Genomic DNA, 115,343 nt, shown 5'->3' on the forward strand with positions numbered 1-115,343 from the left:
AAAATCGGCATGGGCTGGGTTTAGCTATTGTGGATAACATAGCCCAGGTGAATCAATATCATTTTTCATTTGCGCTAGTCGACAGCAATCGAATCGCTTTTACCTTTTCGTTACCTAAAATAACGTCATCACTTACTGACTAAAAATAAACCAACCGTTAATTGGATGTAAATTTTACCAAGTCTAAAATGAACTAATATGTATTTCCAGCGTCCAACAGGCAATAAATTACCATCATAAATTGGTTTTTATTATATTGATTGTAATAAGTTAACTGTAATCATTGAACGATACAGGATTAATCATTATTTGACTCATGTTAGTATTCTGTTAACGTGCACGCCGCAGTTTGCCATAATGCGTGTGGTTAAAATGCAGAGTTGGTAAAACTAGGCATGGTTAAACCAGAGTATTGATAAAAAAAGCACTGCCAATACAAAGCACCTTAAAAAGTATATTAAAAATAATAGCATAGTAAATTGGAGTTATTTATGGGGTTATTTTCCCTAAAGTCGAATGTTGACTACGTCAGATCATCTCGTTATCCCAAACCACATCATATCTATAGTGCAATTTTTGTTTTTGCGCTGATCATCATAGCTGTCACCACATTAAGCCGTATTGGTTTGTCACTGTGGCAAGTTGAACGGGTTAATGATGCCCAAGGTTGGTCTGAAATTATATTCCAAGGTGTACGTGTTGACTTTGCCACTCTGTGCTGGTTATTTGGCATTGCAGCGCTTGGTACGGCATTATTTTCAGGTAATCATGCGGTAGGGCGATTATGGACGTTGATTTTAAAAGTTTGGCTAACCCTTGGATTGTGGTTAATCGTGTTTTTAGAAATATCGACGCCATCATTTATTCAAGAATATGGTTTTAGACCAAATCGTTTATATGTTGAGTATCTGATTTATCCTAAAGAAGTGTTGTCTATGTTGTGGGCGGGGAGAAAAGCTGAGCTGATCTTCGCTTTTGTGGTATCTAGCGCCACATTATACGGTGGATGGCGCTTGTCTGACTCCCTTACCCGTAATATACGTTTTCCGCGTTGGTATTGGCGACCAGTCATGGCCGTTTTGGTTATTTGTGTCACTATTCTAGGGGCGCGCTCCTCTTTGGGACATAGACCGTTAAACCCATCTTTAGTGGCATTTTCAGATGACCCATTAATCAATTCACTCGTGCTTAATTCTGGCTACTCGTTAACTTTTGCCATCAAGCAGATGAGTAATGAAGAAGAGGCCTCAAAGGTATATGGCAAGTTAGATGATCAAAAGGTTATCGATATTATTCGCCGTCAAAGCGGTCGTACCGCACAAGCATTTACGTCTAATGATCTTCCTAGTTTGACCTTTAATCAGGCAACTTATCAGGGTAAACCTAAAAATCTAGTCATCATTTTGCAAGAAAGTCTAGGCGCTAGGTTTGTCGGCAGTTTAGGTGGATTACCGTTGACGCCTAATATTGATGAGCTGTCTTCCCAAGGATGGTTTTTTGATAATTTATACGCCACGGGCACACGGTCTGTTCGAGGTATTGAAGCGATAACAACAGGTTTTACCCCAACACCCGCTCGTGCAGTAGTGAAGCTGGGTAAAAGCCAAACTAACTTTTTCACCATTGCTGAATTATTAAAACGTAACGGTTATTCGACCCAGTTTATTTATGGTGGAGAAAGCCATTTTGACAACATGCGCAGTTTTTTCCTCGGTAATGGCTTTAGTCAAATTATCGATCAAGATGACTATAAAAACCCTGCTTTTGTGGCATCTTGGGGGGTGTCAGATGAAGATTTATTGTTTAGGGCTCATGATGAATTTACCGCAATGTACCAACAAGGTAAGCCATTTTTTAGCTTAGTGTTTAGTTCAAGTAATCATGACCCATATGAGTTTCCTGATAACCGTATCGAACTGTATGAACAGCCACAATATACCATGCACAATGCCGTGAAGTATGCCGATTACGCCGTGGGCGAATTTTTCAAAAAGGCACAAAAAGCGGACTATTGGAAAGACACTTTATTTCTGGTGGTTGCTGATCACGATAGTCGTGTAGGCGGCGCTAACCTAGTACCTATTTCGCGTTTTCGTATTCCAGGGCTGATTTTGGGAGGTGGTGTGGAAGCCAAGCGCGATCTTAGAGTGGTTAGCCAAATTGACATGGCGCCTACGTTATTGTCTATGATCGGTATTTCAGACAGTTACCCTATGCTAGGACGTGATTTAACCCAGCAAGCAGCTGATTGGCGAGTCGTGCCATGATGCAATATGATAAAAACTTCGCGCTAATGGAAGGCAATGAAGTGACTATATTGCAGCCAGAACAAGCGGCTAAAAGCTTTGTGTATGACTTTGGTGCAGAAACGTTGAAGTCACGTGAGTTGGATACCGAGCAAGCTGAAAACGCACTAGGATTAGCATTATGGGGCAGCGCTGCCTATAACAATCATTGGTTTACCTTACCAAAACACACTCAGGTAGAAGGGCCATCGCGCTAGTTATACCGTCGCGCCTGTTTTCATGCTGCAGTCGTTATTGTGTTGCGCAAGTGTAGAGTTAGGATAAAACGATAGTCGGTATAAGACGTTAGAGAGCGTGTTATATCGTGTCAGGGATACTCGCAAGTTTTGTCGGCATGTTTTGGCCATAATATTGGCTAACATGCTGCCTTACTTGCTGATAATACGCTGAGCTTTGCTTGGGCATGTCATCACTACGTACCGAAGACTTATTGTTTTGGGTTGTGCCTTGTTCAGCTTGGAGCGATTGTTTAATACGAATATCTTTACGCTGAATGGTAGGCGTGTTATTTGCCACTATATTTAGCGGTTGTCCCAGTAAGCTTTTAGGCGCAACTAACTGCTGAACAATGGCTTCTCTTTGACTTGTAGAGCGTTGCTGTTGCTGTTTTTGTTCAACAACATTGTGCGCTTGAGTCCGTTCATTTTGCTGATTGTAAGCACGCTCAGGATGATTCTTTGTGGGTTGTTGCGGTGGGATAATAGGTGGTTTTTGTTGATTATCCACCCGTGCAGAATCCGTCGCAACATTGGAAGTTACTATCGAAACTTGCGGGTAATGGGAATTAATCAACATACTCAATAACCTCCGCTCGGGATCATTTATATCCGAAGTTAACGTGTTTTTATAACGATTAAATTATAGCCAATATTTCAGTGTTGTTAAAGTACTAGCTGTTAATAGCTTCAATCCAATCACAAATGTGTTCAATAAAAAGGCTTGAATGTGAGATAAAAGGCGCATGAGATGCTTTGGCCAGCATAATGTCCTCGATATTTTCAGCCTTTATTAACATTGCAATCCCATTTTTTGGGACTAAACCATCTAATTTACCCCACACCCTCAGCCAAGGTCGCTTTATATTGTGTAATTGAGCGCGTAAGTCGACTTCTGCAAGCATAGTTAACCCCTGTTGCAAACTTGCCTCACAAGGTAGAGGTTTAGCCAGTACCAGCGCCTTTATCATTTGAATATCTGCTTTTGCGGTTTCACTGCCCATGGCTTGAATCGCTAAAAAGCGCTCAATTGTTTTAGGTAAATTTTTATGTAACTGCTGTGAGAATTGAGCTAATACTTGCGGTGCAATGCCAGGCCATGATTTTGGTCGGTCGGCTTCCAATGCCATAGAGCAAGGGGACGATGCGAGGGTTATTGTATCGGGCTCACTGCTAGCACAAAACAGAGGGTCTTCAGCTGGGCGCGCCATAAAGCAAGGTGATGATGCGACGGTAATCAGTGCTTTTATTTTAGTTGGAAATGTTAATGCGACTTGGGTGGCAATGAGTCCACCTAATGACCAGCCTATCCAGATTGCATTATCGGGTAACTGCGTTGCCAACGCTGCAGCCCAATGATGGATGTCGCCCTCAATAGGATCACTGTCACCAAAACCTGGCAAGTCGACATAATGCACTCTATACTCAGAGAAGGCCTGCTTTAAAGGTTCAAACACCGCGCTATTGACGCCCCAACCGTGAAGTAACACGATATCTTGGCCATCACCTAGGGTATTGATGTACAGTTTTGCGGTTGGCAATTTCTTTACCTCTATTTAATGGAATGAATAGTGAAGTTACTTAATAAACAAGGATGCATACAGCAACAATGCAGCCATCAATCTCAAGCTCAATGCCAGCCTGAAAAAAACTTGTCTGCTGCGACATCATTAGCCGTATTGCACGCTAAAAGCGTTACGTTATTAACCCATCTTAGTCGTGACTTACGCGCCAGTTTACCTAACCGCTGTTTACTGTGCCAGCAAAGGATTGAGCAGCAAGGCTATGCGGAGCTATTTAACGGTCAAGTACTGACAGGGGTATGTCAGTCGTGTTTAGTGAGCGGTTTATATCAAACAGAAGTGTGTTTGGGCTGTGCTAAACCCTTAATGCAATTACAAGAGTATTGTGGTCAGTGTATGGCTAGCTTGCCGCTTAAAGTCATTGCGCCTTGCAGTTATCATCAAGGGTTGGGTCGGTTGGTTAGCGCGATAAAATACCAACGTCAAATCGCGGCTTTACAGGTATTAGCACAACAGTTGGCATATCGTATTCAACAATTGGTAAAACACGGTTTAATTGACTTGCCCCAAGTTATTATTCCCGTGCCTTTGCACCCTAATCGCTTACGCCAACGTGGTTTTAATCAGGCATGGTTAATCGCCAAACAGCTGAGTTTGATGCTAGATCTGCCGTTAGATGATAGGTTTATTTTCCGACTTCAAGATACGCAACCACAAGCGGGACTGAACGGTAAACAAAGGCGTGACAACTGCCACCAAGCCTTTGCTTTGATGGCATCATTGGAGTCATGCTTAGCACCTGAATTAGTCTCAAGTAGATCTTGCTATCAACATGTGGCGTTGGTTGATGATGTAGTGACGACTGGCACGACGATTAATGAGATCGCCACATTGTTAAAACAACACAATATAGCCAGTCAAGCATGGTGTTTAGCGCGTGCAGAGGCGCCGAATTTACGCGACTAAGTTGCTCAATATATTGCAGTAAAGATCATTGATTCAGCATTAATAAGTCAACCGTTAATAGTGTCACTTTGATACTAGAGATTTAATTCGAGCCATTAGGGCAGGTGATTTATTGCATTTTTAATGATCAAACGACGAAGAGGACTACAAAGAGAATGCAACACAGAGTATCATGGTGCTAATTCTCACTAATTTACTCAGGTATTACCTGACGGAGTAAGTTTTATGATCTCCATTTCCGAAGCAGCTCAGGCTCATTTTGTAAAATTATTAGCAGATCAAACCGAAGGCACACATATTCGTGTATTCGTGATCAGTCCTGGTACCGCGCAAGCAGAATGTGGTGTGTCATATTGCCCACCAGATGCGGTAGAAGATGATGATATGGAATTACCGTTCAACGGGTTTAAGGCTATGGTCGATGAGAAAAGTGTGCCTTTTCTTCAAGAAGCCACCATTGATTATATTACTGATCAAATGGGTTCACAGTTAACCTTAAAAGCACCGAATGCCAAAATGCGTAAAGTGTCTGACGACGCGCCATTAAAAGAACGTATTGAATATGTTATTCAGTCTGAAATAAACCCGCAACTTGCTAGCCATGGTGGCAACATTATGCTGGTTGAAATTTCAGCTGAAGATGTCGCGGTATTACAATTTGGTGGTGGCTGTAATGGTTGCTCTCAAGTTGATATCACCTTAAAAGATGGTATCGAGAAGCAATTACTTGACCTATTTCCTGGTGAACTTAAGGGCGTGCGTGACGTGACAGATCACCAACACGGTGAGCATTCTTACGCTTAATCTTTGATTGCTTTCATTTAAAACGCGCCTATATATGGCGCGTTTTTTGTTATATCAGGGTGTAGATTTAAATGTCCGTCGATAAAACGTCATTACACTAAACAATATAATAAATGTACCAATTACCGATACTAACGTAATTAATAGTACATAACTAAAGGGCATATTCAGAGCATCATGTAGCGGCCTAACAAAGCTAGCTATTTGGCCTGAAAGCGGGCGGTCACTGTGTTTTAATGCGGACTGAATTTCACCTCGCTGGTAATTCATGGTAATGCTATCAGCTTGTCTTAACCAGACACTATTGTGGTTATCAAAATGTATACTGTATTCTAAATCTTGTTCTGTAGCCTCTTCTGTCTCGGGTTGCCTTGGCTTACTTATCGCGACTAACAGTGACTCTGGCCACAACTTCTGCGCGGTTTCCAGTTGACTGTGCCAATCATTTACTTGGCTTGGTGGATAAGACACATTGACTGCTTGCTGGTGTTGTAAATAACCCGTCCATAAGCCTTTGTAAGTGATCAAGAAGCCGCTTACACACTGAATAAATAACGGCAGTGAAATAAATAATCCTAGTTGAATATGGCTTTTCACTAAGCTGCTTGAACGGGTATTTTTTGGCACACTGTGTTTTAATCTAAAGCCACTGCGTACCCGCCACCATAAGTAGATCCCAATTAAGGTAATCACACCACCAATCAGTGCAGCCCATGCGTTGATATATTTACCCACATCATCAAGTAAAAAATTTCTGTGTAACCAAAAGATTGTATTGTAAAAAGGCACATTTTTAGACTCGTGAATGGAGAGTTCATTAAGATTAGTATCTAACGCAATCCTTTTTCCACGGGTCGCGGCTTCAATAAAAGGTGAGTGTTCAGTTGGGAAGCGTACCGTACTCATTTCAGGATAACGTTCAAACACAGTTTGGGTCACCTGTGCTTTTTCTGCTGTGGTGAGTGGCACAAATAGCTGGCCTTTGTTATCTAGGCGGTTGAGCATATCCATACTGCCAAGATATACCCCAGTGGTTAAGACGATAAGCATAGTAATGCTAATAAAAAATCCTACCCAGTTATGAAACCATTTCAAAGCTGATACCACTTTCATAAATAACGTTCTCAGTTTTTATCGTGTCAAAGCACGATTATTTAGTATTGTGTTTAAATTGGTGCGAATGATAATCAATATCGTTTAATTCATCAATTAAAGAAGTGTAAAGATGCGGATAAATATGTGATAACCGATAGAGTTCTATCATGATTAACGATCTAGAGAGGAGGGCTGATCGCCACAAGCAGTAAACCGCCTTTTGACAACCGCCGAGATAGTGGCAGTGAAGAGAGTTTTGGGAGAGACACTTATTTACCGCCGAGGATTGACGGCCTATTGATAGGTCTGGCCATTATGCTGTAACCAACCACCAATATGACGCCCATTTGGATCCCTGTGAGTCCAATGAACAACACCGCCGTTATCATTCCATTCATATTGGCCATAAAATGTAATTTGATCACCAATCGATATTGTATTTATTCGCGGCGCTAGGTCTATGTTATGTGCGATGAGTAACGTTTGGCCTGATGGTAACTGTAAAATAAATTTTTGATGACGCGACCCCTGATTGTCGTCCGCTAATAACTTAATTACTTTACCAACCCCTTTAACCTGCACATTACTGCGCTTATTTTCATAGGCATGTGCAATTGCATCTTGTGTTGCGCTAATGCTAGCTGACTCATTCACACTAGCTGTGCCAATATGAGTAGTACTTTGCGCTGGAGTGTTAACTACTATCGCTGAGTGACTGCCAGTTGAAGACAGCTGATAAAAGGTTGAGCATATCAGTAAGAGAACAATTATTTTTTTCATATAAGCTCTATATGGCTAATCGTTATAGTTAACGTCTTTAAATGACTTTGTTAAATCAGTTCCTTTTAAATCAATTAATTTAAAAGATGTTATAAGCATACAAAGCTATCAAGGTTTAATCGCCGCTATAACGTGTTGTCTATTCAGTTTTAAACCCGTCTCGGTAATATTAGGCCAAGCATACCAATGTCTTGGCCGTTTAAAGTTTGCCAGTTTCTCACTGACCCAGCCAGCTAATTGTTGTTCAATATCGATTGGTAAGGCTGTTGTGGCATAATCGATAATCGCCGCAGGCAGTAAACCGAACTGAGTATCAGCTTGCCCAAATACTATCACTTTAGCCACTAAAGGGTGTTGCATCAGTACCGACTCAATCTCTTCAGGTTGAATGTTTTCACCACCACAAATAAACATATTATCGGCTCTACCTAATAAAATGAGTTGGCCTTTTTGATTTAATTGACCGCGATCCTGTGTGCAAAACCAACCTTGTTGATCTACTGGCAAATGCAGCTGTAATTGTTGTTGTGCATTAGGCACAAGATAACCTTGAAACAAGCATTCTCCTTTTACCCAAATAACACCATCAACTAGTTTCAGTTGTCTGTGCGGTAATGCGCGCCCATGGTGGTGCTGTACATTAGCTTTGGCGGTGGTGATTTGCGAGCTCATTTCAGTCATACCATAACTGGTATAGGTGTTTATTTGTTGCTGGGCTAGCGTTTCAATTAATGCAGGTTCAATAATACCGCCACCTAATAGTAAGGCTTTAAGTTGGTTTAAGGCTTGCGGGGCTTGATTAATAATACGTACTGCCTGAGTTGGCACCATGGACACATGGGTGACAGCATCGTGTTTAAGCTGCTGCTCAAGAGGGTTCTGGCTCGACTTAATCACAATACAGGCACCCGCAATAGCGCAGCGGTTAACAATCGCTAGGCCACCGATATGAAACAAGGGTAACGATAATAACCAACGGTCACTGTTATTAAGTGGAATATATCGGCTTGAACCCTGAGCACTGGCCATGTGATTCATTAAAGAATGCACCGCCGCTTTTGGCGTGCCACTTGAACCCGATGTGAGAATAATATTGGCAGCAATATGTGGGTTAATTTTCTGTGGCGTAAAAGTTTGCTGAATATCTTTTGGTATCGTGCTGTGGTGTAAGTGGTCAGTGCTACTTTCTGTTTGACTGTCAGGTGTCAGCTCGGGGACTTGCACCGTGGCAGCAGGATGACCATTTAACCAAATCATATTAGGGCTGGTGACTAATTCACTAACAAGTGAGGTTTGCCAGATAAAGTTAACCTGTAGGCGCAGCAGAAGTTGTTGAATTTGAAGCGTTGAAAATCGGCCATTAATCGGGAAAAATATTGCGCCTATTTCAATGCAAGCCCAGTACAGGGTGATAATCGATAGTGTCTGCTGTGCTAAGTTGTTATTAGCATTACAGATGTCGCCATGAAGCGTACTGTCTTGAGTCGCATTGTTGACATCGCATAGCCCAATACTTTTGGCCGCTATAATAGCGGCAACAATACTGCCTTGCTTAACGCCCTGCAGGTGTAACTGATATGACAGTGCGCTGACTTGCTTTGCCCAATCCGCATAGCTAAGTGCTTGCCCCTCAACTAACACAGCAATGTTATTGGGTGCTTGCTGTGCAGCTTGTTGAATGGGCGATAGCATCATAAAACAGACTAGCCTTTTACCTGAGTTAACTGGGTAAAATTTAAACTGCCATCGTCATGTAATAATCGCTGACTAAAGGCGCTTAAAGTATCTAATCCGGCAGGATTATCAGGGGTTAATGCTTGGCTAATTAGCGTTAAATCAGTAATGCCGACATCAGATTCAAGGCTTGAGCTTAAAATGCAACGCACACCTTGAAGCTCTGCAATATTGACAATGTTTTGTATCTTGCTGAGTGAGCCCAGCAACATAGGTTTTAAAATAAATGCCCCTATGCCTGGTTGCTGTTGCAGTAGTTTATCTAAGTCTAAACCTGCGGTTAATAAACACTCATCTAAAGCATATTTAATGCCGAGCTGCTGATACATTTTCAAGTTGTCACTGGGTTGCTGACAAGGCTCTTCAACGTATTCGATTTGTTTTTTGGGTAAACAGGCTAAAAAATCAACCGCTTGATTGAGGGTAAAACCACGATTGGCATCAAGGCGTAAGGTTAAGTTCGGTTTGCGAGCTAATATTTGATGCACGAAGGCGATTTCGCTGTCCATGTCAGTTTGTGCCACTTTGATTTTGACACTGTGAATATGGCTTAAATCAACCAGCTTTTGATCAATCGCCGTAGCGGATAAACCGTGGTACAGCAAAGGGATGTTGGCCTGGGTAATGACTCTAACCAGGAACTGTTGTTGGCATTTAGCCGCTAATACGCTTAAACCAAATTGCACTGAAGGCAATAAACTGTGTTCAGCTGCTTGGGCTAGCTCAGCAATATCTTGCCCTATTAACTGAGATTGAAGCAGGATAAGTTCAGCGCTAACTTGTGCCAGAGTTTCATTGCTAAAACCTGCTAATGGTAAACCTTCAATATCAATGCCTGCAAGGGGAGATATTTCGGCAAAATACTGTTGCTGATCGTCTAATGTTACATTAACGATAATACCCACTCGATGATCAATACGTTGTTTGGCAACGGGTAACGGTACAGTTAAATCAATTTGAAATTGATACAATTCAAACGATGCGATCTTAGGCATAGGGAGGCACTCTTATTTTTGTGATTCATCACGAATTAGCATCGCGAAGTAACGATAATAACCTGTCTGCAAACATTTGCGGTTGTATTGAATGAATATTGTGACCTACCCCTGCAATTATGCTCAAATGAAGTTGTGATTTCAGCGTTTGGTCTACGCTAGAAATGGGCATATTAGCTTGGGTGTTTTGTTGTAGGTTTTGTTGTAGGTGTTCACGCCAGCTATTGGCTAATTGCTGAAACTTTTTATCCTGCTCGCCGCTAATAAAGTAGCTGGGGCACCTGAGTTGTTGTAATACGTCTCGACAGTCTTGTTGCAAACCTAATGAGGTTGCTTGATAGCATGGGTGCAAGTGATGTTGATTGTTCGATTGACGCTTACTGATTAACCATTGGCGCTGCTCTGAGGTTAAGTCTGAGAAAACCGCTTGTTGATACCATAAACTCAAAAACTGCCTTAAAGGCAAAGCGATAAGCCTATTGGCCCAACGTTGATCGCTGAGTATTCTTTGTTGCTTATCGACTTCATTTTGTAAACCAGGATGCGCAGACTCTAGCACTAAACTCAGTAATGCTTGTGGCTGATGTTTGGCGATGTGCAAAGCAATACGTCCACCTAGCGAATATCCGACTAAATGAAACTTTTGATAACCTAATAGAGTCACCGCGTCAAAAATATGTTCAGCCGCCGCTAATAATCCTGGGGTTGGTAAACGATATTGATTGCCGCCATGGCCAGGTAAATCGATACAAATGCAATGGTAATACTGGCTCATCTTGGCCATCAAAGGTTGCCAATCCTCTTTTGCCCCCATAAAGCCATGTAGAAATACCATGGCAGCTAACTTAGGGTCACCGTATCGATTGATCCATGTCATTAATGTTGTTTAACCCATTGGCTAATTTGAGCAATTTGATTGCTCGCTTGATCAGAGCTGACATTCACTTCAATCACGCTGGCGCAGTTAAAGTCCATGGCTTCGGTATAGGCTTGTGTAAACGATTCTAAATCATCGGCTTGACGATAAGCTAAGCCAAACATCGCAGCACCGTAACCAAATTCTAATCCATGTGATAAGCGATAAAATTCGTGTCTGAGCTGTTCTGTTGGAACCGGCAATAAATTAAAAATATTGCCGCCGTCATTATTTAAAACCACTAACACATAAGCTGAAGTAATTTGTTTCAATAACGCTAAAGAGTTCAAATCGTGCAAGCATGAAATATCGCCGATGATCATAGTCATAGGTCGTTTTTGATCGATTGCAATCCCTGCGCTGGTGGCGATAAGTCCGTCAATACCTGAGGCTCCGCGATTGGTATATACCTTAGGTAACGCAGGACCTATTGGGGCATACATATCATATAAGCGGATCGGTAGGCTGTTACCTATAAATAAAATATTATCGGTAGTTTGTTGTTGAGCAATCCAGCGGATCACTTGCGCCTCACCAAATTGAGTTTGGTCAATCTGTTGAATAAACAATGCTGCTAAGGCTTCATTATGGCTAATAAGTGCCAGTGCCCAGTTGGCGCTTGATGAGCGTGGCCAGGCTAACGCGCAAAATGCACTGACACTGGTTTGCCAAATCTGTTTACTTTGATGGCTTGGATCTAATCGGCTTGAACGAGGTAATACTTGCCAATGACTGTGCCAAGATTGATTGGCTAAGTAGCTGATTAAACGCTTAGAAATAAAGCGACCGCCAAATACCAAGACACGATCTGCTTGTTCCAATAGCTTGTTAGTTTTAGGGCATAGCAACAGTTGATCGACATTACCAATCACCCCAGAATGTTGTCTGAGCTGAGATTGCGCATCGGTCACTATTGGCCAGGCAAGTTTTTGGGCTATTTCAATAATTTGTTGCGGATTGTCTTCGGGTGACAAGGTACCCACCACGATAACGCCCTTACCATGAGCAAAGCGTTTCAATCCATCTTCGCTTGGCAGTTGTGCGCCCATTGTTAGATGATAATAGCTATATGGGTGTTGATGGCTTAACCACTGACAAAGGGGCTGTAAATATTGTTGAATTACAACCGACGCATTTTTAGCTTGTTTGGCTAGGGGGCTAAGTTCATTAGGGTAAAACGGTTCGCGGTACATGCAATTAATGTGTACCGGCTGGCTTGTTTGGCTAACCGCATGATCTATCGTGGTTAACAATGCACTAGCTGGTAAAGCCAAATCCGGTGTCGGTAAATTTACTTCGGCAGCGTAATGGGCAAAAATACCTGGCTGAATAATGGCTTGATTGGCGCCACAATCAATTAATTCTGGCGGACGATCGCCTGATAATACAATTAACGGCACATGGGTTAACCAAGCTTCTATTATTGCAGGATATAAATTGGCAACGGCGGTGCCTGAGGTGGTAATAATCGCCACGGGGGCGCAACTCGCTTTGGCTAATCCTAGCGCCATAAAGCCTAACCCGCGCTCGTCAAAATGAATATGGCGACTAATGGCGGTTTGTGATGCTGCGGCTAATGTTAAAGGCGTTGACCGTGAACCTGGCGCCATACATACGTGCTTAACCCCTAAACGGCTAAGTTCTTCAAGAATGAGTTGGCCCCACAAAAGGTTTACATCGGCACTAGCCTGAGCGTGCATATTAATCAATACCTGCAAAAAAGAGTCTGTTTTAAGTGTAACCGTTCGCCATAACGATATCTAAGATTTAGTGTGCATTTTTAACATGTGACTGAAAAAGAGCTGTGAAAATTTAGACTAAAAAACCACAAGTAAATTTTTTGTTGTGCTAATGTTGTATATGTGATTTATATCAAGATAGATAGTTAAACAATGTCAAACAGTTAACAAGAAATGAAACACAAACAGGATAGTTTGACGCTGGTAATGGGCTGAGTCTTGAGTTGCTTAGTGGATTGATAACGCGATTGATAACGCAATTTGAATCACAACCAACTTTTGGTTAGGTCTTGGTTATAAAAAGTATAAACACAATAATAAAACCTACCATAATGAGTGGGTTAATTTGCTGACCAATTAATTGAGCTCATCCCTTATAAAAAGAGGATGTGAGTGAATCATCAGGAGAACATAGTATGCAGACTGCGGCGTTATTAAAAAGGGTTGATGAACTTCCTCGTTTACCTAAAGCGATCAGTGAATTACTCGAAGCGGTTAATAATGAAAATAGTTCAGTAAAAAGTATTTCATCAAAAGTAGCTCAAGACACTCTAATCAGTGCACGGGTACTGCGTTTGGCTAACTCTGCACATTTTGGCCGCAGCAGAGAAGTGGGTTCAATTGATGAAGCAGTGATACGCCTAGGAATGCAAACGCTGCGTACTCTGGTTATTGCCTCTGCTGTTGTTGGTGCAATTCCTAAGGTAGGCGGTATTGATTTAGCTGATTTTTGGGGGCAAACCTTTGAGGTAGCACTCTACAGTCAGGAATTAGCCAAACGTTGTAATGTTCCGGCTGATGAAGCATTTACCTGTGGTATTTTGCACCGCATTGGTGAGTTATTGGTTGCAACCATTGAACCTAGCTTAGCGGCGCAAATTCGTGCCGCGGTTGAGCAAGGTGGCGATGCGCAAGAGCTTGAAACCAAATTGTTAGGTTTTGATTCTCCTTCAGTGGGCGCACTATTGGCTAAAAACTGGAGGTTTACGCCTACTTTAGTGGCAGGTATAGAGTTTCAACGTAATCCTATTGCGGCCAAACCTGCGTCAAAACTAGCGATTTTAATGTATTTGTCGCAACATATTTATATGCATTGGGATGATGACCGCGATGAAGAGATTTTTACCGCATGGCTTGCTGCATTGGTTAATACAGCCGGTATTATTAAAATGGATATGTCAGGTTTAGCCGAAAAGTTAGAAGAGTTACGCGGTAAAGGCTTAGAGATTGGTAAGCAGTTAGTGTAAATTAATTTTTAACATTATATTTTGTAATAACAGAGCCAACAACTTTTATCTAGGTTGTTGGTTTTTTTATATATAAAAAATATAAATTAACCTTCCCCCCATATCCCTCATGATTGGATTACGATAATGATTTTTTGAGTTTAATCGGCATTAAGGTTATTTATCCATTCACTCATCACCACGTGGGTTTTAATTTTAATAATGTCAGTTTGGGCATCAATAAACTCACGAATTTCATGTAAGCGTTTCATTGAGTCAGCATGAACATACACCAATAAATCCATGTCACCGGTAATGCCCTGGCAGGTAATGACTTCTGGGATACTGTGAAACACGTGTACCACATCGGCACATCGTGGGCATTTGTGCTGAATTTCAAAGTAAGCCGACACGCCTTGTTTTTGTGACTCGCTCAATAACACCTGATAACCGCGGATGACCCCCGTATTTTCAAGCTTTTTAATTCTTTCGGTTACCGCACTTCGAGACAAATTGACTCTATCAGCTATCGTCGAAATAGTTTGACGAGCATCTTGGCGTAACTCATTTATAATGGCTTTATCAAATTTATCCACAAGGGCTCCGTCATTTTGTTGGTATTTTTGTTTTTTACCGTCACTTTGTAGGTTTTAACGAGCAGTTCGCGGTATATCGGCGACAGAATGAAAACCCATGTGACACTATAATAACCTAAAATTAGCCCAGTAGAAGAACAAATGAATCAAATCACAGGAACCATAGGACGTTGGCAAGGCGCAGGCTTAATGGCCACCACTTTGTTGGGTACAGGTGTGTTTATATTACCGCAAATGACCATAGCCGTGGCCGACTCAGGGGCATTATTGGGTTGGTTGATATTAACCTTAGCCATTATTCCAGTGGCATTAGTGTTTGGATTACTGGCGAGCCGTTTCCCCCATGCAGCTGGGCCAGCTTATTTTGTTGAAAAAGCCTTTGGTCGCACTGCCGGCAGAACGATTGGACTTATATTTTTATTAGTAATCCCCATTGGCGCACCTGCGGCAATTTTAATGACTTTTCAATTTATGAACGCATTAGTGCCGCTGCAAAACGGCTGGCAATTAGTCGCTGAACTATTTGTGGTGTTGATGTTGTTAGGCTTAAATATTCGCGGTATTCAGGTGTCAGCCAAGTTACAGTTTGGATTAACGCTAGCGATTGTGGCTGTAGTGGCCATATTATTTGGCGCAAGTGGTTTGAACTCGGAGCAGCTTGAGTCTTTTAATCAAACAAGTCATCCACAGGTGAGCACTGTAATGTTGGCTATGGGTATAGGTTTTTGGAGCTTTCTAGGCATCGAAGCCATGACCCATCTTGCAAGTGATTTTCGTCGCCCAGATAAAGACATGTTGCCTGCTATTTTAATGGGTACAGTGTTAGTTGGCGTTATCTACTTAGCCTGTACATTCTTATTGTTGATGGTACCGTCAGATAAAAGCGGTGTGGCAATGATAAGTGCGTTTGATTACCTGCTTAATGACAGCTTTTTACAGGGGTATGGCGCTCAAATAATTGGTATTTTAGGCATAGCCAGTGGCTTGGCAACGGTGAATGTTTATGCTGGAAGTGCGGCACGATTACTGTGGAGCTTTAGTAAAGAAGGTATTTTACCTAAATACTTTGTGGTGTTAAATCGCCATGGCGTGCCGTTTAGAGCCTTGTTCGCCATTTTGGCTACTATGGCATTAGTGATTGTGCTGACCTTTTACTCTAATCAGGATTTAGAAAAACTGATTGCATGGAGCAACGGGGTATTTGTGATTATCTACTTATTGGCGATGCTGTCAGCGGTTAAACTACTAAGTAAGCGTTATTTGCCTTTAGTGATCGCTAGTTGCATATTTTGTATCGGCATTGGTATCGCCCTTGCAGACAACATGCTGTATGCGGTTTTATTGGTCGCTGTGATCGCCCCATTCATGTGGTGGCAAAAAACACACTTACAAAGTAAGTCTGTGCCAACTCCGGCGCACTTGCCGGAATAAGCAAAACTAGCTTTGGGGTATAGCGATATTACGCATTTGGATCAGTTCGCTGTGCTTGAGGTGGAGTAAATCAGCACAGCGGCGAATAATTTGGTCTTCATATTGTGATAGTTCACCATCGGCATAAGCTAACTGCCACATTGCCAATAGTAATTGCTGCTTCTCAGCAAGGCTGAATGCTTGATTCACTTCAGCGGTAAACTCAAATAAAGAGGTCGCATTGCCTCTTATTAAGGTCGCTTCTTCAATGAGATCTTTTGTTTGCTCGGCGCTGATATTCAATGTGCTAGCCAGCATACTGGGTAACAGTGCGGCTTCAGTATCATCCAAGGTTTCATCAGCATATACCACTTCGAGTAACAGTGTGGCCGCGGCTAAATTCAATTGGCGGGTTTTGTCTTCTGGGCTATCTGCTTGCATAAATTGTTTGAGTTTAGCAATCATCGTTGTTCCTCTTAATTGCGCTTATTCTAATTAGGATTGGTATAAACGCATTCTAACTAATATACATCCTAACAAAGACAACAATGCCGAGCACAGTGCTCGGCATTAATTTCTGTTCATATTTGTAAATGAACTAATCACTTAGCTGGCAAGGTTTGGCTAAGGTTTATAATAGCGAACCTAAGCCTTTCATCAGTAAGTCTACAGTGCCTTCACCTGATTGTTGCGCTAAATATTGCTTAGCAATGTCGACCATAGGCGCAATATATTCTTTTGAAATACCCAATTTTTCAAAAGAGTCATAAACAACAGCGGCTCCTTGAAATGACGAACCTAGGTTACCTGCCTTTGACAATAACCCTGACACACCTGAACTACCACCCATTGCAGGTGCAGCACCTAATAATGAGTCTATGCCAGGAATGCTGTTACTTAGGGTGCTAAAATCGTTATCACCTAGATTTGATTGGGCTAAATTAAGTATAGAGCCTAAGCCACCAGCGGCTTGTTGCTCAGTTAAACCCAGTTGAGACATAACATTACCGACTAAGGCGTTATCAGCTAGTCCTGTCACTGCCGCGGCTTGGGTTACCACGGGGGCGACTTCCTTTTTGGTGACATTGTCTAACCAACCAGCATTTACGGGAGCAGATAGTAATACGGCTGATAATACTGAACAGGCAATAATAGAAGGGTTCATAAAGTTCATCCTTTAGTAAATATGGTGCTGATAATAGGGTTATGTTAACTTTTTTTAGATCTTTACGACATATGAAGATTTTGTTTTGTGCAAAATCGATCATTTTTGGGTATCCTTAGCGCCATATTCATCTTAAGCCGATTTTTGGGATCTCATTTATGTCACTTTCAGCGATTTTGACTGAAGCCTATAATTTTTTTCGTAACCATATTAGTCAACTTGCCGCAATAACCTTCCCGTTATTACTGGTACAAGTGATGATCCAGCTTTGGCTGGGTAATGAGATGTTGATGCAAGCCCAGGCTGAAACGCCAGAGTTTGGTGGTATTCATGCCGCAGCCATGATGGTATTACTGTTACTGTTTTCTATATTGATTGCAGCAATCACAGTATACCTAGAGGTACGCTCCCGTGGTCATGATGTCTCATCTGCTATGGTATTTAAGCAAAGCATTCAATTTGTGCCGCCTTTATTACTTGCGGGTGTGTTCTCTGGTTTAGCTATTTTAACCCTGGTGATGCTATTTGCTGCCTTTGGTCCATTTGGCATAGTGGGCTTTGGGATTAGCTTTTATTTATTTTCTCGCTTAGCTTATGTGAACTTTATGGTGATTGTTGAACGTTTAACGCCATTAGAAGCCATTAAGGCTAGCTTTATATTTACTGGGCCAATTACGCTTAAAACCATTGCAATATTAATGTTGTATATTCCTCTTATATTAATCAGTGGTACGCTTTCACAAATGGCTGCACAAGTTGGTTTTCCACTGCAATTAATTACCGACACTGTGTTCGCTTTTTTGGGGTTATTTATTAACGTGGCATTGTTCCGTCTATATATGGTTAATCGTAAAATTAACACCTCAGGTGATGACACACCAACAGATGATGATAAGCATACAGAAGTGTAATGTATTAAGCCTAATTGACTGAGCTTATAGGAGCGACTATTGATAACTGATACTGAGTTAGTTAGCCGATTCTCCATTGAACTGGGTCAAGACTATGCCAGCGCAAAGAGTTATGTCCGCGACATTCCCACTCAAGCGCTGGTTTATATTCGCAGCTTTACTCACAAGCTTGCAGGTATCATCGCTAAACAGCATCAGCTTGAATTTTCTGGGCCCAATTTATACGACCGCATTGAGCAATTAAACCAAGGTCGTCTTATCGACGTTACAGCTATTCGTACCATGCATAAATTGCGTGCCGACGGTAATCGTGGCGCTCATCCAGAAAAAATATCATCTTACCCAACATCAATTAGTGTCCTTGGCTGAAAAGTCGATTAAACACATTGTGGGTTTGGTCGCGCAGCTTTATCCATCACTACAGCATTCGTCCGTTCCTGCGTATCAATTTGTGCCATTTGATTCAGTGGTGGGCAGAGATTTATGCTATCGCGCTATGATGCACAATGATCATCATGCTCAGTATTTAGTGGCTATGTCGCTAAAAGCGCAAGCGCTAATGGCTCAAGATCAAACCAGTACTCAAGCCGTTGCTCCCGATGAAACACACAAGTTACAGATGAATCAAGGTGAAGTGCCACGGCTTTTTGCCCAGGCGGCTTATTGGTTTGCCCTTGCAGCACCTTTTGAACATGCGGCGTTATATGAGCATGGCGTTAGCTTGCTGCATGGTTATGCTGATACGGCAAAAAAAGGCGATTCAGTCCCCAAAGGCCAGTATAAAAAAGAGGGTGAGTTACTGATAGCTCAAGCTGCTAAGCATGGCATTGTAGAGGCCCAGGCATTATTGGGTTACTTCTATCTGGTGGGCAGTGAAGCGTTTAGTGCTGATGTTGAACAAGCTAAATTATTGCTAACCCAAGCGGCTGAAGCTGATAATGTTGAAGCTATGTCTAACCTTGGGGTGCTGTTTTATGAATCTGGTGAATATCACGATGCCTATATGTGGATGAGCAAAGCTGCTGAGTCTGGCTATCCTCAGGCGCAGTATCATTTAGCTTTGCTGTTAGTTGAGGGCTTGTCGTTAAGTGTTGCCGATAATACCGATGTGCAGCTTGAAAAAAGTCAAATATGGATGCAAGAAGCCGCCAGCCAAGGCCAGCTAGATGCCATGTTGCATTGTGCAACGACTATTCTTCACCATGAACACGCCACTAAAGCTGAACTTGAACAAGCCGAATGCTATCTACACGATGTGATTAAGTATGGCCATAATGTGACCGCAATGATTGAGCTCAGTGTTGCTTTAGCAGACGGTATGTTAGGTCGAATAGATGTGGTGCAATCGGCTTACTTGTTACAACAGGCTAAATTGCATGGTAATGATATTCAGCGACAAGTGGTCGCCCCTTTGCGGCAGTCATTACTGATGCAAATTGACAGTGTTATTGGAAATTACAAGGTTACAGCGCTTCAGCCTAGCGAAGATGAGCTAGCTGCTTTGCAGCAAGCAAAATACATGCTTAGATAGCAATCTGTTAGAGCAAAGCCTGCAATTGCTACCCAACCTTTACGATTGAATGTTATGTTAGATTTAACACTTAAGTTGGCTCATCTTTTCTTGCTGTTAAATTCCGGTCACAATTAATTTTTAGGCTTTTGGGTAAAATGGCGCGTAATGGAAGGCTACGCCATATAGCTTCCACTCCCACTACTACTTTCCAACTTCACACCTTAAATCTAGCTGGTAATTCCTAAGCTTTGCTCAATACTATCGACACTATTATTCACTTGTGATGCAATGGTTTCACTTTGTTCAAATGCATGCTTGGCACGTTGCATTAAGTTGTTCATGGCGATAACAAACGCGTCAAGATGATGCACTTGCTGTTTGGCAAATTCACTGCCTTGGTTAGCACTATTGAGCATAAAATTGGCTTGTTGTTGAACTTGCTGTGCAACGGTAAGTAAGCTTTGCGCGCGTGTTTTTTGCTGTACTGATGCTGAGCTTATATCACTGACACTGTTGCTGAGTGCAGTATTTGACTGGGTTAGTTGGGTTAGAATAGTCATTATTTCTTTTAACGATACTTGGGTTCGTTGTGACAGGCTACGCACCTCATCAGCAACGACCGCAAACCCTCGTCCTTGTTCGCCGGCTCTTGCTGCTTCAATAGCGGCATTTAATGCCAGTAAGTTGGTTTGCTCTGCAATGTTACCAATCACATCAACAATTTTAGCGGCATCACTAACAGAGGTGCTTAGTTGTGATAACGAATGATTACATTGAGTGACTGTGTGTAATGTATGGTTGGTGGCGGTAAGGACTTCTTGGGCTTCTAGCTGACTGGCCTGCATGTCGCTCATGGTTTGTTGGGCATTGGTCGTTAATGCGCTAGAGGACTGGTTGACTTGATTGGCCAGTTCAATTAACTCCGCGGTTTGACCTTGCGCTTGTTGTACTACGCTTTGGGTTTGTTGGGTGCTATTTGATAACGACCCAATTTTGGCCACTAAATCACTTAATGATTGCGACACCTTAGCCATATTGTGTTTTTGTCTATTATCTTCTTGCTCAAAACGTTGCAATAATTGGTTAAAGTGTGCGGCAATTTGCCCTGTTTCACACTGGCTATTCACTGCAAGCGGCTCCTTTGGTTCGATTCAGTTAATAATGAAAACGCGCGGTTTAACTGTTTCAATGGCGCGACAACTCGGCGTTGTTGCAAGATGAAATAACCGATTGAAAAGAGCGCTAGCAAGGTTACCATACTATAAAGCAGCCATTGCAAATTGACTTTTAGTTGCTGGTCAGTTGCCTCCTGAGTGTTTGCCAATGCGATAAGCTGATGCTCGACTTGGTTGGTGGCTTTGATTAATGCGGCTTGTACTTGCTTATTTTCTGTCAACATTTGTTCGGTATTTGTCACCTCTTTACCGTAGCGTTGTGTCAGGCTGAGTAATTCAGCCCGTAGGGGTTCACCGGTTTCAATTTGAGTCGGTTCGTCATCACCTAGTGCAAACTCATCCACTTCTTCGGTTTGATAAATGCCCAATAAAGGCAGTTTATCGAGTTTATCGCGCCACAGATTCAGCGCATTAATAGAAAAATCCAGACCGTTTGCGGCTCCAGTATCTTTGCCTATCAATATCGCCTGGGTTTGCTGAGATAATGTATACACTAAGCTAGGTAATTCAACGCTAAGGGCCAGATATTGCTGTGCGATATTGAGGTCGTGATTACCTGAGGATGCAGATTGAGCGTAACGGCTTAAGCTGCGGCTGTAATTGAGCATTTCTGATTCAGAAAATGCGAGTAATTGTCTTGGGTTGCCAGCTAGTTTGCCCGCTGCGCGATATTTAGTGTCTAAATCGGCAATGAATTGGCCCATAAGGGTGGTTAAAGAGGCACTGTTTAGGTAAGGATGAACTTGGTGTAGCTGAGTAATGCTGTCATTAATGTTGGTGATGTCATTACGTGCTTCTTCAAGGTAATTCGTTTGGCCTGTTTGTAAGTATTTATCGATATTACGACTGATGCCATACTGGAAACTATGTTGTATTTTTTGCAAGTCTTGATTCAGCTTTTCACTGATTTGTCGTTGTTGATTGCTCCACAATACGGTTGTGGCTAACAATGCAGCCAACAGTAGCAATAGCGCAGATGCGCCTAAAGATAGGGTTGATATTTTCAAGGTGCTAATACTCATTAATGGCATAAATAAAAGCAGCATATGGCATTAATATTACAGTTCTGTGTTCACTGTAAATATAGTCTTGATTGAGAATTGAGAATTGAGAATTGAGGTCATTAGATCCCCCGATGTCACTTAAAGAGTGTTGTGACCTCGGAGGAGGATGATTAAACCCTCATTTGATTCATATTAGATTAGTCCGCTTGATGCTCAAACGTACGTCCACCTTGGTTTGGCTTGCTTTGATGTTTTCCTGTACGGCTAAACATATCAGCATAAGGTGCGGCGGGTTCGCGTTGAATATCCGCATCGCTTTGGTAGGTGTGACCTTGCTGACGCTGAGACTGTTCAAAAGCACGCTTCATTTTTGGGATAATGACTTTACGACCAAATAGCTGAAAAGTAATAAAACTTAGCAATAAAAATAACAAGATAAATGGCAGTATTACCATAGCAACTAATGCCAGACCGACGAAAGCCACTAATGCCAAAAATGGGTTCATCGCGTTGAAACTGTGTTTCAAATTGGCCGCGCGAAATGATTGATTAAATTGCATAGTGGCTCCTGAATATGATTAGTCCATATGAACAATAATGATGACTGAACGGCTAGTGTGCCGCTTTTTGACATAATATGTCACGTTAAAGTGAGTTAATGTTCTCAACTTAACGTGACATCGTTTCTGACTGGGAATGTTTATTATGACTGGTCTTTGTTTATTCAGTTTTTGTTTATTCAGTATGTGCGGATGCTTTGAGATCGTGGGGAATGCTGTTAAAAATCATTTGCCTCACCCATTCATGGCCAGGATCTTGATTGTTGCGTTCATGCCAAAGTAAAACATAGGCCATTGGCATAAACTCAAATGGTAGGGGGATTTGCACTAATGGGTACAGGTTTTGTGCATGGTGCGCAAAACTCGATGGTAAAGTGAAAATCAAGTCGGTATGGGCACAAATACTGGCCGCACCATAAAAGTCGGGCACAGTTGTGGATATGCGGCGATGATGATGACTATTTGCCAGAAAGTAATCTAATGCCCACCAGTCGTTGCCCTCACAGCGAACTTGTACATGACCCATGGCAAGGTAAGCTGCTTGATGCCAGCTACCTTGTTGTAGTACTGATAAGATCGGGTGGTCTTTACGGACTAAACACACTTGATTATCACTAAATAAGGTTTGGTATTGCAAGCCATCCGCAAGGTCATCCACTTTAAACTGTGAGTGTGGGTGTATATCACGGCCCGCAATGCCAAAATCTATTTGGCCGTGTTGCAAGTCGTAAATTGACTTTTCTGTCCAACCATAAGTGTCTAGCTTAAGTTGTGGAGCTTGTTGCAGTAGTGAACCAATAAAGTAAGGAATTAATGTTTCATACGCACTTTCAACCATAGAAAAAGCAAAATGACGCTGGCTAGTAGCAGGCTCGAAACTAGGCGGTAAGGTTAACTGATACAAATTTTGTAACGCTTGTGGTAACACTTTACCTAATGCTAGCGCGTGTGCAGTAGGTTTCAAACCGTGGGCGGTGCGCTGAAATAACGGGTCGTCTAAGGTGTCACGCAATCGGTTTAAGCTTTTACTTAAAGCTGACTGACTTAGATGTAATCGATTAGCGGCACGAGTCACACTTTGCTCTTCTAGTAATACTTGTAAGGTTACCAGTAGGTTTAAGTCAATACGGGCAAGGTTGTCTAAATTCACAGCAGTTATTCCTTAATGGAAATTCATTAAGGATTTTATATCATTTCTTGTAATACCACTAATGCGTTAAAATGAAAAAACTAGCCTCAATACGGGATATTGATTGAGGCAACATACCTAGCGCCTGCCGTTAATCTATAAACCGAGTGAGAAATTTGATGCATCGTAATCTATTACCGTTATTAATATTGATGGTGCTGCTAAGCCCATTAGCGATTGATATTTATTTACCTTCTATGCCAACCATGGCATTAGAGTACGGCGTGTCAGACAGCCAAGTACAATCAACCTTGGTATTGTTTTTGTTTGCTATGGGGATAGGGCAAATTCTGATCGGCCCACTCGCTGACCGTTTTGGGCGCAGGCCTATCGCTATTTTTGGTATTGTATTTTATGGTGTAAGCAGCCTGCTGGGGGCTTATGCTGTTGAATTTGAACTATTGCAACTTGCTAGGGTGTTTCAAGGGTTAGCCGCGTGTTCGACCTCAATTGTGGTATTTAGTGCAGTGCGAGATTGCTACAGTAATAAAGAAAGCGTGTCGATTTATAGCTATCTCAATGGTGCTATTTGTGTCGTACCCGCACTTGCACCAACCTTAGGTGGACTATTAGCATTACAATTTGGTTGGCGTTCAACCTTCATCTTTATGGCGCTGTACGCCATTATCGTATTATTTATTGTTGGCTTTAAATTTCCCGAGACTCGACCGTTAAATACAGATTCCTCAGGTAAACTATATCGCTGGGGACGCTATAAGCCTGTATTAAGCGATGGTCATTTTATGTTTTATGCATCAGCTTGTATGGTCGCAATGGCATCAATTCTTTGTTATGTGTCTTATGCGCCTGTTTGGTTAATTGGACGTTTAGGCATTTCAGAGCTGACTTTTAGTGCTTTATTTGCACTGAATGCCGTGGTAAACGTTGCCGCTTGTTTTGCTGCACCAGTATTAATTAAACGTATTGGTAATCGTGCGGGCGTTGTTGTAGCGCTTAACTTGATGGTTGTCGCCGCTGTGGTTGAGGTGGTCGTTCAGTTGATTGGGCCGCAAACAGGTTTAGCGGCCAGGTTAGGGTTTATGCTACCTATGATGATATTGTGTGCAGGCTTTGCCATTTTACTCGGCCCTGCTACAGGTATGGCGTTGGCAGGCTTTGGCGAGCGAGCAGGCACTGCAACGGCCATGTTAGGCTGTATTCAAATGAGCGGCGCGGCGATCTTAACTGCACTTATCCAGCTAACTGATATTCCAGCGCCCTATGCAATAGCGCTATTAATGGGTGGATTGTGTAGTTTATTATTACTGATGATGGGCATGAAACGCTTTAGCCATTGGCATCAAGAGCAGCACGCTTAATCTAATAGTCATGTGTACTGATTGTCTATAAAACCATAAAAAGCCCATCACTAGTTAAAGTAATGGGCTTTTTAAGTCTGGGTCGTTAGTTCTTTTTTAATACAATAAAGTATAGTGAAAATATGACGTGATATGGTTTTCTGTATTCAAGAAACAGGTTTGATGTAAGATGAAAAGAGCTTATTGTGCCGTTTGCGATTATCCGCTGATAGCTTGTGTGTGCCATGCGATTAGTCCATTACAAGTGCGCACAAATGTCATTGTGATGCAGCATCCTAGTGAAGTAAATCATGCTAAGAATACTGTTCGGTTAATGCGCTTAGTCATACCAAATATGCGGGTGTTTGTAGGCGAAACCACGGAAGATTTTATTGAGTTACAAGCTTACTTAGCCCAAGCGACCAAGCCGATATATGTGGTGTACCCAAGTGACAATAGCCAAACGGTGATGCAAGCCAAGGCGGCCAGTGATGCTATCATTATTTTGTTAGATGGTACTTGGCGAAAAGCCTATAAAATACTGCAATCTAATCCCTGGTTACTGGGTTACCCAGCGCTGCATTTAGATGTTGTATATGCCTCGAATTACATTATTCGTAAAGCTAAGCGCCCAGACAGTTTATCGACTCTAGAAGCTACGGCTTTGTTATTGTCATCACTTGATGACGCTCTAGATACCACGCCTTTATTTGCAGCCTTTGATGCTATGGTGCAACATAGGTTAAGTGCTATGCCAATAAACATCAAAGCTCGTTATCAATTAAATGACAAGGACGTAAAATGAAATATTTATTATTAGGATGTTGTTTAGCATTAGCTTCAAGCGCTTTTGCGACGGGGACTATTACGCCAATAGATCCGGAAAAACCGCGCAAGAAGCTGTCACTAGAAAAGCAGGCCGAACAAGGCAGAATTGATTCTAAAAAGTTAGAACAATCACAATTAGACAAGGCACGCGCAGCATCCCAGGCCACGGTAGATCGTGAGCAGGATGTGTTAACGCGCCAAGAGTCTAGTGAGTGGCAAAACGAGCAACGTGAAAAGGCTAAAACCCAGTTTGATGACCGTGCAGAGCGAGAGAATAAATATTTAAAACAGGCACAAGAAGCGGCCGCGAAAGAAAAACAAATTAGTGAACAAAAGTAGATAAGTGTTTAGTCGATAGAGTATCTGTCCATGTCAGTAGATTTATCTATGAATGCCCCTGTCGCAGGTGCAAACGATCCCAGTGCGGTTGATTCAAGTGCCGTCGACTTAAATGCAGTCGATACTAGCGGGATTGCAGCCCCCAAACGCTGCCCGTTGTGTCACCACACTGATGTGGTGTTTTTTCATCAAGATAAAGACCGTAGCTACTTTCAATGCCAGCAATGCGAGTTAGTCACTGTACCAGTATCGTTTTATTTAGATGAAGCGGCAGAAAAAGCCCACTATGATTGTCATAACAATGACTTTGCCGATACAGGTTATCAGCATTTTTTATCCCGCGCCTTAACGCCCTTGCTTGCTCGGGTTAAGCCTAATGCCAAGGGGTTAGACTTTGGCTGTGGCGAAGGTGCTGTGTTAAGTCAAATGGCGGCGCAGCAGGGTGTTAAAGTAAGTAATTACGATCTATTTTATTTTCCCAACCATGATCTACTACAACAGCAATATGACTTTGTTACCATGACCGAAGTGCTGGAACATATTGCCAATCCTCAAGCAATATTCCAACAACTGCAAGGCTTGTTAAACCCTTCGGGCAAGCTGGCTATTATGACTAAGCGAGTAAAGGGGATTGCAGGTTTTATAGACTGGCATTATAAGTTCGATCCTACTCATATTAATTTTTATAGTCTGTCGACCTTTGAATGGATTGCTAAACAATATCAATGGCAACTCGAAGTGATTGATAATGACGTGGTAATGTTCCACTTGCCAGAATCCGCTGACACTAACTAATTCGTTTAGGGTGTGACTCATTACTGCAAACAAATAGATACAATTGTTCTGAGTTGGTGACCCTCAAAAAATTTAACAATTTAGTGAAATAAAGGTAAGTTGATTGTCCAATTATAATAATTAAACGGATTAATCATGCGCCTTACTTCAATTGCTAAGTTCATAACCACTATGACGGTAAGTTTAACCACTGGGTTATTGGCAGTACCTGCTTTTGCTGACCAACCCAATGCAGCGCAGCTTGCTGCAGATGTCGAAGCAAAAGTGATTGAGTGGCGCCGCGACTTACATCAACATCCTGAATTATCTAATCGTGAATTTCGTACCAGTAAAGTGATTGAAAAACATTTAAAGTCTTTAGGGCTAGAGGTGCAAACGGGTATTGCCCATACGGGTGTAGTGGCCATTTTAAAAGGGGGTAAGCCAGGGCCGTTAATTGGTTTACGTGCAGATATGGATGCGCTACCGGTTACTGAAGTGGTTGATTTGCCTTTTGCATCTAAAGTGACAGATACGTATCGAGATCAAAAGGTTGGTGTAATGCATGCCTGTGGTCATGATACCCATGTGGCTATGTTAATGGGTGTCGCCGAAAGTTTAGTGAAAGTAAAAGACAGCCTAGCGGGAGATGTAATGTTTATCTTTCAGCCCGCGGAAGAAGGTGCACCTGAGGGGGAAGAGGGCGGAGCTGAGCTGATGTTAAAGCAAGGCTTATTTGCTAAACGTAAACCTGAGCAAGTATTCGGTATGCACGTGACCTCAAGTTTACCTACGGGAGTGATTGGATTACGTTCAGGGCCAGCCATGGCCAGCGAAGATTCATTTACCATTAATGTCACCGGCAAACAAACCCACGGCTCACGCCCTTGGGGCGGCGTCGACCCTATTGTGGCATCAGCACAAATTATCACTAGCGTACAAACCATTATTAGTCGCCAGGTCGATATTACCAAAGCACCCGCAGTAGTCAGTTTTGGGGTGATAAATGGCGGGATCCGCTCTAATATTATTCCGGATAAAGTTGAGTTAATTGGTACAATTCGTACCTTTGATCAAGACATGCGAGCCGCCATTAAGGTTAAGTTAGCTGATATTGCCTCCAATGCCGCTAAAACAGTCGGCGCAAGTGCAGAAACCATTATTGATGCCGGTTACCCAGTCACGGTTAATAACCCTGAATTAGTCAGCAAAATGCGTCCAGTAATAGCATCAGTTGTCGGCGAGAAAATGCTGATTGAGCCCGGTTTAATGACTGGCGCAGAAGACTTTTCTTATTACGCATTAGAAACCCCTGGGCTATTTTTCTTCTTAGGCGTTACTCCTAAAGATCAAGATCTAAGCCAAGTCGCCAGTAACCATTCGCCTGCATTTTATGTAGACGAAAGCGCGTTAAAAGTCGGTGTACACACCATGACACAAATAGCGTTAACGGCTTTGGGCGCGGCACAGTAAACCTTTATCAACATTGTTAGTTAACACAGCTCAAGGGAGCAAAATATGAAACGGACGTTAACCGCGTTTATATTATTGGCAGGCATGCTGGGCACATCAAGTGCTGATGCGACTACCGCCAAAGATATTGACAGTTTTACCTTAGACAACGGTATGAAAATTATGGTGTTAGAGGATAGCTCAATCCCTAACGCCAATATGTACTTATTTTGGAAAGTTGGCTCACGCAATGAGGTGCCAGGCATTACCGGTATTTCACACTTTTTTGAACACATGATGTTTAATGGTTCCAAAAAGTTTGGCCCGAAAATGTTTGACCGCACTATGGAAGCTGCTGGTGGCGCAAATAATGCCTACACCACCGAAGACATGACAGTGTATACCGACTGGTTTCCTGCTAATGCCATTGAAACCATGTTTGACTTAGAAGCCGACCGTATCGCGAATTTAGATATCAACCCTGAAATGGTTGAGAGTGAGCGTGGCGTGGTACAGTCAGAGCGCACCACAGGGCTTGAAAACTCTAACTGGCGCACCATACAAGAAGCGTTAAAAGGCGTGGCATTTTCAGCCCATCCCTATAGCTGGTCAGTTATTGGTTATGAGTCAGACATTGCCGCATGGACGCTAGAAGACTTACAGCAATATCATAAAACCTATTACGCGCCAAACAATGCCGTGGTGGTGATTGTAGGTGATGTAAAACTGGCTGAAGTAAAAAGCTTAGCAAATAAATATTTTGCGCCTATTCCTGCCCAACCAGCGCCTAAAGCGGTGCGTACTGTAGAGCCTGTTCAGCAGGGTGAGCGCCAGGTTTTGTGAAGAAAGAATCAGTAAGTACACCCAATGTGATGTTGGCTTACCATATTCCTGCTACCAGCCATGCAGACTATTATGCGCTTGATTTACTCAGTTCAATCTTAAGCCAAGGCAATAGCTCGCGCTTTTACCAAGGCTTGGTAGATAAGCAACTGGCAACATCGGCAGATACGTACATGCCAATGTCGTTTGACCCTAATTTGTTTTATATCTTAGGTGTAGCCAATACTGGCGTTAAGGCCGATACACTTGAACTTGCTATGTTAGAGCAAATTAACTTAGTCGCTACCCAAGGCGTGACCGCTGAAGAGTTAGAAAAGGTTAAAAACATTAAGTTAATCAATTTTTATCGTGACATGGAAACCATTAACGGCAAAGCCAATACGCTAGGAACCTATGAGATGTATTTTGGCAGCTTTGATAAATTATTTGATGCTCCAGAGCGTTATAACACAGTGACACCGGATGATATTAAACGTGTGGCACAAACCTATTTAATTCGCGCTAATCGGACAGTCGGTGTGTTGGCGGCTACAGAGGAGAGCGACAAATGAGACTTATGAAACAAACAATCAAAATGTCGTTATCGGCTCTGGCTATTGCCAGTGCATTGTCGTTAGCGGGCTGTGCTAGCACAGTTAAGCCTGCCGCAATCAATGTGGTTGAAACCGGCAGTTTTAGCTTACCTCAGTACCAAACGGTGAGTTTATCTAACGGCCTTAAAGTGAACTTAATGGTACAAAAAGAAGTGCCATTAATCACAATCAATGCCGTGGTTAGAGGCGGTGCGGTGAATGATACCACCTCAGGTTTAGCCAGTATGACAGCCCAAGGTTTAATGCTAGGTGCCGCAGGGCAATCAAAAGCGGACATTGAGCAAACACTCGATTTTATGGGCGCCAGTTTGAATACCGGTGCGGATCAAGAGGGCAGCTATATTGATGCCAGCTTTATGAGTAAAGATCTTGATAAGGTACTGCCAATTTTTAGCAATGTATTGTTATCTCCGGACTTTGATACTGCAGAGTTTGCTAAATTACAGCAACGTGAAATTGTTGGTTTGTCACAACAAAAAGAAAGCCCGCGCGCTGTCATTGGCCGTTACTTTAATAAGCTAGTTTTTGCTAACCATCCTTATGCTAACCCAAGTTCTGGTAACAGCGAGTCTATTGCTGAATTATCTATTGAGCAGTTGCGAGCGTTCCATCAGGGTTACTATCAACCTAGTAACGTAGCAATCAGTGTAGTGGGTGATTTTGATCCGCAGCAGATGCAAGCCAAGTTAGAGCAAACTTTAGGTCAATGGAAAAATACTGCCGTCGCAGTGCAAGCCGATTTAGCTCAAGCATTACCGACATTAACTAAAAGCAGAGTGTTGCTGGTGGATAAGTCTGATGCAATTGAAACCACGTTTGTGTTTGGTGGCATGGGCATAAGTTACGACAGCCCTGATTACGTAGGTTTAACGGTAGTCAATACCATTCTAGGTGGGCGTTTTACCTCATGGTTAAATGATGAACTTAGGGTCAATGCAGGCTTAACCTACGGCGCGCGCTCTGGGTTTGTGCCTTACTCAAAGGCTGGAGTGTTTCAAATTAGTACCTTTACTAAAGCTGAAACTACCAAAGAAGCCATTGATTTAGCCTTAAAAACCTATGCAAGATTGTGGCAAAAGGGTATCGACCAAGCAACATTAGATTCTGCTAAAGCTTATGTTAAAGGGCAGTTTCCGCCTAAGTTTGAAACCGCAAGTCAGCTAGCGGGCTTAATGTCAGAGATGTATTTATATGGCTTTGATGATGATTTTATTAATCAGTTTCAAGCCAAGGTTGATGGGCTAACCATTGCAGAAACCGAGCGTCTAGTGAAACAGTATTTCCCTCAACAGAACTTACAATATGTGTTGATTGGTAATGCTGAAAAAATTGCCGATATCGCAGCCCAATATGGTGATGTGACCAAAGTGGATATTAAAGACAGCGGTTTTGGCCAGTAACTTGAGCCAGTAATGTGTTAGTCATCTTGGTCACTATGGTATAGCCAAGTTAAAAAGACCCACAATCGAGTGGGTCTTTTGTTTTATAGCATGTATATTTTAGGGAGCGATGAAAGCAAGCTAGGCCCTAATATCAGACGCAAAAAATGACTCAAATATAACAAACAGTGAGCCAGGTATTGGCTCGTTACTACCCACAGAATTAGACAACAGATTGTAATCAAAATGATATTTAATCATGTTAAATCGATAGCTTTGATCCTATTTGGCATTATTACATTGTATTGCCCGTCTGCGATGGCTAACAAAGTCCAGCTTGGGCAGTTTTGCCCGCTAATGAGTGGTCAGTGGCATGGCAGCGCGGCAAATCCAAACGGCCAATCAAAACAAGTAACAACCTCTGTGTTGTGTTCTGCCGATAGCAATAATATGTATATTAGTGTTAGCCAAGGGGCGAGGTTCAGTAATAGTGAAACCTGGTGGTTCCGCGCGCGTGGTAGTGATATAGAGCTTATTTATTCTGACGGTATTAACACTGATATTAGCCAGCTATTTGTAACCGTCCGGGCAAGTACATCTTCAGTAGAACTCATGGAACCTTTATCTTAACGACTGACCATTACATCAGGAGTTAACATGGCTAAACGTTCGCGTAAAGATTGGGCTGCTTTGATAAAACAGCAGCCCGCTAGCGGCTTGACTATCACCGCTTTTTGTCGTCAGCATAAGCTCAGTAACAGTACCTTTTATGCCCGTAAAGCTAACAAGGCTAAAATAAAATCGGTTACGCCTTTTGTTAAAGCCACAGTGGCAACGCCAACGTCGGTTATAACCCAAGCTCAACCTGGCGAGCCTCAACAGACTATCTGCTTACAGCATCAAACAGGTTTATGGACTTTTCCCTGCTCGTTACCTGCAAGTTATCTGCTTGAAATAATAAAAGGCCTGCAAGCATGTTGATGTTTCAACAGCTTCCTTGTGTTTATCTGCATCGAGAACCCGTGGATTTTCGTAAATCAATAAATGGCTTGGCCATCATCGTTGAGCAACAATTATCCTTACAGGTCACCGACGGCAGCGTGTTTGTCTTTTGTAATAAAGGCCGTGATAAATTAAAAATCCTCTACTGGGATAGCACCGGTTTTGCGCTTTGGTATAAACGCCTCGAACAGGATAAGTTTAAGTGGCCGACTCAAAGCGAAGATGAGTGTATGAGATTATCTGAGCAGCAGTTTCATTGGCTACTTTCAGGATTTGACGTATTAGGCCATCAGCATGTTAAGGGCTTGAGTTACAGTTAATTGATCGCCATTACGTATGCTGTTTCCCATAATTAGATCACTGTTTCGACCTTATCTAAGGAGCGTTTTGGTATAATCACACCATGAAATTAAGCCCTGATAACCTACCCAACGACGTTGATTTACTTAAGCAATTATTGCTTGAGACGTTGGCGGCTAAAGAGGCTGAAATAGCGGAGTTAAAACAATCCGTGCAACGGTTACTTGAGCAATTTCGCCTCGCACAACAACAGCGCTTCGGTGCCAGCAGTGAAAGCCATGATTATCAAGGTGAGTTGTTTAACGAAGCTGAAGTCACGGTTGATGAGCCCGTTGAATTAACGGCAGATGCTGATGTGTCAGTACCGCCTAAACAACGGGCCAAGCGTAAATTATTGCCCAAAGACCTGCCACGTGAAATTATTATCCATGACATCAGTGATGAAGATAAGCAGTGTGATTGCTGTGGACATCAGCTGGCGTTAATGGGCCAAGATAGCAGCGAGAAACTTAAGTTTATACCGGCACAAATCAGCGTGATTGAGCACGTTAGACTCAAATACAGCTGCAAGCATTGCGAAACCAAAGGAACGCAAGCCAATATCAAACAAGCGCCGGTGCCAGCCAGCCCTATTCCTAAAAGTGTTGCCACCCCAAGTCTATTAAGCCAACTTATTACTAGCAAATACCAATATGCGTTACCACTGTACCGGCAAGAAACCTTGTTCAAGCAACATGGTATCGCCTTAAGTCGGCAAACCATGGCAGATTGGATGATGAAATCGGCGGCTCTGTTTAAACCCCTATACGATTTATTGCACCAACATCTGTTAACGCAAGGTGTGCTCCACGCCGATGAAACCACCCTCAACGTGATTAACGATGAGCGGGTGAAATCCTATATGTGGGTGTATTGCACTGGCGCGGATGGACCAAGTATCGAGCCTCGATATCAAGGTTTGCGCAGCATCGTACTGTACGACTATCAAGACGGTAGCCGCGCGGGCACTTGCGTGAGCCGTTTTCTTGCCACCGAGCAAACGGTATTTAATGGTTATTTACAGGTCGATGGCTACGCGGCTTACCAACAGGCCAATAATAAACTTGTGGGCTGTTGGGCCCATGCACGGCGCAAGTTCAAAGAAGCGCTAGTGGCACAAGGAAAAGCCAAAGCAGGTAAAGTCAGTAAAGCAGATATGGCACTGAGCATGATAGCCAAGCTGTATCGCATTGAAACCCAAATACAATCACTGAGCCTGGAAGATCGACTGTATTTTAGGCGCACGCACTCAGCTGCCCAGTTGATGCAATTTAAGCAATGGCTGGATAAATCAGCGCAGCAAGTGTCAAAGCAAAGCCCTCTAGGCAAAGCCATACATTACAGTCTCAATCAATGGTCAAAGCTCAGACGTTACGTAGAGGACAGCCGACTCAATATAGACAACAATCGTGCTGAACGCGCAGTAAAACCGTTCGTGATAGGGCGTAAAAATTGGCTGTTCAACCACAACCATCGTGGTGCTGAGGCCAGTGCTATTTTATACAGCATCATAGAAACAGCCAAAGCAAATGGGCTAACGCCATTCGATTACATTGAACACTGTTTAGATAAATTATCTCACCCTAACTGCGACCTCAATAGCTTATTGCCCTGGCGCGTTAATCTAGGCAAGGCTTAGTTCGCCGGACGCTCACCAAAAACTTATGAAATTATGGATGAAAGGCTTGTGCCAAAGGTTGCGCCATTTGTCATTCCTGCTTTAATATTTTTGATAAGTGACACTGCTCTTATAGAGATAGCTAACTTTTATTTCCATCCGCTAAAAACTATATTTATCAATAAAATAACGGCATATATTGAAACCAATAATAAAAGTAGGTTATTGTGTGGAGTTAGGGAAACGCAGGCTACTCATGAACGAAGCCATTCAGGGATGAAGATAAGCGAGCAGTACTCACTCTTTTCATAAAAAGCAGAGAGAGCAGCACAAGTAATTGATTCATATTAACCTTCCCCCTGTTTTTCACGCTTTGCAATGAAAACCTTTCCCCAAAAAAATCGACCAGTTAGATTTAATAATTGGTGTCTTAGTTATTTATTAAATCGTTAGATGAAGCGCGTAAATGGGTAAATGAATTTGTTTATTGATACAACAACGAGCATCGCCATAGCAGGATTAAGTTTGTGACACCAAGCCAGAGACATGATGGTCTTGATGTTGGGATACTGGCGAAGCGAAAAGCGTTGTATCAGACAAAAAGAAATGAACATCCAGAGCGATGGTCAAAAGAAGAGCGAAACTGGCAGCCCATAGGCGCTGTGGAGTTAAATCCAGAGAAATACAAAGAAGCTGCTTAACAATGTAGGCGACAACTGTCTTGAAAAACACCGTTTAGTTTAATTGACGAAATCTGTAAGAAATGTTCTAATTGTACTTTATACATCTAATGGCTATCTCTTTGAAAAATAAGTTTCTGAATTTAACATTAGCGATTGTGATTGTAATACAATCGTTTGTAGCTATTGCCAATTCACAAGAAACGCATGTATTAGATGTACAACATATCGAAACCGAACATTCTCACGAAAATGATCGCCAAATAGTTGATAACGAATTACCAATAGAAGGTGAACATAGTGTTGAGGACTGTCATCACTGTGGACACTGCCATGGGTTTCATTCTCAATGGTTGACTCAAACTAAAGCTAGTATTGATCACGATAAACTCGTAGCTCATCAATACCTATATTCATTTCAATATGCTAATGCATACTCTGATAACCCAATAATCCCCCCTATAAGTTAACTCTATTTGAATCGTTCAGTTTAGCTGAGCACCTTTATATTCGTGTCTACTTACGATTTTACTGTCGTCAGTTAACACTATCTAAATAAATATGAGTTTAATTTATGAAAATATTTTTTAAAAAAAGTATTTGCGCCATGCTATGCGTCGGTATGTTTTTAGCTATGTTAATCAATATACAAAGAGCAAATGCACAACCAACATCGACGTCTTGGCTGTCAATGCAAATAAACAAACATCCAAATATTATTGCTGCCAAAGAAGAAATGAATGCTGTTTTTTCAAATGCGGAAGGGAACAAGCAACCGCTTTATAATCCTGAACTAGAGACTGGTTATGAGCGAGAAGGTGACGCTAATAATTATTCCATTGGCATTAATCAAACGATTGATTGGTGGGATAAACGAGAAACAAAAGAGCAACAAGCTAACTTTAGCTTAACTCAAGCAAGCAAACACTTTGACTTTCTTGTTCAAGAAAAGACAGCGCAAGCTTTACAAGCGTTAATTACTTGGCAAGCAGCTAAAAAGCAAGCTTTTATAGCTCAAGAACAAGAAAAGCAGTTGGAAACCATACTTGATTTAGTTAAGGATCGTCAAAAAGCAGGTGATCTTGGACAAGTAGATGCTGAACTTACTTTTTTAAGTTTATCTCAAATGTTGAATGTTACCGCAAAAGCACAAGTTCAATTAAAACAAGCTGAAGCTCAAGTCAAGGAGCTACTGCAGGATTGGACGCCGGATAAAGAGGTTTTACCTGCGCAAGGTTTGACTATCAGCAATTATCAATTATCACCTCAATGGCTTCAACAACATCCTTTAGTTCTAGAGGCAAAAGCGCAGTGGCAAATAGCTAAAAGTAATGCTCAACTGTCAATGTTGGAGGCTAAAGCGGACCCTACTATCGGTATAAATGCAGGTAAAAATGCAGGAGACAATGTGCTTGGAGTAACGCTTTCAATGCCTCTGAACATTCGCAACAATTTTTCAGCACAAGCAAGAGCTGCGAATCAACAAGCATTAGCTGCCGAAGCAAATGTTCACTCCATTATGCGCAAACAACGGTTTGCTATTCAATCAAGTACCGACACCTTGCTCACTTATCAAAAAAACTATCAACGTTGGCAACAATTGATGGATGGAAGAGGTAAACGTAGTGGCGACTTGCTGCAAAAGCAATGGCAAAGCGGTGATGTGAGCACTACCGAGTATTTACTCGCTTTACAACAGCGTGCTGAAGGTCTTAAAGCGGGCATTGACTTACAAAGTCAATTTCAATTAAGCCAAATAGATTGGCTATTACAAGTGGGGCAAATTAAGACTGTGCTCCAACAATTATCTCAGCCTTGATCATTAAATGTAATTTGAATAATTAATAGTCAATGAACCAATTTTGGAAAAAACATATGAATAAGCAAATTAAATTAATAACGCAGGCCGTACTTTTTTGTGGAATAACAACCATAACTACTGCGACATTTGCAAATGTTCAATCATCTGAAAAAAACGAAAAGCATGTTGAAGAAAAAGATGATGGACATGGACATGAAGCTAAAAATGAGGAGGAAGAAGGTGCGGGAGTTAAACTTTCAAAGGGGCAATTAACTTTAGCTGAAATTAACATAACCGTACTAGAGCCTCAGACGATGGCTTACAGTATTTATGCTCAAGGGGAGATAAAGGCTAATGATTATACCAGTTATTTAGTCTCGCCAAGAGTAGATTCAGTGATACTAAAACGCCATGTTGCTTTAGGTGATCATGTTGAAATCAATCAACCGTTAGTCACCCTATTTAGTGAGTCAATGGCTGAAGCTCAAGCCAGCTATAGGCTCGCTGATTCAGAATGGAAAAGGGTTCAAAAACTTGGTCGAAAAGCGGTAGGTGAGAAACGCTTTATAGAAGCTCAGACCGATTTTGAGGCTGACTTAGGACGATTATATGCGTTTGGCTTATCTACTGACGCTATTATCTCTTTGACTACCAACACTAAAAAACTGGGGCAATACACTCTAAACGCTGAGACTTCTGGCGCGGTATTATCTGATAATTTTCGTCAAGGCCAACGCATAGAATCGGGCGGTACTTTATTTGAGTTGGCTGATGAAGATACGTTATGGGTTGAAGCACGTTTAGCTCCATCAATGGAATTGGACTTACCTGAAAATTCAAAGGCGCAAGTAAATGTAGGTAACAATACATACATAGCTACGATCACTCAAAAAGCTCATACCATAGACCCAGTAACTCGCACACGTATTATACGCTTACAGGTTCAAAATGTCGGTCATAAGCTTCATCCAGGCTTATTTGCGGATGTCTATTTTGCCTTTGAAACGGACAAAAAAGTTCTGACTGTGCCTGAAGAAGCATTAATGCGTGGTAGTGATGGTGATTGGATGGTGTTTGTTGAAGAAAATGGCGAATTTAAAGGTGTCGAAGTTGAATTGGGACGACAACTGGGAAAATCACGTGAAATTTTTGGTTTGCCATCAGGTACTAAAGTCGTTACAACTGGCGCTTTTTATGTTGCCGCGGAAATTGCCAAAGGCAGTTTTGATGCTCATAACCATTAATTAACTGATAATTGGAGAACTAACACATGTTAAATCGTTTGATTGACTGGTCTGTCGCTAACCGATTATTGGTGATTCTTGCCTTGATTGCGTTCACGGTTTCGGCCTTTTTTATTATTCCTCGTTTGAATTTGGATGCATTTCCAGATGTTACCAACGTACAAGTGGCAATTAATACTGAGGCGCCTGGTTTGGCTTCGGAAGAAGTAGAACAACTCATAACCTTTCCAATAGAAGCCGTAATGTATGCATTACCTGATGTTGAAGAAGTACGCTCTATTTCTAAAACAGGCTTGTCTGGTATTACGGTTGTTTTCAAAGAAGGCACCGATATTTATTTTGCTCGTCAATTGGTTTTTGAACGATTGCAATCAGCAAAAGAATTGATCCCTGAAGGGGTTGGTACACCTGAAATTGGCCCAAACACTTCTGGTTTGGGGCAAGTATATCAATATTTATTGCTCGCTGATGAAGACTCGGGGTATGACAGCATGTCACTTCGAAGCCTTAACGATTGGGTGGTTAAATTACTCTTAATGCCAGTAGATGGCGTTACAGATGTTTTAGCATTCGGCGGAAATGTTAAACAATACCAAGTAAATATTAATCCTTCTCGTTTGCTTGCTTACCAATTAACTCAACAAGATATCGCTAATGCATTAGAAGATAATAATGACAATGCGGGAGGCTGGTATATGGATAGAGGCCAAGAGCAACTTATTATTCGAGGTGTTGGTTGGTTAAGTAGTGATGAAAAAGGTATTGAAGAACTAAAACAAATCCCTGTTAAAACAATTGAAGGTACTGTTGTTTATCTTGCTGATGTGGCAACTGTTGAGTTTGGAAGCGAAATTAGACAAGGCGCGGTCACCATGAGTAAACGTGTTGGTACTAACGGTAGTAAATTTCTAGGTGAAGTTGTATCCGGCATTGTTTTAAAGCGTATGGGCGCAAATACCAAAGTTGCCATTGATGGCATAAAAGACAGAATACCACTTATTCAACAAGCCCTGCCAAAAGGTGTCACGTTTGAACCTATTTATGATCAAGCAGATTTGATTGAAAAAGCAGTTAGTACGGTCGCTGAAGCATTGATAATGGCTTTTATCTTTATTGTTATCGTGTTAGTACTTTTCTTACTGAATGTTCGAGCTGTTTTATTGGTACTTATTTCTATTCCACTTTCTGTTGGGATGGCATTAATGATCATGGCTTACAATGGCTTGTCTGCGAATTTAATGTCTCTGGGTGGTTTAGCGGTTGCTATTGGTATGATGGTCGATGGTGCGGTGGTGATGATGGAAAATATTTTCAAACATCTCAGTCAGCCAGACCGTCGTCACGAACATAGTCATAAAGGAATGCATGACAGTGAGAATCCTTTTGATGTCGAAAAAGATGTCGATGTTAGTTTACGCATACAAATTGCCGCTAGAGAAGTAGCTAAGCCAGTATTTTTTGCAGTAACAATTATTATGGTGGTTTTTGCCCCTTTATTTAGCTTAGAAGGGGTTGAAGGCAAACTATTTCAGCCGATGGCTATTAGTATTATGATTGCAATGGTTGCGTCTTTAGCCGTATCACTCATTGTTGTACCTGCGTTAGCCAGTTACCTGTTTCAACGAGGTTTTAAAGCTCGAACCAGCCCTTTCGTTAGTGTGCTAGAAAAGCTTTACCGTAGTAGTTTAACAAAAGCGATGAACGCTAAAAAAGTAGTTCTTATCGGGGCTGGAGCCTTGCTTGTTGGTACGTTATTTTTAGTGCCAAATTTAGGCACTGAATTTGTGCCAGAGCTTGAAGAAGGCACTATTAATTTACGTGTAACCATGGCCCCATCAACCAGCTTAGCGACTGCCCTTTTAGTATCCCCTAAATTGGAAAAAATATTACTTGAATTTCCTGAAGTAACTTATGCTACCAGTCGTATTGGCCGAGCAGAAATTGGTGGTGATCCTGAGCCAGTGAGTAACATTGAAATCTATATTGGTCTCAAACCAGTTGTAGAGTGGACCAGCGCTAAAACACGCCATGAACTACAAGGTTTAATGGAAGTAAAACTTGAGAAATTCCCTGGTTTACTACTGAATTTTTCTCAACCTATCGCAACAAGAGTAGATGAATTACTTTCTGGTGTTAAAGCGCAGTTAGCCATAAAACTATTTGGTGCTGATCTCGATGTCCTTGCTCAGCAAGGTCAGGCTATAGTTAATGCTATTCAAGGTGTTGATGGTGCAAGGGATGTCGCTATGGAGCCAATCGCAGGTGAATCTCAGTTAGTCGTTAGACCAAACCGTCGTCAATTATCTCGATACGGCTTATCGGTTGGTGATGTAATGAGACTTGTGCGAAATGGTATCGGTGGTCAGGAAGTAGGACAAGTCATTAATGGTAATGAACGTTATGATATTTATCTACGGATAGACAAAGCGTTTAGAGATCAGCAACAAACTATTGCTGACTTACGGCTACAAGCTCCAACAGGTGCATGGGTACGGTTAGGTGATGTTGCAGATATTGCCATTGAATCGGGTCCCCCTCAGGTACGCCGAGATGATGTCCAGCGACGCGTCGTTATTCAAGCCAATGTACAAGGGCGAGACATGGGTAGTGTCGTAAAAGATATTCGAGAAGCAATAAAAGATAAAGTTGATTTACCTGCGGGTTATTCCGTTGATATAGGCGGTCAATTTGAAAATCAACAACGAGCACAGCAACGCCTCGCTATCGTTGTACCACTTTCTATTGGCATTATTGCGTTGTTACTATATTTTGCTTTTACTAGTGTTGGTCAAGCTATGCTCATTCTGGTTAATTTACCGTTAGCTATGATTGGTGGAATTGTTGCCTTGTATATTTCTGGTCAATACCTATCTGTCCCAAGTTCAATTGGTTTTATTACCTTATTTGGTGTCGCTGTTCTCAATGGCGTGGTGATGGTTGAAGCGATTAATCTACGTATTGAAACAGGTATGGAAAGTATTGCCGAAGCCGTTTACGAAGGCGCTATATCAAGGCTTCGCCCTGTATTGATGACAGCGATTACTTCTGCCCTTGGTTTGATACCTATTATCATGTCAAGCGGTGTAGGCTCTGAGATACAACGACCATTAGCCACGGTAATTGTTGGTGGTTTGGTTACAGCAACGTTCCTTACTTTATTTGTCCTCCCCGTACTTTATGGTTGGTTTTCTAAAGGTCGGATTGAAGAAATGAGAAGGTAATTCTACTTGGTTAAAGTAAATATAACTGTTTGCTTTAACTAGATATCCCGTAGGTATTCGCTACGGGATATCAATTTATAGGAGAAAGTAATGTCAGACAATTTACATCAACACTCAACTAGCCATGGACACAGTCATATTCCTAAAGATATGTCTTCAAGTCGTATTGGCTGGGCATTTATATTAAATGTTTGTTTTACTATTATCGAATTTATTGGCGGCTGGTTAACCAACAGCACCGCAATAATGGCGGATGCGGTTCACGATTTAGGAGATAGTTTATCCATCGGTCTCGCATGGGGATTAAATAAACTCAGCAAGAAAAGTCGCGATGAAACGTTTAGTTATGGCTATCATCGCTTTTCTTTATTTGGCGCGGTTATTAATGGCGTTGTCTTAATAGCGGGGTCAATTTATGTGTTAACCATTTCATTCCCTCGATTGCTATCGCCAGAGATGCCTGATGCTCAAGGCATGTTATGGTTAGCGATATTAGGGGTGACTGTTAATGGTTATGCTGCTTTCAAATTAAGTGACGGGAAAACATTAAACGAACGTGTACTTAATTGGCATTTACTGGAAGACGTTTTAGGTTGGGTAGCCGTATTAATTGTTTCTATCGTTCTAATGTTTATCGAACTCCCAATACTTGATCCGATACTTTCAATCGGATTTACCTTATTTATTCTTTTTAATGTATTAAAAAACCTCCGCACTGCAATACGTCTGTTTTTACAGGCAACACCAGAGCAAGCCATTCAAGAAAAAATAAAAATTGAATTATCAACATTGAAGTTTATTGAAGATATTCATCATTTCCATTTGTGGTCCCTTGATGGCGAAAGGCATGTTCTTACTGCTCATTTAGTGTTGAATCATTACTGTGATCAACAAGAATATATTGAAATAAAGCATGAAATATCGACACGACTTAGCCCTTTTCATCTTGAACATACAACACTGGAATTTGAGTTTGTAGACGAAATATGTAGAGATTCAAAAAGCGATTAGAAATACTTTCAAAGATGAAAAGTAAGCGATCAATTAATCCCACATACCAATAATTTTCAAATTTAGCATGATTATTTCCTAACTAAATCTAGGCGAACAATCATGTCAAAAAACGATAAAATACAATACTGGCAGCGTATTTTTCAGCAGCAAACTGAAAGTGAATTAACCAAAGCTGAATGTTGTAAAACCAGTGACTTAACCCTATCTACATTTTATGCGTGGGCTAAAAACTTAACCCGCATTCGTCACCAACTAAGCAAAAAGTGGTGCCGCTGAGCGCGTTGATCTAGGCAAGGCGTAGTTCGCCGGACGCTCACAGCTATTTACCTTATACCAGCAAGGTGATGGGTTTACTTTTCTAGGTAAGGGGGAAGTTAAACAGCGCCCAGCTTTGATAAGGCTTTCTTTTGATGCACTGCAAGCTAACGGCAGCACACAGTGGTTATGGCAGCAAAGTGCCCACTTTTTAGATGATGATAGCGACAGTTATCAAGTCATACGCGGGATCAGCTTGATGCCTGTTGATAGGCAAATATCTGGGGGATAAATGAACGAATATCGATTGATGTTTGCAATGCTAAATTCTCGTCACCCAGATATACTTAATACCAATAATTTAGCCAATAAAGCTCAGTCAGTAAACCTGATAGCCAGTCAAGCTTAGTCTAGCTAAAAAAGTATAGCGCAAAGGCTAGCCAACTTAAGCCTAATGCACAAACTAATGTCCATACCATAGGCGTCATTTGGGTTGATTCTGCAAACTCTAATTCAAACTCAGGTTCATCGTGTTGTATTTTTTGCTTAGATTTAACTTGTTGCTTACGGGCTTTATCACTCTGTCTTGCTTTAGCTTTATGCTGCTTTTTATATTCAGTAATACCTTTCTCGATACCGTTGGCAATAAGCTTAGTTTGCGCTTTAGTCTGTCCCTCTTTCTGGGTCGACTTGGCAATGGTTAATGCTTGCTCTTGCGTTTCATTTGAAATGGGTTGCTTCATTCTGCCCCTGCAAAATCGAGCTGTCGCCATGCTTCATAGCTAATAATAGCGACAGAATTAGAAAGATTTAAGCTGCGACTATTCGCGGTCATTGGAATACGTAAACGCTGCTCTAATGGCGTTGCATTAATAATGTCCATGGGTAAGCCACGTGTTTCTGGACCAAATAATAAAACATCATTTTCGGCAAAAGCGATTTGAGTATGCGGGCGGCTGCCTTTGGTGGTGCACGCCATAATACGTTTTCCTGCCATAGCCACTAAAAACTCTTGATAGTTTCTATGGCGGGTGACCGATGTTAAATCACTATAATCTAACCCTGCGCGACGTAATTTTTTTTCTTCTAAATCAAATCCAAGAGGTTCGATAAGATGTAAATGTGAGCCATTATTGGCACATAAACGAATAATGTTGCCCGTGTTTGGAGCGATTTCAGGTTCATAAAGCGCAATATGAAACATAGCCACCTTAAGTTCGAAACATAAAAGAGTGGCAAATTATACCTTAACCAAGGTTTGACTGCGAGGCGTTATAAACGCTGATATTATCAAAATGGGCTATACAGCATTGATGGCAATTACCGATATAGAGTTTACGCATAAGCGGTAACCATCAATAAAACAGTGTCTATTTGATTGATGAATTAACTGCATAGTGAGTATATTGAGAAGTGAAATCCCTTGCTTAATTTTCTACTAATATAAGATCTTAGATAATATTGGCACCACTTTCAGGATCACGAGATTGTGCCGCCTGTTGACGTATATCATCGGTATCGCTGCTTATGTCATCGCTTGTTTCATTGTATGCATCATCTAAAGTCGCTTGGGCTTTTTTAGTATTGTGCTCAGCACTTTCTGTTGCATTTAGATGTGTTTCACCTTGTTGATGTCCGTTGGTGACTAATTGTATCCCTTGAGGGAAAATGCGCTCGCGAGCATCGTCCGGCAAGCTGATTTGATTCGCTTCATAGGCGCGCACGAGTAAGCGCATTAAGATTGAAGCCACTTTCGGAACACTATGAGTTTCAGCATTGACCCAAAAATACACTTGTAAATTAATGGTCGATGAACCAAGATTTTGTATCAGTACCTGCGGCTCAGGATCTTTAAGTACGCCGTGATGTTCGGTTATAATCGCCATAGCAATTTCCTGAGCCTTACGGATACTTGCATCGTAGCCAATGCCAATTACAAAGTGGCCACGCATTCTTGGGTTTGCGGTAAGGTTTTTAATCACGTTTTTATAGATAGTGGAATTAGGGATTTGGATATGATTCCCATCGTAGTCGACTAACGTGGTAGCCCTTGCTGTGACTTTCTTTACCACTCCTAAATTCCCTTCGACAGATATGACATCACCTAATTTGAATGGGCGCTGCACACTGAGTAGTAAGCTGGAAATAAAGTTTTCAGCGATGTCTTTAAAGGCAAAACCTAAAATTAGACCGATGACACCAGTGCTACTAATAATCGCAACTGCAAACTGAGTTAGACCTGCGAGGCGCAAAAATATATATAGCCCCAACAAGATGATCAATACGCTGATGCTGCGTTGCATAACCAAACGAATCAACTCACTTTTTGTTACCCAAGCTAACGGACTAATCAATAAGCGAGCTAAAGGATGTGACAGCCAAAAGAGCAGCAAAAATATCGACAGCCCTAATGCCAGTCGCGGTAAATATAGTAAGGCTTTGGCCCAAAACTGCTCAGCATCATGTTGTAGAGGAGCCAAAGATAAGGGGCTAATGGGTTGCAAGTGAATATTATCCACAACTTGAGTCACACCAGGTAAGGCTGTTATGGTTTGCAATATACGATCCTTACTCAATTGATCGATGACTGAGCCATTTAGATTGACGACCGAGCCTTGAATTTCAATATTTATTTCGTTGTTTGGGTCGTTAATTTGTATGAGTTGCGCAACAGTGTCAGACAAAGGTACTGCCAGGGCATCAGTAGACACAAGGCTGGTAAAGCAAGCAAGAGTAGTGACTAAGCTCCAGAGTAGAATCCATTGACTGAATCTTGAGGATGTACTTTGATAACAGCGAGAAAAACTGTTTGAAAAAAAATTACAAATCATAAGATTATCCGCAAAAAAAGTGACCAGTTATTATCTGAGATTAGCAAATAATCCTCAAAGGTACTAAAAATTTTGAGGGTTACCTTCTTAGGTTATTGGACTATATTAGCAGTGCTTTACCCTATTAAAGCATATTAATAAGTCAATATATGAGGTGTGGTTACTTAAAAATCTATGTTGATTAAAATTAAGAGCAGTAACATTAGAAATAGTGGTCTAGTACTTGCTTTGTGCCTTATTGGAAGTCATACAAATCAGTTTATACACGCAGAGGTAATCGCTAACCTCAGTACATTAAAAAGGGAGAGTATCATGGATTTGTTACGTATTTTAATTGCAATTATACTGCCGCCACTTGGTGTGTTTCTGCAAGTTGGGTTAAGTAAGACCTTATTACTGAATATAATTTTAACCTTGCTAGGTTATATTCCAGGAATAGTGCATGCGGTATGGGTGATCGCTAAGCGTTAGTGTTTGCTAAGATAACTGTGCTTAATGATGAAGCGGTTCACGCCGCTTGCATCAATCGGAAAATCTTACCCGCTAGAGTCATTTTTACCTAGCAATGACATGCTTATCGATAATGCCATTACTCCAGCCTGTTATAATATAAGTAGCAGAAGTCTGTTTTTCTATATTAACTAGCTTACCGGTAGACTGATTCTGAGCTTAAGGCCTTGGCGCTGACCAGCAGGGCTGATAAGGTTTTCTGCGACTATACTGCCTTGGTGTAATTTAATGGCAGCTTGAGTAATTGCCAAGCCTAAACCCCAGCCACCACTTTGCCTGTCTCTAGCATCGTCAGGACGATAGAAAGGTTTAAAAATAGCGTCGAGCTCTTTTGGCTCTAAACCTGGACCATCGTCTTCTACCGTTATCAATATGTGCTTACCAACTTGAATTGCGCTAATGGTGATCTGGCTACTGGCATAACAGATTGCATTGCGGAGTATATTTTCTATGGCGCGAGATAATGTTTTTGGATGCTGGGGCAGTTGTAGCGCGTCAGGAATATCAATGTGTAAGTTTTTTCCTTGTTGCTCGGCTTCAAATTCGGCGTCATCTAAAACTTGGCTTAATGATTCTGCTAATTCCAGCATCAGTTTGTTTTCATGGCTGGCTAAGCTTACCCGAGATAGTGTGAGCAACTCGCTAATTAGCGCTTCAAGCTGTAATGCTTCATAGCCGATACGTTCTAGTTCTTCACTTTGCTGACCTTTTTTACGGCTTAACGCTAAGGCTAATTGCAACCGAGTTAACGGCGTGCGCAGTTCGTGGGAGATGTCTCCCATTAACCTTTGTTGATTGGTCACCATAGCTTCAATAGAGTCGGCCATACTGTTGAACGTGAGTGCCAGTTGGCCCATTTCATCACTTCTGCTGGCGGTGGTTTTGTCTACTCGATGCGATAAGTCACCTTGCGCGAGTGCATTGGCACTGCGCTTTAGGCTGTTGAGTGGTTTGCCAAGGTGCCAAGCGAGTAAACCACATAACAAGCCTGAAAATAGGATGGCGATAGAGGCTGTGAGTAGTTTGTTTTCTGAAAAGTAAAAGAACCAGGGCCTAGGGTGATTAGCAGGCACACGACCATAGACCTGAAAGGCTTGCTGGTTAACACTGAAAGATAAAGGGCCAAAAATAAGCTCATTTCTAAACTGATGACTAATTGGCTGCTGGGCATCTTCTGCCATTAATAGAAACTGTCGTAATGAACGAGGCACTTTACGACTATTAATGACTTGACCGTCATCGTTTACAAGGTAGATACGTAGCGGCTTGTTTTGTTTTGAATGTTGGCGATGCAGTTTATATAGCTTATTTGTGGTGAGGATATCGGGTGATTGTTGAATGTCTTTAGCAACGGTTTGCAGCACTTGCTGTAAATGCTTTTCAAGTGGCGCACGGTCCTGATTCTGCATGATAATAGGCAGAATTAACACTAAGGCAATGGTCAAAGAACTGCACAGCCAAAAGCCAATTAACAATTTAAAGAATAAACGATTTAATGGGTTAGTTGTACTCATTAAGGGATCCAAATATAGCCTTTACCACGTAGGGTTTTTACCCTCGTTCGGCCATCTTTTCGCTCGGGTAATTTTTTACGCAAGTTGGATAAATGCATGTCTAAACTGCGATCAAAGGGCATCAACTTCTTACCCAATACACTTTCACTTAACGATTCTTTAGTCACTAACTCACCCGAATTGGCAAGTAAATTAAGCAGCAGGCTAAACTCGGTTGATGTCAGAATAATTAGCTGTTCATTGCAATAAACTTCTTGACGCTTAGGGTCTAGGCGTAAGTCACCGACTTGAATAGCATCATTAGCTGATTGTTCTGCATTGCTCGCACGACGCAATATTGCTCGAATACGGGCAATGAGTTCGCGGTCATTAAACGGTTTTGGCAAGTAATCATCTGCGCCGATCTCTAAGCCAATCACGCGGTCAATTTCATCGCCACGGGCGGTTAACATCAATATTGGAGTTTGCTTGCGTTTACGAATGCCTTTTAATACTTCAAAGCCGCCGAGTTGTGGCAGCATGACATCCAATAGGATCAGATCAAAGTCAGTTTGTAGCGCTTTAGTTAGCCCTTCTTGGCCATCATAGGCCTGGCTGACAGCAAAGCCTTCCATTTCTAATAACTGGGTTAATAATTCTGACAATCCGGCGTCGTCGTCAATAAGTAAAATTCGATTCATTTCAGCCCTCAATATGCATTCAAGCACTTTAGCCTATGGCGAGCTGAGATGAAATCATCATTGCACAGTTTTACATTAGGTCACTCAATCGTTTGCAAAGTTATCATTTTTGCTGGCGTCAGTTTGACGATAATGAAGGTCAATATCATTAATCGCACCCAATAGGGGAATGATCACCGGTTGAACATGTTGCTTGTGCTGGTTCAAGTCTAGATTAGCCGAAGTTTGCGGTAGTGTTGATTACCTAGTTATGCTTACTCGATGATCAATTTTTGTCGCTAAAGTGTTACTCGAACCCTCTTTACACAGTTTTACGCTGTCTTAACCCTCATTGACATTGCACTGAGTAAACTGAGTATCAAATCTGCTGAGGCAGAAAATACCCCCTTTTTTTATACCGAGGAACTTAACATGAAACCATCATCAATCTTAAAAACGAGTTTAGTTGCCTTAGTGGCAAGTTCAGCATTATTGACTGGTCAGTTATACGCCACAGACACAACAGGCAGCACGGTACACACTGAACAAGTTGCCCCTAAAGGTGATAGACAACATGGCCACAAGGGCGGCATGCATAAAATGTTAGGTGCATTGGAATTAACTGACGAGCAGAAAGTGCAAGTTAAAGCGATATTCGGCAAATATAAAGCTAATCGTCCAGAGCGCCCAACAAAAGAGCAACGTGCTACACACAAAGCAGAGATGCTAGCGTTAATTACTACTGCCGGTTTTGATGAAGCTAAAGCCACTGAAATGGCTGAAGCAAAGCAACAGCTGCAGTTACAAAAAATGTTAACTCATCTGAAAATGCAAAACGAAATTTATCAATTATTAACCCCTGAGCAACAACAAAAGTTTCAAGATAGATTTAACTCAGGCAAAGGCCACGCATCACGTCATTAATCATTAGTCTATTTTTATATAGGCTAAATAGATAAGAATAGCTGGAAGAGATAGAAGCCATTACCTCAGGGTAATGGCTTTGTTGTTTATCTAAGCCTGCGACTTATACCTGGTTGAGAAAGGTCACATTTTGTATATGACGATTGGGTTGTTTAGTAAACTTTATCCTAATTCAGTCATCAACTTGCTATAGTAATGGTTGGTAAATTATCAGTATAAAGAGTCGATAAGTTTTTATGAGTGCAACGTCAGAATATGATTTTTGGGTAAAATTGGCCAGCCGTGCTGCGGTAGCGACCGCCCTTTGCTTGATAGTAATTAAGCTTATAGCGTGGTTGTATTCTGGTTCGGCAAGTATGCTGGCATCGTTAACTGACTCTTTTGCTGATGCTTTGGCGTCAATCGTCAACTTTATTGCGGTGCGTTATGCGATTGTGCCAGCCGATAAAGATCACCGTTATGGCCACGGTAAAGCTGAGCCGTTAGCCTCATTGGCACAATCGGGGTTTATTTTAGGTTCTGCCTGCATATTGTTGTTTTACGGCGGTGAAAAGTTGATTAACCCTGTGCCGGTTACCCACGCCACTTTAGGGGTGATTGTCTCTATTATCGCTATTGTGATGACCTTAGCCTTAGTGTTGTTGCAAAAAAGAGCACTGGAAAAAACCAACAGCACAGTGGTTGAAGCCGATGCGTTGCACTATAAGTCAGATTTATTTTTAAACGCAGCAGTGTTGTTGGCGTTAGTATTGGCGCAATATGGTTGGTGGTGGGCTGATGGGTTATTTGCCGTGTTGATAGCCATCTTTATTGGTCAGCAAGCCATTGATTTAGGCTATCGTTCAATACAAAGTCTTTTAGACAGGGAGTTAGATTCTGATACTCGTGAACAGATTAAAACATTGGCTTTAGAGGACAAACGAGTCAAGGGGCTTCATGATCTTCGAACTCGTCAGTCAGGAAAAACCATGTTTATTCAGATGCATTTAGAATTAGATGGTAAACAGCCATTGTTTGAAGCACATTCAATTGCAGATTCGACAGAGAGGCGTATCAGAAATGCCTTTGAAGATGCCGAAGTGATAATTCATCAAGATCCCGTTTAGGCTTTTTGTTGGTAAAATATCATAGTCAGTCACATAAATGGTGTTAAGGTCATGCCTAAGTTTTGTCTCTTAGGCATGAAAACTTAGACATGCAAGAGCGTTATTCCATTGATAATTCTTTTAATTTACGGGTTAACGTGTTGCGCCCCCAGCCTAAACATTTAGCGGCGTCTTGCTTGTGACCTTGGGTATGCTTTAACGCTGTTTCAAGTAATATGCGTTCAAATGCAGGTTGTATCTCGGTTAATAAATCGTTATCACCCGCACTGAGCCGTTCATTTATCCAGTCTTTAAGTGCCGATTGCCAGTCCGCATGTGCCGCATTTGATTGGCTGACGGCGACAGGATCTTTGAGTAATTCTGGTGGTAAATCCTGTGGCAGAATATCTTGTCCGGATGCCATTACGGTTAACCATCGACAGGTATTTTCAAGTTGGCGCACGTTTCCGGCCAAGGCAGTTGTGACAGTTTTACCGCTGTTTCTTTGGTCAACATTTTAGGCTCTACGCCCATTTCTTTTGCCGCAGTATTGAGAAAATGTGTAGCGAGTTGAGAGATGTCCTCACGACGTTGTGATAAAGGAGGTAAATGGACTCTAATCACATTTAAACGATGAAATAAATCCTCGCGAAATGAGCCCGTTTGCACCAGTAACTCAAGGTTTTGGTGAGTTGCGGCAATAATACGCACGTCAACTTGCACAGATTGATGGCCACCAACACGGTAAAATTGACCATCTGATAGCACTCGCAATAAGCGCGTTTGTACATCGAGCGGCATATCGCCAATTTCATCTAAAAACAATGTACCACCATTAGCTTGCTCAAAGCGCCCTTGACGCACATTCGCCGCCCCAGTAAATGCCCCTTTTTCATGACCAAACAGTTCTGATTCAATCAGGTCTTTAGGTATGGCAGCCATATTCAGGGCGATAAACGGTTTATCTTTGCGTGGGCTGTGTTTATGAAGTGCACCTGCGACTAACTCCTTACCTGTACCAGATTGGCCATTAATTAATACGCTGATAGAGGAGCGAGATAGACGGCCAATAGCACGAAACACCTCTTGCATTGCAGGCGCTTCACCGATAATTCCAGGTGTCTTTACGGGGGTGTCAACTGCTGAAATTGTTGGGGTTTGCTCTGTTGAGTGGGTTAATGCCCGCTCAACCAGCGCAATAGCTTCGTCAATATCAAACGGTTTAGGCAGATACTCAAATGCGCCAGCTTGATAAGCACTGACAGCACTGTCTAGGTCTGAGTGAGCTGTCATGATAATCACGGGAATATGTGGGTAGTGCAGCTGTAAGCGGTCTAGCAGGGTTAACCCATCGGTACCGGCATACGTATATCAGACACAATCACTTGGGGTTGAGCGAGCTCTAATGCTTGCCATAGTGACTCGGCGGCAGCAAAGCTTGCGCAAGTTAATTTTGCGCCTGAGATGGCTTTTTCTAGCACCCAACGAATGGAGCTATCATCATCTAAAATCCAGACTTGTTCGCTTATTGTCATATTGTTACCTCGTGCTGCCTAAGGTCTAGAATTTTTGTAATGGCAGGGTAATGATAAATTCGGTATGGCCTGGAGCTGATACGCAATCAATACGTCCGCCATGTAATCTTGCGATGTTGTGTGCAATTGATAGGCCTAAACCTGAGCCATCCTCACGGCCTGTCACCATAGGGTAAAATAAAGTGTCGATTAGGTCGGGGGGAATACCTGGGCCATTGTCAATAATCGACAGCACTAACACTAACTTATACCTTTGTGTGCCAAGGGTAACTTGATGTTGAGTTCGGGTCTTTATCAAGATGTCACCACCAGTATGTTCCAGTGCTTGAATAGCATTTTGGACAATATTGAGTACGGCTTGTTGGAGTTGGTCGTGATCCATCTGAAAATCGGGAATAGATGGATCGTAGTCACGCTTTAGCTTTATGTTGGCGGGTAATGCCATTTCAACCAGCTTTAATACCTTTTGCACCACTTGATGAATATTGTGCTCGGTATGCTGAGTTGGCCGTTGTGGGCCTAATAATCTATCGACTAAGTTGCGCAGGCGATCCGCTTGCTCGATGATTAAAGTGGTAAATTCTTTTAATTCGGGCGAGTGGAGCTCTCTTGATAGTAACTGGGCAGCACCACGCAATCCCCCGAGTGGATTTTTAATTTCATGGGCAAGATTACGCACTAGATATTGAGCCGCTTGTTGCTGCGCGTCCATGTTTAGCTGTTGGTGTATACGACGTTGTTGATCAACTTGTCGCAGCTCTAAAATACTGAGGTTTTGTTCATTCTCGATAGGAATTAACGTCAAGTCTATAGTGTGATGCTGACCGTCTAAGGTGACCAATGTCGCAGTGTTAACTGTGATCCCTTGGTTCGATGACACAGCATCTCGCAAAATATGTTCATCAACACCTAAAAACTGATATAAGTCAGGCAAGCTTAACTCGAGCAATTTATGGTTGGCGACAGCTAATAGCTGCTCGGCAGCAGCGTTAGCAAAACAGGGCTTTAATTTGCTGTCGATCACCAGTACAGCGGTGACTAAATGATTGAGTAAGTTATTGGTGTCCATTCGCCATCCTGATTATTGGGTTGCAGCTCGCACCATTATGGTGCACCAATATGGTGCGAGCTGCAACTCAGTTCACGCAGGCAAATAGCAAAGTTAATTAAAACAATTTATGTTTTATCATGATGTTTTAATTGTTTTTTATTGCATAGTAAGGGGTTGGTTTTACCATCCTACTTATATTTGCCTGGTGAAGAAATATCTTTCTTGGAGAACTGGATGCAAGGACTTTGCCGTTTTGATCCAATGCTTTGACTACAATGATGTGTTCGCCTCGATAAATGCCCGTTAAGCTGAACGTTGTGGAGGATTGTGGTTGAGCTTTGACTTCGCCATCAATAAAAAGTGTCAGTAAGATACCTCTGGGGAGTGTGGGGGCAACATTGACAATAACATCAAATTTACCTTCATTGCTGCGAATGGTTTCATCATGTGTTGGCGATACAATGCGTAAGATAAGCTCAATTGGATCATTTTGTGCGGCTGAGTCCGTAGGGCTTAGGACCAGGGCGTCATTAATTGCTATGGTATTTTGAGTGTTTGCTTTGACCTCGACAAGTTCGGCATTAGGCTTAGCTTCGTCACCATAATGAACTTTGCCATTCTCATCTACCCACCGATAAACTGCAGCAGTGCTACTGATACTGATCAGTAACAAGGTCAATAATAAAATGCGCATAATATAATCCTTTTACGTGTGCATTTTACTAGGTTAGCTGTTTTTTGATAAAAAATCAGCCAAAACCCTTGAGTTATGGCTAAGATTTATTCGTCATTAATCTGCTGGCGAGACAACTTACAGGTAACTACAGCAATATTCAGCAATACCTTGGGTTTTAATGCTAAAACTGACATCGGCTGCTAATTCAAATTGGGTACCAGCTGAGTAATTTACCCATTCAGTTGCACCTGGTAATAACACCTCAAAATTACCTGATGTGACTTGCATCACTTCACCTTGAGAGGTTGAGAAGCTATATTCTCCTGGCAAAACTACGCCTAACGTCTGTCTGTTTCCATCAGCCAAAAATATTGTGCGGCTAATGACTTTTCCATCGAAATAAACATTAGCCTGTAGGGCTACATCGACTTTTTTTAACATGTTTTTTGATACTCCATAAATGTTTTAAGTGAATTTATATCTATTTATAATGTATATCTAGTTGTTTTTGGGGTTTAGATATGAATTATTTATGCTTGAATGTATTAAATCGACAGATATAAAAAAGCCCAGAATAATCTGGGCTTTTAGATATTAATAAGGGGTCAATATAACGCCACTTATTAATTTCAATTAACTGCGGTTATGACGCTTACGCTCGTTCTCAGTTAAAAATCTCTTACGAACACGGATGTTCTTAGGAGTGACTTCAACTAATTCATCATCATCGATGAATTCAAGTGCTTGTTCAAGCGTTAATGTAATAGGTGTTGTTAACACTTGTGCTTCATCAGTACCTGATGCACGCATGTTAGTTAACTGCTTACCTTTAAGACAGTTTACTGTCAAATCGTTAGAGCGAGCATGGATACCAACTACTTGGCCTTCATACACTTCTGCAGCGTGGCTAATAAACAGACGGCCGCGGTCTTGTAAACCGAATAGTGCGAATGTTAATGCCTTACCCGTTGCGTTTGAAATCAATACGCCGTTAGCGCGTTGACCAATATCGCCACCTTTGTGTGGACCGTAGTGATCAAACGAATGATAAATTAGACCTGTACCTGAAGTTGCAGTTAAGAACTCAGTTTGGAAGCCAATTAAGCCACGGCTTGGGATAACGAAGTCGATACGCACACGACCTTTACCATCAAGCTGCATGTCTTTCATTTCAGCTTTACGTACACCTAATTTTTCAATTACGGTACCTTGATGTTCTTCTTGAACGTCAACGGTAACGGTTTCGAATGGTTCGTGTAGCTCACCATCAATAGTCTTTAAAATAACTTCTGGACGTGATACTGCTAACTCGTAACCTTCACGACGCATGTTTTCAATCAAGATAGATAGGTGTAATTCACCACGACCTGATACACGGAAACGATCTGGACTGTCAGTTTCTTCAACACGCAGTGCAACGTTGTGAACTAATTCAGTTTGTAAACGTTCAAGAATGTTACGTGAAGTAACATACTTACCTTCTTTACCCGCGAACGGAGAAGTGTTTACTTGGAATGTCATCGTTAGTGTTGGTTCATCAACAGTTAACGGAGGCAAAGCTTCTACTGTACCAACGGCACAGATAGTGTCAGAAATTTTCAGCTCGCCCAAACCTGTAATAGCCACGATGTCACCAGCGTTAGCAATTTCAATTTCGGTACGGTCTAGACCCATGTAACCTAATACTTGGCCAATTTTACCGTTGCGAGTTTTGCCATCAGCGCCAATAAGAGTAACTTGTTGGTTAGGTTTTACGCTACCACGCTTGATGCGACCAATACCAATAACACCCACGTATGAGTTGTAATCGATTTGTGAAATTTGCATCTGGAATGCGCCTTCCGAGTCAGCATCTGGGAAAGATACTTTTTCAACGATAGTTTGGAACAATGGTGTCATCTCATTACTGACGACATCAGGATCTAACGTTGCATAACCGTTTAAGGCAGAAGTATAAACGATTGGGAAATCTAATTGCTCGTCAGTCGCGCCTAAGTTGTCGAACAGATCAAATACTTGGTCGATAACCCAATCTGGGCGAGCGCCTGGACGGTCAATTTTGTTGATTACAACGATTGGCTTTAAGCCTTGCGCAAATGCTTTTCTTGTTACAAAGCGAGTTTGTGGCATTGGGCCGTCAACGGCATCAACTATCAATAATACTGAGTCAACCATAGACAGAACACGCTCAACCTCACCACCGAAATCGGCGTGGCCAGGGGTATCAACGATATTGATACGATAGTCGTTCCACTTGATGGCAGTATTTTTTGCCAGAATAGTGATCCCACGTTCCTTTTCAAGATCGTTGGAGTCCATCACCCGCTCAGTGGCTTCTCCTCGGGATTCAAGGGTACCTGACTGTGACAGCAACTTGTCTACCAGGGTTGTTTTGCCATGGTCAACGTGTGCAATAATGGCGATGTTACGTAAATTCTCTAGCACTGATAAAACCTCTATACCATCAAATAAAAAAAGGGATTATTTACAGTAACTATTTAAGCGTAGCCACCATAAAAAAGCGTGCCATTCTACTCCAGCAGGGCTTCAGTAGATAGGATTTTTTTTGAACACTCCATTATTTCATTTTATTATGCGCTAAATTTACAGTTAATTTAGCGATATAAATCTTTTTATTTACCTCTATAGACGCTAAAAAAGATGAAGAATACTGTTTTCGTTATTTTGGTTAGTAAATTGTTATCTGGGCGCGCTTTTTTGGTATAAGTCTCTATATAATCAAGTTGACATGCACTACAGTGGCGCGTGCACTATTATGGTGCGGTTGGTGGATCTTTTTGGTGCAATCCTTGGTTTCAAGGAACAACCTAAAACATCAAGCTCATATAAATCATGTGTTTATATATCTGGCATGATAATAGCTAAGTAAATGTCATCATGTGGACATCATTGTTTTACATCGGTTTAGTAAGTCAATAATACTTGCTAAACAGTAATATTAAATATTAGAAGGGAATACCCTTGACCCTACCGGAGGCTTGAGAATGTCAGTTGAATCAGTATTAAAGCAACTTCAAGAATTAGAAGTTAAGTTTGTTGACTTACGCTTTACCGACACTAAAGGTAAAGAGCAGCATGTATCTATTCCTACTCATCAAGTAACTGATGAGTTTTTTGAAGACGGCAAAATGTTTGACGGATCTTCAATTGCAGGCTGGAAAGGTATTAATGAATCAGACATGGTACTAATGCCTGATCCGTCTACTTTCATGCTAGATCCGTTCACTGAAGAAACAACTGCGCTTATCCGTTGTGACATTTTAGAACCTAGCACAATGACTGGCTATGACCGTGATCCACGTTCAATCGCTAAAAAAGCCGAAACATATTTAAAGTCTACCGGTCTTGCAGATACTGTATTAGTTGGCCCAGAACCTGAATTTTTCATATTTGATGATGTTCGTTTTGGTACTGACATGTCAGGTTGTTTTGTTAAAATCGATGCAAAAGAAGCCGCATGGAATTCAGGAAAAGAATATGCTGATGGCAACACAGGTCACCGTCCAATGGTTAAAGGTGGTTACTTTCCAGTAGCACCAGTAGACTCTTCACAAGACTTACGTTCAGCAATGTGTTTGATACTTGAAGAAATGGGACAGGTTGTTGAAGCGCATCACCACGAAGTGGCGACAGCGGGTCAAAACGAAATTGCAACGCGTTTTAATACGTTGACGAAGAAAGCAGATGAAGTGCAAATTCTAAAGTATGTTGTTCACAATATGGCGCATGCTTATGGTAAAACAGCAACCTTTATGCCAAAACCTATTGTGGGTGATAACGGCAGTGGTATGCACGTACATATGTCGCTAGCTAAAGATGGGGTAAATTTATTTGCTGGTGATAAGTATGCTGGTTTAAGTGAAATGGCACTTTTCTATATTGGTGGCATTATCAAACATGCTCGTGCATTGAACGCATTCACTAACCCAAGTACTAACTCTTATAAGCGTCTAGTGCCACATTTTGAAGCGCCGATTATGTTAGCTTACTCTGCGAGTAATCGCAGTGCCTCTATTCGTATTCCTGTAGTGCCAAGTCCTAAGGGTCGTCGTATCGAAGCGCGTTTCCCTGATCCACATGCAAACCCATATTTAGGTTTTGCGGCATTATTGATGGCAGGCCTAGATGGTATTCAAAACAAGATCCACCCTGGCGATGCTATGGACAAAGATCTATATGACTTACCTCCTGAAGAAGCGGCTGAGATCCCACAAGTGGCAACATCTTTAGAAAACGCACTTGAAAACTTACAAGCTGACCATGCGTTTTTAACTAAAGGCGGTGTATTCAGCGAAGATTTCATCCAGTCTTACATCACATTGAAGACTGCTGAAGCCGAGCGTGTAGCCCGTACGACTCATCCGTTAGAGTTTGAAATGTATTACAGCCTATAATCTTAATGCGCTAATTTATTAGCAGTTAAGTGATAATAAAGCCTCGCATTGATTGCGGGGCTTTTTCTTAAGTCATTTTTACAATTATTTACAACCTTTCTTATTCTGTTTTAATTCATTCTTGGCGAATTTCTGTTGTTAACTCAGCTAACTAGTGTGCGTTAAGATTAGCAAATTTTTTACTCTTAGTTATTGATATAATAGAATAATTATTATCCTCGACATTTAAGTGTAATTATTCAGCCAACACCTCTTCGATATGCTGTTTTTTATTGAATAACTTGTGAGCAAGTTATCAGTAATATCAATCACTTTGTGAACCAGCATTTGCAAGCTAGCTGTTGCAATGGCGTTTTAGATCCGTAAACTTGCGCCGCATAAGTGCCGAGCAATTACTCTAAAAGTCGTTTGGGGTTAAAGGCAGATGTCAAAACAATAACTAAGAGAATGATAATGAAAAGAACAATAATCACTTTGGCAATATCAGCCATTGTCTTTGGCACCACTTCACAAGCTCAAGCGGCAGGTTTTCAGTTAGCAGAATACTCATCAACGGGCTTAGGTCGTGCATTTGCCGGTGAAGCGGCAATGGCCGATAACGCGTCTGCTCAATCACGTAATCCTGCAATGTTAACTTATTTGAATGGACGTCAGCTGTCAGCGGGTGGCATTTATGTCATGCCTAATATTGACGTGACGGGTGATATTGCGATTACTTCACCTCTATTGGGCGCTCAAATTATGCATGTGCCAGCCAGTGCGCACGACGTAGCGGGTAACGCATTTGTGCCTAACTTTTATTATTCTAACCAGCTAAATGAGCAATGGACTTGGGGATTAACAGTAAACTCAAACTATGGTCTAGCAACTGAAATAGATACCACGCATGCAGCGGCAATTTTTGGTAATGAAACAGCGATTACCACTGTAGAATTTAATCCTAATGTTGCTTACAGAATTAATGAGCAATTTTCAGTTGGTGGTGGTCTGCGTGTGGTTTATGGCGAAGGTAGTATCAGTGCGACGACTCCTGCCTGGGTTGGAGCAATTAAATCTAATCCAGCATTGCCCGCAGCGGTAGCTGCACGTTTACCCGATACCGGTATGACGTTAAAAGCAATGGAAGGTGATGATATTGCTTTGGGTTGGAAATTGGGCGCAAGCTGGCAAATTAACTCTGATCACCGGTTAGGTTTGGCTTATCATAGTGGTGTTGAACTTGAGTTAGATGGCCATGCATCTGGCTTGCTTTATGATGGTGGTCAAGATTTATCAATTGATGGTTATCTTCCAATTGAGCTGCCTGCATTTGCAGAATTAGCTTCTTATAATCAGCTTACTGAAAAATTTGCCATGCATGCCAGTATCAATTGGACTCAATGGAGTGTATTTGATCAATTAGTGGCATACTTCCCTGGCGAGCAAAAACCAGTTAGTGGCGTTGAATCTGACTTAGTTAAAGACGAGAACTTCAAGGATAACTGGCGTTATGCCCTTGGAGGTACTTATCAGCTTAATAATGATTGGTTGGTTCGTGCAGGCTTAGCATTAGATAAAACGGCTGTTGAAGATCAATATCGTACGACAACTATTCCAGATTCTGACCGTTTATGGTTTAGTATGGGGGCAGGTTATCAAGCCAGTAAAAACCTTACCGTTGATTTTGCGGTAACCTATATTCGTATGTATGGTGATGCGCCGATTAATGAACAGCAAAATCTAGCAGGATTGGCTTTAGTGAACTTTGATGGCGAGGCAAGTGGTGATGTTTGGCTTGCGGGAGTTCAGTTAAGCTACAAAATGTAATCCGCATTTTTGAGCCGCTTTGTAATAGCCTCGCATTGCGGGGCTTTTTTGTGAGAATAAGGAAACGAGAATGATTAAATTTATAATAATCGCCATAGCCTTGATAGCGAGCTTTTCTATTCAAGCTAATGATAAAAGCCAGCTGGTGAGCCAATTTGTTGAGGCATTTAATTTACGTGACCCAGAGTTGATGGGCAAAATGGTGACTAAAGAGGCGTTGTGGTTTGATGTGACACGTGCAGGAATTAATAATCAAACAACCACAAGAGACGAGTTAGTTAAATCAATGAAAGAGTATTTTTTAGATGCTAATCGAGCGCATTCTCGAGTGATTAAATCGATTGACTCCGGTGACTTTGTCAGCACGGTTGAGCAAGTGACTTGGCAAAAAGAGGGTAAGTGGGTGTCGAGATGCAGTATCGGCGTATACTTATTTGAGCAACAAAGAATTGCAGCGGTTTGGTATTACAAGGCACATGAATGTGATGCTCATCAGTAAGTTGCGGCACATATAAAATTAACGGCTTAGCATTTTAAGTAAATAAGAGAGCGTCACATGGAAGCCAAAAAATACATTATTGCGTTAGATCAGGGAACCACCAGTTCTAGAGCGATTGTGTTTGATCATCAAGCAGACATTGTGGCAATTTCACAACGAGAATTTAGTCAGCACTATCCACAGGCTGGTTGGGTGGAACATGATCCGATGGAGATTTGGTCGTCACAAAGTTCTTCATTAGTGGAAGTGTTAACGCGTGCTGGTATTAGTCGTCATGAGGTTGCCGCTATAGGCATTACCAATCAACGTGAAACGACGATTATATGGAATAAGCACACCGGAAAACCGATTTATAATGCGATTGTATGGCAGTGTCGACGCAGCCAAAGCATTTGCCAGCAATTAAAGGCACAAGGCGCAGAAAGTCGTATTCGGCAAAAAACTGGTTTGGTATTAGACCCTTACTTTTCAGCTTCAAAAATTAAGTGGATTTTAGATAATGTTGAAGGAGCGCGGGCGCAAGCTGAAGCTGGTGATTTGCTATTTGGTACTGTTGATACCTGGCTGGTCTGGAAATTAACCCAAGGCGAAGTTCATGTCACTGAACCGACTAATGCCTCTAGAACCATGCTTTATAATATTCATACTCAGCAATGGGATGACGAGTTATTAAACCTATTTCAAATACCGCGCAGTTTATTGCCCGCAGTAAAATCCTCCTGTGAAGTATACGGTCATACTGAATTAGCCGGTGGTCAGGGTATTCCTATAGCAGGGATGGCTGGCGATCAACAGTCAGCTTTATTTGGTCAACTTTGCTTAGCGCCGGGCATGGTTAAAAATACCTATGGCACCGGCTGCTTTTTATTGATGAACACAGGTGATAAAGCGGTTGAATCCAGCCATGGGTTATTAACCACAGTGGCTATTGGCGATAAAGGCCAAGCCTGTTTTGCACTAGAAGGATCAGTTTTTATGGGCGGGGCGGTTATTCAATGGCTACGTGATGAGCTAGGGCTAATTCAGGATGCCTGCGATACCCAATATTATGCCGATAAAGTGAGTGATACCAATGGTGTTTATGTGGTACCAGCATTTGTGGGTTTAGGTGCTCCTTACTGGGATGCCGATGCTCGAGGAGCTATTGTCGGATTAACTCGCGGTGTCAATCGGAGTCATATTATTCGCGCTGCATTAGAGTCAATTGCTTATCAGTCGCGTGATTTACTTGATGCCATGAGTAAAGATTCTGGCGTGCCACTCACCCAAATTCGTGTTGATGGCGGTGCAGTCGCTAATGATTTCTTAATGCAATTTCAAGCAGATATAACCGATGTGAGCGTATTAAGACCTAAGGTAGTTGAAACCACTGCTATGGGAGCGGCATTTTTAGCAGGACTTGCTGTAGGGGTGTGGCAGTCGACGCAAGAATTGCAGTCAATGCTGGCAACTGATCGCATTTTCAGTGCCCAAATGGATAAGGCTACCCGTGAAACCTTATATCAAGGTTGGATTAATGCGGTGAAGCAGGTGAGCACACAAGAGCCTTAAACCTATCTAGAAATAAAATGCAGTCAATAAAAAGGTAGCAAAATCAAGCCAGTAATAGGCCGTATATCAAGCTTGATATGGTTTTTTTAGCTTACGGTAAAATGACATTAGCAAAATAGTGTCGTTATACTTCAAGGTCAATATGCTTGTTTTTATCTTTACTTTTATGCTCAATTACAGGCGCATCATCATCGGTAATATAGTCACCTGTACCTAATACATACTCTAGTTTCGATTTTTGCTTTGTTTGGGTATGATGCACATGATCGGTATTGGATGAAGGAAGTTCCGCCTGCGGATCGTCATGGCTATCAGGTGTAATTTCACTTGAAACACTGACGCTATTGACAATGCGCTTGCGCTGGGTAATAAATTGCGCAGGTTTGCTGAGCATGGCATATATGCTGTCTAAACTCATGTCGGTCTCCTTTCGTGGCGTGTTATTACTGACATCCCCTATATTTCACAATAGGGCTATTGACTACATTTACGTCAAGGTCATCCCCCTCAGCACTGTCAGCGTAAGCTAATATTATTAACTACCTTACTATCGGCCAGCGTAGGTTATATTTTAGTCAAATATTCATTTATCCACTGAAATATCTAAAAAGAGACTATGCAAGGGCACAGATCAAATTATGCTCTGCCTCATTATGTCGCGCTAACCAAGTCCCAGCTTAATTCTCCAGCTCTCCATTAGCATTATTATTATCATTAGCATAAAAAGTAGGCTTTTTCACACTGAATAACGACTTATTAACAGTAGATGGATTAAGTTTAATTAAAAATTCGATTAAATATGACGTGTTGCTATGGGAAAATCACATCGATTATGGAGTATTTAATCTATTAATCATGCGCTATCAGTTCGTTTGTTAACATTAAGTAAGATAAAAGTTGCTGAAATAACCGCCGATATGTATCTGGTTTTATTCATTAACTCATATTTTTCATGGCTATTATGCGCGTTAACTGTGGTTTTTATTCCTTAGCTAAAAATTCCCTGCTAACCCGCTTGGCGTCTGGATTTAATATATGTTCACATCCCTTGACAACACTTGTGTTGTATCCCTAAACTTAGCATTTGTGGGAAGAAGTGGATCATTGTGGATCAAATTAAACCAACAAGGACTTTATAAACGTGTTTCGAGGTGCAAGTGCAATCAATATGGACGCAAAAGGACGGATCGCTATGCCAGCGAGATTCCGCGATGCGTTACGTAATGGGCACGATGGCATGCTTGTATTGACCGTTGATATTAACTCCCCTTGCTTGTTGATTTATCCGTTGCATGAGTGGGAACTCATGGAAACCAAATTGTTGCTACTTTCTGATATTGACCCCACAGAGCGCTCGTTGAAACGCAAATTATTGGGATACGCCCAAGAATGTGAACTAGACAGCCATGGCCGCATTGTTGTGCCGCCGATACTCAGAAGCTTTGCTAATTTGGATAAAAAAACCATGTTAGTCGGCTTATTAAATAAATTTGAATTATGGGAAGAAGGAGCTTGGCAGCTGCAAATGGAGCAAAACCATGAGCTGATCAGCAACCAGAATTTGGCCAGCCATCCAAGGTTGAGCCAATTTACCCTGTAATGTGATGAAAAGAAGACCCAAATGAGTCAAGAGTTTGCTCACTTAAGTGTGTTATTAAAAGAGACTGTAGAGGGTCTGAATATTGATCCTAATGGCATCTATATCGATGGCACATTTGGACGTGGCGGACACTCAAGACATGTACTGAGTCATTTGGGGCCTAATGGCCGTTTAATCGCCATTGACCGAGACCCGCAAGCAATTGAAGCCGCAAAACAGTTTGCTGACGACCCACGTTTTCAAATTGTACACGGTGGATTTGGCCAGATGGCCGACTACATTGAAGACTTAGGGCTAGTTGGCAAGATTAATGGCGTATTACTGGATTTAGGCGTGTCATCGCCACAGCTTGATGATGCAGACCGTGGTTTCAGTTTTTTACGTGATGGTCCATTAGATATGCGCATGGACAATAGCCAGGGCGAAACGGCTGCACAATGGATTGCCCGTGCTGAAATTGAAGATATGGCGTGGGTATTTAAAACCTATGGTGAAGAAAAGAATGCTCGCCATATTGCGCGCTGTATTGCGGCCGACAGGGACGAAAAACCCTTTTTACGAACTAAAGACTTAGCTGAATTGATTGCGCGTATCACTAAAAATAAAGAACGCAACAAGCATCCCGCAACTCGGGTGTTTCAAGCAATTCGTATTTATATTAACAGCGAGTTAGAACAAATTGACCAAGCATTGGAAGGGTCTTTAAAAGTGTTAGCGCCTGAAGGACGTTTATCTGTCATTAGCTTTCATTCATTAGAAGATCGCATGGTGAAACGCTTTATTCGTCGTCACAGCCAAGGTGAAAGTGTGCCATATGGTTTACCTATCACGGAAGATGAAATAAATAAGTCGCGCAAGCTGAAGCCAATGAGTAAAGCATTAAAACCATCGGATGAAGAGATTGAACAAAACCCTCGCTCACGCAGTTCAGTACTACGTGTTGCTGAGCGTTTACCGTACTAAGGTAGAAGATTTTGAGCCAGCCTCCACTTAATCTTCCCCGTATCGTGTTACAGGATATATGGCACCATAAATGGGTGGTGCTGGCGACACTTATCGTGATGATAAATGCGGTAGCCGTGGTATATACCAGCCATGTGAGTCGCAAGTTGACATCACAATGGGATGAGTTATTACAAGAGCAAGACCGTCTTGATATTGAGTGGCGAAATTTATTGTTAGAAGAGCAGTCGCAGTCGGAACACAGCCGTGTAACCCGTATTGCAACAAAAGACTTAAACATGTCTAGACCACTTCCTAAAGAGGAAGTGGTTATACGGGCGCAGTGAGCATAGGGAATATGTCCAGACAAGCAAAGCGTAAACAAAATCCTGAACTTATTCCATGGCGTCTATACGTTGTGGTGGGGTTTGTCATGCTGCTATTTGTCAGTTTGATTGCTCGCGCAGCTTATATCCAAATCATTGAGCCGGATAAACTGCGTCACGAAAGTGATATGCGTACGCTACGAACGACCAGTAACCAGGTACAACGAGGCCTAATTACCGACCGACATGGCGATATGCTTGCGGTCAGCGTACCTGTTCGTGCTGTGTGGGCCGATCCTAAACATGCACACGATCAAAAAGCCTTTGTTGATATGCGTCGTTGGCAGGCATTAGCCGATGTACTGCAAGAGCCTGTTGATAAACTGGTACAAAAAGTTAAACGTGATCCCACCAAGCGATTTGTCTATTTAAAACGCCAAGTAACCCCAGCTGTTGCAGACTATATTGAGCAATTAAAGATTGGCGGTATTTACCTTAAATCTGAATCACGTCGTTATTATCCTGCTGGCGAAATAGCTGCCCAGCTAATTGGTATTACTAATATTGATGATGTTGGCATTGAAGGTATTGAAAATACTTACAATACTTGGTTAACAGGGACACCTTCAAAACAAAAAGTGCGTAAATCTCGTGACGGTAGCGTGGTTGAGCGTCTTGATATGGTGCAAGAGGGTGAAAACTCTAATGATATCGTCTTGAGTATTGACCAACGTATACAACAATTGGCTTATCGAGAATTAAAGCGGGCTACAGAAACCTATCAAGCGACTTCAGGTTCGGTGGTGGTGATTGATGTGCTTACTGGTGAAGTGTTAGCCATGGTCAATACTCCATCATATAACCCAAATGCTCGAGATAACTTGCAGGCGCACAGAATGCGTAATCGTGCGCTAACCGATACTTTTGAGCCAGGCTCTACCGTGAAACCTTTTGTGGTGGCTGCGGCTTTAGAGGCAGGAACAATCAAAACAAATGATCTGATCCCGACCTCACCAGGTTGGATGCGGATCGGTGGCCGTCAGGTACGTGATTCAAATAATTATGGCGATATGTCGCTGGCAAAAATACTGGTTAAATCATCCAACGTAGGTATCAGTAAGTTAGCTTTATCTATGCCGGTTCAACAACTGCTGGGTACTTATCAATCTATGGGGCTGGGTAACTATTCCGGTATTAATTTAACCGGTGAAAGTGCTGGCTTAATTCATGATCGCCGCCGTTGGTCTGATTTTGAGCGTGCCACGTTATCTTTTGGTTATGGCTTTACCGCCACACCACTACAACTTGCTCGCATGTACGCCACCCTAGGCAGCGGTGGAGTATTGTTTCCGGTCTCTATTTTAAAGTTAAAAGAGCCACCTAAAGGCCAGCAAGTATTATCAGAACAAGTGGCTAAAGATGTGATGCAAATGTTGGTAGGCGTGACGGAAACCGGCGGCACAGCGACTAAAGCGCATATTGATGGTTATCCTATCGCGGGTAAAACCGGCACCAGCCGTAAAGCGGTAGCTGGAGGGTATGGTGACGATTATGTTGCCATTTTTGCCGGTGTCGCGCCTGTGCATACTCCTAGGTTGGCTATATCTGTGGTTATTAATGAGCCCAAAGGGGATAAGTATTATGGCGGAGATGTCGCCGGCCCCGCCTTTGCCAAGATAATGTCAGGGGCTTTGCAAATGCTCAATGTTGAACCCATTTCCGAGCGTGAAGCAATAAAGCTTGCGGCTGCGCCAAGGAGCGCGGGATGATGTTACTTAAAGATTTACTCGCGCCCTGGTTTCATTATGCCAGGGCTGAATCGTTTTATGGCTTAACGTTAGACAGTCGGCAGATAGATGCGGGTAAAGTGTTTGTTGCCCTGCCAGGGTATAAAGTAGATGGTCGAAAATACATTAACGCCGCGATTGAAAACGGTGCAATAGCGGTACTTGCGCACACTGACGATTCCGCTCAGCATGAACAAGTCGAGTTGATTAATAGCGTTCCTGTTATTTATTTCTGCCAACTTACCAGACAGATTTCTGCTGTGGCGGCTCAATACTATACCGTTTCCAACAAGCTTAAAGTGATAGGCATTACTGGCACGAATGGTAAAACCTCAGTCAGTCAAATCATTGCTCAACTAGTCACTTTATTAGGTAAAAAGGCCGCTGTGATGGGCACATTAGGCAATGGCTTATGGGGTGATCTTGCTGACAGTGGCAATACTACTGCTGATGCGATTACCGTGATGCAGCAATTAGCTGATTTTGAACGGCAAGGTGCGAATGTATGCGCCATGGAAGTCTCAAGCCATGGTTTAGTGCAAGGGCGGATTGAAGCCGTGCCATTTAACACTGCCATTTTTACCAATTTAAGTCGAGATCATCTTGATTATCATGGTGATATGGACGCCTATTCCGCTGCTAAAAAACGCTTATTTCAATTTGCATCATTATCTAATGGTCTGATTAACTTAGACGATCCTGTTGGTCAACAATGGTTAAGTGAATTACAACAGAAAGCATTAACCCCTACTGATTTGTTCAACCGCAACGCCAGCAAACTGCAGTTACACTCCTTTAGTTTAACGAATATCAAAGCTGATTTTTACTGCCAAGACACGGTATTTGATGACCAAGGTGTTAGCGCAACATTGGTTTATCCTTCAACCAATGGCGACGATAAACGGAATGCAACATTAATATCACCGCTACTTGGGCATTTTAATCTGTCTAATGTATTAGCCGCTATTTCTGCTTTATCGTTACAAGGTATTGAAATAGGCGAGATACTTAACGTATTACCGCATATTAAACCGGTAGCGGGGCGCATGGAACGTTTTGCTGGTCAGAATAAAGCCACATTAGTGGTCGATTACGCCCACACTCCTGATGCTATAGAGCAGGCATTAAAAGCGCTGCGAGTGCATTGTGCTGGCCAACTATGGTGTGTTTTTGGTTGTGGTGGCGACCGCGATAAAGGTAAACGTCCTCTAATGGCCAAGGCCGCAGAGCAATTCGCTGATCGCGTTATGGTGACCAGTGATAATACCCGCAGTGAAAACCCACAAGATATTATTGATGATGTATTTGCGGGCTTAACAGCACCGCAAAATGCATTATCTGAGGTTGACCGTATTAGTGCGATTAAGTGGGTTGTGGCGCAGGCTAAACCGAACGATATTATCCTGCTGGCTGGAAAAGGCCATGAGACTTATCAAGAAGTGGCTGGCAAACGAGTCGATTATGATGAGCGTGCACTTGCCGCGATGTTAATGGAGACGTCAGTATGATCTCACTTTCATTACAGCAACTGGCCACAGCGTTAAATGGTCAACTAGTGGGAGAAGATACCACGATCAAGGCTGTCAGTACTGACAGTCGAAAATGTGATCATGACAGTCTATTTATCGCCTTAAAAGGTGAGCGTTTTGACGCCCATGAGTTTGCTGCTAAGGCGGTAGATAATGGCGCCAAAGCATTATTGGTTGAACGTAAGTTACCGCTTAATGTGCCTCAAGTTGTGGTTGGTAATACTCATACAGCTTTGGGGCTGCTAGGTCAATTAGTGCGCCAGCAAGTGGCACCTATAGCTGTGGCGTTAACCGGCTCAAACGGTAAAACCAGTGTTAAAGAAATGGTGGCAACCATTTTATCTCAGCAATTTCAGGTGTTGTTCACCGCAGGTAATTTTAATAACGATATTGGTGTGCCACTGACTCTGCTGCGATTATCAGCAGGTGATCAATATGGTGTATTTGAATTAGGTGCAAACCATCAGGGTGAGATTAACTACACCAGTAGCTTAGTTAAGCCGCAAGTGGCTTTGGTCAACAATATTGGCAGTGCGCATCTTGAGGGGTTTGGTTCAGTTGAAGGCATTGCACAGGCTAAATCTGAAATATTTAACCATTTAGTTCCAGACGGCACCGCAGTGATTAATGCTGATGATGAGTTTGCTGAGTTTATGGCAACCAAAGCAGCCGCGTTTAAACAACTGCGCTTTTCACGTGAGTCAGATGTTATTGCTGATGTGCGAGCGACCAGCTTAGTTGCCAATGCCCAAGGTTGTTATTACTTTTCACTCGAATATGCCTCGCAAACAGTTGAAGTGCAATTGCCATTGACGGGTATCCATCAAGTGAGCAATGCGTTGGCTTCAGCATCTATATGTCTAGCCCTAGGGCTAGATTTATCTATGGTGGCCTCTGGGCTAAGTTTATTGCAACCAGTGAAAGGGCGCATGATGCCTAAAGCACTAGGGCGCTTTCTGGTGGTTGATGACAGCTACAATGCTAACCCTAGTTCAGTGAGTGCTGCGATTAATTGGTTGCAACAACGTCAACATTATCGTTGTTTAGTGCTGGGAGATTTAGGCGAATTAGGCGACAATGCCGCCCCTTTGCACGAACAGCTCGGTCAACAGGCTAAAATGGCCAATATTGACGCGCTATATTGTTGTGGCAGTTTATCTGCACACGCGAGTCGTGCTTTTGGTAGTCAACATTTTCAAGATGTAAATGAATTAGCTCAGATGTTAATAGCACAATTAAATCAGTTGCCAGGTGAGGCGACAATATTAGTCAAAGGTTCTCGAAGCGCAGCGATGGAACGTGTGGTCGATTTATTAGTAGATGCCTTCGGGCGCGGGGAGTTAGTGTAGATGCTGGTTTATCTGGCCGAGTATTTAACCCAGTTTTACAGTGGGTTTAACGTTTTTTCTTATGTGACTTTCAGAGCCATTTTAGGGCTGTTGACCGCATTAGTGTTTAGTTTGTGGTGGGGACCTAAACTGATTGAACGTTTGCAGTTATTGCAAATTGGTCAAGTTGTGCGTAATGACGGCCCAGAATCACACTTTAGTAAGCGTGGCACCCCGACTATGGGCGGATTACTGATCCTTGCGGGTATTTTTATCAGCGTATTGCTTTGGGGTGATCTCTCCAGTCGATATGTGTTGGTGATGTTGTTCGTGTTAGGTGCTTTTGGCGCGATAGGCTTTCTTGATGACTATTTAAAAGTGGTTAAGAAAAACTCTAAAGGGCTTATTGCCCGCTGGAAATATGCTTCGCAGTCTATAGCCGCGTTAGTGGTAGCATTTTATTTGTATAGCTCAGCGACAATACCGGTGAGACTCAACTAGTCGTGCCCTTTTTTAAAGATGTCATGCCACAACTTGGGGTACTGTTTATCTTTTTAACGTACTTCACCATTGTTGGAGCCAGTAATGCGGTTAATTTAACCGATGGTTTGGATGGTTTAGCGATTATGCCTACTGTGATGGTTGCTGGAGCGTTTGCGCTGGTTGCTTATCTGTCAGGTCATGCCCAATTTGCTAATTATTTGCATATTCCGCATTTGCCAGAAGCGGGCGAACTGGTGATTGTGTGTACAGCAATTGTCGGGGCTGGTTTAGGTTTTTTATGGTTTAACACCTATCCTGCACAAGTGTTCATGGGCGATGTAGGCTCACTGGCACTCGGTGCTGCGCTAGGGACAATTGCAGTATTGGTTCGCCAAGAGATTTTACTGATCATCATGGGTGGCGTATTTGTGATGGAAACTGTTTCAGTGATTTTACAGGTGGGTTCTTACAAGCTTCGCGGCCAACGTATTTTCCGCATGGCGCCTATTCACCACCATTATGAATTAAAAGGCTGGCCAGAGCCGCGGGTTATTGTGCGCTTTTGGATTATTTCCTTATTCCTTGTATTACTAGGTCTTGCGACCTTGAAGTTAAGGTAAAATATTATGCACTCCAATTATACGCACATCGTTTTAGGACTGGGAGCCACTGGGTTGTCGGTCGTGCGTTATTTAGTTTCCCAGGGAATTAAACCTTTGGTGATGGATAGCCGTCGCCGTCCCCTGGCGAAGATGTACTTGCAAAAGAGTTTACTGATATTGAATTGATTGCGGGTGGGTTTGATTGCCGATATTTGGTTCAAGCCAGTCAATTGATAATTAGCCCTGGTATCTCAATTGAAACACCTGAGATTAGAGCGGCCCGTGATATGGGAATTGAAGTTATTGGTGATATCGAGCTATTTGCTCGAGCCATTGCTGATAGAAAACCATGCGTGATTGGTATTACTGGGTCAAATGGTAAGTCTACCGTGACAACCTTAGTGCACGATATCTTAGCCGCGGCAGGAAAAAAGTCGCTATGGGCGGTAACATTGGTATCCCAGCGTTAGATTTGTTAGCGCAAGATGTTGAATATTACGTCTTGGAGTTATCCAGTTTTCAGCTTGAAACGACCTTTTCATTGAACTGTATTGCAGCGACTTGTCTCAATATCAGCGAAGATCATATGGATCGCTATTGCAGCATTTCCAGTTATCGGGAAGCTAAATTGAACTTATATCCACAAAGTAAATTTGTGATGTATAACCGTGATGATGAGCTGACTTTTCCATTTGAACCCATGAACCAAAATACATTTGGTTTAGGCGTGCCTGAAGCTGATGAATGGGGATTAAGTGACGGAAAAATCTTTCACGGCGATAGCGAAATAATGAATTTAAATGATGTCACTTTAATTGGCTCGCATAACCACGCTAATTTACTGGCCGCGATGGCATTGGTTGATGCCTGTTCAGTAGATAAAGCATTTGCTATTCAAGTTGCCAGTAGCTTTAAAGGCCTAAGTCACCGTTGTGAGCTTGTGGCGGTTGTAGACGGTGTGACTTATATCAATGACTCTAAAGCTACCAATGTCGGCGCAACCGTTGCTGCACTGCAAGGATTAAATACCCATTTAGGTGAAGTGTTTTTAATCGCAGGTGGAGATGGTAAAGGCGCTGACTTTAAACCCTTAATTCCAGCATTAGAGCATGTTGCCAAGGTAATTACCCTTGGTAAAGACGGCGCAAAAATTGCCAAATTAAAAAGTAACAGTATTAGCGTCGCCACCATGAAAGAAGCGGTTGATGCCGCAGCGCAACTAGCCTTTTCAGGTGACATTGTCTTGTTGTCACCTGCATGCGCCAGTTTAGATATGTATCGCAACTTTATGGCACGTGGCGATGATTTTAAGCAATGTGTGGAACAACTTGATGGCCAGTAATGAGCAGCAATTAAGCTTATTCAAACAAGGTCTGAAAGGAATTTGGCCATCATTGCTTGATGATAATAACGCTGGAGTGGAGCTTTACGATCGCACATTTTTAGCGGCCATCATTGGCTTGATGTGTTTCGGCTTTGTGATGGTAATGTCGGCTTCTATGCCTGAGGCCGAGAAGTTAACCGGTAACCCGTTTCACTTTATATACCGACATATATTTTATCTTATTGGCTGTATTGTCATTGCCTTTGCTGTGTTGAAAGTTGAGGTGAGTCACTGGGAAAAAAATAGTGGCATGCTGATGATAGGCGTGTTGATCATGTTATTTGCTGTATTAGTGGTGGGTACATCGGTCAATGGTGCCAGACGTTGGTTGGCTATTGGACCTGTGCGCATTCAGGTAGCTGAACTGGCAAAGTTTGTTTTTATTGTTTATATGGCGGGTTACTTGGTTCGTCGACATGGCGAGTTAAGAGAAAACCGTAAAGGCTTTTACAAACCTATCGGTGTTTATGTGTTATTTGCGGTGTTAATCCTACTGCAACCCGACTTAGGGACTGTAGTGGTATTATTCGTTTGTACCGTCAGTTTATTATTTTTGGCCGGAGCTCGAATCACTGATTTTATGGTGTTGGTATTATTAGGAATAGCCACTTTTGTGTTATTGGTGCTATTTGAACCTTACCGAATGCGACGGGTAACCTCTTTTATGGATCCATGGGAAGACCCGTTTGGCAGTGGTTATCAGTTAACTCAATCGTTAATGGCTTATGGTCGGGGTGATTGGTTTGGTCAAGGGTTAGGCAATAGTATTCAAAAGTTAGCTTACTTACCTGAGGCTCACACTGACTTTATTTTTGCTGTCATTGGTGAAGAACTTGGATTTATGGGCATTATTGCCGTGCTATTAGTGATGTTTTTTATTGCACTGCGCGCCATTAGATTGGGTAATCTATGTTTACAAATGCAACGGCCATTTGAAAGCTATGTCGCTTATGGTGTCGGTATTTGGATTTGTTTTCAAACCGTGGTTAATGTCGGCGCAAGTATCGGTATGTTGCCAACAAAAGGGCTAACATTACCCTTTATTAGTTATGGTGGTAGTAGCTTGTGGGTCATGACGGCCGCGGTAATGTTGTTAGTCAGAATTGATCATGAAAGGCGTGTCAGTTTAATTCAAGCAGTACAAGGGAGGGCTAAACAATGACAGATGAAAATACCAATAACAGTGCAGTTGCTTATAGCCACTCTCCAAGATTATTAGTCATGGCTGGCGGTACCGGCGGTCATGTTTTTCCGGCATTAGCCGTTGCTAAACATTTAGCTGCCAGTGGCTGGCAAGTACGTTGGTTAGGTACTGCAGACCGTATGGAAGCGCGCTTAGTGCCACAACATGGTTTTGATATTGAGTTTATTGATATTAAAGGCGTACGTGGCAACGGCCTGCTGTGTAAATTAGCGGCACCGTTTAAAGTGGTGCGCGCTATTATTCAATCCAAAGCCGTTATAGACGATTTTAAGCCAAATGTGGTGTTGGGCATGGGTGGATTTGCCAGTGGGCCTGGTGGTGTGGCAGCTAAGTTAGCTGGCGTTCCAATTGTATTGCATGAACAAAATGCCATTCCAGGTCTGACAAATAAATTACTGTCAAAAATTGCCAGCAAGGTTTTATGTGCTTTTAACAACACGTTTTCGAGTGATATTAAAAATGTTGAAGTGGTAGGTAATCCAATCAGACAAGAGTTAGTGTCATTGGGCGCACTAGACAAACCGCTTAATGAGGATGCCCTAAAAGTATTGGTCGTAGGGGGAAGTTTAGGTGCCAAGGCTCTTAATGAAACCTTACCAGATGCGGTTGCTCTGTTAGCTACACAACACTCAATAACAGTTTGGCATCAAGTGGGTAAAAATAACTTAGATGCTGTTAAAGCGGCATATCAGCAATTAAACCAGCTTGATAAAGTGAATGTGGCTGAATTTATTGATGATATGGAAGCCGCATACCGTTGGGCGGATGTGGTAGTGTGCCGCTCAGGGGCATTAACGGTATCTGAATTAGCCGCTGTAGGTTTACCAAGTATATTAGTGCCTTATCCACATGCAGTTGATGATCATCAAACTAGAAACGCAGCTGTGTTAGTGGATGCACATGCGGGATTTTTAGTACCGCAAACAGAATTGAATGCAAAATTGCTTGCTGAAAAATTGCAGCTATTTGCCAGTGATAGACAAGTATTGCTCCAAATGGGGCTAAAAGCACGGGGCGTAGCCGTGTTAGATGCCACTCAAAGAGTTGCAGCTATATGCGCCGCGGTAGCGAAAAAGGGTTGAAATGACAAAGACAGAAAAGTACGCACAGCTTCGTAGCATGATCCCCGAAATGAGACGGGTCAAGCGGATTCATTTTGTTGGCATCGGTGGTGCTGGCATGGGTGGTATTGCTGAAGTGTTAGTCAATGAAGGCTATCAAATTAGTGGCTCAGACATTGCTGTAAATAATGTTACTGAACGTTTGGCACGTTTAGGGGCAAAAATTCTTATTGGTCATCAGGCTAACAATGTTGTTGATGTTGATGTTGTTGTTGTTTCCACGGCAATTGATAAGCAGAACCCTGAGATTCTAGCCGCACAGGAAAATCGCACCCCAATCGTACGTCGTGCTGAAATGTTAGCAGAATTGATGCGTTATCGTCATGGTGTAGCCATTGCCGGTACTCATGGCAAAACCACAACCACTAGCTTAATTGCCAGTGTTTATGGTGAAGCGCAACGCGATCCTACCTTTGTTATTGGCGGTTTGTTAAACAGTGCTGGTACCAATGCACGTTTAGGCACAAGCCGATATTTGATTGCTGAAGCAGATGAAAGTGACGCCAGCTTCTTGCATTTGCAGCCAATGGTCAGTGTTGTTACCAACATTGAAGCTGATCATATGGACACCTATGGTGGCGACTTTGAAGTCCTGAAAACTACATTTGTGGATTTTTTACATAACTTACCATTTTACGGTGTCGCCGTAATGTGTATTGATGACCTGGTAATTCAAGAGATTTTACCGCGAGTTGGCCGTCAAATTGTGACCTATGGTTTTAGTGAAGATGCCGATGTAAGGGCGAGTAACTTTGTTCAGCAAGGGCATCAATCACGCTTTACCGCGCACAGAAAAGACCGACCCGATTTAGATATAGTATTGAACTTACCTGGAGCACATAATGTGCTCAACTCTTTAGCTGCTATCGCAGTGGCCAGTGAAGATGAGATAGATGATGCTTCTATTGTGAAAGCATTAGCAGGGTTTGAAGGCATTGGACGTCGATTCCAGCACTTAGGTGAGTTTGATACTCCCAATGGTAAGGTCATGTTAGTAGATGACTATGGTCATCATCCAAGTGAAGTACTTGCCACCATTAAAGCTGCACGTGCAGGTTGGCCTGATAAACGGTTAGTGATGGCTTACCAGCCACATCGTTATAGTCGTACACGCGATCTATACGAAGACTTTGTAGAGGTATTATCGCAAGTCGATTGTTTACTTTTACTTGATGTATACGCCGCGGGCGAGAACCCGATACCAGGTGCAGATGGCCGAGCATTATGTCGTTCAATTCGCGTGCGTGGTCAGGTTGACCCAATATTTATTTCAGGCCCAGATCAACTTGCAAGTGTATTACCTGATGTATTGCAAGACGGTGATTTATTGTTAACACAAGGTGCCGGTAATATTGGTGCGTTATCGCGTGAGTTAGCAAGTAGTGAACTGGGATTTAAACCAGCATAATGTTAAAAATAAAATCGAGCGGTTTTTGTACAGTTATGCAGTTGAAAAATCGCGCTTTTATACAGTCATTAAGCACTATATAATAGCCGGTTTTTTGCATGATCGTATCAGCAGTTTTCGGGAGTGATTATCGGTGTCATGGAGCAAGAAAGGACGCCAGTTAAAACAAAAGCTAAAACACGTTAATTGGTATTTGTATTTTGGTTTGATGTTTTTGCTCAGTGTGTTGACAACAATTACATGGAGTGGCATGAAGCTTCATGAGTTACTTAATGATGCTGACGCCCTTCCGATAGAAGCTATTGCTATTAAAGGTGAGCGCCGTTATACCTCGGACGAAGAAATCAAGGTGGCGTTGCAGTCAATGATGAAGAGTAGTTTTTTTAACGCTGACGTATTAGATATACAGCGGGCATTAGAAAGCCTACCTTGGGTTTATCATGCGTCAGTTAGACGCGAGTGGCCTGCAAAATTTAAGGTGAACTTACAAGAGCAACAAGCTGTAGCACACTGGAATGGTGATGCTTGGCTAAATGTTAACGGTGAAGTGTTTAATGCTTTGGCTGAATTAGATTTAGTTAATTTACCTATGTTGTCAGGCCCTGATGATATGGCTGAAGAAGTACTTATAAGCTTTAGGCAATTAGATGAATTACTTCAAATAAATGGATTTAAATTAGCCAGCTTGCGATTAAGCCCACGCCATGCATGGCAAGCTGAATTGGCTAATGGTATACAAATAGAGCTAGGGCGTGAGGATAAAATGTCTCGAATACAGCGTTTTATCAATGTCTACCCGACACTAGTGCAAAGTGAAAGACCCGTCGCCAGAGTGGATTTACGTTATGACACAGGTTTTGCTGTGGGCTGGGATGAGACCAATAAGAGAACTGAGAATAAATGACCAAAAATCAGGAAAGAAACCTTATCGTAGGGTTAGATATCGGAACATCAAAGGTCGCCGTCATAATAGGTGAAGTACTGCCTGACGGTGAAATTAGTGTTATTGGTTTAGGTAATCATCCTTCTCGTGGCATGGACAAAGGTGGCGTGAATGATCTCGACTCAATCGTACGCAGTGTGCAAAGGGCATTAGATCAAGCTGAACTTATGGCTGATTGCCAAGTGTCTTCTGTTTATTTAAGCATTTCAGGTAAGCATATCGCGTGTCAGAATGAAAACGGCATGGTGTCGATTAACGACGAAGAAGTCACTCAAGAAGATGTTGATAATGTGATTCATACAGCGCGTTCAGTTAAAATACCGACCGAACGTCGTATTTTGCATGTGTTGCCACAGGAATATTCAATTGACGTGCAAGACGGCATAAAAAGTCCAATAGGCATGTCGGGTATGCGTATGGAAGCCAAGGCGCATATTGTGACTTGTGCAAATGACATGGCTAAAAATATTACTAAAAGTGTCGAACGTTGTGGCCTGAAAGTAGATGATTTAGTGTTCTCAGGCATAGCCTCTGCAGATTCAGTATTAACCAATGACGAGAAAGACCTTGGTGTGTGTATTGTCGATATTGGCGGTGGCACAACAGATATAGCAGTTTATACCAATGGCGCATTACGTCATTGCGCCGTAGTGCCGGTAGCGGGTAACCAAGTGACCAGTGATATTGCTAAAATATTTCGCACACCGTTAACCCATGCAGAACAAATTAAAGTGCAGTTTGCCAGTGCAAGAAGCTCAATGGTAAGCCGTGAAGACAGTATTGAGGTTCCGTCAGTAGGAGGAAGACCTTCGCGTAGTATGTCACGTCATACTCTGGCTGAAGTTGTCGAACCAAGATACCAAGAATTATTCGAGTTAGTACTGAAGCAATTACAAGATAGCGGTTTAGAAGACCAAATTGCCGCAGGCATAGTACTAACCGGTGGAACATCTTCCATAACAGGCGTGGTAGACATTGCCGAAGCGACATTCGGTATGCCGGTGCGAGTCGCCTCGCCACTGCCAGTTAAAGGATTATATGAATACGTGGACCAACCAATTTACTCAACAGGGATAGGGTTGCTTCACTATGGGGCAAGAAGGCTTATCGAACGTCAGTTCGAACGTCCTGAACGCCAAGGGGTAACTAGCTTTTTAAATCGGGTAAAAAGCTGGTTTAAGGGTGAATTTTAAATAACGCAGACAAACGGGATCAGACAATGTTTGAGATCATGGATTCACATTCAGACGAAGCGGTGATTAAAGTCATCGGTGTCGGTGGTGGTGGCGGAAACGCTGTCGAACATATGGTAAAACACAGCATCGAAGGTGTTGAGTTTATCGTAACAAACACAGATGCACAGGCGTTACGTAAATCAAGTGCAGGTTCAACAATCCAACTTGGACGTGACGTAACAAAAGGTTTAGGGGCAGGGGCGAACCCAGACGTAGGCCGTCAAGCGGCAGAAGAAGACCGTGAAAATATTCGTGCGGCGATTAAAGGTTCAGATATGATCTTTATCGCAGCGGGAATGGGTGGCGGTACTGGTACAGGTGCAGCACCAGTCGTTGCTGAAATCGCACGCGAAGAAGGCATTTTAACTGTCGCTGTTGTGACTAAACCGTTCCCATTTGAAGGCAAAAAGCGTATGGCATACGCTGAGCTAGGGATCGCTGAGTTAGCTAAACATGTGGATTCGTTAATTACCATTCCAAATGAAAAGCTACTTAAAGTGCTTGGTCGTGGCACCTCTCTACTAGATGCATTCGCTGCAGCTAATAACGTGCTCCTTGGTGCTGTGCAAGGTATTGCAGAGTTGATCACTCGCCCAGGCTTAATCAACGTGGATTTCGCCGACGTGAAAACCGTAATGTCTGAAATGGGTAATGCCATGATGGGCACAGGTGTTGCGACTGGTGATGATCGAGCAGAAGAAGCAGCAGAGGCGGCAGTTGCAAGTCCATTATTAGAAGATATTGATCTCGCTGGCGCCCGTGGCGTATTAGTGAACATTACAGCGGGTATGGACATCACAATTGAAGAGCTAGAAACAGTGGGTAACCATGTTAAAGCTTATGCATCTGAAAATGCGACAGTAGTCGTGGGTGCAGTGATTGATCCTGAAATGAGCGATGAGCTACGTGTAACGGTTGTTGCTACCGGTATTGGCATTGAAAAGAAGCCAGATATTCAGTTAGTGCAAAAAACAGCGCCACGTCCAGAGCCAGTGGTAATTGAACCACGTCCAGAGCCAGTTGATGAGCCTATTGTTGCGCCAACATATTCTTCGTCGAAGAGTAATGCTGTACCACAATCAGTTCCCGCTCCACGTGCCGATGCAGATTATTTAGATATTCCAGCATTTTTACGTAAGCAAGCTGATTAATTAGCATAGCTATCAACCCGTTTTAAAGCGGTTTTGATAGGCTGATATTAATATTGTCTACAGTATTAATGTTAACAAAAGCGTGATGATTGCATAGTTGATAACGAAATGACGTTGTTCTGGGGCTATTTGCATTTTTTTTGTGAATTGTGCAAGATATGGTAGCATATCGTACCAGCTATACATGATGGCTTTGGGTGTTTATTTTAAGCTTCTGTTTTTATTGTTATTTACGGGTAAATGAATGATTTTTCAAAGAACTGTTCAAAAAATGGTGAAGAGTACTGGTGTCGGATTACATTCTGGCAACAAGGTGACTCTGTGCATTAAGCCCGCACCAGTAAATACAGGGATTGTACTAACACGTACCGATCTAACGCCTCCAGTGTCTATCCCTGCCAAGGCTGAATTAGTGCGTGAAACGACAATGTGCACAGCGCTTGTAAATGATACAGGTGTTCGTATTTCTACAATTGAACATCTATTTGCAGCACTTGCTGGCTTAGGCATTGATAATGCGATTATCGAAGTTGATGCCCCTGAAATCCCAATTATGGATGGCAGTGCCAGTCCGTTTGTGTTTTTGCTGCAAAGTGCAGGCATAAAAGAGCAAGCGGCACCGAAAAAATACCTAAAAATTACCAAACCTATTCGTGTTGAAGACGGCGATAAATGGGCTGAGTTAAGACCTTTTAAAGGGTTCAGAGTTGATTTTAAAATTGATTTTGCTCATCCAGAAATTGCTCGTAGTCAGCAACATATGGTGATGGACTTTTCTACATCCGCTTTTGTAAAAGATATCAGCCGTGCTAGAACGTTCGGCTTTATGCGTGATATTGAATATTTGCGTGCTAATAACCTCGCTTTAGGTGGCAGCATGGAAAATGCTGTAGTGCTTGACGAATACCGCGTTCTCAACCCTGATGGTCTGCGTTATGATGACGAGTTCGTTAAGCATAAAATTCTCGACGCTTTTGGTGACTTATATGTAGCAGGTCATGCCATTGTCGGTGAATTTAAAGCATACAAAACAGGTCATGCATTAAATAATCAACTCGTTAGAGCGCTACTTGCCCAGCAGGATGCATGGGAATTAGTCAGCTTTGACAAAGAGGCTGATGTACCTGTCAGCTTTATTGTGCCGGGTACCACAGCACTAGCTTAATCGTTTGATTGCCTATTACGGCTGGCCAATGCAGCCAGCCGTTTTAGTTTTTCACCCAGAGATCCTTCCACATGATCAGCTAATGCAGCAATATGTTGTGCCGCTTCATTACTGATATAAGTGTGATTCATCTGGGAGTTTACATTTCCCATTGCTAATCCTGGGTTGACTTTAACCTCAATAGCAGTGAGCATGGGTAGCGTTTCAGCCTGAAGTTGTCGTAGTAGTTTAGGCTTTTGAAAATTAATTCTAGCGGCCCAGGCTGCGGATGAGGTTTCAACAACAAGAACACCCTGGCGGAGATTAGCTACTTTCAGCTGCTCTGCCGCAGGACCATCGATAATCTGTTTTAGATAACGATTTAGATTATTTAGCAGTTCTGCTTTCTCAGCGAGTTCAGGTAGTTTTCCTGACAAATGTAATAAATTGCTGAGGTCTTGAGGGGGCTTTTTCATATGATAATAAGATGGCTGAATTAGGCTATGAGTGTAACAGTATTTGTTCAAGGTCGAAATGGGGTCACGCGTTGGCAACCCAGTAAACGATGGTTTCTTTTGCCCATTATGATAATGGTCACTGGAACTGCTATTTATCAATACAGTACCGATCGCTTTGCTAATCAACAAGCTAAAGTAGATGAAAATCAACAGCTGCGTGAGCAACAACAACAGCAAGTTATTGAGCTCAAACACGCAACTGAAATTCAACTGGCTACGTTAGTAACTCATGTTGCTAAAATGCAGGCCAAAATTACCCGACTTGAAGCATTAGGCCAACAAGTTGCCCAAAATAATTTACTTGACGACCAATTCGATTTCCATGCAGAAGCAGGCATCGGCGGTTACAGTGAATTAGGGACAGGAATCGAATTAAGCCAGCTTATGCATGATATGAATAAGCTAGCATCACGAATTGATAATAATAATCTTCAGTTGTCACTACTTGAAACAGTGTCAACAAATCTCCATATAGATGAAGAACGTTATATATCAGGGCGGCCAATCGATAAAGGTTGGTTATCTTCGCCCTATGGTTTACGCAATGACCCTTTTAATGGCCGTAGAACAATGCATAAAGGTATTGATTTTGCGGGACGAGAAGGGGCCGATGTTATTGCAACTGCCGCAGGTGTAATAACGTGGTCAGGAAGTATGTTTGGGTATGGCGAGCTTATCGAAATAGATCATGGTAATGGTCTTCGTACTCGCTATGGACACAATAAATCTCTGTCAGTAAACGTAGGTGACGTCGTTGCCAAAGGCGATATTATCGCCAGTATGGGAAGCACAGGTCGTTCAACCGGCCCTCATGTGCATTACGAAGTGCTTCGCGGTGGACAACAAATAGATCCACAAAAATTTGTATACCGCAAAGCAAGTTGATCATATAACGGTTAATGCGCTCTGAAGAGCCAAACCTACAAGAGATAAGTGACTAAGATGTTAGGTAAATTACTGACAAAAGTATTTGGAAGCAGAAACGACCGTACCCTAAAAAACTTGGGTAAAGTGGTCACTAAAATTAACGCATTGGAAGCTGACTATGAAAAACTGTCCGATGAAGAACTAAAAGCAAAAACCGCAGAGTTTAGACAGCGTCTAGAATCAGGCGAAAGCCTAGATAGTTTGATGGCAGAAGCATTTGCCGTTGTGCGTGAAGCGTCAAAGCGTGTGTTTAATATGCGTCCTTTCGATGTCCAATTACTTGGTGGCATGGTATTAGACAGTAACCGTATTGCTGAAATGCGTACCGGTGAAGGTAAAACGTTAACGGCCACATTGCCAGCATATTTAAATGGGCTCAGCGGCAAAGGCGTTCACGTAATTACGGTGAATGATTATTTAGCCCGTCGTGATGCAGAGTTTAATCGCCCATTATTTGAGTTTTTAGGCTTAACGGTTGGTGTTAACGTTGCCGGTATTGGTCAAATAGAAAAGAAACAAGCTTATAACGCAGATATTACTTATGGCACAAATAACGAATTTGGCTTCGATTATCTGCGCGATAATATGGCTTTTTCTCCGCAAGAGCGTGTACAACGTCCTCTTAATTACGCCTTGATCGATGAAGTTGACTCAATTTTAATTGATGAAGCGCGTACACCACTGATTATTTCTGGTGCAGCTGAAGACAGCTCTGATCTTTATATTAAAGTGAACAAGTTAATTCCTAGTCTTGTACGTCAAGATAAAGAAGATACTGAAGACTATATAGGTGAAGGTGACTTCACAATCGATGAGAAAGGTAAGCAAGTTCATTTAACTGAACGCGGCCAAGAAAAAGTTGAACTGCTGTTAACCGAGCAAGGCATGTTAGCTGAAGGTGACTCACTTTATTCAGCTGCAAATATTTCATTACTTCACCATGTTTATGCAGCCCTTCGTGCGCATACATTATTTGAGCGCGATGTTGACTACATTATTCAAGACGATGATGTGGTCATTGTTGATGAACATACGGGTCGTACTATGCCTGGTCGTCGTTGGTCAGAAGGTTTACATCAAGCGGTTGAAGCTAAGGAAGGGGTTCATATTCAAAATGAAAACCAAACTCTTGCGTCAATTACCTTCCAGAACTACTTCCGCCAATATGACAAATTAGCCGGTATGACGGGTACTGCTGATACAGAAGCGTTCGAGTTTCAGCATATTTATGGCCTAGATACCGTTGTAGTACCCACTAACCGTCCAATGGTTCGTAACGATATGGCAGATCTTGTCTATCTAACGGCTGCAGAAAAGTATGATGCCATTATTGCTGATATTAAAGGATGTCGTGAACGTGGTCAGCCAGTATTAGTGGGCACCGTTTCTATTGAGCAATCAGAACTGCTTAATACATTATTGAACAAAGCCAACATCCCACATAGCGTGCTAAATGCTAAATTCCATGAGAAAGAAGCTGAGATTGTTGCTCAGGCCGGTAGTTTAGGTGCAGTAACAATTGCAACTAACATGGCTGGTCGTGGTACAGATATCGTATTAGGCGGTAACTGGAACATGGAAATTGAGGCGTTAGACAATCCAACAGCAGAGCAAAAAGCTAAAATTAAAGCTGATTGGCAAATACGTCATGATGAAGTGCTTGCTGCAGGTGGTTTACATATTTTAGGTACCGAGCGTCATGAGTCTCGTCGTATTGATAACCAGTTACGTGGTCGTGCTGGTCGTCAAGGTGATGCAGGTTCTTCACGTTTCTACTTATCAATGGAAGATAGCTTGATGCGCATCTTCGCATCAGATCGCGTTTCAAGCATGATGAAAAAACTTGGAATGGAAGAAGGCGAAGCTATTGAGCATCCATGGGTATCTCGTGCTATCGAAAATGCACAGCGTAAAGTAGAAGCGCGTAACTTCGATATTCGTAAGCAATTACTTGAATATGATGACGTGGCAAATGATCAACGCCAAGTTGTTTACTCTCAACGTAATGAGCTAATGGATGCAGAAAGCATTGAAGATACGATTAAAAATATCGAAGAAGATGTTGTTTCTGGCGTAATTGATACTTATATCCCACCGAATTCTTTAGAAGAGTTATGGGATATACCTGGGTTAGAGCAACGTTTACATAATGAGTTCGCATTAAAGCTTCCGATACAAGAGTGGTTAGATAAAGAAGACGATCTACATGAAGAGACATTACGTGAGCGTATTGTCACATCATGGACAGATGCTTTTAAAGCTAAAGAGCAGATGGTTGGTGCACAAGTATTACGCCAATTTGAAAAAGCCGTGATGCTACAAACCTTAGATGGTTTATGGAAGGAGCATTTAGCTGCGATGGATCATCTGCGTCAAGGTATCCATTTACGTGGGTATGCGCAGAAAAATCCTAAGCAAGAATATAAGCGTGAATCGTTTGAGTTATTCCAACAGATGCTTGAAACATTAAAGCACGATGTCATTAGTGTCTTATCGAAAGTGCAAGTACAAGCACAATCAGATGTAGACGACATGGAACAACGCCGTCGCGATGAAGAAGCTAAGATTAAACGTGATTACCAGCATGCATCCGCAGATGCATTGGACGAAGGCGAAGCTACAACTACTGCAGAAAAACCAAAGACGGTTATTCGCGATGGTGAAAAAGTTGGACGTAACGATCCGTGTCCTTGCGGATCAGGCCAGAAATTTAAACAATGTCATGGCAAATTAAGTTAATACACCCGTTAACTTAGCTAAACCAACATAGTGATGATGAAAAGCAGCTTATATAGCTGCTTTTTTTATGCCTAGTGAATAAGAGTTTAAAGCCAGACATCCACACATTGTGGATAACTTTGGGGGTAAATGGTGTAAAACGTGTAGGTAAGTGGGTAACTATAAAAAAGATCGCTAAAAGTCGATCTTTTTACACAAAAGCACTTGCACCGCTTCAGAATCTCCCTATAATGCGCAACCACTGACACGGCACAGCGCGAAAGCAAAGTGGCATCCAAGGTTAATCACTGAGGAAGTTCAGGTTGATTTGAAAGGATAAAGACTTCGGTTTCATCATCAAATCAACAGCGAAAAGAAAGTTTGAAAAAACACTTGACGCTAACAACAGGGTCTGTAGAATACGCAGCCCAAGCCAACGACCTAGCGTCTAACGGCGATGTTTGAAAAATTAACATCAACGCTCTTTAACAATTTATCAAGTAATCTGTGTGGACATTCACAGGTATTGAGTTATTCGAAATTGTCTTCTGTTCTTCGGAATGTTGGCAATCAAAAAATTTAAACTCAATGCAACGATGAATGTTCATAGCAATATGTACAAAAAGACTTTGTTAACTTCGGTTGATAAAGCAATCAGAATTCATTGAGCCGAATCGCAAGATTCAAAAAAACTTTAATTGAAGAGTTTGATCATGGCTCAGATTGAACGCTGGCGGCAGGCCTAACACATGCAAGTCGAGCGGCAGCGGGAAGATAGCTTGCTATCTTTGCCGGCGAGCGGCGGACGGGTGAGTAATGCCTAGGGATCTGCCCAGTCGAGGGGGATAACAGTTGGAAACGACTGCTAATACCGCATACGCCCTACGGGGGAAAGGAGGGGACCTTCGGGCCTTTCGCGATTGGATGAACCTAGGTGGGATTAGCTAGTTGGTGAGGTAATGGCTCACCAAGGCGACGATCCCTAGCTGTTCTGAGAGGATGATCAGCCACACTGGGACTGAGACACGGCCCAGACTCCTACGGGAGGCAGCAGTGGGGAATATTGCACAATGGGCGAAAGCCTGATGCAGCCATGCCGCGTGTGTGAAGAAGGCCTTCGGGTTGTAAAGCACTTTCAGTAGGGAGGAAAGGTAGACGTTTAATAAACGGTTACTGTGACGTTACCTACAGAAGAAGGACCGGCTAACTCCGTGCCAGCAGCCGCGGTAATACGGAGGGTCCGAGCGTTAATCGGAATTACTGGGCGTAAAGCGTGCGCAGGCGGTTTTTTAAGCCAGATGTGAAAGCCCTGGGCTCAACCTAGGAATAGCATTTGGAACTGGGGAACTAGAGTCTTGTAGAGGGAGGTAGAATTTCAGGTGTAGCGGTGAAATGCGTAGATATCTGAAGGAATACCGGTGGCGAAGGCGGCCTCCTGGACAAAGACTGACGCTCATGCACGAAAGCGTGGGGAGCAAACAGGATTAGATACCCTGGTAGTCCACGCCGTAAACGATGTCTACTCGGAGTTTGGTGACTTAGTCACTGGGCTCCCAAGCTAACGCATTAAGTAGACCGCCTGGGGAGTACGGCCGCAAGGTTAAAACTCAAATGAATTGACGGGGGCCCGCACAAGCGGTGGAGCATGTGGTTTAATTCGATGCAACGCGAAGAACCTTACCTACTCTTGACATCCACAGAAGATTGCAGAGATGCGATTGTGCCTTCGGGAACTGTGAGACAGGTGCTGCATGGCTGTCGTCAGCTCGTGTTGTGAAATGTTGGGTTAAGTCCCGCAACGAGCGCAACCCCTATCCTTATTTGCCAGCGAGTTATGTCGGGAACTTTAGGGAGACTGCCGGTGATAAACCGGAGGAAGGTGGGGACGACGTCAAGTCATCATGGCCCTTACGAGTAGGGCTACACACGTGCTACAATGGCGTATACAGAGGGTTGCAAAGCCGCGAGGTGGAGCTAATCTCACAAAGTACGTCGTAGTCCGGATTGGAGTCTGCAACTCGACTCCATGAAGTCGGAATCGCTAGTAATCGTGAATCAGAATGTCACGGTGAATACGTTCCCGGGCCTTGTACACACCGCCCGTCACACCATGGGAGTGGGCTGCAAAAGAAGTGGGTAGTTTAACCTTCGGGAGAACGCTCACCACTTTGTGGTTCATGACTGGGGTGAAGTCGTAACAAGGTAGCCCTAGGGGAACCTGGGGCTGGATCACCTCCTTACCTATACGACTAACTCAATACCTAAAGTGCAGCAATGCATGTGAGTGTTCACACAGATTACTTGATAGAAAGAAAGAGAAATTATGTTGGGTCTGTAGCTCAGCTGGTTAGAGCGCACCCCTGATAAGGGTGAGGTCGGTGGTTCAAGTCCACTCTGACCCACCAATTTTTCCTACTCTGCGTTGGAAGATAACTCGTTTAGTGAACTAAACGTCGTCATCATCCGCCTTGATTAGAAATGATTGGCAAGCCAAATAAATTGGCTGACCTTCTTAGAAGGTGAACATAAATTCTCGCTGTATGTAAAGGGGTTATAGCTCAGCTGGGAGAGCGCCTGCCTTGCACGCAGGAGGTCTGCGGTTCGATCCCGCATAGCTCCACCATTCATCTTAGATGAAATACATACACATTGGTCAGAGATGCCAAAGATAAGTGAAAAATTTATCTTTGGCTTTTTTAAGCCCGCTCTTTAACAATTTGGAAAGCTGATAGTACTAACTAAAGGCGCATAGATGATGATTCGTTGTTGTTTGTGTGATTATGTTAGTGCGAAAAACGTTAATACGAAAGTATTAACACTTGAGTTCTCAAAACACTGTTTAAGTGTCTTGAATATTCTAAAAACTAAGGCGAGTCACACTTCCTAGTCGGGAGTGAGACAAGTAAAAACCAGCTAGTTGCGATACAGTCTAATTAGTTCACGCAAGTGAAACTCATTTGGGTTGTATGGTTAAGTGACTAAGCGTATACGGTGGATGCCTTGGCAGTCAGAGGCGATGAAGGACGTAATAACTTGCGAAAAGCGTTGGCGAGCTAGTAATAAGCATTTGAGCTAACGATATCCGAATGGGGAAACCTGGCCACATAAGTGGTCATCATGCAGTGAATACATAGTTGCATGAGGCGAACCTGGGGAACTGAAACATCTAAGTACCCAGAGGAAAAGAAATCAACCGAGATTCCCCTAGTAGCGGCGAGCGAACGGGGATTAGCCCTTAAGTCTATGGGGTGTTAGTGGAATGTGTTGGAAAGCACAGCGGCACAGGGTGATAGCCCCGTACATGAAAACTAACCATAGATGAAAACGAGTAAGGCGGGACACGTGACATCCTGTTTGAATATGGGGGGACCATCCTCCAAGGCTAAATACTCCTGACTGACCGATAGTGAACCAGTACCGTGAGGGAAAGGCGAAAAGAACCCCTGTGAGGGGAGTGAAATAGAACCTGAAACCGTATACGTACAAGCAGTGGGAGCGGTTCTTGAGACCGTGACTGCGTACCTTTTGTATAATGGGTCAGCGACTTACGTTTTGTAGCGAGGTTAAGCGAATAGCGGAGCCGTAGGGAAACCGAGTGTTAACTGCGCGTTTAGTTGCAAGGCGTAGACCCGAAACCGAGTGATCTAGCCATGGGCAGGTTGAAGGTTGAGTAACATCAACTGGAGGACCGAACCGACTTATGTTGAAAAATGAGCGGATGACTTGTGGCTGGGGGTGAAAGGCCAATCAAACTCGGAGATATCTGGTTCTCCTCGAAAGCTATTTAGGTAGCGCCTCGAGCGAATACCATTGGGGGTAGAGCACTGTTAAGGCTAGGGGGTCATCCCGACTTACCAACCCTTTGCAAACTCCGAATACCAATGAGTACTACTCGGGAGACAGACAGCGGGTGCTAACGTCCGTTGTCAAAAGGGAAACAACCCAGACCGTCAGCTAAGGTCCCAAAGTGTATGTTAAGTGGGAAACGATGTGGGAAGGCTTAGACAGCTAGGATGTTGGCTTAGAAGCAGCCATCATTTAAAGAAAGCGTAATAGCTCACTAGTCGAGTCGGCCTGCGCGGAAGATTTAACGGGGCTAAACATACCACCGAAGCTACGGGTTTGCAGTTTACTGCAAGCGGTAGAGGAGCGTTCTGTAAGCGGTTGAAGGTGAAGGGGTAACCCACACTGGACGTATCAGAAGTGCGAATGCTGACATGAGTAACGATAAAGGGAGTGAAAAACTCCCTCGCCGAAAGACCAAGGGTTCCTGTCCAACGTTAATCGGGGCAGGGTGAGTCGACCCCTAAGGTGAGGCCGAAAGGCGTAATCGATGGAAAACAGATTAATATTTCTGTACCTCTGCTAACTGCGATGGAGAGACGGAGAAGGCTAGGCTAGCGCGGCGTTGGTAGTCCGCGTTTAAGGTAGTAGGCGGTGTTCTTAGGCAAATCCGGGAACACGTACTTAAATGTACACGTTGAGAGCTGATGACGAGTCACTAAGGTGATGAAGTAGTTGATGCCATGCTTCCAGGAAAATCTTCTAAGCTTCAGGTTAGTAGGGATCGTACCCCAAACCGACACAGGTGGTCGGGTAGAGAATACCAAGGCGCTTGAGAGAACTCGGCTGAAGGAACTAGGCAAAATGGTACCGTAACTTCGGGAGAAGGTACGCTGCTGTTGGTGATGGGACTTGCTCCCTAAGCTGACGGCAGTCGCAGATACCAGGTGGCTGCAACTGTTTATCAAAAACACAGCACTGTGCAAAATCGCAAGATGACGTATACGGTGTGACGCCTGCCCGGTGCTTGAAGGTTAATTGATTGGGTTATCGCAAGAGAAGCTCATGATCGAAGCCCAAGTAAACGGCGGCCGTAACTATAACGGTCCTAAGGTAGCGAAATTCCTTGTCGGGTAAGTTCCGACCTGCACGAATGGCGTAATGATGGCCACGCTGTCTCCAGCCGAGACTCAGTGAAGTTGAAATTGCGGTGAAGATGCCGTATACCCGCGGCTAGACGGAAAGACCCCGTGAACCTTTACTATAGCTTGGCACTGAACATTGAACCTACATGTGTAGGATAGGTGGGAGACTTTGAAGCTTCGTCGCTAGATGGAGTGGAGTCAATCTTGAAATACCACCCTTGTAGTTTTGATGTTCTAACTCTGGCCCCTTATCGGGGTTGAGGACAGTGCCTGGTGGGTAGTTTGACTGGGGCGGTCTCCTCCCAAAGAGTAACGGAGGAGCACGAAGGTTGGCTAAGTACGGTCGGACATCGTACGGTTAGTGCAATGGCATAAGCCAGCTTAACTGCGAGACATACACGTCGAGCAGGTACGAAAGTAGGTCATAGTGATCCGGTGGTTCTGAATGGAAGGGCCATCGCTCAACGGATAAAAGGTACTCCGGGGATAACAGGCTGATACCGCCCAAGAGTTCATATCGACGGCGGTGTTTGGCACCTCGATGTCGGCTCATCACATCCTGGGGCTGAAGTCGGTCCCAAGGGTATGGCTGTTCGCCATTTAAAGTGGTACGCGAGCTGGGTTCAGAACGTCGTGAGACAGTTCGGTCCCTATCTGCCGTGGGCGTTGGATGATTGAGGGGAGCTGCTCCTAGTACGAGAGGACCGGAGTGGACGAACCGCTGGTGTTTGGGTTGTCATGCCAATGGCATTGCCCAGTAGCTACGTTCGGAATCGATAACCGCTGAAAGCATCTAAGCGGGAAGCGAGCCCCAAGATGAGTCATCCCTAGAGCTTTAAGCTCTCTAAAGGGCCGTAGGAGACTACTACGTTGATAGGCAAGGTGTGTAAGCGTTGTGAGGCGTTGAGCTAACTTGTACTAATGACCCGTGAGGCTTAACCATACAACCCAGATGGGTTTTACTGATACGACTTAGTATTAGAATGTGACACTTAAGCAGTGCGAAAACTCAAATAAGCGAAGCTCTGATAAGGGCGTAAGCAAATCAGCTTTCCGAATTATTATTTAATGCACAATGAGTGTGTTAGATAAACCAAATTTGTCTGGAAACCATAGAGCTGTGGCACCACCTGATCCCATTCCGAACTCAGAAGTGAAACACAGTATCGCCGATGGTAGTGTGGGGTCTCCCCATGTGAGAGTAGGTCATTTCCAGGCGCCAAATTGACTCGAAAGAGTAGTGATAAGCCCGTTACTAATGTAACGGGCTTTTTTACGTCTGCGATTTGAGGATAACATTTGAGCATAAACGTAGTGTGGCCGACATGCCCATGTGAGAATAGGTCATTTCCAGGCGCCAAATTGACTCGAAACATTCTCTGAAAAGAGAGTGATAAGCCCGTTACTAATGTAACGGGCTTTTTTTACGTCTGCGATTTGAGGATAACATTTGAGCATAAAAGTAGTGTGGCCGATATGCCCATGTGAAAGTAGGTCTTTCCAGGCGCCAAATTGACTCGAAACATTTCTCTGAAAAGAGAGTGATAAGCCCGTTGTTAACGCAACGGGCTTTTTTACGTCTGCGATTTGAGGATAGCATTTGAGCATAAAAGTAGTGTGGCTTTTTTGTTTGCGGATTGAAAATTATTCTCGAACAGTACTTTGCTCCCCGCAGAAAGATCACAGATTAAATCGGATTGAGGTTATAGGTAGTGTGATCGATATGCCTCTGTAATAGTAGGTTTAGTGCTTATCAAACACAGTTTGATGTTGGGGTGAATATGAAGGACTGGTCTGAAACTGGCTATGACGGCGCTAAATATACTCTAATAAAGCAATAATCCCTTTTCTTATAGCACAGTGATTCATGCCCCCTAAGACTGACCTTAGTCGGTAATGACCGAGGTTGCGTGCGCACATCAAAAAAGTAAGCTACGGCTAATAAATACAAACGCATCCGGGCGGCTGCAGTTTGCTTGTGTAGCTTGATTAATTACAAATTAGTACGTTGTTTTATTGCAAAAAATTGATGTCTGCTGACACAGTGATGAGATTATATTTTTAGCAAAATGGAATTGTGACTGTTTTAAATTACAAAAGGCTGGAAAGGCTTATTGTCAGTTATTGCGGCTATTATCTATAAAGATTAGATTATTAGCGTGGATCAAAGCCAGATGTTGCACTGGCTTTGATCCATGTTCAAGCCACCCGTTAACGGTTTGGGTGATTTATGGGTTACTTGCGTTTTTTCGTTTCTGATGCTGCTTAAACATGTCACTGACAAATACCACAAGCGCTAACCAAATAAACCCAAACGTTAGCCCTTTTTCCATATCAAAGGGTTCATTAAATAGCTTTACAGCTATCATGAACATGATACAGGGGCCTATGTATTGAAAGAACCCTAGAATGGAAAAGGGGATACGTACAGCAGCACCCGCAAAGCAAAGTAAGGGAATAGTCGTTACAATTCCCGCTGCAATTAAAGTCAGGTTTAAACTAAGGTTATTGACTAGCATACTGGTTGCGGAGGAATCTAGAGTCAACAGTAAGTAACCTAAAGCGATTGGTAGTAGTAATGCTGTTTCAACTAGTAAGCCTGTTTTAGCATCTATGTTGACCTTTTTGCGCAGTAAGCCGTAGAAACCAAAAGTAGCGGCCAATGCTAGCGATACCAATGGAATAGACCCAAAAGAAATTAACTGCAGAAGCACCCCAATAAAGGCCAAGCTTACAGCAAGCCACTGCAACTTACGCAACCTTTCCCTTAGAAATAACATACCTAAAAAGACATTAAATAAAGGGTTGATGAAGTAACCTAAACTGGCATCTAACATGTGGTCATTATTAATAGCCCAAATAAAGATTAACCAATTAGCTGCGATTAATATCGAGGTAACAATTAATACTCCTACTTGTTTGGGCTGTTTAAGCACTAAGCGTAAACGCCCAAATCCACCGATAAATTGCATTAACAAGATCATAAATACAAATGACCAAATAACTCGGTGCATTAAGATTTCAAGTGGAGACACTTGGATGAGTAATTTGAAGTAAAGCGGAGCAACCCCCCAGATAACGTAGGCGCACACAGAAAGTATAACGCCTTTGCGGTATTCTAAATCAGGCATAAGTTCACAGGAGGGTTAGGTAAATTAGCTGGCGATTGTATGCCTCATCGATTATTGACTCAAGTAAACTTGTGTATCTTATTCGATTGTTGCTGTAAAGATTTTGTGCACACTAGCCCACCATATAAGTGCCAGTACCGAAGGCAATATGAGTTCCTTCTTCATTATGTAATTCCATACGGCAGACCGAGACCCGGTTACCAGAGCGAATAACGCTGCCTGTACCTGTGAATATTTGACCTCTACCAGGGCGAAGATAATCAATGCGCATATCAATTGTACTTAAGGTGGTGAGACGCTGTTGCAGCTCATCAATTTGCCAATCATCTCGGCTGGCAACTAACCCTGCAAAAACGGTTAAACCGCCGACAACATCAAGTATTGTGGCGGTTACTCCACCATGAAGAATATTTTGGTGAATATTGCCAATTAATTCAGGTTTCATCTTAATGGCCACTTCGACGCCATGAATATCGTAACGTATGATGTCTAATCCAAGTAGATTATGAAATGGGACATGTTTATCGAAAATCTCCGCAACTTGCTGTAAAACTTGCGCTTGAATAGCTGTTGTCATGTTCGCCCTTGGGTTGTATTAAACGTAGAGTATTTAATCTAGCGTTAATTCGCATCATTTGAAAGAGGTGAATGTTGTTTAAGCCAAGACATCTCTGCATGGGTGCTTTAGAATAGTCGACTCATTTTGTTTTGTTCAACCAACATGGATATCCTATTACCCGCTGATGACATCACAACCACTTCAAGCAACTCATACTGATTTATTAGCTGTACAATTGCAGCAAGTCTTTGGTTATCGCGATTTTCGCGATGGTCAGCGTGAGGTTATTGAGCAAGCTTTATCCGGCAACGATACCTTGGTCATTATGCCAACCGGTGGCGGTAAAAGCATGTGTTACCAGTTACCAGCGTTGGTTATGTCTGGACTAACAATTGTGGTGTCACCGTTAATCTCTTTAATGAAAGATCAAGTCGATAGCTTAAGACAAAGTGGTGTGAGTGCGGCTTATTTAAATTCATCTTTGCCACGGGAACAAAGCGCCGCTATTTTACGTCAGTTGCACCAAGGCGAGATTAAGCTGCTTTACGTTTCTCCAGAACGATTATTAAGACCAGATTTTATTGAGCGCATGCATGAACTTACCATTTCATTGTTTGCCGTTGATGAAGCCCATTGTATTAGTCAATGGGGCCATGACTTTCGACCTGAGTATGCCGCACTCGGTGCGCTTAAAGAGCATTTCCCACATATTCCATTAATGGCGTTAACGGCAACAGCAGATCAGGCTACCCGCCAAAGCATTTGTGAACGACTGCACATTCAGCCCTATATATTATTAGCCAGTTTTGACCGGCCCAATATTCGTTATACCGTGGCGGAAAAATTAAATGCCGCCAATCAATTACGCCAATATCTCCAAGTCCAAAATGGTGCCAGTGGCATTATTTATTGTAGTAGTCGTCGCAGAGTTGATGAGGTGTCTGAGCGCTTGCGCTTACAAGGTTTTAAAGCGCAAGGTTATCATGCAGGCATGAGTCAGGATGATCGGGCGGATATACAAGATAAATTTCTAAAAGATCAAGTTGATATAGTCGTTGCGACAGTGGCATTTGGTATGGGAATTAATAAATCGAATGTGCGGTTTGTAGTGCATTACGATATTCCTAAAAGTATTGAATCTTATTATCAAGAAACTGGCCGTGCCGGTCGCGATGGCCTAGAAGCCGAAGCCTACATGTTATTTGACCCCGCCGATATAGGGCGGGTACGACACTTGATTGAACAATCTGAACCAGGTCCACAGCAACAGGTTGAGTTTCATAAATTGCACACTATGGCTGCATTTGCTGAGGCACAGACTTGCCGTCGTCAGGTGCTACTGCATTATTTTGATGAGAGTGCCTCTGAACCCTGTGGTAACTGCGACATTTGTCTTGACCCTCCTAAACGATATAACGGCACTGAAGATGCACAAAAAGTACTGTCTTGCGTGTTTAGATTACAGCAACGTTTTGGTATGCATCATATTATTGACGTACTTAGGGGTTCTAAGGCCGCGAATGTGATAGACAGGGGGCACGACAAGCTGACAACTTGGGGAATTGGTGCTGATAAGTCTGCTGAGCACTGGTTAAGTGTACTTAGGCAATTAATCCACCTTGGTTTAGCCAGTCAAGATATTACCCGGGCTCAAGTATTCGCTTAAATCCTGCCGCACGGCCTATTTTAAAAGCTGAAATGGCGCTGATGTTAGCTGAGCCGCGGATTCAGTTATTAGATGTAAAACGTAAGCCCAATACCCGTTCGGTGCAGCAATATGATCGTAAGTTATTTGCGCGGTTAAAGTTATTGCGCCGCGAACTGGCTGAACAACACGATATACCACCTTACTTGGTATTTAATGATGCAACACTCGCTGAAATGTCTGCCATGTTACCCACAAGCCCAGGTGAAATGTTGGCGGTAAATGGCGTTGGTCAAATTAAACTAGACCGTTTTGGTGGTGAGTTTTTGGATGAGATCAGTGACTATCTAGCCAATAATTAATAGCTAATTACGCCTGTTTCTGTCTGCAATAACATTCAAACGAAACTTACATTAACGATTTTCAGTCAATAAACGTCGATGTCGTTTTGTCTATTTTTACTTATCTCTTATCCACTTATTTGTTATCTAACATTGTGTCTATCGAGTGTTTTGTGCAGCTTCTGTAAATTACCCAGCTTGTTTAATTCTGCACGCTTAATTAGCGTATCAAGGTTATCAAGTTGTTGTAGGCTGGCAATGCCAAAATTAACTTTGGCGGCTTGATATGGCTGAATAATGATAGCCAATTGATCAACTACTCTTGCTGCACCGTTATCCGTTGTGAAGGGTAATAATACCGCTATTCGGTCACTCAGAAGCAAAATTCTATCTTGCTCTCGTAAAACTTGCTGTATTGCTTGCCGCACTATCGCAACATCCACATCACGTATATTGACTGTGTCGAGTAGCAATAACGTTAGGGGGCTATGGCTCTGCTTCGCCAAGTCTAACATCGTATCGACTTGCTGCAATGGGTCATCACTATTTCTCAAGTTGAGTTCAGTTTTAGGCTTGCGGGAAAGGAAGAAAATAAACGATGCCAATAAAATAAAGATAGCTAAACTTAACAATGCGATATTTTGTGCTTGAAAGATTAACGATGACGTGTTCATTTGTTGGGTAATGTTTTCAATAGGTTCACGATTAGCCCTAAGCTGGGCAATGCGTGTATTGGTCAGTTTTTCATTGGCTTTTTGGCTAGCTGCGTATTTAAGTTCTTGCTGATAAAAAGCCAATTCATATTGATTGTTATGGTTAGCTTGAGCAATATTTTCATTCATCAACACTAACGCTTGCTGGGTTTTATGTTGCGCAAAGTAAATCATTGCTAAGGTGCGTTTTGCGCGCATTAATTTTATATCATCATTAGTATTGATAAAGTATTCGATGCTTTTTTCAATAGCGGCTTCAGCAGGCAATAAGTTACCCAAATGTAATTCAATATAAGCTGTTTGGGCATTAAAATTAGCTTGGCTATTTAAGTTGCCTGATTCAGGTGTCATAGCGCGAGTTAACGCTAAATATTTCTCTGCAGATTTAAACTCACCTGAAGATATAGAAATACGTGCTAAATAAAATGCGGTACCGATAGCAATCATGCCATTTGCTTGGGCGGAGGCTTGTGCTTCTTTGGCATATTCTAATGCTGATAACGAGTCGCCAGCAGAATACATTAAGTTGCTCATCACTAGTTTCAAATAAGGTTCAGGCAGTATGTGCCATGAAGGGGTTTGATCTTTTGCAGCAGGATAAAGCTCTATAGCGACTTTCATGTTTTCTGATGCTTGAGAGAGGCTTTCATTAGCATTGTCTCTAATGCTTCTGGTCATTAAACCCTGAATTAATGCCTGAGGCTGATTATACAGTTGAGCTAATTTAATCGATTCCTCATTGACGAGAGTTGCCAGAATTTGTTCGCCTTCTAAATCTAATGCACTCGCTTCGCAGGCTAAAAAATAGGGTCTAGCTAAATCTATACGCATTTTTTGAGCCATTTCGACACCACGTTTGGCCGTTTTGACGGCTTGTGCATTTAAGCCTAAATCAATAAGATTTAAACAACTTAACAAATGCAATCTCAAATAGTTGCGATCTAAAAAAGGCTTAGCTTGATGTAATGATTCAAGTTCATCAATGAGTGTTTTAGCTTGTGTAGGATATTGCGGCGATAACCAATCGATATAGTCGAGTTTTTTAGCGGGCGTTTTGAGCTGATACTCAGCAGCAGATAATACTTGTTGATAAGAAAAAGCAGTGGCTGCTGCACTGTTTAAGGATAACGCTGTAGCACTCAGTATCAGTGACCCTGTTGCAAGAAAACAACATATGCGTGTAAACAACTGCCACAAAAACATGATGACCTATTAGGATTGATAAAAAGACGCCAGAGTAGCGCAGAGTATACTGATTTCAAGTTAAATAATGCACAAAATTAATGGCTAAGTTAAAAGTGAAACAACAAGATAGCTCACTTTATAACGTTATATATTCAGTCACTATTCAATGATTATTCATTTTAATCGTCACTCATATTATTCAACTTAGTAAAAAGGGGGTTGACACTGAGGCGTTGCCAAGGTAATTATTAACCCAAGAGAAAATTCGAACACGATAAAAATAGAATAGATATTTAAAAATTATGAATAATACTAACGTACTTCTAGGGCTCCTTCTCCTCATTCGCAGAAACTGCGCGGAGCCTGTTGTGCTGAATGTGAATTAATTTTCTCACCAATCACAAACCCCGCGCATGATGTCGCGGGGTTTTTTTGTTTATACGCATTTGAAAATGTATTAATTATCGAGAAGCAATTGCCAATTTAGTTTAAAAAGCAAAGGCAAAAATGGAGTAAAGTCGATGTCTGATAGAGTCATAATTTTTGATACCACATTAAGAGATGGTGAGCAGGCTTTGGCAGCCAGTTTGACAGTGAAAGAAAAACTTCAAATCGCATTAGCATTAGAGCGTCTTGGTGTTGATGTCATGGAGGTGGGTTTTCCTATTTCATCCCCGGTGATTTCAAGTCAGTTCAAACCATTGCCCAAACGATTAAAAACAGCCGCGTGTGTGCATTAGCTCGAGCGCTAGAGAAAGACATTGATGCCGCCGCTCAAGCCTTATCTGTGGCAGACCAATTCCGTATTCACACCTTTATTTCTACTTCAACGATTCATGTTGAAAGCAAATTAAAACGCAGCTTTGACGACGTATTAGCAATGGCTGTTCACGCGGTTAAATATGCGCGTAAATTTACCGATGATGTTGAGTTTTCCTGTGAAGATGCCGGCCGAACACCGATTGATAATTTATGCCGCATGGTAGAAGCGGCAATTACCGCGGGTGCGCGCACCATTAATATTCCTGACACAGTCGGATATACCATTCCAAGTGAATTTGGTGGCATTATCCAGACCTTGTTTAATCGCGTGCCTAATATCGATCAAGCTATAATTTCAGTGCATTGCCACGACGACTTAGGTTTATCGGTTGCTAATTCGATTACCGCGGTTGAAATGGGTGCCCGTCAGATTGAATGTACGATTAATGGTATTGGTGAGCGTGCGGGTAACTGTTCACTTGAAGAAATCGCGATGATTTTATCGACTCGTAAAGGGTTATTAAATCTAGAGTGTGGCATTAACGCTAAAGAAATTTACCGCACTTCAAGTTTAGTTAGCCAGTTATGTAATATGCCTATTCAAGCGAATAAAGCGATAGTTGGCGCGAATGCGTTTTCACATTCGTCAGGTATTCACCAGGATGGCATGTTAAAAGCGAAAAATACTTACGAAATTATGACCCCTGAAAGTATTGGCTTAAATCGTAATAATTTGAACATGACTTCGCGTTCTGGCCGTCATGTGATTAAGCATCGCATGGAAGAAATGGGCTATCTGACCACTGATTATGATATGGACAGTTTATATGATCAGTTCTTAAAGTTAGCCGATAAAAAAGGTCAAGTATTTGATTACGATCTTGAAGCGTTAGTGTTTATGGAGTCACAAGCGCAAGATGATGATAACTATGAATTGCAGCATATGATGGTGCATTCAGATTCAACCGAAGGCGTGGCGACAGCCACTATACGTATTGTGGTTGATGGCGAGCAAAAAACCGAAGCCGCCACAGGTAATGGTCCAGTTGATGCAGCATACAATGCGATTGCCCGTGCAACAGGGCGTGAGATTAATATAACCAGCTATAAATTAGGCGCCAAAGGCGAAGGTCAAAACGCATTGGGGCAAGTGGATATTACTGCCAAATACAATGGCCAAAACTTCCATGGCGTTGGTTTAGCAACTGATGTAGTTGAATCGTCTGCACAAGCATTAGTGCATGTGATGAATTTAACTTACCGTGCCGATAAAGTGGCAGATTTTAAACAACAGATTCATAAAGATAGGGAGTTAGGTGGCGTATGAGTTATCAAGTAGCAGTATTGTCGGGTGATGGTATCGGTCCTGAAGTGATGGCTGAAGCACGTAAAGTGCTCGCCGAAGTAGAAGCACGTTTTAACCTCGATATTAAATACACCGAATATGATGTAGGCGGCATTGCGATTGATAATCATGGCAGCCCATTACCCGACGCCACATTAAAAGGCTGTGAAGCAGCAGATGCGATTTTATTTGGTAGCGTTGGTGGCCCAAAGTGGGAGAAACTACCCCCTAACGACCAACCAGAACGCGGTGCATTATTACCTCTTCGTGGTCACTTTGAATTGTTTTGTAATCTACGCCCAGCAAAATTACACGATGGTTTAGAGCATATGTCACCGCTGCGTAGCGACATCTCAGCCCGCGGTTTTGATGTATTGTGTGTACGTGAGTTAACCGGTGGTATTTACTTTGGTAAGCCAAAAGGACGCCAAGGAGAAGGCGACGACGAAGAAGCTTTTGATACCATGCGTTATAGCCGCCGTGAAATTAGCCGCATTGCCCGTATTGCGTTTGAAGCGGCGCGCGGTCGTAAAAATAAAGTGACTTCAGTCGATAAAGCCAACGTGCTAGCGTGCTCAGTATTATGGCGCCAAGTGGTAGAAGAAGTCGCGCTAGATTTCCCTGATGTTGAGCTTGAACATATCTATATTGATAATGCGACTATGCAATTACTGCGTCGTCCTAATGAGTTTGACGTGATGTTATGCTCAAACCTATTTGGTGACATTATCTCTGATGAAATCGCCATGTTAACCGGTTCTATGGGTTTATTATCATCGGCCAGTATGAATAGTACAGGCTTTGGTTTATTTGAACCCGCAGGTGGCAGCGCGCCTGATATTGCAGGAAAAGGCATTGCTAATCCAGTTGCCCAAATTTTATCGGCCGCATTAATGTTACGTCACAGCTTTAAAGAAGAAGCCGCTGCAACCGCCATTGAGCGTGCAGTAAGCAAAGCATTATCAGCGGGTTATTTAACCGGCGAATTATTAACAGCAGATCAGCGCAGCCAAGCCAAATCGACCAAGCAAATGGGCGATTTCATCGCTAATGCTATTAAGGAAGGTATCTAATGTCGCAAACAAGCGCAAAAACATTGTACGAAAAGGTGTGGGACGCACATATAGTGGCCAGTCCAGAAGCTGAAGCGCCAATTATTTATGTGGATCGTCATTTAGTGCATGAGGTGACATCGCCGCAAGCCTTTAGTGGCTTAAAGGTGGCTGGACGTAAATTACGCGCGCCAGAAAAAACCTTTGCGACCATGGACCACAATACTTCGACTAAAAGTGCCAGCCTTGATGCACTAAGCCCAATGGCAAGAATCCAAGTTGAAACTCTGGCACAAAACTGTAAAGACTTTGGTGTGCGATTATATGATATCCATCACCCAAACCAAGGTATTGTGCATGTAATGGGGCCTGAGTTAGGCATCACATTACCAGGTAGTGTTATTGTGTGTGGAGATTCCCATACCGCCACCCATGGCGCTTTTGGTGCATTAGCATTTGGTATTGGTACATCTGAAGTTGAACACGTTTTAGCAACCCAAACCTTACGTCAATTAAAAGCTAAAACCATGCGAGTAGAAGTGCGTGGCAGTGTAACCGACGGTGTAACCGCTAAAGATATCGTGCTAGCTATTATTGGTAAGTTGGGTATGGACGGTGGCACAGGTTATGTGGTTGAGTTTTGTGGTGATGCAATAACGGCATTATCAATGGAAGGTCGTATGACTTTGTGTAATATGGCCATCGAAATGGGCGCAAAAGCCGGCATGGTAGCGCCTGATCAAATCACTTTTGATTACTTAAAAGGGCGTGAATTTGCGCCAAAAGGCCAAGATTGGGATCAGGCTGTTGCCGCATGGTCTGAATTGAAAACCGATTTAGATGCCCAGTTTGACGCACAAGTCGTGCTAGAAGCTAAAGATATTGCGCCGCAGTTAACCTGGGGAACTAACCCTGGTCAAGTTGTTGCAATTGATGGTGTGGTACCGAATCCAGATGATGAGACCAATAGCACAGAACGTAACAGTATTATTAAGGCATTAGAATATATTGGCCTGACATCGGGCACTAAAATGACCGATGTGACCATTAATAAAGTGTTTATTGGATCATGTACCAACTCACGTATTGAAGATTTACGTTCAGCCGCAGCACATGCTAAAAATCGCAAAGTGGCCGCGGGGGTTACCGCAATCGTTGTGCCAGGTTCTGGTCAAGTGAAGTTACAGGCGGAAGCTGAAGGCCTGGATAAAATATTTATTGAAGCGGGCTTTGAGTGGCGTTTACCGGGGTGTTCAATGTGTTTGGCAATGAATGATGACCGTTTAGAAGCGGGCGATCGCTGTGCATCAACCAGTAATCGTAACTTTGAAGGTCGCCAGGGTCGTGGTAGTCGTACTCATTTAGTCAGTCCAGCGATGGCAGCAGCAGCTGCAATAGCCGGTCATTTTGTTGATATTCGCAAACCTTACTAAACCGATAAAGGAGATAAACATGCAAGCATTTACTGCCCATACCGGTTTAGCCGTGACGATTGATAGTGCCAATATTGATACCGACCAAATTATTCCAAAGCAATTTTTGTCTAAAGTAACCCGAGATGGTTTTGGGGTGCATTTATTCCATGATTGGCGTTATTTAGATGATGCTGGCGATCAGCCTAACCCAGATTTTGTGTTAAATCACCCGCGTTATAAAGGGGCATCCATTTTACTGACCCAAGAAAACTTTGGTTGTGGCTCAAGTCGTGAACATGCTCCTTGGGCACTAGCGGACTTTGGTTTACGGGTGATTATCGCGCCTAGCTTTGCTGATATATTTTATGGCAACTCGATTAACAATGGTTTATTACCGGTTAAATTAACTGCTGCACAAGTACAGCAATTAATTAATGAAGTAGCAGCCAAAGAAGGGGCAGAAATTACCGTAGACTTACAAGCGCTAAAAGTGACTTCACCAACAGGTGCAGAGTTTAGCTTTAGCCTTACTGAATCAGCACGTCATAAGTTACTCAATGGCTTAGATGCGATAGGGTTGACCTTGTCGTTTGAGCAAAGCATTACCGATTATGAAGCTAATATTCCAGCTTGGTATGCATAAACGTCATCGTTAAAAGCTGGGTTCATTTTTTAAAAACCTTCTAGTAATAGAAGGTTTTTTTATGGGCGTTATTTCGTTTTGTTTAATCCTGGTTCATGCTTTGTTTGATCTCTGAATGGGGTTTGTTGCATTTTGATGCTTTTGTGAATAAGGTGTTTCAATTTTGTTGCTGGTAAATGAGCTTTCGCCTATATGGAGCTGTGTTAAATGAGAGTAAATTATTAATGAAACTATCTTTTAGGCTCTCGTTACTATTAGTGATGGTGCTAGTGTCACTGGTGCCGATTATCTCCATGGCAGTATGGTCGAACCATAATGTGTTTGAAGATGAATATCAGATGGTAGAAGAAAAACATTTACTGTTAGCCAAAAATATTTCCCAGGCATTAGAACGCTATGCAGTGGATGCTTTAGCTATTTTTACTCGTGCTAGCGACTCAGTGATATCGCAAACTTTAGCAACAGAATTTATTCAGTTAATGCAGGATGTTGATGTTATTTCCCTAGGCGAATTTGACCAGCATGGAAAATTACAAGCGGTTATTTTTGGCCCAGAAAGCTCACAACCTACATCGTTAACCTCGTCATTAAACACATTCAATTTAACCGATATTAATGAAGGTCGGTTTACGCCGATTCACAAACTAGGTGTGACTAAGCCGACTTTATATATGCTCCGTCAAAGTGATGATAAACGCATATGGCTTGCCACTATGCATTCTAGTTATATCGAACAATTGCAATCAGCGGTTAAGTTTGGTCAAGGCGGGCATGCAGCTATTGTTGATCAACAAGGTAATGTATTAGCTCATCCGAATAAGACGTGGCAACAAGAGAGTAAAAATATCAGCGTCATCAATGTGGTGCAAAAAATGATGATGGGTGGTTCAGGCGTTATGGCATTTTATTCTCCGGCGGTAAATGCAGACATGATAGCCGCTTATACTGTTGTGCCCAGAACTGGCTGGGGAGTGATGATCCCTCAACCTAAAAGTGAGTTATTAGCCCGCGCAAATGAACAAGCCAATGTAATTTTAACACTAGCACTGTGTACTTTTATTGTGTGCGTATTAATTTCGTGGTGGATTTCAGGGTTAATTACCCGCCCGATAGCGTTATTAATTAATAATACTAATGGCTTAACCTCTGATCCTAGAACCTTAAAAAAACTGTCGTTATCACGGTTAACAACTAAAGAGTTTGTGCACCTTTTTGACAGTTTTAATCATATGTCTGAAGAAATTAGGAAGAGTCGTTATGAGTTAGAGCGCCGTGTGGCAGATAGAACAGCGGATCTGGCGCAAGCTCAAACCAAAGCGTTGCACCTAGCCAATCATGACACGGTCACTGGATTACCGAATCGCATGGCGATTAGGGATATGATCCAAAATTTATTATTAGAACAACGTCACTTTTCGTTGTTATTTATTGATCTGGATGGCTTTAAGTTAATTAATGATAATTATGGACACCGGATTGGTGATTTATTACTTAATGCAGTTGCCAAAAGGGTCAGCCGAGATCTGTTTCATGGTGATATTATTGCTCGCTACGGCGGCGATGAATTCATTGTATTGTTGCCCAATAAAGACCAGGCGCAAACCGCTAACTTTGTGGCCAATAAAGTGCTTGATATTATAAAGTTACCTTATGAATTGGAAGGACATACTTTGTTTGTGAGTGCATGTATCGGGGTGACATTGTGTCATGGTGATGATGCTAATACTGACAGTTTAATTCATCGGGCAGATATTGCCATGTACCAAGCCAAGCATAATGGCAAAGACCAAATAACCATAGCGCAGGAGGTAGCGAGTTGTGATAGCTAGCCAAAACTCACCCTATTCAGTTAATGGTTTTACCTTAATTGAGCTGGTGGTGGTGATAATTATTGTCGCTATTTTAACCGTAATAGCCGTGCCTAAGTTTATTAATTTATCCTCTGATGCACACCTTGCCACAATGAAAGGCGTAGCGGCTGCGATGCAAAGCGCTAAAACCCTCGTTTATTCTGCATGTGTTATCAGCCGTGACTGCGATCAAACCGCTCCGATTGCTACAGGTAATGGTTTGGGAAATAGCCTAGAGGCACAAGGGGAAAAAATTACTTTAGCGTTTGGTTATCCGCGCCATTCTGAGGCGGGGATCGCTCGGGCGATTAATATAAAAGATAATGCGAATGGTGGTGAGTTTAACATCACCACCTTCAGCTCCGGTGGCCAAGTTGCTGGATTACGTATTAGACCCAATGCAGATTATGCGGCAAATAAATGTGAAGTGCGTTATTCTCAACCGCAAGCGGCCGGAGCGGCTCCTATAATTGTGGTTGAAGTTAATGGCTGTTAGAAACAGTTTTAAAGGTAATAGGCTATACAATGGATAAAAAAGACTTAAAGTTACTTGATATTTTGCAGCATCAGGGCCGTATTTCGATAGCCGATTTAGCTGATAAAATGAATATGTCTGATACTCCTTGTTTACGCAGAGTGAAAAAACTAGAGCAAGATAAAGTCATTATTGGTTATCAAGCGCAACTAGATCCGCAAAAACTCGATCTTAATATTAGTGCCTTTATCTATGTGCGACTCGCTGATTGCACCAGCGTCAAAGCGGATAAATTTGAGCTAGAGATGACTAAGTTAAAGCAAGTGATGGAGTGTGCCGTGATCACTGGTGAATATGATTATATGCTTAAAATTGTTGCAAAAGATTTGTTAGGTTTAGAATGTTTGATTAAACAAAATATCAATAACATTGATAATGTTGCCCAAGTTCACTCTACGGTGGTATTAAAGCCCGTATTTAGTCGCACTATGTTGCCGTTAGAGCAGTAGATGTACATAGCAAAAAAGCCGTATTACTGCTTACAGTAATACGGCTTTTTAGTACCTGACACCAAATAAACGATGGGTTAATAATCTTTTATTATCCCGAGCTGAGGTTATTAGTTATTGAACGACTTAGCTGCCTGTTTCCATTGATTTGATAAATTCATTTGATTCAGCAATCGACTTGTTCATCTCTGTAATCAGGCTTGAAATGTCTGTTTGTAGGCTGGTAAATTCGCCTTTAATCGCCCCAATGGCTTGTGCATTAAGGTTATGCTTTAAATACAGCATATTGTCTTTCATTGCAGTTAAAATTGGCGGCATTTTAGCTTCAGCTCTGCGCATACTTTTAACTAAAGAGTGATATGAGCGCTGAGTCTCTTTTAGCTTACTGCTACTGCTACGGCGTAAACTGGCTTTGCTTATTTCGTCTATTTCAGATTGCCACTCATCAAATAATGCCTCAGCCACATCTTCTACTTTATCTATGCGATTGCTAACATCATCAGCGGCAGCCTGTGCTGACTCATATTCATCTTTAGCTTTGTTATAGGCTTTATCTAAATCGCCACCATCAAAGGCCAATAGTGCCTGCATCTCGGCTAATGCAGAACTAAATTGTTCTTGGGCTTCTTCCTGTGACTCTTTTGCATCTTGCACGCGGTCGACCATAATATCACGCTTGTGATAGCCGACTTTTTCCATCGCACCATAATAAGCACTTTGACAACCACTTATTGAAAGCGTGCTAGCAACTAAGGTTGCAGCAAGACCGATATTAATTATCTTGGATGTTTTCATTTGGTTTCTCTTAGTGATTGTTATGCAGCCGATTTAAATTTTGCTGCATCGATAATAGCCCATAAATGAAATATTGCGCCTATGATAGCGGGCACAATAAGTACCCCAAAAAAATAGCCAGTACCTACAATACAAAAGAAAGCGATAGCAGCTAAAAATCGACCTTGTAATAATTGCCCTAGCCCTGGGAAAAATAAACTTGCGACAGCGGCTAACACATTGCCAGCAGATCCTTGTTGTGACATAAATTCGTTCCTTTGGTTTGCATCTCATTTGTTATAACATTGTACGAAGTTGAAATGTGATTACAATGAATATCTTACCTATCGTTTGCAGAATAAGGATAAATATGGCCGATCGTATCACTATGGCATCCCTCAAGAAGTTTGTTATTGGGAGTTGGCAATTCTTATTGCATCTTAAGCATCGACTAGATGAAGACCAAATTAATATTCGTGCCGGTCATTTAACCTATGTGACATTATTGTCACTGGTGCCTATGGTGGCGGTGACTATGTCGATGCTGTCTGCTTTTCCGGTATTCAAAGGTATTCGAGGTCATATTGAAGGGTTTATTTATCAGAACTTTTTACCCGCAGCCGGCGATACGGTGCAAATTTATATCAATGAGTTTGTCAACAATGCCTCTAAAGGCACTTTTGTCGGCATAGTCGCGCTAGTCTTTGTGGCTATTATGCTGATTTCTGCCATTGATAAGTCATTGAATAATATTTGGCGAGTCACAGAAAAGCGCTCCTATGTGGTGTCGTTTTCCATGTATTGGATGGTGCTAACACTTGGTCCGGTGCTCATGGGCGGGAGTATTGTAGCTTCTTCTTATCTTGCCTCTTTGGAGCTGCTGAGCGATACCGAGCTTTCAGGTTTTGTACCATGGCTGATGTCACAGTTGCCGATGATATTTTCTGCTGCCTCTATTTTGTTGCTGTATATGGTTGTGCCCTATAAAAAAGTGCATTTTTTCCATGCGCTATTGGGCGCGAGTGTGGCGGCGGTATTGTTTGAAGCAGGTAAAAAAGGTTTTGCTTTTTATGTCACTCAATTTCCCAGCTATGAAGCTATTTATGGTGCGTTAGCGGTTATTCCTATTTTGTTTGTATGGGTTTATATTTCTTGGATTATTGTATTACTGGGTGCGGTAATAACGGCCTCATTACCTGAGTATTTAGAGCAGCACGTTGCTGAATTACTACATCAAATTATTCCTGAGTTAGATGAACTTATTGATACAATCGCCGATGACAGTGATCCCACCGTTGAATCCATTGCTGAAAAAGATATTTTAAAGCCTGCGGACGAAGACAGTGACAATGCGACGGATTCAGCTCAGTCATCTAAATCATCTAAGTCAGCTCAGTCATCTAAGTCATCTAAATCATCTAAGTCAGCTCAGTCAGCTCAGTCATCTAAGTCATCAATAGTGGCTGAAGCAACCACTAAGTCAACGCCTTGAGCTTAGCTTTTATTCGTCATGCAATGGTTGATGTTGGCCAGAGCGTAACACTTTCTGTATCGCAATATGGCCGTGTAGGCGCCAAGCCTGTGGTGTATTTACACGGTGGCCCAGGTGCCGGTTGCCATGCAGGTGATGTGGCTCTATTTACTCACCTTGATTTACACGTATTTTTTATCGATCAACGGGGTAGCGGACGTTCAATAGGTGGTGATTTAGCCTCGAATACTTTACCTGCGTTAATCGGTGATATTGACTTAGTTCGACAATATTTTGCTATCGAAAAATGGGCCATAGTGGGTGGTTCTTATGGTGCTACATTAGGGTGGTTATACAGTGGCTTGTATCCTACTAGAGTGAGTGAGCAAGTTTATTGGGGGCTATTTTTAGCCAATACCGCAGCACGTGATTGGTTGTATGGTTCTAATGGTGCAGCACTATTTTTTACCGAGGCCTTTGAAGCATTTAAACCTGCCATCGATGCACCAGCGCTAGGTGCTCAAATTCAAAGTACTTTGATTGAAAGTGATCAGCGTGAAACTACTCAACTGTTATTATCTGGCTATTATGGGCTGTTACACTCAGCAGACCCGCAACAAAGACAACATGCTATTTTGGCGTGGAATCAATGGGAACAAACTCTTGCTTCGCCAAGCATGATAAGGGTGATGGGGACTGCGCCAGAACTCATCTCAATCGCCCATATTGAACACCATCATGCAATACATGATTACTTTTCTGCTCCTGAGTTGTTTGAGCAAATAGCGGGACGCATTTCTGCTAAAACTCATTTAATTCAAGGCGAGCTAGATTGGGTGTGTCCTGCTCATTTACTGACTGATTTTTTACAAGATGTTCAGCATCATCATTTAACGGTAGAGCATGTAAAGTCCGGATACCATAGTTTAAGTGATGCTAAAATGTTGCGTGCCGTGATGCAAAATATTGCGCGCCTGGGTTAAATGATAGGGTGCAACACTTATAGCGACTTGATACTCGACTATCGTTTTTAATACCGAATTATTCCATGCTACAAGCTCTGGCTTGGATAACATGATTACAAACGGCTGAAAAGTCATCTTAAAAGATCGACCGACTCTGCTGTTATACCCGTTTTTAAGGAGTGTATTTACACCATGATTGGATTGATACAAAGGGTTAAGCACGCCAAAGTGACAGTGGCTGATGAAACTATCGGTGAGATTAACCAAGGCTTGTTAGTGTTGTTAGGCGTTGAGCGCGAAGATGACATGGAAAAAATGCAAAAATTGGCGACTAAAATCAGTAAATACCGCGTGTTTAGCGATGAAAATGGCAAAATGAATCTGAATATCTCTCAGGTTGGTGGCCAATTGCTGGTGGTCTCTCAGTTTACGTTAGCCGCCGATACAGGCAAAGGCTTGCGCCCTAGTTTCTCCGGTGCAGCCACCCCTGAGCAAGCGAATACGTTATATGAAGCGTTTGTCGTATATTGTGGTGAACTTGGTCTTAATGCTCAAACCGGTCGATTTGGTGCTGATATGCAAGTCTCGTTGATCAACGACGGTCCTGTCACCTTTAGTTTGCAGGTATAAAATATGACAGAGCATCAACGGCTAGTAGAGGAACTGGTAGCCACTTGGTACAGAACCATTCCGCTGAGTCAGTTTATGCAAGTTGAGGTGTTAGCATTTACTGATACAAATAACTTAACCGCAAGCGCTGCTGATCACCAAGCTGAGTTGTCCTTATCACAGGTAAGTCAGCTCATTACCACAGCACCGTTAGCACCCAATATTAATCTTCATCAAACCATGTTTGCCGGCAGTATTTATACTCTGATGACGTTAACCGGGTGGGGCATGGTATGGCTGCAACAGCAGTTAGCCTCGGTCAAGGGCGATATTGTGCTTGCTGATGCGCAGGTAAAATATATTGCGCCAGTGCATCAACAACCTAGTGCAAAAGTGATTTGGCCTGCACTGGATTTGTCGCCGCTGGCGCGAGGACGGCGAGTTAAAGTCGAGCTTACGGTTGAGTTGTGGTGTGATGATGTATTATGTGCACGCTTTTGTGGCGTATATGTCTCTTTACCATCTGTGGTTTAATTCTGTATATATTCTGTTTTTTAGAACGTTAGTGTCGATTTATTCCGCTATTATTCCATTTATTCGTAAGTATACTGTTGTTATTCCATCAAGGCAGCGATTCAACGCGTTTGAACGTAAGTGGGTCCAGTGCTGAAGATGACGACACGACTTTAAGGAGTAATTATGCAAAAAGTATTAATGTTGAAATCGAGTATTTTAGGTGACCATTCACAATCATCAGTTTTATTAGATGAGTTGGCAGTATTATTTAAAGATCAAGGTGCAGCTATCACCACCCGTGATTTGGCAGCAGAGCCAGTGCCGGTTCTCGATGGTGAACTGGCAAACGGTTTACGCGGTGGCGATAATTTATCTCAGCGTCAACAAGATGCCTTAGCGTTATCAGATAAATTAGTCACTGAACTTAAGGGTAATGACACCATAGTATTAGCCGCGCCTATGTATAATTTTATGATCCCAATACAATTGAAGGCGTGGATTGATTTGATTGCCAGAGCTGGTGTGACATTTACCTATACTGATAAAGGCCCTCAGGGCTTATTAATTGGCAAGAAAGCCGTGATTGTGACTTCCCGTGGCGGTATGCATAAAGATGCAGGCAGCGACCATGTCGTGCCTTATTTAACCACAGTATTAGCCTTTATTGGCATTACCGATGTAGACGTCATTTATGCAGAAGGATTGAATATGGGCGCAGATAGCGCAGCCGCTGCAATGGCAAGTGCAAAGCAAGCATTAAAGGCAATATCATTGTAATGATGTGATTCTTGGTTAATACTATCGTGCTATGCCCATGGTTGATTATATTCAATCATGGGCATTTTTTATGGTGAAAATTTAGCTTTTTATGATGAAATGTTAGCCTTTAAAGTGAAGTGCTAACATCTTTTTACTTAGATGTATTATGTTTACTAAGCGGTGAGATGAATGACAAAAACGCAAAAATGGTCGGCAGCAGCGTTTATTATTACCGCGATATTTTTAGTGCCTTTATTAATGGTGACAACACAATTTATTCGTAGTACAGATGGGCAAAGTCGATATGGCATTCATGCTGAAAATTTAGCACCATTATCTTTTCAATGGCAAGACACCCGGTTCAATAGCCATATATTTCCTGCTAATAAAGCTCAATTCACTTATTTATTTGCTGGTTTTTTATCCTGCTCAGAAATCTGTCCCATCCGTATTCAGCAATTACATCAGCTTGAAAATGCCATTGCAGAGGATTCTGAATTGGATCAAGCAGATATAGTATTTATGTTTATTACTATTGATCCTGATAATGATACTCCGGCAATTCGACAGCAAATGATTGATGATAAGTCATCCAGATTTATCAGTGCGGCGCTGACTGAACCTGATCTGCTGACGTTGTCTCAACATCTGTCTGAAAATATTCAGGCACACTCACCTATAAATAATCATGTAGGTAATCTATATTTAATTGCACCTAATGGACGTATTGCGCGTATTTATACCTCTAAGCACCTCTCGACCGACAAGATGTTAGCCGAATTAAGACAATATATAACATCGAATTAAAGGATCGCTATGATTGACTCACAGGCCATTAAACGACTATTGAAAAATGATGCATACGTATATCTAATATTATTAATGCAAGCACCGTTACTGATTTTGAGCGGTTTTGTTGGCGCTAAAATGCTCATGTTTACAGGTGTTTCTGCTGTAGCTATTGCAGTGTTGGTACAAGCAAGTTACAGCATGCTTAAAGGTACGCCGTTATTTGGTATTGTAGCAGCTGTAATCATGATGACGGTATCTGCATTATTAATACAAAGCCAAATGGGCATGATTGAAATGCATTTTCATATCTTCGCTTCTATGGCTATTTTTCTTATTTATCAGCGTTGGCAGCCTTTGTTAGCCTCTTTGTTAACTGTTGCTGTTCATCATATGTTATTTACCTATATTCAACTGTCTGGCGGGAGCTTTTTTGACACACCAATTATGATTTTTGCTGGAGATTGCAACTGGAGCATTATGTTAGTACATGCTTTATTTGCCGCTGCAGAAACCATTATTTTAATTAAAATATCACTCTTTATGCGCGAAGACTCATCGGCCAATATACGTATCGCCGATGCTATTCAGCAAATTTCGGCCAATAAAGACTTATCGATTAGGCTAAGCCCTGCAACGACTTCAGCAGAGAGTGCATTTAACTTGATGTTGGAAGAGTTGAGTAAGTTGTTCAGTGATTACCATGGTATTGCCGCTAAGATGACTAAGACGTCAGATCAATTATTGATGTTAAGTGAACATACTCAAGAGGCAATGAATCATCAACAGCATCAGGCGCATTCAATTTCGCAGACTGCACAGGATATCATTCAGCATTTTCATCAGGTTACAGATAACAGCAAGCTCTCAGCAGAGCAAGCGCACACAGCGGCAACATCGAGCGTGCAAGATAGGCAAAGTGCCTTGTCGATTATGAAGGATATGCAGTTACTAGAAAGTAATACGGCAGAAGTCACTGAGTCTTTAACCGATCTAACCAAAGATGTCACCGCCATCACTACCTTGTTGCAAGCTATTCGCAGTATCTCTGAGCAAACTAACTTGTTGGCATTAAATGCCGCGATTGAAGCTGCAAGAGCGGGTGAAAGTGGCCGTGGTTTTGCTGTGGTTGCCGATGAAGTACGTGCTTTAGCGCAGCGAACTAGCCACTCAACCGACGAAATTGCCAAGGTATTAAGTCGATTAAATAGCAGTATGCTGAAAACAGTTGAGTCGATGGATGAGGGTAAGCAACGGACCACGGCTAATGTTGCCCATACTAATACCATTGCAGCTGGACTGGCTGATCGTGCTAATCAAATTGAGCAAGTGGCTAGTTTAAGTCGCCATGTTGCTGATGATACAGAGCAACAGGGTAAGCAATTAAGCCATATTGGCAGCGAAATGACTGACAACATCAACACAGTTACCTTGTTATCAGAGCAAATTGCTAAGTTAACTAATGGCGTAACTAGCATGAAGGCAATTACCGAAGAGTATCAAACCAAAGCGGCGATATATCGTGTGTAATGGGTTGGTATAAAGAGATGCTTAAGTAAAAAATGCGACTCGAGAGAGTCGCATTTTCTGTTAAAGCTAAGCAGTAAGGCCTAAGCAATAAGATTTAGCTGTCAGGTTGATTAGCGGTAAGACTGTAAATACTTTGATGCGTAACTACGCAGTTTTTTCTCTGGCGCAGTTTCAGATAGCGTGACTATTACAGGTTTGAATTTCTCATTACCAGAAGCTGAAAGTGCTTTAGCTATCCAGGCATAAGCATCAATCGCTAATTTATCATTGCTCAATTTATTTAAACTGATTAACTGATCTGCCAGTTTTTGCAGGGTAAATTCATCATAAACACGCTCGTTGACAATACGTTTTGCCGCTAAGCGTTTTAGTTCTAAATCATCACTGGCTAAAGCATTGGCCAGTACATTTAATTTTTGTGATTGGTTGGCATCATATTGGCTTTGGTTATTTAGAATAGGATTCCAAATAGCAAATTGATCAATATTGCTTAACCCTTCTTGGGCATATTTACGCAACTTATCATGGTAATCACCCTCAACAATGGCTTGCAGGCTGGCACGATATTTTTCATTGCCAGAATAGCCTAAACCTTTGGCTAACCAAGATGAGTATTCAATGGGATGCTTTTTAGTTGCTAGGGGTAAGCTTGCGTTTAGCTTAGCTTCAATCATGTCGAATATACTTGGGTCATTCAGTCCCGATAAAATTAATGATTCAAGTGCTTTTTGTTGCTTATATTGATTAGTACCTTGAAAAATTTGTTGATAATCTTCTTGGGTATAATCTTTGGCGAAACTGGCGGGTACCAGTAAACAACTTGAGATTAATAAACTGAGTGCTATTTTTTTCATTTCATATCCTTATGGGGGGTATCTCTGCGGAATTATTTCCAGCGTTTAAAAATTAAAGAGGTATTAATGCCGCCAAAAGCGAAATTGTTACTCATCACATAATCTGTTTCAAGGGGCCTGATGTCACCGCGAATATAATCTAATGCGGCGCACTCAGGGTCTAATTCGGTTAGGTTTAAGGTGGGAATAAACCAGTTTTCATTCATCATTTGAATGCTAACCCATGCCTCTAATGAGCCACAAGCGCCTAGGGTATGGCCAGTATAACTTTTCAATGAAGAAATCGGCATATTGCAGCCAAACACCGCATGGGTTGCCGCGGTTTCAGCTACATCACCACGGTCAGTTGCGGTGCCGTGAGCATTAACGTAGCCAATATTATCAGCAGTTAACTGGGCATCTTTTAGGGCTAACCTTATCGCCACTTCCATAGTTTTAGCGTTAGGTTGGGTGACATGTAAACCATCTGAATTAGTGCCAAAGCCGACAAGTTCGGCGTAAATTTTAGCGCCGCGGGCATTGGCATGTTCCAACTCTTCAAGAATTAAGGTGCAAGCGCCTTCACCAATAACTAAACCATCACGGTGTTTATCAAATGGACTAGGGGTTAATTCAGGCGTGTCATTTTGGGTACTTGTGGCAAATAAAGTATCAAACACTACCGCCTCGGTCGGGCAAAGCTCTTCGCCACCGCCTGCTAGCATTATGGTTTGGTGACCATATTTTATGGCTTCATAGGCGTAGCCAATGCCTTGGCTTGCTGAAGTGCAGGCGCTGCTGGTGGTATGAATGCGACCTTTTAAGCCAAAAAACACCCCAATATTGACTGCCGTGGTGTGGGCCATCATGCGGATGTAGCTAGTTGCTGTTAACCCTGACATGGTGCCCGTTTTTAACATATCACCAAAGCCCATTATAGGAGCTGTGCTGCCCGTTGATGAGCCATAAGCGACGCCGGTTTCACCTGATGTGAGTATAGGATGATCAAGTAACTCGGCATCTTCAAGGGCAAGCTCACTGGCTCGGGTGGCCATTAATGATACTCGTCCCATAGACCGCACTTTTTTACGCGAATAATGACTTGGGGTAACAAAATCTGTTACTGGCGCAGCTAATCGAGTATTTAGATCTATGTATCTATCCCATGAGTCCATTTTGACGACACAGTTTTTCTGCGCCAGTAGACTCGTTTTAATCTCCGACCAGTTTTGGCCTAGGGCGGAAATGCCGCCAATACCAGTAACCACAACACGGCGACTCATATCATGCCTCCATTAACTGAAATAACTTGGCGGGTAATATAAGCTGCATCGTCTGATAGTAAAAAATTTGCCAGTCCGGCTATTTCATTTGGTTTACCCATGCGTTTCATCGGCACCATTTGGTCAACCATTTCTTTAGAAAAGTCACTGACCATATCGGTTTCTATTAGGCCAGGGGCAATACAGTTTACGGTAATTTTTCGTTTAGCTAATTCAAGTGATAATGCTTTAGTCGCGCCAATAATACCGGCTTTGGATGCACTGTAATTTACCTGGCCACGGTTACCGGCAATGCCTGAAACGGATGCCAAAGTAATGATGCGGCCGCCTTTACGGGTTTGCACCATTGGCATAATGGTAGGATGAATAACATTATAAAAACCGTCTAAATTAGTGTGAATTACACTGTCCCATTCTTGTTCAGTCATCGCTGGGAAGGCGGTGTCACGGGTAATGCCGGCATTTAAAATGACGCCGTAATAAGCCCCGTGATCTGCTATATCTTGTTCTATTGCAAGTTTTGCCTTGGTGCGGTCGGCAACATCAAACTGCAGTAAGCTGACCTGGCTACCTAGGGCGATAAGCTCTGCCTGGGTTTGGTTTGCAGCGGTGACATTACTGTGAAAATGCAGTGCAATATCATAGCCAGTAGCGGCAAGCTTTAATGCAATGGCTTTACCTATACCGCGACTTGAACCGGTAATTAATACTCTTTTATTCAATGTTGTTCTCCAAATATTAAGCGCTGTTGCTGTCGCTAACTGTGGCTATTATTAATATAGGCTAAGGTGTCGGTAGGTTGAAACACATTGATGTTAGCTTGTGCTACTAAGATTTGATGCTGAAAAACCTGACAATCAAATACCGCCAAACCTGATTCCTCTTGATATAAACGTGCTACATGGGTGCGATAGGTTTGTCCTAGCTTAAATAAACTTTGGTGTAACTGTAGTTTACGACTGCCTAATAAAAAACCGACCTTAATTGGCAGTCCTTGTATAAGGGCTTCAACACCCGCTAATGCGGCAATACTTTGGGCCATGTATTCCACGCCAACATAGCTTGGTACGCCTTGTTTTAGCGGATCAAAATACGCACTGTTACTGGTAATATGTGTTTGAGTTATTAAGCCGTCATGCTGATGGCTGATAAGGCTGTCGATTAGAATCATTGGCGCACGATGTGGAATAAACTCGCTCACCGATTGTGAAAGTAATGCAGCACTGGCGATTAAAGGCTGAGTGGATGTTGCTGGTGTGGTCATTATTTCGCCCTTAGTTATGCTTGCTCTTGGCAAAAATGACGCTGACATTACTACCGCCAAAAGCAAATGAATTACTCATGGTGTAGTTA

General features: G+C 42.4%; 93 protein-coding genes, 2 tRNA genes, 3 rRNA genes and 10 pseudogenes (2 of these 108 running past the window's edge). 72 read left to right on the forward strand and 36 right to left on the reverse strand.

Features of this window, described 5'->3' with window-relative positions; translation table 11 throughout:
• Positions 1-143 carry the final stretch of a sensor histidine kinase gene (locus L0B17_RS03000; RefSeq protein ID WP_235087484.1) on the forward strand. 1,321 nt of this gene lie to the left of the window's left edge, so 143 of the gene's 1,464 nt are visible here — the last part of the coding sequence; the start codon falls outside the window, past its left edge; its stop codon occupies positions 141-143.
• Between the two features lie 348 nt (positions 144-491).
• A pseudogene (locus tag L0B17_RS03005) lies at positions 492-2,503 on the forward strand (LTA synthase family protein).
• Between the two features lie 100 nt (positions 2,504-2,603).
• Here L0B17_RS03005 and L0B17_RS03010 read toward each other — a convergent pair.
• Both L0B17_RS03010 and L0B17_RS03015 read right to left on the reverse strand, forming a co-directional pair.
• Positions 2,604-3,101 carry a hypothetical protein gene (locus L0B17_RS03010; RefSeq protein WP_235087485.1) on the reverse strand — a complete coding sequence of 166 codons (498 nt, stop codon included), beginning with the start codon at positions 3,099-3,101 and terminating at the stop codon, positions 2,604-2,606.
• A gap of 94 nt (positions 3,102-3,195) precedes the next feature.
• The gene (locus tag L0B17_RS03015) at positions 3,196-4,062 is read right to left on the reverse strand and encodes an alpha/beta fold hydrolase (protein WP_235087487.1); all 867 of its coding nucleotides are present in this window, start codon (positions 4,060-4,062) and stop codon (positions 3,196-3,198) included.
• Between the two features lie 30 nt (positions 4,063-4,092).
• On the opposite strand from L0B17_RS03015, the gene L0B17_RS03020 reads away from it, so the two are divergent.
• Together L0B17_RS03020 and nfuA are read left to right on the forward strand one after the other, a co-directional pair.
• The gene (locus L0B17_RS03020; RefSeq protein ID WP_235087489.1) at positions 4,093-5,010 is read left to right on the forward strand and encodes a ComF family protein; all 918 of its coding nucleotides are present in this window, start codon (positions 4,093-4,095) and stop codon (positions 5,008-5,010) included.
• Positions 5,011-5,235: 225 nt separating this feature from the next.
• Positions 5,236-5,814 carry a Fe-S biogenesis protein NfuA gene (gene nfuA, locus L0B17_RS03025; RefSeq protein WP_235087490.1) on the forward strand — a complete coding sequence of 193 codons (579 nt, stop codon included), beginning with the start codon at positions 5,236-5,238 and terminating at the stop codon, positions 5,812-5,814.
• Positions 5,815-5,868: 54 nt separating this feature from the next.
• Here the strand turns inward: nfuA and L0B17_RS03030 are convergent, their stop codons facing one another.
• The 6 genes from L0B17_RS03030 to menD form a co-directional block, all read right to left on the reverse strand.
• Positions 5,869-6,927 carry a PepSY-associated TM helix domain-containing protein gene (locus L0B17_RS03030; protein ID WP_235087492.1) on the reverse strand — a complete coding sequence of 353 codons (1,059 nt, stop codon included), beginning with the start codon at positions 6,925-6,927 and terminating at the stop codon, positions 5,869-5,871.
• Positions 6,928-7,203: 276 nt separating this feature from the next.
• Positions 7,204-7,689, reverse strand: a complete 486-nt coding sequence (locus L0B17_RS03035) for a DUF3465 domain-containing protein (protein WP_235087494.1) — start codon at positions 7,687-7,689, stop codon at positions 7,204-7,206.
• Positions 7,690-7,797: 108 nt separating this feature from the next.
• Positions 7,798-9,384, reverse strand: coding sequence for an o-succinylbenzoate--CoA ligase (gene menE / locus L0B17_RS03040; RefSeq protein WP_235087495.1), 1,587 nt, complete (start codon positions 9,382-9,384; stop codon positions 7,798-7,800).
• Between the two features lie 8 nt (positions 9,385-9,392).
• Positions 9,393-10,418, reverse strand: a complete 1,026-nt coding sequence (gene menC / locus L0B17_RS03045) for an o-succinylbenzoate synthase (RefSeq protein ID WP_235087497.1) — start codon at positions 10,416-10,418, stop codon at positions 9,393-9,395.
• A 28-nt stretch (positions 10,419-10,446) separates the two neighbouring features.
• Entirely contained in the window at positions 10,447-11,295 is an 849-nt protein-coding gene (menH, locus tag L0B17_RS03050; protein ID WP_235087498.1) for a 2-succinyl-6-hydroxy-2,4-cyclohexadiene-1-carboxylate synthase, read from the reverse strand.
• Entirely contained in the window at positions 11,295-13,034 is a 1,740-nt protein-coding gene (menD, locus tag L0B17_RS03055; RefSeq protein WP_235087500.1) for a 2-succinyl-5-enolpyruvyl-6-hydroxy-3-cyclohexene-1-carboxylic-acid synthase, read from the reverse strand. Before menD ends, menH begins: the two co-directional genes overlap by 1 nt.
• Positions 13,035-13,489: 455 nt before the next feature.
• Between menD and L0B17_RS03060 the strand changes: the two genes are divergently transcribed.
• The gene (locus L0B17_RS03060; RefSeq protein ID WP_235087502.1) at positions 13,490-14,320 is read left to right on the forward strand and encodes an HDOD domain-containing protein; all 831 of its coding nucleotides are present in this window, start codon (positions 13,490-13,492) and stop codon (positions 14,318-14,320) included.
• A 140-nt stretch (positions 14,321-14,460) separates the two neighbouring features.
• Here L0B17_RS03060 and L0B17_RS03065 read toward each other — a convergent pair whose 3' ends face one another.
• Positions 14,461-14,895, reverse strand: coding sequence for an Lrp/AsnC family transcriptional regulator (locus L0B17_RS03065; RefSeq protein WP_235087504.1), 435 nt, complete (start codon positions 14,893-14,895; stop codon positions 14,461-14,463).
• 141 nt (positions 14,896-15,036) lie between these two features.
• On the opposite strand from L0B17_RS03065, the gene yjeH reads away from it, so the two are divergent.
• Positions 15,037-16,326, forward strand: a complete 1,290-nt coding sequence (gene yjeH / locus L0B17_RS03070; protein WP_235087505.1) for an L-methionine/branched-chain amino acid transporter — start codon at positions 15,037-15,039, stop codon at positions 16,324-16,326.
• 6 nt (positions 16,327-16,332) lie between these two features.
• On the opposite strand, the gene L0B17_RS03075 is transcribed toward yjeH, so the two are convergent.
• Positions 16,333-16,770 carry a tellurite resistance TerB family protein gene (locus tag L0B17_RS03075; protein WP_235087507.1) on the reverse strand — a complete coding sequence of 146 codons (438 nt, stop codon included), beginning with the start codon at positions 16,768-16,770 and terminating at the stop codon, positions 16,333-16,335.
• A 166-nt stretch (positions 16,771-16,936) separates the two neighbouring features.
• Complete coding sequence (locus tag L0B17_RS03080; RefSeq protein WP_235087509.1) at positions 16,937-17,470, reverse strand: DUF2780 domain-containing protein; 534 nt, start codon at positions 17,468-17,470, stop codon at positions 16,937-16,939.
• 158 nt (positions 17,471-17,628) lie between these two features.
• Here L0B17_RS03080 and L0B17_RS03085 point away from each other — a divergent pair, with 158 nt between their 5' ends.
• Genes L0B17_RS03085 through L0B17_RS03095 form a run of 3 tightly spaced genes read left to right on the forward strand, consistent with a single transcriptional unit; the run spans position 17,629 to position 19,912 of the window.
• Entirely contained in the window at positions 17,629-18,381 is a 753-nt protein-coding gene (locus L0B17_RS03085; RefSeq protein WP_235087510.1) for a hypothetical protein, read from the forward strand.
• Positions 18,382-18,420: 39 nt separating this feature from the next.
• Positions 18,421-18,750: a DUF4145 domain-containing protein gene (locus L0B17_RS03090; protein WP_235087512.1), complete on the forward strand. Its 330-nt coding sequence runs from the start codon at positions 18,421-18,423 to the stop codon at positions 18,748-18,750.
• On the forward strand, positions 18,743-19,912 hold the full coding sequence (locus L0B17_RS03095) for a tetratricopeptide repeat protein (RefSeq protein ID WP_235087514.1): 1,170 nt from the start codon (positions 18,743-18,745) through the stop codon (positions 19,910-19,912). Before L0B17_RS03090 ends, L0B17_RS03095 begins: the two co-directional genes overlap by 8 nt.
• 209 nt (positions 19,913-20,121) lie before the next feature.
• On the opposite strand, the pseudogene L0B17_RS03100 reads toward L0B17_RS03095, so the two are convergent.
• The 3 genes and pseudogenes from L0B17_RS03100 to L0B17_RS03110 form a co-directional block, all read right to left on the reverse strand.
• Positions 20,122-22,076, reverse strand: a pseudogene (locus L0B17_RS03100) (methyl-accepting chemotaxis protein).
• A 194-nt stretch (positions 22,077-22,270) separates the two neighbouring features.
• Positions 22,271-22,633: a hypothetical protein gene (locus L0B17_RS03105; RefSeq protein ID WP_235087515.1), complete on the reverse strand. Its 363-nt coding sequence runs from the start codon at positions 22,631-22,633 to the stop codon at positions 22,271-22,273.
• Between the two features lie 175 nt (positions 22,634-22,808).
• Positions 22,809-23,783 (reverse strand): LysR family transcriptional regulator, encoded by a 975-nt coding sequence (locus L0B17_RS03110; RefSeq protein ID WP_235087517.1) that lies wholly within the window; start codon positions 23,781-23,783, stop codon positions 22,809-22,811.
• Between the two features lie 158 nt (positions 23,784-23,941).
• Between L0B17_RS03110 and L0B17_RS03115 the strand changes: the two genes are divergently transcribed.
• The 19 genes and pseudogenes from L0B17_RS03115 to L0B17_RS03205 all read left to right on the forward strand — a co-directional run bounded on the left by L0B17_RS03115 (position 23,942) and on the right by L0B17_RS03205 (position 42,794).
• Positions 23,942-25,141, forward strand: coding sequence for a multidrug effflux MFS transporter (locus tag L0B17_RS03115; protein ID WP_235087518.1), 1,200 nt, complete (start codon positions 23,942-23,944; stop codon positions 25,139-25,141).
• Positions 25,142-25,310: 169 nt separating this feature from the next.
• Complete coding sequence (locus L0B17_RS03120; protein ID WP_235087520.1) at positions 25,311-25,925, forward strand: tRNA-uridine aminocarboxypropyltransferase; 615 nt, start codon at positions 25,311-25,313, stop codon at positions 25,923-25,925.
• The gene (locus L0B17_RS03125; protein WP_235087521.1) at positions 25,922-26,287 is read left to right on the forward strand and encodes a hypothetical protein; all 366 of its coding nucleotides are present in this window, start codon (positions 25,922-25,924) and stop codon (positions 26,285-26,287) included. Before L0B17_RS03120 ends, L0B17_RS03125 begins: the two co-directional genes overlap by 4 nt.
• Before the next feature lie 30 nt (positions 26,288-26,317).
• Positions 26,318-27,082: a methyltransferase domain-containing protein gene (locus L0B17_RS03130; RefSeq protein ID WP_235087523.1), complete on the forward strand. Its 765-nt coding sequence runs from the start codon at positions 26,318-26,320 to the stop codon at positions 27,080-27,082.
• A gap of 171 nt (positions 27,083-27,253) precedes the next feature.
• Positions 27,254-28,534, forward strand: a complete 1,281-nt coding sequence (locus tag L0B17_RS03135) for an amidohydrolase (RefSeq protein ID WP_235089519.1) — start codon at positions 27,254-27,256, stop codon at positions 28,532-28,534.
• Positions 28,535-28,579: 45 nt separating this feature from the next.
• Positions 28,580-29,907: pseudogene (locus L0B17_RS03140) on the forward strand (M16 family metallopeptidase).
• Positions 29,908-29,912: 5 nt separating this feature from the next.
• Positions 29,913-31,349 carry a M16 family metallopeptidase gene (locus L0B17_RS03145; RefSeq protein ID WP_235087525.1) on the forward strand — a complete coding sequence of 479 codons (1,437 nt, stop codon included), beginning with the start codon at positions 29,913-29,915 and terminating at the stop codon, positions 31,347-31,349.
• Between the two features lie 297 nt (positions 31,350-31,646).
• Positions 31,647-31,958, forward strand: coding sequence for a hypothetical protein (locus tag L0B17_RS03150; RefSeq protein ID WP_235087526.1), 312 nt, complete (start codon positions 31,647-31,649; stop codon positions 31,956-31,958).
• A gap of 27 nt (positions 31,959-31,985) precedes the next feature.
• On the forward strand, positions 31,986-32,309 hold the full coding sequence (gene tnpA, locus L0B17_RS03155; protein ID WP_235084959.1) for an IS66 family insertion sequence element accessory protein TnpA: 324 nt from the start codon (positions 31,986-31,988) through the stop codon (positions 32,307-32,309).
• Between the two features lie 41 nt (positions 32,310-32,350).
• Entirely contained in the window at positions 32,351-32,650 is a 300-nt protein-coding gene (gene tnpB / locus L0B17_RS03160) for an IS66 family insertion sequence element accessory protein TnpB (protein WP_235084957.1), read from the forward strand.
• 83 nt (positions 32,651-32,733) lie between these two features.
• Positions 32,734-34,308: an IS66 family transposase gene (gene tnpC, locus L0B17_RS03165; RefSeq protein WP_235084956.1), complete on the forward strand. Its 1,575-nt coding sequence runs from the start codon at positions 32,734-32,736 to the stop codon at positions 34,306-34,308.
• A gap of 425 nt (positions 34,309-34,733) precedes the next feature.
• Positions 34,734-34,988 (forward strand): annotated as a pseudogene (locus L0B17_RS03170) (IS3 family transposase); the annotation flags it as partial.
• 101 nt (positions 34,989-35,089) lie between these two features.
• Positions 35,090-35,437, forward strand: a complete 348-nt coding sequence (locus L0B17_RS03175) for a DUF2946 domain-containing protein (RefSeq protein WP_235087528.1) — start codon at positions 35,090-35,092, stop codon at positions 35,435-35,437.
• Between the two features lie 104 nt (positions 35,438-35,541).
• Entirely contained in the window at positions 35,542-36,786 is a 1,245-nt protein-coding gene (locus tag L0B17_RS03180) for a TolC family protein (RefSeq protein WP_235087530.1), read from the forward strand.
• A 56-nt stretch (positions 36,787-36,842) separates the two neighbouring features.
• On the forward strand, positions 36,843-38,012 hold the full coding sequence (locus tag L0B17_RS03185; RefSeq protein ID WP_235087532.1) for an efflux RND transporter periplasmic adaptor subunit: 1,170 nt from the start codon (positions 36,843-36,845) through the stop codon (positions 38,010-38,012).
• Positions 38,013-38,038: 26 nt separating this feature from the next.
• A complete protein-coding gene (locus L0B17_RS03190; RefSeq protein ID WP_235087533.1) occupies positions 38,039-41,233 on the forward strand; it encodes an efflux RND transporter permease subunit in 3,195 nt (1,064 codons plus the stop codon).
• A 90-nt stretch (positions 41,234-41,323) separates the two neighbouring features.
• The gene (locus L0B17_RS03195; protein ID WP_432299615.1) at positions 41,324-42,244 is read left to right on the forward strand and encodes a cation diffusion facilitator family transporter; all 921 of its coding nucleotides are present in this window, start codon (positions 41,324-41,326) and stop codon (positions 42,242-42,244) included.
• Between the two features lie 102 nt (positions 42,245-42,346).
• On the forward strand, positions 42,347-42,523 hold the full coding sequence (gene tnpA / locus L0B17_RS03200) for an IS66 family insertion sequence element accessory protein TnpA (protein ID WP_235087535.1): 177 nt from the start codon (positions 42,347-42,349) through the stop codon (positions 42,521-42,523).
• 115 nt (positions 42,524-42,638) lie between these two features.
• On the forward strand, positions 42,639-42,794 hold the full coding sequence (locus tag L0B17_RS03205) for a hypothetical protein (protein ID WP_235087537.1): 156 nt from the start codon (positions 42,639-42,641) through the stop codon (positions 42,792-42,794).
• Between the two features lie 118 nt (positions 42,795-42,912).
• On the opposite strand, the gene L0B17_RS03210 is transcribed toward L0B17_RS03205, so the two are convergent.
• The 3 genes from L0B17_RS03210 to L0B17_RS03220 all read right to left on the reverse strand — a co-directional run bounded on the left by L0B17_RS03210 (position 42,913) and on the right by L0B17_RS03220 (position 45,333).
• Positions 42,913-43,245, reverse strand: coding sequence for a DUF2956 domain-containing protein (locus tag L0B17_RS03210; RefSeq protein ID WP_235087538.1), 333 nt, complete (start codon positions 43,243-43,245; stop codon positions 42,913-42,915).
• Positions 43,242-43,706 (reverse strand): tRNA (uridine(34)/cytosine(34)/5-carboxymethylaminomethyluridine(34)-2'-O)-methyltransferase TrmL, encoded by a 465-nt coding sequence (gene trmL, locus L0B17_RS03215; protein WP_235087540.1) that lies wholly within the window; start codon positions 43,704-43,706, stop codon positions 43,242-43,244. The genes L0B17_RS03210 and trmL overlap by 4 nt, the downstream gene beginning before the upstream one ends.
• Positions 43,707-43,953: 247 nt before the next feature.
• The gene (locus tag L0B17_RS03220; protein WP_235087542.1) at positions 43,954-45,333 is read right to left on the reverse strand and encodes a mechanosensitive ion channel family protein; all 1,380 of its coding nucleotides are present in this window, start codon (positions 45,331-45,333) and stop codon (positions 43,954-43,956) included.
• Between the two features lie 312 nt (positions 45,334-45,645).
• On the opposite strand from L0B17_RS03220, the gene L0B17_RS03225 reads away from it, so the two are divergent.
• Positions 45,646-45,804 (forward strand): YqaE/Pmp3 family membrane protein, encoded by a 159-nt coding sequence (locus tag L0B17_RS03225; protein ID WP_235087544.1) that lies wholly within the window; start codon positions 45,646-45,648, stop codon positions 45,802-45,804.
• Positions 45,805-45,974: 170 nt separating this feature from the next.
• Here L0B17_RS03225 and L0B17_RS03230 read toward each other — a convergent pair whose 3' ends face one another.
• Both L0B17_RS03230 and L0B17_RS03235 read right to left on the reverse strand, forming a co-directional pair.
• Positions 45,975-47,357 carry an ATP-binding protein gene (locus L0B17_RS03230; RefSeq protein WP_235087546.1) on the reverse strand — a complete coding sequence of 461 codons (1,383 nt, stop codon included), beginning with the start codon at positions 47,355-47,357 and terminating at the stop codon, positions 45,975-45,977.
• Positions 47,357-48,037, reverse strand: a complete 681-nt coding sequence (locus L0B17_RS03235; RefSeq protein WP_235087547.1) for a response regulator — start codon at positions 48,035-48,037, stop codon at positions 47,357-47,359. Before L0B17_RS03235 ends, L0B17_RS03230 begins: the two co-directional genes overlap by 1 nt.
• 411 nt (positions 48,038-48,448) lie before the next feature.
• Between L0B17_RS03235 and L0B17_RS03240 the strand changes: the two genes are divergently transcribed.
• Complete coding sequence (locus tag L0B17_RS03240) at positions 48,449-48,940, forward strand: Spy/CpxP family protein refolding chaperone (protein WP_235087549.1); 492 nt, start codon at positions 48,449-48,451, stop codon at positions 48,938-48,940.
• Positions 48,941-49,176: 236 nt separating this feature from the next.
• Positions 49,177-50,046, forward strand: a complete 870-nt coding sequence (gene fieF, locus L0B17_RS03245) for a cation efflux pump FieF (protein WP_235087550.1) — start codon at positions 49,177-49,179, stop codon at positions 50,044-50,046.
• 100 nt (positions 50,047-50,146) lie between these two features.
• Here fieF and glnG read toward each other — a convergent pair.
• From glnG to typA, 5 genes and pseudogenes are all read right to left on the reverse strand, one after another.
• A pseudogene (gene glnG / locus L0B17_RS03250) lies at positions 50,147-51,560 on the reverse strand (nitrogen regulation protein NR(I)).
• A 25-nt stretch (positions 51,561-51,585) separates the two neighbouring features.
• Positions 51,586-52,629, reverse strand: coding sequence for a nitrogen regulation protein NR(II) (gene glnL / locus L0B17_RS03255; protein WP_235087552.1), 1,044 nt, complete (start codon positions 52,627-52,629; stop codon positions 51,586-51,588).
• Positions 52,630-52,756: 127 nt separating this feature from the next.
• Positions 52,757-53,305, reverse strand: coding sequence for a DUF4124 domain-containing protein (locus L0B17_RS03260; RefSeq protein WP_235087554.1), 549 nt, complete (start codon positions 53,303-53,305; stop codon positions 52,757-52,759).
• A 117-nt stretch (positions 53,306-53,422) separates the two neighbouring features.
• Positions 53,423-53,728, reverse strand: a complete 306-nt coding sequence (ppnP, locus tag L0B17_RS03265) for a pyrimidine/purine nucleoside phosphorylase (RefSeq protein ID WP_235087555.1) — start codon at positions 53,726-53,728, stop codon at positions 53,423-53,425.
• Positions 53,729-53,920: 192 nt separating this feature from the next.
• Positions 53,921-55,732 (reverse strand): translational GTPase TypA, encoded by a 1,812-nt coding sequence (gene typA, locus L0B17_RS03270; RefSeq protein ID WP_235087557.1) that lies wholly within the window; start codon positions 55,730-55,732, stop codon positions 53,921-53,923.
• A gap of 560 nt (positions 55,733-56,292) precedes the next feature.
• On the opposite strand from typA, the gene glnA reads away from it, so the two are divergent.
• The 4 genes from glnA (at position 56,293) to glpK (ending at position 61,558) form a co-directional block, all read left to right on the forward strand.
• Entirely contained in the window at positions 56,293-57,702 is a 1,410-nt protein-coding gene (gene glnA / locus L0B17_RS03275) for a glutamate--ammonia ligase (RefSeq protein WP_235087559.1), read from the forward strand.
• 453 nt (positions 57,703-58,155) lie between these two features.
• The gene (locus L0B17_RS03280; protein ID WP_235087560.1) at positions 58,156-59,508 is read left to right on the forward strand and encodes an outer membrane protein transport protein; all 1,353 of its coding nucleotides are present in this window, start codon (positions 58,156-58,158) and stop codon (positions 59,506-59,508) included.
• Positions 59,509-59,578: 70 nt separating this feature from the next.
• Positions 59,579-60,007: a nuclear transport factor 2 family protein gene (locus tag L0B17_RS03285; protein WP_235087562.1), complete on the forward strand. Its 429-nt coding sequence runs from the start codon at positions 59,579-59,581 to the stop codon at positions 60,005-60,007.
• A 57-nt stretch (positions 60,008-60,064) separates the two neighbouring features.
• A complete protein-coding gene (gene glpK, locus L0B17_RS03290; protein WP_235087564.1) occupies positions 60,065-61,558 on the forward strand; it encodes a glycerol kinase GlpK in 1,494 nt (497 codons plus the stop codon).
• Between the two features lie 124 nt (positions 61,559-61,682).
• Here glpK and L0B17_RS03295 read toward each other — a convergent pair whose 3' ends face one another.
• Complete coding sequence (locus L0B17_RS03295) at positions 61,683-61,976, reverse strand: hypothetical protein (protein ID WP_235087565.1); 294 nt, start codon at positions 61,974-61,976, stop codon at positions 61,683-61,685.
• Between the two features lie 723 nt (positions 61,977-62,699).
• On the opposite strand from L0B17_RS03295, the gene mraZ reads away from it, so the two are divergent.
• The 15 genes and pseudogenes from mraZ (at position 62,700) to lpxC (ending at position 79,766) form a co-directional block, all read left to right on the forward strand.
• Positions 62,700-63,158, forward strand: a complete 459-nt coding sequence (gene mraZ, locus L0B17_RS03300; protein ID WP_226412723.1) for a division/cell wall cluster transcriptional repressor MraZ — start codon at positions 62,700-62,702, stop codon at positions 63,156-63,158.
• Positions 63,159-63,179: 21 nt separating this feature from the next.
• Positions 63,180-64,121 carry a 16S rRNA (cytosine(1402)-N(4))-methyltransferase RsmH gene (gene rsmH / locus L0B17_RS03305; RefSeq protein WP_235087567.1) on the forward strand — a complete coding sequence of 314 codons (942 nt, stop codon included), beginning with the start codon at positions 63,180-63,182 and terminating at the stop codon, positions 64,119-64,121.
• An 11-nt stretch (positions 64,122-64,132) separates the two neighbouring features.
• Complete coding sequence (ftsL, locus tag L0B17_RS03310; protein WP_235087569.1) at positions 64,133-64,447, forward strand: cell division protein FtsL; 315 nt, start codon at positions 64,133-64,135, stop codon at positions 64,445-64,447.
• 11 nt (positions 64,448-64,458) lie between these two features.
• Positions 64,459-66,195: a penicillin-binding transpeptidase domain-containing protein gene (locus L0B17_RS03315; RefSeq protein WP_235087571.1), complete on the forward strand. Its 1,737-nt coding sequence runs from the start codon at positions 64,459-64,461 to the stop codon at positions 66,193-66,195.
• Positions 66,192-67,721 (forward strand): UDP-N-acetylmuramoyl-L-alanyl-D-glutamate--2,6-diaminopimelate ligase, encoded by a 1,530-nt coding sequence (gene murE / locus L0B17_RS03320; protein ID WP_235087572.1) that lies wholly within the window; start codon positions 66,192-66,194, stop codon positions 67,719-67,721. Before L0B17_RS03315 ends, murE begins: the two co-directional genes overlap by 4 nt.
• Positions 67,718-69,091, forward strand: a complete 1,374-nt coding sequence (locus L0B17_RS03325) for a UDP-N-acetylmuramoyl-tripeptide--D-alanyl-D-alanine ligase (protein WP_235087574.1) — start codon at positions 67,718-67,720, stop codon at positions 69,089-69,091. Before murE ends, L0B17_RS03325 begins: the two co-directional genes overlap by 4 nt.
• Positions 69,092-70,173, forward strand: a pseudogene (gene mraY / locus L0B17_RS03330) (phospho-N-acetylmuramoyl-pentapeptide-transferase). It begins immediately after the preceding gene.
• 6 nt (positions 70,174-70,179) lie between these two features.
• Positions 70,180-71,497 (forward strand): annotated as a pseudogene (gene murD, locus L0B17_RS03335) (UDP-N-acetylmuramoyl-L-alanine--D-glutamate ligase).
• Entirely contained in the window at positions 71,487-72,701 is a 1,215-nt protein-coding gene (ftsW, locus tag L0B17_RS03340) for a cell division protein FtsW (RefSeq protein ID WP_235089523.1), read from the forward strand. The pseudogene murD and the gene ftsW overlap by 11 nt, the downstream one beginning before the upstream one ends.
• Complete coding sequence (murG, locus tag L0B17_RS03345) at positions 72,698-73,825, forward strand: undecaprenyldiphospho-muramoylpentapeptide beta-N-acetylglucosaminyltransferase (RefSeq protein ID WP_235087576.1); 1,128 nt, start codon at positions 72,698-72,700, stop codon at positions 73,823-73,825. Before ftsW ends, murG begins: the two co-directional genes overlap by 4 nt.
• 1 nt (position 73,826) lies before the next feature.
• A complete protein-coding gene (gene murC / locus L0B17_RS03350; RefSeq protein WP_235087577.1) occupies positions 73,827-75,272 on the forward strand; it encodes a UDP-N-acetylmuramate--L-alanine ligase in 1,446 nt (481 codons plus the stop codon).
• A gap of 250 nt (positions 75,273-75,522) precedes the next feature.
• Positions 75,523-76,176, forward strand: a complete 654-nt coding sequence (locus L0B17_RS03355; RefSeq protein ID WP_443019921.1) for a cell division protein FtsQ/DivIB — start codon at positions 75,523-75,525, stop codon at positions 76,174-76,176.
• On the forward strand, positions 76,173-77,408 hold the full coding sequence (gene ftsA / locus L0B17_RS03360; protein ID WP_226412745.1) for a cell division protein FtsA: 1,236 nt from the start codon (positions 76,173-76,175) through the stop codon (positions 77,406-77,408). The genes L0B17_RS03355 and ftsA overlap by 4 nt, the downstream gene beginning before the upstream one ends.
• A 26-nt stretch (positions 77,409-77,434) precedes the next feature.
• Positions 77,435-78,601 (forward strand): cell division protein FtsZ, encoded by a 1,167-nt coding sequence (gene ftsZ, locus L0B17_RS03365; protein ID WP_235087580.1) that lies wholly within the window; start codon positions 77,435-77,437, stop codon positions 78,599-78,601.
• Positions 78,602-78,845: 244 nt separating this feature from the next.
• On the forward strand, positions 78,846-79,766 hold the full coding sequence (gene lpxC / locus L0B17_RS03370) for a UDP-3-O-acyl-N-acetylglucosamine deacetylase (protein ID WP_235087582.1): 921 nt from the start codon (positions 78,846-78,848) through the stop codon (positions 79,764-79,766).
• On the opposite strand, the gene L0B17_RS03375 is transcribed toward lpxC, so the two are convergent.
• Positions 79,763-80,221: a DUF721 domain-containing protein gene (locus L0B17_RS03375; protein WP_235087583.1), complete on the reverse strand. Its 459-nt coding sequence runs from the start codon at positions 80,219-80,221 to the stop codon at positions 79,763-79,765. The two genes, lpxC and L0B17_RS03375, sit on opposite strands and share 4 nt — an antisense overlap.
• A 27-nt stretch (positions 80,222-80,248) precedes the next feature.
• Between L0B17_RS03375 and L0B17_RS03380 the strand changes: the two genes are divergently transcribed.
• From L0B17_RS03380 to rrf, 7 genes are all read left to right on the forward strand, one after another.
• Complete coding sequence (locus tag L0B17_RS03380; protein ID WP_235087585.1) at positions 80,249-81,148, forward strand: M23 family metallopeptidase; 900 nt, start codon at positions 80,249-80,251, stop codon at positions 81,146-81,148.
• A 57-nt stretch (positions 81,149-81,205) separates the two neighbouring features.
• Complete coding sequence (gene secA / locus L0B17_RS03385) at positions 81,206-83,929, forward strand: preprotein translocase subunit SecA (protein WP_235089526.1); 2,724 nt, start codon at positions 81,206-81,208, stop codon at positions 83,927-83,929.
• Between the two features lie 674 nt (positions 83,930-84,603).
• Positions 84,604-86,148, forward strand: a 16S ribosomal RNA gene (locus L0B17_RS03390).
• 88 nt (positions 86,149-86,236) lie between these two features.
• Positions 86,237-86,313: transfer RNA gene (locus L0B17_RS03395), tRNA-Ile, on the forward strand.
• Between the two features lie 142 nt (positions 86,314-86,455).
• Positions 86,456-86,531 (forward strand) — tRNA-Ala (locus L0B17_RS03400).
• A gap of 345 nt (positions 86,532-86,876) precedes the next feature.
• A 23S ribosomal RNA gene (locus L0B17_RS03405) occupies positions 86,877-89,779 on the forward strand.
• 159 nt (positions 89,780-89,938) lie between these two features.
• Positions 89,939-90,054, forward strand: a 5S ribosomal RNA gene (gene rrf, locus L0B17_RS03410).
• The 16S, 23S and 5S rRNA genes sit together here with 2 tRNA genes alongside, the layout of an rRNA operon.
• A gap of 1,010 nt (positions 90,055-91,064) precedes the next feature.
• Here the strand turns inward: rrf and rarD are convergent.
• Together rarD and L0B17_RS03420 are read right to left on the reverse strand one after the other, a co-directional pair.
• Positions 91,065-91,967 carry an EamA family transporter RarD gene (rarD, locus tag L0B17_RS03415; RefSeq protein ID WP_235087586.1) on the reverse strand — a complete coding sequence of 301 codons (903 nt, stop codon included), beginning with the start codon at positions 91,965-91,967 and terminating at the stop codon, positions 91,065-91,067.
• A gap of 112 nt (positions 91,968-92,079) precedes the next feature.
• Positions 92,080-92,544 (reverse strand): thioesterase family protein, encoded by a 465-nt coding sequence (locus L0B17_RS03420; RefSeq protein WP_235087588.1) that lies wholly within the window; start codon positions 92,542-92,544, stop codon positions 92,080-92,082.
• 166 nt (positions 92,545-92,710) lie between these two features.
• On the opposite strand from L0B17_RS03420, the pseudogene recQ reads away from it, so the two are divergent.
• A pseudogene (gene recQ, locus L0B17_RS03425) lies at positions 92,711-94,533 on the forward strand (DNA helicase RecQ).
• Positions 94,534-94,655: 122 nt separating this feature from the next.
• Here recQ and L0B17_RS03430 read toward each other — a convergent pair.
• Positions 94,656-96,422, reverse strand: a complete 1,767-nt coding sequence (locus L0B17_RS03430; protein ID WP_235087590.1) for a hypothetical protein — start codon at positions 96,420-96,422, stop codon at positions 94,656-94,658.
• A 509-nt stretch (positions 96,423-96,931) separates the two neighbouring features.
• Between L0B17_RS03430 and leuA the strand changes: the two are divergent.
• From leuA to L0B17_RS03465, 7 genes and pseudogenes are all read left to right on the forward strand, one after another.
• Positions 96,932-98,499, forward strand: a pseudogene (leuA, locus tag L0B17_RS03435) (2-isopropylmalate synthase).
• The gene (gene leuB, locus L0B17_RS03440; RefSeq protein ID WP_235087592.1) at positions 98,496-99,590 is read left to right on the forward strand and encodes a 3-isopropylmalate dehydrogenase; all 1,095 of its coding nucleotides are present in this window, start codon (positions 98,496-98,498) and stop codon (positions 99,588-99,590) included. The pseudogene leuA and the gene leuB overlap by 4 nt, the downstream one beginning before the upstream one ends.
• Positions 99,590-101,002 (forward strand): 3-isopropylmalate dehydratase large subunit, encoded by a 1,413-nt coding sequence (leuC, locus tag L0B17_RS03445; RefSeq protein WP_235087593.1) that lies wholly within the window; start codon positions 99,590-99,592, stop codon positions 101,000-101,002. Before leuB ends, leuC begins: the two co-directional genes overlap by 1 nt.
• Positions 101,003-101,021: 19 nt before the next feature.
• A complete protein-coding gene (gene leuD, locus L0B17_RS03450; protein ID WP_235087595.1) occupies positions 101,022-101,627 on the forward strand; it encodes a 3-isopropylmalate dehydratase small subunit in 606 nt (201 codons plus the stop codon).
• Positions 101,628-101,851: 224 nt separating this feature from the next.
• Positions 101,852-103,456, forward strand: coding sequence for a sensor domain-containing diguanylate cyclase (locus L0B17_RS03455; RefSeq protein ID WP_235087597.1), 1,605 nt, complete (start codon positions 101,852-101,854; stop codon positions 103,454-103,456).
• The gene (locus tag L0B17_RS03460; RefSeq protein WP_235087598.1) at positions 103,446-103,973 is read left to right on the forward strand and encodes a prepilin-type N-terminal cleavage/methylation domain-containing protein; all 528 of its coding nucleotides are present in this window, start codon (positions 103,446-103,448) and stop codon (positions 103,971-103,973) included. Before L0B17_RS03455 ends, L0B17_RS03460 begins: the two co-directional genes overlap by 11 nt.
• A 29-nt stretch (positions 103,974-104,002) precedes the next feature.
• The gene (locus tag L0B17_RS03465) at positions 104,003-104,461 is read left to right on the forward strand and encodes an Lrp/AsnC family transcriptional regulator (RefSeq protein ID WP_235087600.1); all 459 of its coding nucleotides are present in this window, start codon (positions 104,003-104,005) and stop codon (positions 104,459-104,461) included.
• A 126-nt stretch (positions 104,462-104,587) separates the two neighbouring features.
• On the opposite strand, the gene L0B17_RS03470 is transcribed toward L0B17_RS03465, so the two are convergent.
• Together L0B17_RS03470 and L0B17_RS03475 are read right to left on the reverse strand one after the other, a co-directional pair.
• Entirely contained in the window at positions 104,588-105,256 is a 669-nt protein-coding gene (locus L0B17_RS03470; protein ID WP_235087602.1) for a DUF2959 domain-containing protein, read from the reverse strand.
• A gap of 20 nt (positions 105,257-105,276) precedes the next feature.
• On the reverse strand, positions 105,277-105,501 hold the full coding sequence (locus L0B17_RS03475) for a hypothetical protein (RefSeq protein ID WP_226411773.1): 225 nt from the start codon (positions 105,499-105,501) through the stop codon (positions 105,277-105,279).
• Between the two features lie 104 nt (positions 105,502-105,605).
• On the opposite strand from L0B17_RS03475, the pseudogene L0B17_RS03480 reads away from it, so the two are divergent.
• The 7 genes and pseudogenes from L0B17_RS03480 to L0B17_RS03510 form a co-directional block, all read left to right on the forward strand.
• A pseudogene (locus L0B17_RS03480) lies at positions 105,606-106,445 on the forward strand (virulence factor BrkB family protein); the annotation flags it as partial.
• A 278-nt stretch (positions 106,446-106,723) separates the two neighbouring features.
• The gene (locus L0B17_RS03485; protein WP_235087603.1) at positions 106,724-107,689 is read left to right on the forward strand and encodes an alpha/beta fold hydrolase; all 966 of its coding nucleotides are present in this window, start codon (positions 106,724-106,726) and stop codon (positions 107,687-107,689) included.
• Positions 107,690-107,863: 174 nt separating this feature from the next.
• Positions 107,864-108,301, forward strand: coding sequence for a D-aminoacyl-tRNA deacylase (gene dtd / locus L0B17_RS03490; RefSeq protein WP_235087605.1), 438 nt, complete (start codon positions 107,864-107,866; stop codon positions 108,299-108,301).
• Between the two features lie 3 nt (positions 108,302-108,304).
• Positions 108,305-108,814, forward strand: a complete 510-nt coding sequence (locus L0B17_RS03495) for a thioesterase domain-containing protein (protein WP_235087607.1) — start codon at positions 108,305-108,307, stop codon at positions 108,812-108,814.
• Between the two features lie 165 nt (positions 108,815-108,979).
• On the forward strand, positions 108,980-109,573 hold the full coding sequence (locus L0B17_RS03500) for an FMN-dependent NADH-azoreductase (RefSeq protein ID WP_235087608.1): 594 nt from the start codon (positions 108,980-108,982) through the stop codon (positions 109,571-109,573).
• 171 nt (positions 109,574-109,744) lie between these two features.
• The gene (locus L0B17_RS03505; RefSeq protein ID WP_235087610.1) at positions 109,745-110,362 is read left to right on the forward strand and encodes an SCO family protein; all 618 of its coding nucleotides are present in this window, start codon (positions 109,745-109,747) and stop codon (positions 110,360-110,362) included.
• A gap of 9 nt (positions 110,363-110,371) precedes the next feature.
• Positions 110,372-111,874, forward strand: a complete 1,503-nt coding sequence (locus L0B17_RS03510) for a methyl-accepting chemotaxis protein (protein ID WP_235087611.1) — start codon at positions 110,372-110,374, stop codon at positions 111,872-111,874.
• 110 nt (positions 111,875-111,984) lie between these two features.
• Here L0B17_RS03510 and L0B17_RS03515 read toward each other — a convergent pair whose 3' ends face one another.
• The 5 genes in view from L0B17_RS03515 to L0B17_RS03535 are tightly spaced (at most 35 nt apart) and all read right to left on the reverse strand, a layout consistent with a single transcriptional unit that may run on beyond the window.
• Complete coding sequence (locus L0B17_RS03515; RefSeq protein WP_235087613.1) at positions 111,985-112,728, reverse strand: hypothetical protein; 744 nt, start codon at positions 112,726-112,728, stop codon at positions 111,985-111,987.
• A gap of 32 nt (positions 112,729-112,760) precedes the next feature.
• Entirely contained in the window at positions 112,761-113,990 is a 1,230-nt protein-coding gene (locus tag L0B17_RS03520) for a beta-ketoacyl-ACP synthase (protein WP_235087614.1), read from the reverse strand.
• Positions 113,987-114,712 carry a 3-ketoacyl-ACP reductase FabG2 gene (locus L0B17_RS03525; RefSeq protein ID WP_235087616.1) on the reverse strand — a complete coding sequence of 242 codons (726 nt, stop codon included), beginning with the start codon at positions 114,710-114,712 and terminating at the stop codon, positions 113,987-113,989. Before L0B17_RS03525 ends, L0B17_RS03520 begins: the two co-directional genes overlap by 4 nt.
• Before the next feature lie 35 nt (positions 114,713-114,747).
• Entirely contained in the window at positions 114,748-115,254 is a 507-nt protein-coding gene (locus L0B17_RS03530; protein ID WP_235087617.1) for a hotdog family protein, read from the reverse strand.
• Between the two features lie 10 nt (positions 115,255-115,264).
• Positions 115,265-115,343: the 3' portion of a beta-ketoacyl-[acyl-carrier-protein] synthase family protein gene (locus L0B17_RS03535; protein WP_235087619.1), read on the reverse strand. The gene runs 1,118 nt beyond the window's last position; the window shows 79 of its 1,197 coding nt (coding positions 1,119-1,197); the start codon falls outside the window, past its right edge; it ends in the stop codon at positions 115,265-115,267.

The organism is Shewanella sp. OMA3-2, from assembly GCF_021513195.1.
Classification (GTDB): Bacteria; Pseudomonadota; Gammaproteobacteria; order Enterobacterales; family Shewanellaceae; genus Shewanella.

Bases quoted from the DNA above. Each gene is read 5' to 3' on its own strand.
- L0B17_RS03010 (WP_235087485.1), bottom strand. From the start codon at position 3,101: ATGTTGATTAATTCCCATTACCCGCAAGTTTCGATAGTAACTTCCAAT.
- nfuA (WP_235087490.1), top strand. From the start codon at position 5,236: ATGATCTCCATTTCCGAAGCAGCTCAGGCTCATTTTGTAAAATTATTA.
- L0B17_RS03030 (WP_235087492.1), bottom strand. From the start codon at position 6,927: ATGAAAGTGGTATCAGCTTTGAAATGGTTTCATAACTGGGTAGGATTT.
- L0B17_RS03035 (WP_235087494.1), bottom strand. From the start codon at position 7,689: ATGAAAAAAATAATTGTTCTCTTACTGATATGCTCAACCTTTTATCAG.
- menE (WP_235087495.1), bottom strand. From the start codon at position 9,384: ATGATGCTATCGCCCATTCAACAAGCTGCACAGCAAGCACCCAATAAC.
- menC (WP_235087497.1), bottom strand. From the start codon at position 10,418: ATGCCTAAGATCGCATCGTTTGAATTGTATCAATTTCAAATTGATTTA.
- menH (WP_235087498.1), bottom strand. From the start codon at position 11,295: ATGACATGGATCAATCGATACGGTGACCCTAAGTTAGCTGCCATGGTA.
- menD (WP_235087500.1), bottom strand. From the start codon at position 13,034: ATGCACGCTCAGGCTAGTGCCGATGTAAACCTTTTGTGGGGCCAACTC.
- L0B17_RS03060 (WP_235087502.1), top strand. From the start codon at position 13,490: ATGCAGACTGCGGCGTTATTAAAAAGGGTTGATGAACTTCCTCGTTTA.
- yjeH (WP_235087505.1), top strand. From the start codon at position 15,037: ATGAATCAAATCACAGGAACCATAGGACGTTGGCAAGGCGCAGGCTTA.
- L0B17_RS03075 (WP_235087507.1), bottom strand. From the start codon at position 16,770: ATGATTGCTAAACTCAAACAATTTATGCAAGCAGATAGCCCAGAAGAC.
- L0B17_RS03080 (WP_235087509.1), bottom strand. From the start codon at position 17,470: ATGAACCCTTCTATTATTGCCTGTTCAGTATTATCAGCCGTATTACTA.
- L0B17_RS03085 (WP_235087510.1), top strand. From the start codon at position 17,629: ATGTCACTTTCAGCGATTTTGACTGAAGCCTATAATTTTTTTCGTAAC.
- L0B17_RS03105 (WP_235087515.1), bottom strand. From the start codon at position 22,633: ATGCAATTTAATCAATCATTTCGCGCGGCCAATTTGAAACACAGTTTC.
- L0B17_RS03115 (WP_235087518.1), top strand. From the start codon at position 23,942: ATGCATCGTAATCTATTACCGTTATTAATATTGATGGTGCTGCTAAGC.
- L0B17_RS03120 (WP_235087520.1), top strand. From the start codon at position 25,311: ATGAAAAGAGCTTATTGTGCCGTTTGCGATTATCCGCTGATAGCTTGT.
- L0B17_RS03125 (WP_235087521.1), top strand. From the start codon at position 25,922: ATGAAATATTTATTATTAGGATGTTGTTTAGCATTAGCTTCAAGCGCT.
- L0B17_RS03130 (WP_235087523.1), top strand. From the start codon at position 26,318: ATGTCAGTAGATTTATCTATGAATGCCCCTGTCGCAGGTGCAAACGAT.
- L0B17_RS03135 (WP_235089519.1), top strand. From the start codon at position 27,254: ATGACGGTAAGTTTAACCACTGGGTTATTGGCAGTACCTGCTTTTGCT.
- L0B17_RS03145 (WP_235087525.1), top strand. From the start codon at position 29,913: ATGAAACAAACAATCAAAATGTCGTTATCGGCTCTGGCTATTGCCAGT.
- L0B17_RS03150 (WP_235087526.1), top strand. From the start codon at position 31,647: ATGGCTAACAAAGTCCAGCTTGGGCAGTTTTGCCCGCTAATGAGTGGT.
- tnpA (WP_235084959.1), top strand. From the start codon at position 31,986: ATGGCTAAACGTTCGCGTAAAGATTGGGCTGCTTTGATAAAACAGCAG.
- tnpC (WP_235084956.1), top strand. From the start codon at position 32,734: ATGAAATTAAGCCCTGATAACCTACCCAACGACGTTGATTTACTTAAG.
- L0B17_RS03180 (WP_235087530.1), top strand. From the start codon at position 35,542: ATGAAAATATTTTTTAAAAAAAGTATTTGCGCCATGCTATGCGTCGGT.
- L0B17_RS03185 (WP_235087532.1), top strand. From the start codon at position 36,843: ATGAATAAGCAAATTAAATTAATAACGCAGGCCGTACTTTTTTGTGGA.
- L0B17_RS03190 (WP_235087533.1), top strand. From the start codon at position 38,039: ATGTTAAATCGTTTGATTGACTGGTCTGTCGCTAACCGATTATTGGTG.
- L0B17_RS03195 (WP_432299615.1), top strand. From the start codon at position 41,324: ATGTCAGACAATTTACATCAACACTCAACTAGCCATGGACACAGTCAT.
- tnpA (WP_235087535.1), top strand. From the start codon at position 42,347: ATGTCAAAAAACGATAAAATACAATACTGGCAGCGTATTTTTCAGCAG.
- L0B17_RS03210 (WP_235087538.1), bottom strand. From the start codon at position 43,245: ATGAAGCAACCCATTTCAAATGAAACGCAAGAGCAAGCATTAACCATT.
- trmL (WP_235087540.1), bottom strand. From the start codon at position 43,706: ATGTTTCATATTGCGCTTTATGAACCTGAAATCGCTCCAAACACGGGC.
- L0B17_RS03220 (WP_235087542.1), bottom strand. From the start codon at position 45,333: ATGATTTGTAATTTTTTTTCAAACAGTTTTTCTCGCTGTTATCAAAGT.
- L0B17_RS03225 (WP_235087544.1), top strand. From the start codon at position 45,646: ATGGATTTGTTACGTATTTTAATTGCAATTATACTGCCGCCACTTGGT.
- L0B17_RS03230 (WP_235087546.1), bottom strand. From the start codon at position 47,357: ATGAGTACAACTAACCCATTAAATCGTTTATTCTTTAAATTGTTAATT.
- L0B17_RS03235 (WP_235087547.1), bottom strand. From the start codon at position 48,037: ATGAATCGAATTTTACTTATTGACGACGACGCCGGATTGTCAGAATTA.
- L0B17_RS03240 (WP_235087549.1), top strand. From the start codon at position 48,449: ATGAAACCATCATCAATCTTAAAAACGAGTTTAGTTGCCTTAGTGGCA.
- fieF (WP_235087550.1), top strand. From the start codon at position 49,177: ATGAGTGCAACGTCAGAATATGATTTTTGGGTAAAATTGGCCAGCCGT.
- glnL (WP_235087552.1), bottom strand. From the start codon at position 52,629: ATGGACACCAATAACTTACTCAATCATTTAGTCACCGCTGTACTGGTG.
- L0B17_RS03260 (WP_235087554.1), bottom strand. From the start codon at position 53,305: ATGCGCATTTTATTATTGACCTTGTTACTGATCAGTATCAGTAGCACT.
- ppnP (WP_235087555.1), bottom strand. From the start codon at position 53,728: ATGTTAAAAAAAGTCGATGTAGCCCTACAGGCTAATGTTTATTTCGAT.
- glnA (WP_235087559.1), top strand. From the start codon at position 56,293: ATGTCAGTTGAATCAGTATTAAAGCAACTTCAAGAATTAGAAGTTAAG.
- L0B17_RS03280 (WP_235087560.1), top strand. From the start codon at position 58,156: ATGAAAAGAACAATAATCACTTTGGCAATATCAGCCATTGTCTTTGGC.
- L0B17_RS03285 (WP_235087562.1), top strand. From the start codon at position 59,579: ATGATTAAATTTATAATAATCGCCATAGCCTTGATAGCGAGCTTTTCT.
- glpK (WP_235087564.1), top strand. From the start codon at position 60,065: ATGGAAGCCAAAAAATACATTATTGCGTTAGATCAGGGAACCACCAGT.
- L0B17_RS03295 (WP_235087565.1), bottom strand. From the start codon at position 61,976: ATGAGTTTAGACAGCATATATGCCATGCTCAGCAAACCTGCGCAATTT.
- rsmH (WP_235087567.1), top strand. From the start codon at position 63,180: ATGAGTCAAGAGTTTGCTCACTTAAGTGTGTTATTAAAAGAGACTGTA.
- L0B17_RS03315 (WP_235087571.1), top strand. From the start codon at position 64,459: ATGTCCAGACAAGCAAAGCGTAAACAAAATCCTGAACTTATTCCATGG.
- murE (WP_235087572.1), top strand. From the start codon at position 66,192: ATGATGTTACTTAAAGATTTACTCGCGCCCTGGTTTCATTATGCCAGG.
- L0B17_RS03325 (WP_235087574.1), top strand. From the start codon at position 67,718: ATGATCTCACTTTCATTACAGCAACTGGCCACAGCGTTAAATGGTCAA.
- ftsW (WP_235089523.1), top strand. From the start codon at position 71,487: ATGGCCAGTAATGAGCAGCAATTAAGCTTATTCAAACAAGGTCTGAAA.
- murG (WP_235087576.1), top strand. From the start codon at position 72,698: ATGACAGATGAAAATACCAATAACAGTGCAGTTGCTTATAGCCACTCT.
- murC (WP_235087577.1), top strand. From the start codon at position 73,827: ATGACAAAGACAGAAAAGTACGCACAGCTTCGTAGCATGATCCCCGAA.
- L0B17_RS03355 (WP_443019921.1), top strand. From the start codon at position 75,523: ATGAAGCTTCATGAGTTACTTAATGATGCTGACGCCCTTCCGATAGAA.
- ftsA (WP_226412745.1), top strand. From the start codon at position 76,173: ATGACCAAAAATCAGGAAAGAAACCTTATCGTAGGGTTAGATATCGGA.
- ftsZ (WP_235087580.1), top strand. From the start codon at position 77,435: ATGTTTGAGATCATGGATTCACATTCAGACGAAGCGGTGATTAAAGTC.
- lpxC (WP_235087582.1), top strand. From the start codon at position 78,846: ATGATTTTTCAAAGAACTGTTCAAAAAATGGTGAAGAGTACTGGTGTC.
- L0B17_RS03375 (WP_235087583.1), bottom strand. From the start codon at position 80,221: ATGAAAAAGCCCCCTCAAGACCTCAGCAATTTATTACATTTGTCAGGA.
- L0B17_RS03380 (WP_235087585.1), top strand. From the start codon at position 80,249: ATGAGTGTAACAGTATTTGTTCAAGGTCGAAATGGGGTCACGCGTTGG.
- secA (WP_235089526.1), top strand. From the start codon at position 81,206: ATGTTAGGTAAATTACTGACAAAAGTATTTGGAAGCAGAAACGACCGT.
- rarD (WP_235087586.1), bottom strand. From the start codon at position 91,967: ATGCCTGATTTAGAATACCGCAAAGGCGTTATACTTTCTGTGTGCGCC.
- L0B17_RS03420 (WP_235087588.1), bottom strand. From the start codon at position 92,544: ATGACAACAGCTATTCAAGCGCAAGTTTTACAGCAAGTTGCGGAGATT.
- leuB (WP_235087592.1), top strand. From the start codon at position 98,496: ATGAGTTATCAAGTAGCAGTATTGTCGGGTGATGGTATCGGTCCTGAA.
- leuC (WP_235087593.1), top strand. From the start codon at position 99,590: ATGTCGCAAACAAGCGCAAAAACATTGTACGAAAAGGTGTGGGACGCA.
- leuD (WP_235087595.1), top strand. From the start codon at position 101,022: ATGCAAGCATTTACTGCCCATACCGGTTTAGCCGTGACGATTGATAGT.
- L0B17_RS03455 (WP_235087597.1), top strand. From the start codon at position 101,852: ATGAAACTATCTTTTAGGCTCTCGTTACTATTAGTGATGGTGCTAGTG.
- L0B17_RS03465 (WP_235087600.1), top strand. From the start codon at position 104,003: ATGGATAAAAAAGACTTAAAGTTACTTGATATTTTGCAGCATCAGGGC.
- L0B17_RS03470 (WP_235087602.1), bottom strand. From the start codon at position 105,256: ATGAAAACATCCAAGATAATTAATATCGGTCTTGCTGCAACCTTAGTT.
- L0B17_RS03475 (WP_226411773.1), bottom strand. From the start codon at position 105,501: ATGTCACAACAAGGATCTGCTGGCAATGTGTTAGCCGCTGTCGCAAGT.
- dtd (WP_235087605.1), top strand. From the start codon at position 107,864: ATGATTGGATTGATACAAAGGGTTAAGCACGCCAAAGTGACAGTGGCT.
- L0B17_RS03495 (WP_235087607.1), top strand. From the start codon at position 108,305: ATGACAGAGCATCAACGGCTAGTAGAGGAACTGGTAGCCACTTGGTAC.
- L0B17_RS03500 (WP_235087608.1), top strand. From the start codon at position 108,980: ATGCAAAAAGTATTAATGTTGAAATCGAGTATTTTAGGTGACCATTCA.
- L0B17_RS03505 (WP_235087610.1), top strand. From the start codon at position 109,745: ATGACAAAAACGCAAAAATGGTCGGCAGCAGCGTTTATTATTACCGCG.
- L0B17_RS03510 (WP_235087611.1), top strand. From the start codon at position 110,372: ATGATTGACTCACAGGCCATTAAACGACTATTGAAAAATGATGCATAC.
- L0B17_RS03515 (WP_235087613.1), bottom strand. From the start codon at position 112,728: ATGAAAAAAATAGCACTCAGTTTATTAATCTCAAGTTGTTTACTGGTA.
- L0B17_RS03520 (WP_235087614.1), bottom strand. From the start codon at position 113,990: ATGAGTCGCCGTGTTGTGGTTACTGGTATTGGCGGCATTTCCGCCCTA.
- L0B17_RS03530 (WP_235087617.1), bottom strand. From the start codon at position 115,254: ATGACCACACCAGCAACATCCACTCAGCCTTTAATCGCCAGTGCTGCA.